This window comes from Kocuria sp. GQ42 (assembly GCF_059758435.1).
Window position 1 is genome coordinate 170,649 of sequence record NZ_JCAXEN010000002.1, and the last position, 110,575, is coordinate 281,223.

The 110,575-nt window shown below is 73.3% G+C and carries 108 protein-coding genes and 2 tRNA genes (1 of these 110 running past the window's edge); 56 read left to right on the forward strand and 54 right to left on the reverse strand.

The genetic code is table 11. From position 1 onward, the window contains the following. Positions 1 to 5 precede the first annotated feature (5 nt). The gene (locus tag AC6CH6_RS06275) at positions 6 to 251 is read right to left on the reverse strand and encodes a hypothetical protein (protein ID WP_498254460.1); all 246 of its coding nucleotides are present in this window, start codon (positions 249 to 251) and stop codon (positions 6 to 8) included. A gap of 288 nt (positions 252 to 539) precedes the next feature. Between AC6CH6_RS06275 and AC6CH6_RS06280 the strand changes: the two genes are divergently transcribed. Beyond that, positions 540 to 616 (forward strand) — tRNA-Leu (locus AC6CH6_RS06280). A 539-nt stretch (positions 617 to 1,155) separates the two neighbouring features. Here the strand turns inward: AC6CH6_RS06280 and AC6CH6_RS06285 are convergent. The 5 genes from AC6CH6_RS06285 to AC6CH6_RS06305 all read right to left on the reverse strand — a co-directional run bounded on the left by AC6CH6_RS06285 (position 1,156) and on the right by AC6CH6_RS06305 (position 3,672). Beyond that, positions 1,156 to 1,608, reverse strand: a complete 453-nt coding sequence (locus AC6CH6_RS06285; RefSeq protein WP_498254461.1) for a helix-turn-helix domain-containing protein — start codon at positions 1,606 to 1,608, stop codon at positions 1,156 to 1,158. Continuing rightward, entirely contained in the window at positions 1,605 to 2,174 is a 570-nt protein-coding gene (locus AC6CH6_RS06290; protein WP_498254462.1) for a hypothetical protein, read from the reverse strand. The genes AC6CH6_RS06285 and AC6CH6_RS06290 overlap by 4 nt, the downstream gene beginning before the upstream one ends. A gap of 165 nt (positions 2,175 to 2,339) precedes the next feature. Next, positions 2,340 to 2,603 carry a hypothetical protein gene (locus AC6CH6_RS06295; RefSeq protein ID WP_498254463.1) on the reverse strand — a complete coding sequence of 88 codons (264 nt, stop codon included), beginning with the start codon at positions 2,601 to 2,603 and terminating at the stop codon, positions 2,340 to 2,342. A gap of 326 nt (positions 2,604 to 2,929) precedes the next feature. Beyond that, positions 2,930 to 3,151, reverse strand: a complete 222-nt coding sequence (locus tag AC6CH6_RS06300) for a hypothetical protein (protein WP_498254464.1) — start codon at positions 3,149 to 3,151, stop codon at positions 2,930 to 2,932. A 35-nt stretch (positions 3,152 to 3,186) separates the two neighbouring features. Continuing rightward, positions 3,187 to 3,672 (reverse strand): hypothetical protein, encoded by a 486-nt coding sequence (locus AC6CH6_RS06305; protein ID WP_498254465.1) that lies wholly within the window; start codon positions 3,670 to 3,672, stop codon positions 3,187 to 3,189. A 162-nt stretch (positions 3,673 to 3,834) separates the two neighbouring features. Between AC6CH6_RS06305 and AC6CH6_RS06310 the strand changes: the two genes are divergently transcribed. The 4 genes from AC6CH6_RS06310 to AC6CH6_RS06325 all read left to right on the forward strand — a co-directional run bounded on the left by AC6CH6_RS06310 (position 3,835) and on the right by AC6CH6_RS06325 (position 5,439). Continuing rightward, on the forward strand, positions 3,835 to 4,335 hold the full coding sequence (locus tag AC6CH6_RS06310; protein WP_498254466.1) for a hypothetical protein: 501 nt from the start codon (positions 3,835 to 3,837) through the stop codon (positions 4,333 to 4,335). Between the two features lie 71 nt (positions 4,336 to 4,406). Beyond that, complete coding sequence (locus AC6CH6_RS06315) at positions 4,407 to 4,598, forward strand: hypothetical protein (RefSeq protein ID WP_498254467.1); 192 nt, start codon at positions 4,407 to 4,409, stop codon at positions 4,596 to 4,598. Next, positions 4,595 to 4,801, forward strand: coding sequence for a hypothetical protein (locus AC6CH6_RS06320; RefSeq protein ID WP_498254468.1), 207 nt, complete (start codon positions 4,595 to 4,597; stop codon positions 4,799 to 4,801). Before AC6CH6_RS06315 ends, AC6CH6_RS06320 begins: the two co-directional genes overlap by 4 nt. 173 nt (positions 4,802 to 4,974) lie before the next feature. Next, positions 4,975 to 5,439 carry an ester cyclase gene (locus AC6CH6_RS06325; RefSeq protein ID WP_419968030.1) on the forward strand — a complete coding sequence of 155 codons (465 nt, stop codon included), beginning with the start codon at positions 4,975 to 4,977 and terminating at the stop codon, positions 5,437 to 5,439. Positions 5,440 to 5,508: 69 nt separating this feature from the next. Here AC6CH6_RS06325 and AC6CH6_RS06330 read toward each other — a convergent pair whose 3' ends face one another. Beyond that, positions 5,509 to 5,694, reverse strand: a complete 186-nt coding sequence (locus tag AC6CH6_RS06330; RefSeq protein WP_498254469.1) for a hypothetical protein — start codon at positions 5,692 to 5,694, stop codon at positions 5,509 to 5,511. A 231-nt stretch (positions 5,695 to 5,925) separates the two neighbouring features. Between AC6CH6_RS06330 and AC6CH6_RS06335 the strand changes: the two genes are divergently transcribed. From AC6CH6_RS06335 to AC6CH6_RS06350, 4 genes are all read left to right on the forward strand, one after another. Further along, a complete protein-coding gene (locus AC6CH6_RS06335; protein WP_419968028.1) occupies positions 5,926 to 6,309 on the forward strand; it encodes a hypothetical protein in 384 nt (127 codons plus the stop codon). Between the two features lie 112 nt (positions 6,310 to 6,421). After that, the gene (locus tag AC6CH6_RS06340) at positions 6,422 to 6,934 is read left to right on the forward strand and encodes a hypothetical protein (RefSeq protein WP_498254470.1); all 513 of its coding nucleotides are present in this window, start codon (positions 6,422 to 6,424) and stop codon (positions 6,932 to 6,934) included. A 39-nt stretch (positions 6,935 to 6,973) separates the two neighbouring features. Continuing rightward, positions 6,974 to 7,543, forward strand: coding sequence for a dihydrofolate reductase family protein (locus AC6CH6_RS06345; RefSeq protein ID WP_498254471.1), 570 nt, complete (start codon positions 6,974 to 6,976; stop codon positions 7,541 to 7,543). Positions 7,544 to 7,602: 59 nt separating this feature from the next. Further along, positions 7,603 to 7,758 (forward strand): hypothetical protein, encoded by a 156-nt coding sequence (locus AC6CH6_RS06350; RefSeq protein WP_498254472.1) that lies wholly within the window; start codon positions 7,603 to 7,605, stop codon positions 7,756 to 7,758. Positions 7,759 to 7,806: 48 nt separating this feature from the next. Here the strand turns inward: AC6CH6_RS06350 and AC6CH6_RS06355 are convergent, their stop codons facing one another. The 3 genes from AC6CH6_RS06355 to AC6CH6_RS06365 are packed head-to-tail and all read right to left on the reverse strand — an operon-like array spanning position 7,807 to position 9,747. Then, positions 7,807 to 8,283: a hypothetical protein gene (locus AC6CH6_RS06355; protein WP_498254473.1), complete on the reverse strand. Its 477-nt coding sequence runs from the start codon at positions 8,281 to 8,283 to the stop codon at positions 7,807 to 7,809. 37 nt (positions 8,284 to 8,320) lie between these two features. Further along, entirely contained in the window at positions 8,321 to 8,857 is a 537-nt protein-coding gene (locus AC6CH6_RS06360) for a hypothetical protein (RefSeq protein ID WP_498254474.1), read from the reverse strand. 56 nt (positions 8,858 to 8,913) lie between these two features. Further along, positions 8,914 to 9,747 carry a hypothetical protein gene (locus AC6CH6_RS06365; protein WP_498254475.1) on the reverse strand — a complete coding sequence of 278 codons (834 nt, stop codon included), beginning with the start codon at positions 9,745 to 9,747 and terminating at the stop codon, positions 8,914 to 8,916. A gap of 274 nt (positions 9,748 to 10,021) precedes the next feature. Here AC6CH6_RS06365 and AC6CH6_RS06370 point away from each other — a divergent pair, with 274 nt between their 5' ends. Together AC6CH6_RS06370 and AC6CH6_RS06375 are read left to right on the forward strand one after the other, a co-directional pair. Then, positions 10,022 to 10,453, forward strand: coding sequence for a DUF3592 domain-containing protein (locus tag AC6CH6_RS06370; protein WP_498254476.1), 432 nt, complete (start codon positions 10,022 to 10,024; stop codon positions 10,451 to 10,453). A gap of 169 nt (positions 10,454 to 10,622) precedes the next feature. Continuing rightward, the gene (locus AC6CH6_RS06375; protein WP_498254477.1) at positions 10,623 to 11,036 is read left to right on the forward strand and encodes a hypothetical protein; all 414 of its coding nucleotides are present in this window, start codon (positions 10,623 to 10,625) and stop codon (positions 11,034 to 11,036) included. Positions 11,037 to 11,125: 89 nt separating this feature from the next. On the opposite strand, the gene AC6CH6_RS06380 is transcribed toward AC6CH6_RS06375, so the two are convergent. The 7 genes from AC6CH6_RS06380 to AC6CH6_RS06410 form a co-directional block, all read right to left on the reverse strand. Beyond that, positions 11,126 to 11,884 carry an MBL fold metallo-hydrolase gene (locus tag AC6CH6_RS06380; protein WP_498254478.1) on the reverse strand — a complete coding sequence of 253 codons (759 nt, stop codon included), beginning with the start codon at positions 11,882 to 11,884 and terminating at the stop codon, positions 11,126 to 11,128. Positions 11,885 to 12,149: 265 nt separating this feature from the next. After that, on the reverse strand, positions 12,150 to 12,335 hold the full coding sequence (locus AC6CH6_RS06385; RefSeq protein WP_336650223.1) for a hypothetical protein: 186 nt from the start codon (positions 12,333 to 12,335) through the stop codon (positions 12,150 to 12,152). A gap of 69 nt (positions 12,336 to 12,404) precedes the next feature. Continuing rightward, a complete protein-coding gene (locus tag AC6CH6_RS06390) occupies positions 12,405 to 12,632 on the reverse strand; it encodes a hypothetical protein (RefSeq protein ID WP_498254479.1) in 228 nt (75 codons plus the stop codon). A gap of 60 nt (positions 12,633 to 12,692) precedes the next feature. After that, positions 12,693 to 13,526: a hypothetical protein gene (locus AC6CH6_RS06395; protein WP_498254480.1), complete on the reverse strand. Its 834-nt coding sequence runs from the start codon at positions 13,524 to 13,526 to the stop codon at positions 12,693 to 12,695. A 159-nt stretch (positions 13,527 to 13,685) separates the two neighbouring features. Continuing rightward, positions 13,686 to 16,109: a S8 family serine peptidase gene (locus AC6CH6_RS06400; RefSeq protein WP_498254481.1), complete on the reverse strand. Its 2,424-nt coding sequence runs from the start codon at positions 16,107 to 16,109 to the stop codon at positions 13,686 to 13,688. Positions 16,110 to 16,244: 135 nt separating this feature from the next. After that, complete coding sequence (locus tag AC6CH6_RS06405; protein WP_498254482.1) at positions 16,245 to 16,505, reverse strand: hypothetical protein; 261 nt, start codon at positions 16,503 to 16,505, stop codon at positions 16,245 to 16,247. Between the two features lie 15 nt (positions 16,506 to 16,520). Beyond that, positions 16,521 to 16,787, reverse strand: coding sequence for a hypothetical protein (locus tag AC6CH6_RS06410; RefSeq protein WP_498254483.1), 267 nt, complete (start codon positions 16,785 to 16,787; stop codon positions 16,521 to 16,523). Between the two features lie 212 nt (positions 16,788 to 16,999). On the opposite strand from AC6CH6_RS06410, the gene AC6CH6_RS06415 reads away from it, so the two are divergent. Next, positions 17,000 to 17,872, forward strand: a complete 873-nt coding sequence (locus AC6CH6_RS06415) for a Bax inhibitor-1/YccA family protein (RefSeq protein ID WP_133411522.1) — start codon at positions 17,000 to 17,002, stop codon at positions 17,870 to 17,872. Positions 17,873 to 17,968: 96 nt separating this feature from the next. Here the strand turns inward: AC6CH6_RS06415 and AC6CH6_RS06420 are convergent, their stop codons facing one another. Then, entirely contained in the window at positions 17,969 to 18,571 is a 603-nt protein-coding gene (locus AC6CH6_RS06420) for a nitroreductase family protein (RefSeq protein ID WP_498254484.1), read from the reverse strand. Positions 18,572 to 18,683: 112 nt separating this feature from the next. On the opposite strand from AC6CH6_RS06420, the gene AC6CH6_RS06425 reads away from it, so the two are divergent. Both AC6CH6_RS06425 and ilvA read left to right on the forward strand, forming a co-directional pair. Continuing rightward, on the forward strand, positions 18,684 to 20,096 hold the full coding sequence (locus tag AC6CH6_RS06425; protein ID WP_498254485.1) for an AI-2E family transporter: 1,413 nt from the start codon (positions 18,684 to 18,686) through the stop codon (positions 20,094 to 20,096). Between the two features lie 102 nt (positions 20,097 to 20,198). After that, positions 20,199 to 21,446, forward strand: a complete 1,248-nt coding sequence (gene ilvA, locus AC6CH6_RS06430) for a threonine ammonia-lyase (protein ID WP_133411519.1) — start codon at positions 20,199 to 20,201, stop codon at positions 21,444 to 21,446. Between the two features lie 84 nt (positions 21,447 to 21,530). On the opposite strand, the gene AC6CH6_RS06435 is transcribed toward ilvA, so the two are convergent. From AC6CH6_RS06435 to AC6CH6_RS06445, 3 genes are all read right to left on the reverse strand, one after another. Beyond that, positions 21,531 to 21,740 carry a hypothetical protein gene (locus AC6CH6_RS06435; protein WP_017832417.1) on the reverse strand — a complete coding sequence of 70 codons (210 nt, stop codon included), beginning with the start codon at positions 21,738 to 21,740 and terminating at the stop codon, positions 21,531 to 21,533. A 7-nt stretch (positions 21,741 to 21,747) separates the two neighbouring features. Beyond that, entirely contained in the window at positions 21,748 to 22,251 is a 504-nt protein-coding gene (gene greA, locus AC6CH6_RS06440) for a transcription elongation factor GreA (RefSeq protein WP_017832416.1), read from the reverse strand. A gap of 269 nt (positions 22,252 to 22,520) precedes the next feature. Continuing rightward, positions 22,521 to 22,946: a DUF4307 domain-containing protein gene (locus tag AC6CH6_RS06445; RefSeq protein ID WP_498254486.1), complete on the reverse strand. Its 426-nt coding sequence runs from the start codon at positions 22,944 to 22,946 to the stop codon at positions 22,521 to 22,523. A 207-nt stretch (positions 22,947 to 23,153) separates the two neighbouring features. Between AC6CH6_RS06445 and mca the strand changes: the two genes are divergently transcribed. Beyond that, positions 23,154 to 24,032, forward strand: a complete 879-nt coding sequence (mca, locus tag AC6CH6_RS06450) for a mycothiol conjugate amidase Mca (RefSeq protein ID WP_498254709.1) — start codon at positions 23,154 to 23,156, stop codon at positions 24,030 to 24,032. A 7-nt stretch (positions 24,033 to 24,039) separates the two neighbouring features. Continuing rightward, positions 24,040 to 24,411 carry a hypothetical protein gene (locus AC6CH6_RS06455; protein ID WP_498254487.1) on the forward strand — a complete coding sequence of 124 codons (372 nt, stop codon included), beginning with the start codon at positions 24,040 to 24,042 and terminating at the stop codon, positions 24,409 to 24,411. 100 nt (positions 24,412 to 24,511) lie between these two features. Here the strand turns inward: AC6CH6_RS06455 and trhA are convergent, their stop codons facing one another. Then, entirely contained in the window at positions 24,512 to 25,219 is a 708-nt protein-coding gene (trhA, locus tag AC6CH6_RS06460; RefSeq protein ID WP_498254488.1) for a PAQR family membrane homeostasis protein TrhA, read from the reverse strand. Between the two features lie 174 nt (positions 25,220 to 25,393). Here trhA and AC6CH6_RS06465 point away from each other — a divergent pair, with 174 nt between their 5' ends. Both AC6CH6_RS06465 and phoH2 read left to right on the forward strand, forming a co-directional pair. Beyond that, complete coding sequence (locus AC6CH6_RS06465) at positions 25,394 to 26,155, forward strand: isoprenyl transferase (RefSeq protein WP_498254489.1); 762 nt, start codon at positions 25,394 to 25,396, stop codon at positions 26,153 to 26,155. 190 nt (positions 26,156 to 26,345) lie between these two features. Then, complete coding sequence (gene phoH2 / locus AC6CH6_RS06470) at positions 26,346 to 27,695, forward strand: RNA 5'-3' helicase PhoH2 (protein WP_017832410.1); 1,350 nt, start codon at positions 26,346 to 26,348, stop codon at positions 27,693 to 27,695. Positions 27,696 to 27,834: 139 nt separating this feature from the next. Here phoH2 and AC6CH6_RS06475 read toward each other — a convergent pair whose 3' ends face one another. Beyond that, the gene (locus AC6CH6_RS06475) at positions 27,835 to 28,590 is read right to left on the reverse strand and encodes a hypothetical protein (RefSeq protein ID WP_498254490.1); all 756 of its coding nucleotides are present in this window, start codon (positions 28,588 to 28,590) and stop codon (positions 27,835 to 27,837) included. A 66-nt stretch (positions 28,591 to 28,656) separates the two neighbouring features. Between AC6CH6_RS06475 and AC6CH6_RS06480 the strand changes: the two genes are divergently transcribed. From AC6CH6_RS06480 to AC6CH6_RS06490, 3 genes are all read left to right on the forward strand, one after another. Next, positions 28,657 to 29,181, forward strand: a complete 525-nt coding sequence (locus AC6CH6_RS06480) for a prepilin peptidase (protein ID WP_498254491.1) — start codon at positions 28,657 to 28,659, stop codon at positions 29,179 to 29,181. A gap of 61 nt (positions 29,182 to 29,242) precedes the next feature. Then, positions 29,243 to 29,713, forward strand: coding sequence for an NUDIX hydrolase (locus AC6CH6_RS06485; protein WP_498254492.1), 471 nt, complete (start codon positions 29,243 to 29,245; stop codon positions 29,711 to 29,713). 115 nt (positions 29,714 to 29,828) lie between these two features. Beyond that, positions 29,829 to 30,074, forward strand: coding sequence for an acyl carrier protein (locus tag AC6CH6_RS06490; RefSeq protein WP_498254493.1), 246 nt, complete (start codon positions 29,829 to 29,831; stop codon positions 30,072 to 30,074). A gap of 105 nt (positions 30,075 to 30,179) precedes the next feature. Here the strand turns inward: AC6CH6_RS06490 and AC6CH6_RS06495 are convergent, their stop codons facing one another. From AC6CH6_RS06495 to AC6CH6_RS06505, 3 genes are all read right to left on the reverse strand, one after another. Beyond that, positions 30,180 to 31,601 carry a class II fumarate hydratase gene (locus AC6CH6_RS06495; RefSeq protein ID WP_035927125.1) on the reverse strand — a complete coding sequence of 474 codons (1,422 nt, stop codon included), beginning with the start codon at positions 31,599 to 31,601 and terminating at the stop codon, positions 30,180 to 30,182. Positions 31,602 to 31,678: 77 nt separating this feature from the next. After that, on the reverse strand, positions 31,679 to 32,329 hold the full coding sequence (locus tag AC6CH6_RS06500; protein WP_133411511.1) for a carbonic anhydrase: 651 nt from the start codon (positions 32,327 to 32,329) through the stop codon (positions 31,679 to 31,681). Continuing rightward, the gene (locus tag AC6CH6_RS06505; protein ID WP_498254494.1) at positions 32,326 to 33,036 is read right to left on the reverse strand and encodes a DUF4245 domain-containing protein; all 711 of its coding nucleotides are present in this window, start codon (positions 33,034 to 33,036) and stop codon (positions 32,326 to 32,328) included. Before AC6CH6_RS06505 ends, AC6CH6_RS06500 begins: the two co-directional genes overlap by 4 nt. A gap of 293 nt (positions 33,037 to 33,329) precedes the next feature. Here AC6CH6_RS06505 and glpX point away from each other — a divergent pair, with 293 nt between their 5' ends. Both glpX and AC6CH6_RS06515 read left to right on the forward strand, forming a co-directional pair. Continuing rightward, positions 33,330 to 34,277, forward strand: coding sequence for a class II fructose-bisphosphatase (gene glpX / locus AC6CH6_RS06510; RefSeq protein ID WP_498254710.1), 948 nt, complete (start codon positions 33,330 to 33,332; stop codon positions 34,275 to 34,277). A gap of 201 nt (positions 34,278 to 34,478) precedes the next feature. Beyond that, positions 34,479 to 35,654 (forward strand): hypothetical protein, encoded by a 1,176-nt coding sequence (locus AC6CH6_RS06515; RefSeq protein WP_498254495.1) that lies wholly within the window; start codon positions 34,479 to 34,481, stop codon positions 35,652 to 35,654. A gap of 10 nt (positions 35,655 to 35,664) precedes the next feature. Here AC6CH6_RS06515 and AC6CH6_RS06520 read toward each other — a convergent pair whose 3' ends face one another. The 4 genes from AC6CH6_RS06520 to AC6CH6_RS06535 form a co-directional block, all read right to left on the reverse strand. Next, positions 35,665 to 36,684, reverse strand: coding sequence for a lipid II:glycine glycyltransferase FemX (locus AC6CH6_RS06520; RefSeq protein WP_498254496.1), 1,020 nt, complete (start codon positions 36,682 to 36,684; stop codon positions 35,665 to 35,667). A gap of 55 nt (positions 36,685 to 36,739) precedes the next feature. After that, positions 36,740 to 38,356 carry an LCP family protein gene (locus AC6CH6_RS06525; RefSeq protein ID WP_498254497.1) on the reverse strand — a complete coding sequence of 539 codons (1,617 nt, stop codon included), beginning with the start codon at positions 38,354 to 38,356 and terminating at the stop codon, positions 36,740 to 36,742. Positions 38,357 to 38,422: 66 nt separating this feature from the next. Further along, positions 38,423 to 38,908, reverse strand: coding sequence for a 5-(carboxyamino)imidazole ribonucleotide mutase (gene purE, locus AC6CH6_RS06530; RefSeq protein ID WP_368810711.1), 486 nt, complete (start codon positions 38,906 to 38,908; stop codon positions 38,423 to 38,425). A 136-nt stretch (positions 38,909 to 39,044) separates the two neighbouring features. After that, positions 39,045 to 40,208 (reverse strand): 5-(carboxyamino)imidazole ribonucleotide synthase, encoded by a 1,164-nt coding sequence (locus AC6CH6_RS06535; RefSeq protein ID WP_498254498.1) that lies wholly within the window; start codon positions 40,206 to 40,208, stop codon positions 39,045 to 39,047. A gap of 295 nt (positions 40,209 to 40,503) precedes the next feature. On the opposite strand from AC6CH6_RS06535, the gene AC6CH6_RS06540 reads away from it, so the two are divergent. After that, positions 40,504 to 41,151, forward strand: a complete 648-nt coding sequence (locus AC6CH6_RS06540) for a GtrA family protein (protein ID WP_498254499.1) — start codon at positions 40,504 to 40,506, stop codon at positions 41,149 to 41,151. Between the two features lie 10 nt (positions 41,152 to 41,161). Here the strand turns inward: AC6CH6_RS06540 and AC6CH6_RS06545 are convergent, their stop codons facing one another. Then, complete coding sequence (locus AC6CH6_RS06545) at positions 41,162 to 41,953, reverse strand: TIGR03089 family protein (protein ID WP_498254500.1); 792 nt, start codon at positions 41,951 to 41,953, stop codon at positions 41,162 to 41,164. 311 nt (positions 41,954 to 42,264) lie between these two features. On the opposite strand from AC6CH6_RS06545, the gene AC6CH6_RS06550 reads away from it, so the two are divergent. The 5 genes from AC6CH6_RS06550 to AC6CH6_RS06570 all read left to right on the forward strand — a co-directional run bounded on the left by AC6CH6_RS06550 (position 42,265) and on the right by AC6CH6_RS06570 (position 46,493). Next, on the forward strand, positions 42,265 to 42,795 hold the full coding sequence (locus AC6CH6_RS06550; protein WP_095650442.1) for a WhiB family transcriptional regulator: 531 nt from the start codon (positions 42,265 to 42,267) through the stop codon (positions 42,793 to 42,795). A 14-nt stretch (positions 42,796 to 42,809) separates the two neighbouring features. Beyond that, entirely contained in the window at positions 42,810 to 43,403 is a 594-nt protein-coding gene (locus AC6CH6_RS06555) for a DUF3499 family protein (RefSeq protein ID WP_498254501.1), read from the forward strand. 116 nt (positions 43,404 to 43,519) lie between these two features. After that, complete coding sequence (locus AC6CH6_RS06560; RefSeq protein WP_498254502.1) at positions 43,520 to 43,867, forward strand: hypothetical protein; 348 nt, start codon at positions 43,520 to 43,522, stop codon at positions 43,865 to 43,867. A gap of 148 nt (positions 43,868 to 44,015) precedes the next feature. Continuing rightward, positions 44,016 to 45,308 (forward strand): L,D-transpeptidase, encoded by a 1,293-nt coding sequence (locus AC6CH6_RS06565; RefSeq protein WP_498254503.1) that lies wholly within the window; start codon positions 44,016 to 44,018, stop codon positions 45,306 to 45,308. Positions 45,309 to 45,470: 162 nt separating this feature from the next. Beyond that, a complete protein-coding gene (locus AC6CH6_RS06570) occupies positions 45,471 to 46,493 on the forward strand; it encodes a TIGR01906 family membrane protein (protein ID WP_498254504.1) in 1,023 nt (340 codons plus the stop codon). Positions 46,494 to 46,502: 9 nt separating this feature from the next. Here the strand turns inward: AC6CH6_RS06570 and AC6CH6_RS06575 are convergent, their stop codons facing one another. Beyond that, complete coding sequence (locus AC6CH6_RS06575; protein ID WP_498254505.1) at positions 46,503 to 48,146, reverse strand: dolichyl-phosphate-mannose--protein mannosyltransferase; 1,644 nt, start codon at positions 48,144 to 48,146, stop codon at positions 46,503 to 46,505. A 78-nt stretch (positions 48,147 to 48,224) separates the two neighbouring features. Here AC6CH6_RS06575 and rsmI point away from each other — a divergent pair, with 78 nt between their 5' ends. From rsmI to cynS, 3 genes are all read left to right on the forward strand, one after another. After that, positions 48,225 to 49,154 carry a 16S rRNA (cytidine(1402)-2'-O)-methyltransferase gene (rsmI, locus tag AC6CH6_RS06580; RefSeq protein ID WP_498254506.1) on the forward strand — a complete coding sequence of 310 codons (930 nt, stop codon included), beginning with the start codon at positions 48,225 to 48,227 and terminating at the stop codon, positions 49,152 to 49,154. A 185-nt stretch (positions 49,155 to 49,339) separates the two neighbouring features. Next, complete coding sequence (locus AC6CH6_RS06585) at positions 49,340 to 50,182, forward strand: formate/nitrite transporter family protein (RefSeq protein ID WP_115162401.1); 843 nt, start codon at positions 49,340 to 49,342, stop codon at positions 50,180 to 50,182. 56 nt (positions 50,183 to 50,238) lie between these two features. Next, entirely contained in the window at positions 50,239 to 50,688 is a 450-nt protein-coding gene (cynS, locus tag AC6CH6_RS06590; protein WP_498254507.1) for a cyanase, read from the forward strand. 125 nt (positions 50,689 to 50,813) lie between these two features. Here cynS and AC6CH6_RS06595 read toward each other — a convergent pair whose 3' ends face one another. The 3 genes from AC6CH6_RS06595 to AC6CH6_RS06605 are packed head-to-tail and all read right to left on the reverse strand — an operon-like array spanning position 50,814 to position 55,545. Continuing rightward, a complete protein-coding gene (locus tag AC6CH6_RS06595) occupies positions 50,814 to 53,231 on the reverse strand; it encodes a transglutaminase TgpA family protein (protein ID WP_498254508.1) in 2,418 nt (805 codons plus the stop codon). Beyond that, positions 53,228 to 54,598, reverse strand: a complete 1,371-nt coding sequence (locus tag AC6CH6_RS06600; protein ID WP_498254509.1) for a DUF58 domain-containing protein — start codon at positions 54,596 to 54,598, stop codon at positions 53,228 to 53,230. Before AC6CH6_RS06600 ends, AC6CH6_RS06595 begins: the two co-directional genes overlap by 4 nt. Continuing rightward, positions 54,595 to 55,545, reverse strand: coding sequence for an AAA family ATPase (locus tag AC6CH6_RS06605; protein WP_133411494.1), 951 nt, complete (start codon positions 55,543 to 55,545; stop codon positions 54,595 to 54,597). The genes AC6CH6_RS06600 and AC6CH6_RS06605 overlap by 4 nt, the downstream gene beginning before the upstream one ends. A gap of 141 nt (positions 55,546 to 55,686) precedes the next feature. Between AC6CH6_RS06605 and AC6CH6_RS06610 the strand changes: the two genes are divergently transcribed. Beyond that, the gene (locus AC6CH6_RS06610; protein ID WP_498254510.1) at positions 55,687 to 56,700 is read left to right on the forward strand and encodes a TatD family hydrolase; all 1,014 of its coding nucleotides are present in this window, start codon (positions 55,687 to 55,689) and stop codon (positions 56,698 to 56,700) included. A gap of 191 nt (positions 56,701 to 56,891) precedes the next feature. Here AC6CH6_RS06610 and AC6CH6_RS06615 read toward each other — a convergent pair whose 3' ends face one another. Beyond that, positions 56,892 to 57,788, reverse strand: a complete 897-nt coding sequence (locus tag AC6CH6_RS06615) for a type IV toxin-antitoxin system AbiEi family antitoxin (RefSeq protein WP_498254511.1) — start codon at positions 57,786 to 57,788, stop codon at positions 56,892 to 56,894. Positions 57,789 to 58,057: 269 nt separating this feature from the next. Here AC6CH6_RS06615 and rsmA point away from each other — a divergent pair, with 269 nt between their 5' ends. Further along, entirely contained in the window at positions 58,058 to 58,945 is an 888-nt protein-coding gene (rsmA, locus tag AC6CH6_RS06620; protein WP_498254512.1) for a 16S rRNA (adenine(1518)-N(6)/adenine(1519)-N(6))-dimethyltransferase RsmA, read from the forward strand. After that, entirely contained in the window at positions 58,942 to 59,889 is a 948-nt protein-coding gene (locus AC6CH6_RS06625) for a 4-(cytidine 5'-diphospho)-2-C-methyl-D-erythritol kinase (RefSeq protein ID WP_498254513.1), read from the forward strand. Before rsmA ends, AC6CH6_RS06625 begins: the two co-directional genes overlap by 4 nt. Positions 59,890 to 59,959: 70 nt before the next feature. Here AC6CH6_RS06625 and AC6CH6_RS06630 read toward each other — a convergent pair whose 3' ends face one another. From AC6CH6_RS06630 to AC6CH6_RS06660, 7 genes are all read right to left on the reverse strand, one after another. Beyond that, a complete protein-coding gene (locus AC6CH6_RS06630) occupies positions 59,960 to 61,321 on the reverse strand; it encodes a hypothetical protein (RefSeq protein ID WP_498254514.1) in 1,362 nt (453 codons plus the stop codon). Positions 61,322 to 61,491: 170 nt separating this feature from the next. After that, on the reverse strand, positions 61,492 to 63,018 hold the full coding sequence (locus AC6CH6_RS06635; protein WP_498254515.1) for a lipopolysaccharide biosynthesis protein: 1,527 nt from the start codon (positions 63,016 to 63,018) through the stop codon (positions 61,492 to 61,494). After that, positions 63,015 to 64,289, reverse strand: coding sequence for an O-antigen ligase family protein (locus tag AC6CH6_RS06640; protein ID WP_498254516.1), 1,275 nt, complete (start codon positions 64,287 to 64,289; stop codon positions 63,015 to 63,017). The genes AC6CH6_RS06635 and AC6CH6_RS06640 overlap by 4 nt, the downstream gene beginning before the upstream one ends. A 7-nt stretch (positions 64,290 to 64,296) precedes the next feature. Further along, positions 64,297 to 65,277: a glycosyltransferase family 2 protein gene (locus tag AC6CH6_RS06645; RefSeq protein WP_498254517.1), complete on the reverse strand. Its 981-nt coding sequence runs from the start codon at positions 65,275 to 65,277 to the stop codon at positions 64,297 to 64,299. After that, positions 65,267 to 66,085: a CDP-alcohol phosphatidyltransferase family protein gene (locus tag AC6CH6_RS06650; RefSeq protein WP_498254518.1), complete on the reverse strand. Its 819-nt coding sequence runs from the start codon at positions 66,083 to 66,085 to the stop codon at positions 65,267 to 65,269. Before AC6CH6_RS06650 ends, AC6CH6_RS06645 begins: the two co-directional genes overlap by 11 nt. After that, a complete protein-coding gene (locus AC6CH6_RS06655; RefSeq protein ID WP_498254519.1) occupies positions 66,085 to 70,206 on the reverse strand; it encodes a fibrinogen-like YCDxxxxGGGW domain-containing protein in 4,122 nt (1,373 codons plus the stop codon). Before AC6CH6_RS06655 ends, AC6CH6_RS06650 begins: the two co-directional genes overlap by 1 nt. 33 nt (positions 70,207 to 70,239) lie before the next feature. Then, positions 70,240 to 70,953: a hypothetical protein gene (locus AC6CH6_RS06660; RefSeq protein WP_133411483.1), complete on the reverse strand. Its 714-nt coding sequence runs from the start codon at positions 70,951 to 70,953 to the stop codon at positions 70,240 to 70,242. A gap of 397 nt (positions 70,954 to 71,350) precedes the next feature. On the opposite strand from AC6CH6_RS06660, the gene AC6CH6_RS06665 reads away from it, so the two are divergent. Together AC6CH6_RS06665 and AC6CH6_RS06670 are read left to right on the forward strand one after the other, a co-directional pair. After that, positions 71,351 to 72,484 carry an acyltransferase family protein gene (locus AC6CH6_RS06665; RefSeq protein ID WP_498254520.1) on the forward strand — a complete coding sequence of 378 codons (1,134 nt, stop codon included), beginning with the start codon at positions 71,351 to 71,353 and terminating at the stop codon, positions 72,482 to 72,484. 167 nt (positions 72,485 to 72,651) lie between these two features. Next, positions 72,652 to 73,098, forward strand: a complete 447-nt coding sequence (locus AC6CH6_RS06670; protein WP_115162414.1) for an FAD synthase family protein — start codon at positions 72,652 to 72,654, stop codon at positions 73,096 to 73,098. Between the two features lie 3 nt (positions 73,099 to 73,101). On the opposite strand, the gene AC6CH6_RS06675 is transcribed toward AC6CH6_RS06670, so the two are convergent. Continuing rightward, positions 73,102 to 74,643, reverse strand: coding sequence for a hypothetical protein (locus tag AC6CH6_RS06675; RefSeq protein ID WP_498254521.1), 1,542 nt, complete (start codon positions 74,641 to 74,643; stop codon positions 73,102 to 73,104). A gap of 192 nt (positions 74,644 to 74,835) precedes the next feature. Between AC6CH6_RS06675 and AC6CH6_RS06680 the strand changes: the two genes are divergently transcribed. Beyond that, the gene (locus tag AC6CH6_RS06680) at positions 74,836 to 76,107 is read left to right on the forward strand and encodes a ScyD/ScyE family protein (RefSeq protein ID WP_498254522.1); all 1,272 of its coding nucleotides are present in this window, start codon (positions 74,836 to 74,838) and stop codon (positions 76,105 to 76,107) included. A 143-nt stretch (positions 76,108 to 76,250) separates the two neighbouring features. Further along, positions 76,251 to 77,024, forward strand: coding sequence for a matrixin family metalloprotease (locus AC6CH6_RS06685; RefSeq protein ID WP_498254523.1), 774 nt, complete (start codon positions 76,251 to 76,253; stop codon positions 77,022 to 77,024). Positions 77,025 to 77,099: 75 nt separating this feature from the next. On the opposite strand, the gene AC6CH6_RS06690 is transcribed toward AC6CH6_RS06685, so the two are convergent. Then, entirely contained in the window at positions 77,100 to 78,320 is a 1,221-nt protein-coding gene (locus AC6CH6_RS06690) for a phosphotransferase (RefSeq protein ID WP_498254524.1), read from the reverse strand. A gap of 4 nt (positions 78,321 to 78,324) precedes the next feature. Further along, positions 78,325 to 80,169, reverse strand: a complete 1,845-nt coding sequence (locus AC6CH6_RS06695) for an ABC-F family ATP-binding cassette domain-containing protein (RefSeq protein ID WP_498254525.1) — start codon at positions 80,167 to 80,169, stop codon at positions 78,325 to 78,327. A gap of 348 nt (positions 80,170 to 80,517) precedes the next feature. Between AC6CH6_RS06695 and AC6CH6_RS06700 the strand changes: the two genes are divergently transcribed. From AC6CH6_RS06700 to AC6CH6_RS06720, 5 genes are all read left to right on the forward strand, one after another. Beyond that, the gene (locus AC6CH6_RS06700) at positions 80,518 to 81,285 is read left to right on the forward strand and encodes a hypothetical protein (RefSeq protein ID WP_498254526.1); all 768 of its coding nucleotides are present in this window, start codon (positions 80,518 to 80,520) and stop codon (positions 81,283 to 81,285) included. A gap of 62 nt (positions 81,286 to 81,347) precedes the next feature. Beyond that, positions 81,348 to 81,420: transfer RNA gene (locus tag AC6CH6_RS06705), tRNA-Gln, on the forward strand. Positions 81,421 to 81,652: 232 nt separating this feature from the next. Next, positions 81,653 to 83,149: a bifunctional UDP-N-acetylglucosamine diphosphorylase/glucosamine-1-phosphate N-acetyltransferase GlmU gene (glmU, locus tag AC6CH6_RS06710; protein ID WP_498254711.1), complete on the forward strand. Its 1,497-nt coding sequence runs from the start codon at positions 81,653 to 81,655 to the stop codon at positions 83,147 to 83,149. 2 nt (positions 83,150 to 83,151) lie between these two features. Continuing rightward, a complete protein-coding gene (locus AC6CH6_RS06715) occupies positions 83,152 to 84,132 on the forward strand; it encodes a ribose-phosphate diphosphokinase (RefSeq protein ID WP_498254527.1) in 981 nt (326 codons plus the stop codon). A 179-nt stretch (positions 84,133 to 84,311) separates the two neighbouring features. After that, on the forward strand, positions 84,312 to 85,340 hold the full coding sequence (locus AC6CH6_RS06720) for a chitinase (protein ID WP_498254528.1): 1,029 nt from the start codon (positions 84,312 to 84,314) through the stop codon (positions 85,338 to 85,340). Here AC6CH6_RS06720 and AC6CH6_RS06725 read toward each other — a convergent pair. From AC6CH6_RS06725 to AC6CH6_RS06745, 5 genes are all read right to left on the reverse strand, one after another. After that, positions 85,306 to 86,604, reverse strand: a complete 1,299-nt coding sequence (locus tag AC6CH6_RS06725) for an acyltransferase family protein (protein WP_498254529.1) — start codon at positions 86,602 to 86,604, stop codon at positions 85,306 to 85,308. The two genes, AC6CH6_RS06720 and AC6CH6_RS06725, sit on opposite strands and share 35 nt — an antisense overlap. After that, complete coding sequence (locus AC6CH6_RS06730; RefSeq protein WP_498254530.1) at positions 86,591 to 88,969, reverse strand: bifunctional polysaccharide deacetylase/glycosyltransferase family 2 protein; 2,379 nt, start codon at positions 88,967 to 88,969, stop codon at positions 86,591 to 86,593. Before AC6CH6_RS06730 ends, AC6CH6_RS06725 begins: the two co-directional genes overlap by 14 nt. Before the next feature lie 507 nt (positions 88,970 to 89,476). Further along, positions 89,477 to 90,640 (reverse strand): CAP domain-containing protein, encoded by a 1,164-nt coding sequence (locus AC6CH6_RS06735; RefSeq protein WP_498254531.1) that lies wholly within the window; start codon positions 90,638 to 90,640, stop codon positions 89,477 to 89,479. Continuing rightward, on the reverse strand, positions 90,637 to 92,541 hold the full coding sequence (locus AC6CH6_RS06740; RefSeq protein ID WP_498254532.1) for a GH25 family lysozyme: 1,905 nt from the start codon (positions 92,539 to 92,541) through the stop codon (positions 90,637 to 90,639). Before AC6CH6_RS06740 ends, AC6CH6_RS06735 begins: the two co-directional genes overlap by 4 nt. A 257-nt stretch (positions 92,542 to 92,798) precedes the next feature. Continuing rightward, entirely contained in the window at positions 92,799 to 93,743 is a 945-nt protein-coding gene (locus AC6CH6_RS06745) for a LysR family transcriptional regulator (protein WP_498254533.1), read from the reverse strand. Positions 93,744 to 93,834: 91 nt separating this feature from the next. Here AC6CH6_RS06745 and AC6CH6_RS06750 point away from each other — a divergent pair, with 91 nt between their 5' ends. The 6 genes from AC6CH6_RS06750 to AC6CH6_RS06775 all read left to right on the forward strand — a co-directional run bounded on the left by AC6CH6_RS06750 (position 93,835) and on the right by AC6CH6_RS06775 (position 101,357). Further along, positions 93,835 to 95,364 carry a CitMHS family transporter gene (locus AC6CH6_RS06750; protein ID WP_498254534.1) on the forward strand — a complete coding sequence of 510 codons (1,530 nt, stop codon included), beginning with the start codon at positions 93,835 to 93,837 and terminating at the stop codon, positions 95,362 to 95,364. Then, positions 95,361 to 96,716 carry an acyclic terpene utilization AtuA family protein gene (locus tag AC6CH6_RS06755; RefSeq protein ID WP_498254535.1) on the forward strand — a complete coding sequence of 452 codons (1,356 nt, stop codon included), beginning with the start codon at positions 95,361 to 95,363 and terminating at the stop codon, positions 96,714 to 96,716. Before AC6CH6_RS06750 ends, AC6CH6_RS06755 begins: the two co-directional genes overlap by 4 nt. Further along, positions 96,717 to 97,046 carry an AtuA-related protein gene (locus AC6CH6_RS06760; protein WP_498254536.1) on the forward strand — a complete coding sequence of 110 codons (330 nt, stop codon included), beginning with the start codon at positions 96,717 to 96,719 and terminating at the stop codon, positions 97,044 to 97,046. Between the two features lie 27 nt (positions 97,047 to 97,073). Further along, positions 97,074 to 97,685, forward strand: coding sequence for an arsenate reductase/protein-tyrosine-phosphatase family protein (locus tag AC6CH6_RS06765; RefSeq protein WP_133411468.1), 612 nt, complete (start codon positions 97,074 to 97,076; stop codon positions 97,683 to 97,685). A gap of 191 nt (positions 97,686 to 97,876) precedes the next feature. Continuing rightward, a complete protein-coding gene (locus AC6CH6_RS06770; RefSeq protein ID WP_498254537.1) occupies positions 97,877 to 100,075 on the forward strand; it encodes a M36 family metallopeptidase in 2,199 nt (732 codons plus the stop codon). Between the two features lie 10 nt (positions 100,076 to 100,085). After that, complete coding sequence (locus AC6CH6_RS06775) at positions 100,086 to 101,357, forward strand: M28 family metallopeptidase (RefSeq protein WP_498254538.1); 1,272 nt, start codon at positions 100,086 to 100,088, stop codon at positions 101,355 to 101,357. A gap of 105 nt (positions 101,358 to 101,462) precedes the next feature. Here the strand turns inward: AC6CH6_RS06775 and AC6CH6_RS06780 are convergent, their stop codons facing one another. Further along, entirely contained in the window at positions 101,463 to 103,865 is a 2,403-nt protein-coding gene (locus AC6CH6_RS06780; protein WP_498254539.1) for an ATP-binding cassette domain-containing protein, read from the reverse strand. Positions 103,866 to 104,061: 196 nt separating this feature from the next. Here AC6CH6_RS06780 and AC6CH6_RS06785 point away from each other — a divergent pair, with 196 nt between their 5' ends. Both AC6CH6_RS06785 and AC6CH6_RS06790 read left to right on the forward strand, forming a co-directional pair. Then, positions 104,062 to 104,682, forward strand: coding sequence for a ClpP family protease (locus AC6CH6_RS06785; protein ID WP_498254540.1), 621 nt, complete (start codon positions 104,062 to 104,064; stop codon positions 104,680 to 104,682). Further along, the gene (locus AC6CH6_RS06790; RefSeq protein ID WP_498254541.1) at positions 104,679 to 105,281 is read left to right on the forward strand and encodes a ClpP family protease; all 603 of its coding nucleotides are present in this window, start codon (positions 104,679 to 104,681) and stop codon (positions 105,279 to 105,281) included. Before AC6CH6_RS06785 ends, AC6CH6_RS06790 begins: the two co-directional genes overlap by 4 nt. A 24-nt stretch (positions 105,282 to 105,305) precedes the next feature. Here AC6CH6_RS06790 and AC6CH6_RS06795 read toward each other — a convergent pair whose 3' ends face one another. After that, a complete protein-coding gene (locus AC6CH6_RS06795) occupies positions 105,306 to 105,698 on the reverse strand; it encodes a helix-turn-helix domain-containing protein (protein ID WP_498254542.1) in 393 nt (130 codons plus the stop codon). Between the two features lie 102 nt (positions 105,699 to 105,800). Here AC6CH6_RS06795 and AC6CH6_RS06800 point away from each other — a divergent pair, with 102 nt between their 5' ends. The 4 genes from AC6CH6_RS06800 to AC6CH6_RS06815 all read left to right on the forward strand — a co-directional run bounded on the left by AC6CH6_RS06800 (position 105,801) and on the right by AC6CH6_RS06815 (position 109,182). After that, complete coding sequence (locus tag AC6CH6_RS06800; protein ID WP_498254543.1) at positions 105,801 to 107,453, forward strand: LuxR C-terminal-related transcriptional regulator; 1,653 nt, start codon at positions 105,801 to 105,803, stop codon at positions 107,451 to 107,453. A gap of 156 nt (positions 107,454 to 107,609) precedes the next feature. Further along, entirely contained in the window at positions 107,610 to 108,446 is an 837-nt protein-coding gene (locus AC6CH6_RS06805) for a class I SAM-dependent methyltransferase (RefSeq protein ID WP_498254544.1), read from the forward strand. Positions 108,447 to 108,484: 38 nt separating this feature from the next. Beyond that, on the forward strand, positions 108,485 to 108,778 hold the full coding sequence (locus AC6CH6_RS06810; protein ID WP_109222818.1) for an ArsR/SmtB family transcription factor: 294 nt from the start codon (positions 108,485 to 108,487) through the stop codon (positions 108,776 to 108,778). Next, positions 108,775 to 109,182, forward strand: a complete 408-nt coding sequence (locus AC6CH6_RS06815) for a VOC family protein (RefSeq protein WP_498254545.1) — start codon at positions 108,775 to 108,777, stop codon at positions 109,180 to 109,182. Before AC6CH6_RS06810 ends, AC6CH6_RS06815 begins: the two co-directional genes overlap by 4 nt. A gap of 199 nt (positions 109,183 to 109,381) precedes the next feature. Here AC6CH6_RS06815 and AC6CH6_RS06820 read toward each other — a convergent pair whose 3' ends face one another. Then, positions 109,382 to 110,575, reverse strand: partial view of an RNA-guided endonuclease InsQ/TnpB family protein gene (locus tag AC6CH6_RS06820; protein ID WP_498254546.1) — the 3' portion only. The gene runs 48 nt beyond the window's last position; the window shows 1,194 of its 1,242 coding nt (coding positions 49-1,242); its start codon lies off the right edge, out of view; the stop codon is at positions 109,382 to 109,384.

Sequence of the window (110,575 nt, forward strand, 5' to 3'; positions counted from 1 at the left end):
GACCGTCAGCCGGTGTTGCGGGGGTGGGCGATCTCGCGGGCGTCCAGCTCCACGCTCAGCTCCTGGTGGCGCTCGAGCGTGACCGGGTGGGCGCCGGTCGCGCTGCCGAGGTACTCGCTGTCGAGCTGCCGGCCGACCCTGCTGTGCAGGACGTGCAGCTCGGCCAGGGACAGCTCGGTCAGGTCGGCCGGGAACGCGTCCTCCGGCGCCAGGTAGGTCCTGCCGGTGGGCCGGGCGACGACGTCGCTCATGCCGCGGTCGTCCGGCACGGCGTCGGGGTGCTCCCGCACAGGGCGGGGGCCGGGGGACGTCCGGATCCCGGCGGGAACCGGTAGGACGGGAGAACGGGGTGGTGCACGGGGGCAGCCTCCTGCGGATGCGACGACATCGCGGCCGGCTGCTCGACCACCGTGCCAGCGTACTGGATCCTGCGACCGGCCGACAGGTGCGGCTCCCGGCCGCGGCCCCGGCCCGTCCCGGTGCTGGGAGCGGGACGAGGCGATAGGGTGGGCGGCGTCCCGGTGACGCGTCCGGGACCGGCCCCCATAGCCCAATCGGCAGAGGCAGCGGACTTAAAATCCGCTCAGTGTCAGTTCGAGTCTGACTGGGGGCACCAAGAATCGTTGGTAATCCGCCCAGACTGGCGCAGTCGTTCACCGTCACTTGGGGCCGATTCGCCACTTGTCCTCCATTTTCGACATGGAATCTGCACTGGAGGCGGCTCGAGGTCCGGTGGGAGCGCGTTCTGCGGTCGCCATCCGACTGGTAGTCCAAAAAGCAGTCCACCAGGCTCAACGCGAGGCTCGACGCCGAGGATTTCCACCACGAGGTCATTCTGGCCAAGCATTGCTACCCGGTGCTGCTCGCCGCCTCGGCGGCGCTGTTCCTGGCCGTCGGCGGCTTCCTGATGTCCGGGGACTGAGCGCCTTCCTCGGCCTGCTCCGTGGCGGCCCCGCCAACACATCGGGGCCGCCACGGGCGACGAGCGCCGACAGGGGCGCTTCGCGCAGCGAGACCACGCCCCCCGACGTGTCTCGCGCTGTGTCGGGCCGCTCGCAGCGGCTCGCCGACAGCTTCAGCTTATAGAGCCCGACCGCGCCCCGGCAGCCCCAGTTCTGTGCACAAGCATGGGTTCAGCGGCGCCGGTTGCCGGGGCTACTTCGGCGCCTCGACGATCCGCAGACTCGGCACGTCCCCGGCCACCCGATAGGCGACCGCCCGCCACCACCGGGCGGTGGGCGCCAGCGGTGCGCCCGGCAGGTCGAGGGCCGGCATGTCGGCGTCACGGTCGTAGACCTCGAAGACCGGGTCGGGCCCGGCGTGCTCGAGCAGGTGGGCGGCCAGCTGATCGGCGACCTCGGCGGTGTACGCCTCGATCCGCTCCACGTCGTCGCGCACCCCGTCGGGGATGGGCCGACGGCCCGACTCCCAGTCGTCGACCGAACGTCCCCCGACGTTCAGAGCCGCGGCGAGCTGCTCGCGCGACAGGCCCAGCGCCTCGCGCACGACCTTCAGCTCGATCGGCGTCATCCGCCCGTCGGCCGGCACCTGGCTCACGGGGAGCGGCTGCGGGCGGGACTGTGCCCAGGCGGCCAGGTCCCCGCTCACGAGCCCTGCACCGTCTGCCCGGTGTCGTCGTCGGGGTGGGCGGCGCCGAAGGCCCAGTTCCACGGAGTCGTCAGGAAGTCGTAGGCGTCCTGCGGAAAGCCGTCGGCGTCGATCAGGTCCCGGGCCGCGAGGGCGATCAGGGCGTGGGCCACGGGCATCTGAAAGCTGGTGGCGGTGGCTGCGGCGGCGCGCTCCAGGACATCCCCGGAAGGGGGAGCGGAGTCGGGGCGGGTGTGCCGGTGCATCTGCAGGAACAGGTCCGTGGCGATCGCCTGTGACAGGCTCCGCCACGAGCCGAGGATGAGGTCCAGCGCGTCCTGGCGGCCGGCCGCGGCCGCGGCGCTGACCGCCAGCTTCACGGCAGCCTGCCCGAGCGCGTCGTAGTCCACCTCGACGGGAGTGTTGTCGGTGACGAACTTCTGGTGCAGCCCGGAAGCCTTGCGCAGCGCCTGCGACTGCTCGAGGCCAATATCCGCGGCCCTCTCGAAGACGACCTGGACCTGCGGGCCCTGGGGGCCGGCCGCGGCGGCGAGGATCACGGGGTTCTGCCAGGTGGGAGTGCTCATCGCGCGGTGCTCCTCGGGGAGTCGGAGGCGGTGAGCGACGTGTTCGCCCAGTGCCTGCTGGTCGCACCGTAGCAGTCGTCCCAACAGTGACATCAGAACCTGCAAGAGCAGGGAAGCGTCTGGCCGCATTCGCCACTCGAGCTTGAGGACCGCCCGATTGAAGTCCTAGAAATGCTCTGGGCAACCAGAGGAGGCGAGGGCCTTCAGCGCGTCCTCGGCGTTGATGTCGTCAGGGCCCACCAGCAAATGGCAAACCTCGCCGTCGAGGTCGGAACCGAGCCGGCTCAGCGGCAGCCGTTCCATTGCGGAGAGCATGTTCGCCTCGGCGGCGAAACGGGTCGGGCCGGGGAAGTTCACCGCGACCCTGCTGGCGGCCCGGATCTTCAGCACCTGGCGGTTCGGACCCTCGAAGCAGTACTCCCCGTCCACCTCGGCATCCGGAGCGGCGCCGAACTGGGGACGGAACTCTGCGGCGGCGCGCTCGGTCGGGGGTGTACTCGTAGGCCGGCCGGGCGTCCATGTCGTGGAAGAGAGGACCCCACTCACCCGTCGCCACAGCCAGGGTGATGGCCGGAGCCCCGAGCTCGAGCTCGGCCTCGGGGTGGTCCTTGGCGGTGAAGCGACCGTCGGTGGCGTGCGGGTGCTGGTGGTCTACAAAGGTCGTCATGCCCGGAATGTGTGCGGCCTACCAGCTGCGCGCTCGCCCGGACATGGCACCGTCCCGCGGCCCGTGTGGGCTGCGAGGCGGTGAGCGCTCAGGCGGCGGTGACCGCCGTGACGGCGTCGTAAGCCCGGTCGGTGCGCTCCAGGTCGCGGGCGCTCTCCTGCGTCGAGACGTAGATCGGCTCGTTGCCCAGCAGGCGCAGGCGGACCGGGACCGTGCGGGACTGTGAAGGCTCGGTCAGCCTCCGCAGCACGTCCGGATCGAGCTTCAGCGCCTTCGCGGCGGACTCGATGTGCTCAGCGGAAACGGTCATCGTCTCGCTCCTCCTCTCAGAGGCTCGTGCGCTCATTATCGCTCTCCCTCCTCGTCGCCGTCCACGGCGGGGCCATCGTCGTCGGTGGCGGCCTCGTCAAGGAGCTTGGACTGGTAGGCGTCCGACAGCACGTCGGCGGCGTCCACGAACTCGGGCACCGGCTCCCCGGCGTCCCGTGCTGTGCGCTTGACGTCCTGAAGGGCGCGGCGGCCGATCTCATTGGCCGCCTGCGGGTCGCCCTCGGTAGCTTTGTCCGCCGCCCAGCGCCCGTACTCCAGCAGCTTCGACCGCTTGTCGGAGAGATAGCCGAGGTAGCTCACGGCCGCGACCGCGGTAGCGACCACCCAGCTCATCACCTGCAGGCGCTCCAGGCTGCCGTCGAACCACCGCCAGAAGCCGTCGATCGCCTCGCGGACGCCCTGCCCACCGAAGACGTAGACGAGGGTGGGGAACACGATCACGGCGGCCGCCAGGCCGAGGAGCACACGGACCCACCGTCGGTGGAGCAGGGGTGTTGGCATGGACTACCTCCGGGGTCGGATCGTGCACTGGCCGAGCGTACCGACCACCCCGGACGGACTTCGCCCTCCGGGCCGGTGCTGGTACGACGTCTATGTGTGCGGAGACACGCCCTGGTCCGGCTGGCTATCCTGGAGCCACGACATCAGAGCTAGGGGTGGCTCATGGGGTTCAGAACCAAGGCCGAGGGGTTGTCCGGCGGGCAGGCCTTCCTGCTGTGGCTCGCAGGCTTCTTCGTCTGGGCCTACACTGCCGACTGGGTCGAAGCGCGACTGGTTGCCTTCGTGAACTGGCTGGTGTCCATCGGCGGATACGGGCTGTCCAACGCAGTGTTCGCCGCCCTAGTGGGTGCCGGGTGCTTCGCCGGACTCGATGTCACCCGTCGGCGACTGCGCCGGATCGAGACCGACGGGGATCCCGAGCCGATCAACCCGCCCTATGACTACGAGACCACCGCCCGTCCCTCGGTGTGGTTGGGCTGGACCGCTGGCGTCGTCTGCTGGGTCGCCGGGTTCGTGATCCTGGCCGCCGGATACCCGCACGTGTTCATCATCGGACCCGTCGTCGGCACCACCGCCGTCCTGGCCGGTCGGATGGAGGCCTCCCACGCCCGGGCGATGGACGCCCGCCGTAGGATGCCGCCGGCGGTCGCCGGCCCCGGATGAGGTGACGCCCGCCGGCGCCTGATCGTGCGACGATGCGAGCAGACAAGGTGCCGAGCGTGAAGGAGTGCAGCATGTCGAGGCGATGGCAGCAGGTGCTCTTCCAAGCGGCGATCATCGTGGCCCTCATCGTGGGGCTGCGCTTGATCTTGGGCGAGTGGAACTGGTGGATGACCGCGATCGGTGTGGCCGCGTTGCTGCTGAACAACCTGTGGTCATCGGGCGCCCGTGGCGAGGGAGCGAGCGACGGGCGGGAGGGGCCATGACACCGGACCGGTCCCTGCGTGGGTACCTGATCGCGATGCTCGTCGGCGCCGCGTTCCTGGTGCTCGGACAGCTGGGCTCGTGGCCACCGGAGACCGGGGTCGAGCGGGCCCTGACCGGGCTCACCGTGGCCGTAGTCCTCATCGCCGTTTCACTGTCGGTCTACGAGTGGCGGCAGGGCCGGAAGGCTGGCCCCGAGGACTGAGCTTTCTGGACGTGCCGAACGCCCCGGTCTCCGTCCTGGTCGAGGTCATCAAGTCGTGGCCGGTCACAGGCCTGCGACGATCCCTGCCGAACCCTTGGGGTGTTCGCCTGGCGGTGCCTAGCGTCGAAGCACGACACTTCACGAGGGAAGTGGCATCAGGAGCGGAGGCCATCATGAGTGAGAACCACACATCCGTCGTCGGGCCCGTGCCAGGCGCCGGAGAAGACCGCCGGGAGAAGGTCGATCGGATCTTCCATGCCCTCAACCGTCATGACGCCACCGCGTACGTCGGGTTCTACGGTGCTGACGCGGTCGTCTACACCTCGACCGCCCAGGAACCGGTGCGCGGTACGGCGGCGATCCAGCGGGAGATCCAGCAGTGGTTCACTGCGATGCCGGACATGATGCTGCAACTGGAGGAGCTGCTCGTGGACGGTGCTACGGCAGTGTCCCGGTTCCAGCTCGTGGGCACCCATACCGGGCCCATGGCGACCCCGTCAGGGGAAGTGCCACCGACAGGCAAAAGGGTGTCGATGCCCATGGCGGTCTTCAGCAGAGAGGGTGAGGACGGTCTGATCGCCGAAGAGCACCGCTATCTGGACATGATGGGCTTCCTCCAGCAGCTCGGCCTCGCCTGATCCGCCCCCTGCAGAACGCCCCGGGCTCCGTCGCGGAGCACCGGGGCGTTCGTCGTTTCAGTGGCCGGGTCAGCCGGCGGCGCCGAACATCTCGTCGAGCTCCTCCGGGTCGTAGCTGAACCCCAGGGCCTCGCGCAGCTCGAACCGGACGATCAGGGGCAGCTTGTTGGCCGGGGACGCACCGATGACCTCGTAGCCCATCTGCACCGGCTCGGGACGCTCCTGAGCCATCGCGCGGGCGATCGGGGAGTGCACACGGCCTCCTCGTTCGCGCGACCCTCCAGCAGGGCGTAGAGGGAGACGTCCACGACCGCGGTCAGGAACCCGTCCTCGTCGGCAGACGCGGCGATCGTCCCAGCGGGACACCTGCCCTGCCGGGCGTGGCCTCAGCCCCTCGGCGCGCCCGCTGTGGGACGGTCGAAGGCATCGGAGGTTCGTGTCGGTGAAGCGAGGGAGCAGCAGATGGCGACCAGGTGCACTCGCACGATGCTGGCGGTGACGATCGCTTTCGTCGTCGCGGGTTGCTCACAGGACTCGGCCGACGTGTACGCCGGCGAACAGACCGACGAGGACACTCTGCCCGCGGAGATCGATGCCACGGAGTACGGCTGGGATGCTGACAGCTCTCGGTTGCTGGTCACCCACGAGGGCACCGAGTTCTACGTCGTGGCCGGCGAGGAGGGCGACTGTCTGATCACCTACGACCCGGCGGCAGTCGGGGACTGGGTCGCCGGTTGCACTCCCGGCGGGCGCGTGAGCACCAGCGGGCAGCTGGGTATCAAGGCAGAGTTCGCTCCGGCCGGTCTGCCGGGGGAAACCCCAGAGGGATGGATGCGCCTGACTCCGCAACTGCAGATCGAGTCCAGCTGATCTCGTCGCGTCGCGGCGATGGACTGCGTGCCGCCGGATGTCGTGCGGGATGTGGGCCATTGTTCCAGGGACCTGGCCTACCCTCGGCAATCTCGGTCGGCGATCATGAGGCATGGCGAAACGCACCGATCCGGAGGAGGCACCGCAGTTCGTCACGTTCCAGCCGTGGCGGATCCGGATCGCGATCGCCGTCGTGTTCTTCGTACTGATCGTGGTCGCGGCCGAGCTCGTGCCGGACGGCCCGTATCTTCTGACGACCGGACCCGTCTTCTTCGTCGGCTACACAGCGCTCTCGTTCGCCATGCACCGATCAGTCGCCATCCGTCTGGAGGACCACGCCGTGGACATCCGGCAGGGCTGGCGCCAGCAGCAGCAGATCCCGTACGAGCAGATCACCGAGGTGGCCGTCGGGCCGCGCACCGAGTGGTGGCGCATCGGCCGGCGCCCATTGGACGACGGGACCACGGGCTACCTGATGGGTGGGCCCAGCGTGCGCATCACCACAGGGGAATCGTCGGTGGTGGTCTCGGCTGAGGAGTCCTACCGGGTGGCCGGGGCGATTCAGCGTCAGCGTGCGCACGTCATCGGGGAACGGGCCGCGGAGACCGAGCAGGCCGGGCGCTGAGACAACCGCGTCGGCGCCACATCAAAGGAGTGCAACGAGATGAGACCACTTCGATACTCGATCAACGTCACGCTCGACGGCTGCTGCCATCACGAGGCCGGACTTCCGCCGGACGGGGAGTCGATGCGCTACTGGACCGCTGAGATGGAGCGAGCCGATGCCCTGCTGTTCGGCCGGGTGACCTACGAGATGATGGAGTCGGCGTGGCGGAAGCAGGCCACGGGAACGTGGCCGGACTGGATGGACGAGTGGGAGATCCCTTTCGCCGAGGCCATCGACCGGGCGAAGAAGTACGTCGTGTCGAGCACGCTGAGCGAGGTCGATTGGAACGCCGAGCTGGTGCGAGGCGATGTGGGCCAAGCGGTTCAGCGGCTCAAGCGGGAGCCGGGCGAGGGCCTGTGGGTGGGTGGCGTGACGCTCCCGACGGCGTTGGCGGATCTGGGACTGATCGACGAGTACGAGTTCGTGGTGCAGCCGGTTCTTGCCGGACACGGGCCGACGCTGCTCGCCGGTCTGCGCGAGCGCATCGAGCTCGAGCTCGTGGACCGCCATGAGTTCCGGTCGGGGGCGGTCGCCCAGCGATACCGGCCCGCGCGAGTGACGGCCTGACGTGATCGTCCTGGCACGTCGGCCGCTCCCTCGCAAAAGAACGACGACTCGGAGTCTCGTTGCCCAGCAGTGAAGTGGCCGTGGAGCTCGACGCCGTTCCCGGCGCCGGCAGGCAGCTGCCGGGGCGCACGCCGGAGCATGAAGTGCTGGCCTACCGGGTGCGGCTGGAGGTCGCCGAGGACGCGGAGCTGCCGGTCTGCGTGCCCGACGAGTAGGCCTGGCTCGTTCCGGTCATCGGGTCGTCGACCGGTGCGGCCGGTGCGCTATCCGGGTGCAGTCGTGGGTGCGGCGGACACACCCCAGAAGGCCTCGTAGCCCTCGGCTTCAGCTGCCACCGTGATCGTCTCCGGCGTCGCATCGTCGGAGGAACCGAAGCGCAGGGTCGTGGTCACCGGTGAGCCCGCGCAGTCCCCTTCGCCGTAGGACCCGTCTTCACCGCTCAGACTGATCCGTCCGGCGGGGCGATCGGCGTCAGCTTCCGGGTCGGCCGGTGCGCACGCCATCGTGACCGCGTACCACCCGGGCTCCACATCGGTCGTCGAACCGGTGGCGCGACTGCCGTCGGTGCCGGTGCTGCCGGCGATGGAGAACCCTCCCTCGGCGACAGCAGGGAGGGTGTCGGCCGCCCACGTCTCGAGGTCGACCGAGGGAGCCGATGAGGACTCCGTTGACGGGCCGCAGGCTGTGACCATCAGCAGCACAGCGGCGGCAGCCAGGGCTGCGGACGTACGGCTTGTCATGTCCGTCACCCTAGTGCCCCGCCGGGGCAGCAGGCCGTCAGACGGTGCGCTCGGCGGTGTGCAAGGCGTCCAGGTAGGCCCAGCCGCGGTGGGCGCGGAGGACCGGGACCACTGCGATCAGCATCATCAGGGCGGCGGTCGCCGCCCACCACGTCTCGGTGCGCAGGATCCCGATGGCGACGACGCCGGCGATCCCTGCCACGATCGTGGCCGCCGACTCCAGTTGGGTGCACGCCAGCACCCCGGCGGCGACGCGGGTGCCCGGATCGTCCGGGAGCCGACCGGAGGAGGCGGTGCTCCCAATCGATCGGCGCAGCGGCCCTTTGTCCCGGTGGACTTCGAGGCGGGCACGGGGCGCCTGGACGAGGCGCTGCACGATGAGCGCCAGGCCCACGAGCAGAGCCGGTCCGAAGGTGACCCAGGCGCTGCGTGCGGTACCGCTGTCGTCCAGACCCCAGTGGACCAGGGCTGGGAACCCGACCGTGAGCACGGCGGACGCCGGCACGGCGCGGGCGAGGACCTGGCCGCCGGTCGGCACGGGCACCTCGGCGGTCTGCCGGGCGGACTCGTTCATGGTGCCGAGGCTACCGGCCCCGGCCGGGCGCCGGCGGTGATCGTGATGCCGGCGGGTCATCGCGGGAGGTTCCGCTGCAGCCACAGGGTGCACCACATCTTCAGTCGCAGCTCGTCCCAGCCGGGGACGTCGACGATCAGGGCGGCGGGTCCGTACCGGTGGACCGATACGACGCCGTCGCGATCGCACAGCTCGGAGATCAGCAGCGGCACGATCTCCGGGCGCTCGGCCGGGATGTCCTCGCGCAGGCCCAGGTCGAAGCAGTCGAGCTCGGCGACGACCGTCACCAGCGGCTCGTCGACGGCAGCGGCCTCCGGTCCTCGCCCGTTCAGAGCGTCGACGGTCCGCTGGACGTGGGTGCGCATCTCGGTGCCGGACATCGGATCGCGGCCGTGGGCGGACTGGTAGACGCTGTAGAGCGGCAGGGCCGGCAGGAAGATCTGGTGGTGGTCCGAGGCGAGCACCGGGTAGTTCAGCAGAGGGTGGTCGCTGATGCGGTGCTCACCGACCTGCCAGGACGCGGCGGGGACCGCGGCGGTCAGGAGCTGGCCGAGGTAGGTGGCGAAGCCGTCGACGAGTGCGATCGTGGCGGCCGGTGGGTGCGGGTCCACTAGTCTTCCGTGGCGTGCCCAGGACGGCCAGGAGGGGCGGGTGGCGTCTTCTTCCAGTGACCGCGGGTCGACGCCGAGCTGCGCGGCCCGAGCGGTGAGCCATGCCCACAGCGGGGAGACGGAGTAGAGGGACCCGTCGAGCGTCTCGCGCGTGTCAATGCCGGCGCCGGTCAGTACTGCGCGAAGCCTCCCCAAGGCTGGTTCGCGTTCGGCGAGATAGCTGTCGAGGGCGTCGGCCGTTTGGCGCGCGTCCATCGATTCGTACGGCTGGTCTCCCATGGGCGTGACCCTACTGCCGGGTTCGCACGTTGCGGAACCTCTGGTGCGCTTCGCGGCCAGCCGACCCCGGCGGATCGTGGGTGGGTCTCCCGGCTGCCACCCTCCGTGTGCGTGACAGCCCGTGGGTACGGGGACAACGGCGGGTCGAAGGATAGATTGAGACCATGGCCGACCCCCGACGAGCCTTCTGCTGCGCTCCCTGCATCCTCGACTCCGGTCCGGCATCGACGATGCCCTCCGCCCCGTTGGTGCGCGGCCGTTCTGGGACGCCCGGGTGAGCGCCGTGCTGTACACGGTCTGGGCGCTGTTAGTCGCCGGGGCCGCCGGCTCCATCGTCCACACGGTCCGGAAGAGCAAGCGGCACGAGCGGCTGACCGCCCACTGGCCGAGGGCGGAGGCCACCGTGACCGGCAGCCGGGCCGGCTGGACCAGCGGCGTCAACAGCACCAGCCGGTCACGCCGCTTCTGGCCCACGTACCGGTTCGCCGACCTGCACGGCACGGCGTTCACCGGGACCTCGGAGATCTCCTGCGGCGCACGGCCCGTGCCCGGGACGGTCGTGGAGGTGGCCTACAACCCGGAGGACCCGACGGAGTCCATCCAGGTCTCGAACCAGTCCAGGGTCACGCTGGGCTGCCTCATCCCGTTCTTCGTCGTCTTCGCCGCCGTCCTGTTCTGGTTCATCACCGTCCTCCCGCTGCCATGACCGCAACCCGTCCCTCTCGGAGGGGACCGCCCTCAAGCCGATGGCGGCCCCGGCCGCCGAACCGATGAGCAGACGCGGGCGTCACGCCGAGGCAGCGGACACCGGGGGAGAAAAAGCCGCTGCGCTGGCGCGCCCCACCGTTCTTCCCATCCATCAGCGAGGACAGGCCATGATGCAGGACCGCCAGCGGCGTGATGACGTCACCCGGGCAGAGCACCAGCAGGCGCTGGCGAGAGGTGAGAAGCGGGTGCTCCGCACGACGGCCACCGGCGCGCTGCACAGCTACGCCGGTGACGAGATCGGGTTCACCCCGGGCCGCGGCCATGTGCAGGTCAGCACCTGGTGGGGCATGGGCATCGTGACGACGGTGCTCTGGATCGGCTTCGTCTTCTCCTGGGTGCTGCTCTTCGCCCCCGTGGCGCAGGGCGAGCCGCCGATGTGGAGCGCCTTGTTCCTCACCGGGATCGGGGGGCTCATCGGCTGGTACACCTTCAGGATGGCCAGGGACGAGTACCGCGCGTCCAGGGTGCGCAAGCAACGCGGCGTCCCCGAGCCCGGCACCAGCGGGAGCCTGCCCTCGTAGCGGATGACCGCAGGCCGCGGTATCTGCCGGCGCCGTCGAAGCTGTCGGGACCGGAGCGGACCACCTCGAGCACACGAGGAGCGGGCGCTCTAGTGGATCGACAGACGCCGGCCGGTCGGCACGCGCAGGTGCGGGCCGTGGCCCGGTGCCAGGACGTCGAAGTTCGTGTCGGAGAGCAGCCGGACCGCGGCGCGCGAAGCGGTCGGCAGATCGTGGTGGAACGGGTCGGCGAGAAGCTGCGGGACGCCGTGCTTCTCGGCGACCATGTGGTCGGTGATCACCGCGTCGCCGGAGGCGAGCACCCCGGTGTCACCGATGAGGTAGGAGGTGTGCCCGGAGGTGTGTCCGGTGGTCGCCACCGGGCGCGGGTTCCCGGGGACGTCCAGGGCGGTCGCGTCGGGGGTGAAAGGAGTGAGGGCCTCGGGGTCCACGGTGACGTCCTTGAGGCCGCCGACCCGGATGGCGTGGATGCTCCAGGTGAGCCACTTCCACGAGCGGGCAGCCCGGGGGAGGGACTCCTTGGGCCCGATCTGCTCGCGGGCGGTGCCGGTCATGTTCGGCACCTCGGCGGCCGAGCAGTGCACCGGGACGCCGGCGGCGACCAAGCGGTCCAGGGTGCCGATGTGGTCGGCGTGGGCGTGGGTGATGACCACGGCGTCGGGCAGGCCGGTCACCCCGGCCGCGCGCAGGGAGGCGTCGACGAGCGTGCGGTCACCGGGGTAGCCGCAGTCGATCAGGGTGCAGCTGCTGCCGTCGCGCAGGATCAGCCAGTTGGCGGCGGGGCCGGTCACCAGGGTGGTGCCGGAGCCCAGGTCGTGCAGGTTCTCCGCGGTGGTCCATCGGGTCATGCGGCTCGAAGCTCCTGGGGAAGGCGGTGGCGGCGCTGTGCAACGAGCCTACCGGGATGGTTGCTCGCGGTCGGTGGGACACCATGGCCGTGCCCGGACGGAGTACCCGGGCCGCCGGCGGATCTGCAGGCCGGCACCGACCGGAACTGAGCGCCTGCTCGTACGAGCACAGGATGATCACGGCGACCGTCAATGGTCCGACCACGGGCAGCCAACGCACCATGCGCCGGAAACACCCCGCCGCGGCGACCTCGCCGGTCCTGCGTCATCGGGACGCCTCCATCCCCGGGTCGCGACGGGGCCGGGCGTCCCAGGCCATCCGGGCCCCCAGGAACACGGCGCCGATGCCCGTGATGAACCAGTCCCACTCGCCGAGAATGAGGCGGATCCCGATGACCCAGGCGATGAGGATGACGACGTCCAGGGTCAGCAGCCTGGCCCGTCTCGACAAGGTGGACCTCCTGGATCGCCGTCGTGGTCCTCGCATCGTGCCACGCAGCAACCAGGACGGTCTGACCCCTCATTCGGGGGCGGCCGGCGCCGGCGGCATCCCGCGGAGGGCGTCCATCGTCCTGGCGTGAGCCGACTCCGTCCGAGCACCCAGGATGAACGCCGTCCCGATGATGGGTCCGATCACCCAGGCCGAGGAGAATCCGGCCCCGACGAACAGCAGCACCAAGAGCCGGGCGACCAGGAACCCGATGAGCAGCATCGGCCGCCACGGGGTGTGCTGCGTCAGCGGGTCCACCCCGCCACGGTAGGGGGAACGGGCGGTCCCGGCGGTCGAGCACCTGCCCGGAGGCGTGTCTCAGCGCGGCAGGTGGCGCTGCAGCCACAGCGTGCACCACAGCTTCAGCCGCAGCTCGTCCCAGCCGGAGACGTCCACGACCAGCGCGGCGGGTCCGTACCGGTGCACCGACTCGACGCCGTCGCGGTCGCACAGCTCGTCGATCAGCTGCTCCACGATCTGCGGGTGCAGGGTCGGGATGTCCTCGCGCAGCCCCACGTCGAAGCAGTCGACCTCGGCGACCACCGTCACCAGCGGCTCTTCGACGGCGGCGGCCTCCGGGCCCTCGCCGTGGAGGGCGTCCACGGTCCGGCGGATGTGGGCGAGCATCTCCGTCCCGGTCATGGGGGAGCGCCCGTGGGCGGACTGGTAGGCGCTGTAGAGCGGGATGCCGGGGAGGAAGACCTGGTGGTGGTCCGAGCCCAGCACCGGGTAGTTGAGCAGCGGGTGGTCGGCGATCAGGTGCTCGCCGACCTGCCAGGTCGCCTCCGGCGCCGCGTCGCCGACGAGCTGCCCGAGGTAGGAGGCGAAGCCGTCCAGCAGCGCGATGGTGGCGGCCGGCGGGTGCGGGTCCACGAGCTTGCCGTGCCGGGCCCAGCTCGGCCACGCGGGACGGGTGGGGTCCTCGGCGAGAGGACGCGGGTCCACACCGAGCTCGGAGGCCCGGGCGCTGATCCAGGCCCACAGCGGGGACACGGAGTAGAGGGAGCCGTCGAGCATCTCGTCGGGCTCCAGGCCGTGCTCGGTCAGTTCCGAGCGCAGGCGCTCCAGTGCCGGACCGCGCTCGGCGAGGTACGCGTCGAGCGCGTCCGCGGCCTGGCGCGCCGTCATCCACTCGTACAGCAGATACCCCATGGGCGTGACTCTACTGCGGGGACGCCGGTGGCGGGACCGGTGGGGCGGCCGGCGCGTGGACCCCAAGACCACGGAGCACCGGTGCCCAGCAGGGCCCCGGACGCGCCGCGGCCCCGCTCCGACGGGACGGAGCGGGGCCGCGGCGGGACCGGTGCCGGGTCAGCGGTAGTCGATCCGGATGGATCCTCCCGGGCGCCAGGTGATGGAACCGCCCTGGTAGTACTGCACCACGGAGCGGTCGGCGCGGGTGATCTCGCCCGTCCGGGGGAAGCCCAGGCGGCTCTTCGTGCCGCCGAGCGCCACGTAGGCGTTGCCGATCGAGCCCTTGGTCTCCTGGGCGTAGGTCCTGGGGCTCCAGTAGATCCGGCCCTTCTGGAACACCTGGTAGGCGCCGCCCGTGCCGGTGGACGCCTCGTCGGTGGTGGGGTAGCCCAGGGCGCCGGCCGTGCCGCCGGAGCGGTTGTGCTGGGCGCCGATCGAGCCCTTGAGGGCGTGCGCCCCGCCGGCGGCGCTCCAGACGATCCGGCCCTTCTGGAAGGACTGGGAGGTGCCGCCCCGTCCGTCGGCGACGGCCCCGGAGGTGGGGTAGCCCAGCGACCCTCGCTCGCTGCCGGCCCGTGAGTAGGCCGCGCTGGTGGCGCCGGTGATCGGGTGGGCGCCGTGGGCCGAGCTCCAGAGGATCCGGCCGTTCTGGAAGGTCTGGTAGAATCCGCCGATGCCGTTGCTCCGCCGGTCCGCGGTGGGATAGCCCAGGGCGCCCTTCTCGCTGCCCGCCGCGGCGAAGACCGTCTCGATGTCCCCGGTCAGGGCGTGGGCCCCGGTGCGGGAGGACCAGAGGATCCGCCCGTTCTGGAACAGCTGGTAGGCCCCGCCGATGCCGTTGGACTTCTCGTCCGAGCGGGGGAAGCGCAGGACGCCGGAGGCGGTGCCGTTGCGCTTGTAGGCGGTCTCGACGCCGCCCCGCACCCAGTAGGCGCCGGTGGCTGAGGACCAGTAGATCGTGCCCTTGGCGAAGCTCTGGCGGACCCCGCCGGCGACGGCCTGCTCGTGGGAGGTCGGGGCCCCCGTCTGGCTCTTGATCCGCTGGTACAGGGACCCGATCGCGCCCTTGGTGGTGTAGGTCGGGGTGGGCGCGGCCGGTGCGGCGGTGACGGCGGGCTTCGTGATCCACAGCGCGTCGTGGGAGTTCAGCGTCTTGCCCCCGGGGAGGCTGTCCCAGGCGTCCCCGGAGTCGAGGATCAGCTGCTTGTACTGGTCGGAGCTCAGCGTCGGGTTCTTCTGCTTGAGCAGGGCCAGGGTCCCGGCCACGTGCGGGGTGGCCATCGACGTGCCGTAGTCGAAGCGGCTGTTGGGTGCGACCGGGGTGGTCCGGCCCGTGTTGCCCGCGGAGAGGATGTGGTGGCCCGGGGCGTAGATGTCCACGGCGCCGCCGTGGTTGGAGTAGCTGGCCCGCACCCGGTCCGAGCCGATGGCCCCGACCGTGATGACGTTGTAGCAGTTGCCCGGGGCGTACTCGATCGCCGGGCGGCCGCTGTTGCCCGCGGCCACGGCCACCGGGATGTTCCGGAACCAGGCGGTGTTGATGGCGTTCTGCAGCGTGGCCGGGCACGACCCGCCCATGGACAGGGACATGTTGATCACGTCGGCGCGCTTGCGCGGGGCGGGGGCCCCGGCCACGGCGTCGCCGGCCAGCCAGCGCACGGCGTCGGCCATGTCGGAGACGTAGCCGAAGCCGCACGCGCCCAGGGCCCGGGCGTTGAGCAGGGTGGCGTCGGGGGCGATGCCCACGGTGCCGTAGCTGTCCCGCTTGGCGGCCACGGTGCCGGCCACGTGCGTGCCGTGCCAGATGGAGTTGGTGGCAGCGGAGCCGGCGTAGCACTGGCCGGCCGTGGAGTAGGTGCCCGGGTCCCGCGGGTCCGCGTCCCGGCCGTTGCCGTCGTTGCCGAGGGCGGCCGTGGAGACGAAGTCGTAGCCGCCGATGGTCTGGGAGTCCAGGTCGGGGTGGTTGGCGAAGCCGGTGTCGACGACCCCGACGGTCACGCCCTTGCCGGTGGCGGTGTCCCACGCCTCGAAGGCGCGCAGGTTGGTCAGGGCCCAGAGGGACGGGACGCCCGGGTCCGCGGCGGTCGCGGCGACGGAGCCCATGTCCTCCGGCTCCGCCTCGTCCGAGCCCGGGATCCGGGCGGTCGAGACGAGCCGGTCGGGCTCGGCGTAGGCCACGGCCGGGTCCTTGGTTAGCTCCTCGGCCAGCTTCTCCGCCTGGTCGGTCGAGACCTCGCCGGCCAGCTCGACGACGGCCGCGCCGTCGCCGGTGGTCCGGACCTCGGTGGTGTCCTCGGCCTCCGGGACGTGGGCCTCGGCGGCGGCGTCCTCGACGACCTGCTCCGACTCGGCGTCGGTCACGGGGGTGCGGTACTTGACGATCATCCGGTCGGTGATCTCGGGCGGGGCCTCGGCGCTGACCTGCTGGGCGGACAGGGTGGTGGCGTTCTCGGCGGGGGCGGCGGTCGCGGGCGTGAGAGGAGCCAGCACGAGGGCCAGGGAGAGGGCGGACAGGGTGGGGGCGAGCATGGATCGTTGCATGGGCGAACTCCTGGGGCTGGGGGGATCCCGGAAAAGGTTCTCACATGCAAATCAATGCGAACAGATCTAAAACAAGATCACGGCTTCATCACGAAGTGTGACGTCCCCGCCGGCCCACGGCCCCGTCGGGGCGGTTCAGGAAGTCCGCGCCAGCACGGCGAGCCACTCGAGATGGCGCAGCAGCGAGGGGACGCCCGCGGTCAGCAGGGCCACGGCGGTCGCGGACGTCGCGCGGCCCAGGTGCCTCCGGGCGGAGGCGCGGGCGCCGCGGGACTGCCGGCGGGCGGCCGGGGCCAGGTCGAGCGCGACCTGGACGAGGCTCCACAGCGCGGTGGCGCCCGCCCCGGCGACGACGAAGCAGCCGTAGAGGAGGACGGCTCCGGGCAGCGGGACCACGGGGCGTGCCGTCGCTCAGCCCGCGAGGACGGCGGCGGTCAGGCCCACGGTGAGCACGGCGGCCACCGCCCAGGTGAGCCTGTAGGCCCGGCGGTAGTGCTCCTCGCTGCGGAGCTCGAGCCAGGCGGCGGTCGCCGGGGCGGCGTCCGGAGTGGTCCGCGCGCGCTCCAGCCGGCCGATCGCCCCGAGGTAGCGGCTCCAGTGCAGGACGGCCAGGGCCCCGACGGCGAGCAGCACCGGGATCGCGGCCAGCGGCACCCAGTGGGCGGGGGACTCGGGCATGAGGGCCTCCGGATCGGGACAGCGGTCGTTCTCCCCAGCATGTGTGCAGCAGCAAAGTCCTGTCTGTCCGCTCTCCTGGGGGCCGGCGCCGGCGCCGGCGGAGCCGCCCCCACGCCCTCGGCTTAAGCACAGCAGTTCTCATGCTTTCGTCAGGCAGGCCTTGCTACGCTGGTCGCACATCTCGCACATCAGTGCCACGGAAGGACCCCTCAATGGCCGGCGGTAACCCGCTTCTCCGCGATCTCTCGAAGCCGGGCGCAGGCAGCGCCCAGTCCCACGGGAACCAGTACGGACAGACCTCCTACGGAACCCCCTACCAGCAGCAGCCCGGCTACGGACGGTCCGGCTACCAGCAGGGCGCCCCGTACTCGGCCGAGCGCCTGGACTCGATGTACAACGCCCCGGCCGCCGGGACGAACCAGACCGGCCGGATGACCTACGACGACGTCATCATGCGCACCGCCACGGTGCTCGGCGCCGTGGTCGTCGGCGCGCTCGCCGGCTGGATCATGCCGATCCTCACCATCCCCGGCGCCCTCGTCGGTCTCGTCCTCGGCCTGGTCAACGCCTTCAAGCGCGAGCCCTCGCCCGCGCTGATCCTCGCCTACGGCCTGTTCCAGGGCATGTTCCTGGGCGGCATCTCGGGGATGTTCGAGGCCATGTACCCGGGCATCGTGGTGCAGGCCGTCATCGGCACCATCGCGGTGTTCGTCTCGGTGCTCGTGCTGTTCCGCTCCGGCAAGGTCCGGGCCTCCCCGCGCGCCACCAAGATCTTCATGGTCGCGCTCATGGCCTACGCCGTCTTCGCGCTGGTCAACCTGGGCGCGGTGCTGCTGTTCGGCTTCAACATCCGCACGGACAGCCCGCTCGGCCCCTGGCTGGGCCTGCTCATCGGCGCCGTGGCCATCCTGCTCGCGGCCTACAGCTTCGTGCTGGACTTCGACAACATCAAGCGCGGTGTCGAGGTCGGCGTCCCCGAGAAGATGGCCTGGTCCGCGGCCTTCGGCCTGACGGTCACGCTGATCTGGACCTACGTCGAGATCCTGCGCATCCTGGCGATCATCCGGGAGATGACCTCGAACTAGGTCCCCGCTCCAGCTGCACCATCCACGACGGCCCGGCACCCGCGCACCGCGGGTCCGGGCCGTCGTCGTGCCCTGACCCGCGGGCGGGTGGGCGGCTCAGTGGTACGAGATCCGGGGCCCGGGCGTGGGGCGGGTGGCCGTGTGCTCGGCGGCCACGGCGCGGGGCGGGCGGCCCACGAACAGCCAGCCGAGCAGCTTCTCCTCCTCCGTCAGCCCGTAGAACGCGCGGACCGCGTCCTCGCCCTCGCCGTCCCGGTGGGACCACACGGTGCCCCAGCCGGCGGCCCAGAACGCGGCCTCGAGCAGGGGGCGGGCCCCGTGCGCCGCGTTCAGCTGCTCCTTCCTCGGGACGCCCAGGGTGTCGTCGGGGCTGAAGACGAGCGCGCACCCCAGGCCTCCCGTGCTCGCCCACTTCAGGGCGCCCCGGAAGGCCGCGAGCCGGCGCAGCTGCTTGCCCTTGAGCCGGGGGAAGGGCGCCGACATGTTGGGCACCCGGGTCAGCCCCGCCAGCGCGGCCGCGAGCTCCGGCGCGGAGCGGCGGGTGGTCACGGCCACCCGCCAGCTCAGGCCGGGATCGGCCGCCGCGGTCCCGGCGGCGGCGCGGAGCACGGCCTCCAGCTCCTCCCGCGGCGGGGCGTCCGGGGTCAGGCCGGGAGCCGGCCGGCGCTGGGCGAGGACGCGGAGGAAAGTGCGTGACATCCCGCCAGTCTTCCACCGCGCGCGCCCCGCGTGCCGGACCGGCCCGCGGAATCGTTGCCCGGCCCCGGCCGGGGGGCGCCCGGCGGTCGGACCGCCGTGCCAAGATGGCTCCATGCCTTCGACATCGCACGACGCCGAGCGGCCGCTGCGGCCGGGACCCGGCACCGAGCTCCCCCCGTTGCACGGCAACGCCGCGGGTGGGGTCGCGGTCTCGGTGCGGGTGGCCGCGGCGTGGTCGTGGCGGCTCATCATCATCCTCGCGGCCGTGGGGCTGCTCGGGTACATGCTGTCGACGATCACGGTGGTCATCATCCCCGTGCTCATCGCCGGTCTGCTCGCCGGGCTCCTGTTCCCGCTGGTGAAGTGGCTGCGCGGACAGCACGTGCCGGCGGGCCTGGCCTCGGGCACGGCGGTGCTCGTGCTCATCGGCCTCGTGACGGGTCTGCTCGTGCTCGCCGGCCGGCAGATCGTGCTGGGCTTCGCGCAGCTGTCCGAGAACGTGGTGGTCGGCACCCAGCAGCTGCTGGGCTGGCTCGAGGACGGGCCGCTGAACCTCAGCGCCGACAGTGTGAACGACTGGATCGACGACCTCGGCACCACGATCCAGGACAACAGCGAGGCCATCCTTTCGGGCGCCATGTCCTTCGGCTCGACGGCGGGCAACGTGCTGACCGGCATCATCATCATGCTCTTCACCCTGCTGTTCTTCCTCATGGACGGCGAGCGGATCTGGCTCTTCCTCGTCCGGCTGTTCCCGGTCAGCGCGCGGCGGGCCGTCAACGGCGCCGGCCGCCGGGGCTGGACCTCGCTCGTGCAGTACGCCCGCATCCAGGGCTTCGTGGCGTTCGTGGACGCCGTGGGCATCGGGCTCGGCGCGGCGCTGCTCGGCGTCCCCCTCGCCCTGCCCATCGGCATCCTCGTGTTCCTGGGCTCCTTCATCCCGATCGTGGGCGCCGTGCTCACCGGCGCGGTCGCCGTGCTCGTCGCCCTCGTGGCCAATGGCTTCGGCACCGCCCTGGCCATGCTCGCCGTGGTGCTGCTGGTGCAGCAGATCGAGTCCAACGTCCTGCAGCCGCTCGTGATGGGCCGGGCCGTCTCCCTGCACCCCCTCGCGGTCTTCCTCGCCGTCGCGTCCGGCACCATCCTCTTCGGCATCGCGGGCGCGCTGTTCGCGGTGCCCGTGATGGCCTTCCTCAACACGGTGGTGCGCTACCTCGTGGGCGGGACGTGGAAGGAGGACGACGAGATCCCGTGGGAGCCGTACTACTTCCCGTGGGAGATCAAGAAGCACGCGCGCAGGAACGATCTCACCCGCGACCAGGTCATGGCCCAGCTCCAGCGCTTCCGCCGGACCCGCGCGAAGGAACGGCTGCAGGCCGCGCTCAAGCGCGGCCGCCGGGACGACCGCGCCCGGGCCGCCGCCGGCACGGGTCAGGGCCGCGGCCGCAGCGCCGAGCAGGGGGTCGCCCAGGGCGCGGGCCCCGGTGCCCCCGCCTCGCCGGAGCGCTCACCGGGCAGCGACTAGGATGAGGACCGCGCCCGCCGCCGGCGGGCGCTCACCGTGGCAGGACCCAGCGGGTCCCGCACGGCCCCGCACCGACGCACCGACCGGGAAAGAAGACGCACCGTGAGCCTGGCCGAACTGCCCGTCCGTCTCGCCGACATCCAGGACGCCGCCGCGCTCCTCGAGGGCGTGATCGACCGGACCCCGGTGACCCACTCCCGGGCGCTCTCGCGGCTCATCGGCTCCGAGGTCGACCTCAAGGCCGAGAACCTGCAGCGCGCGGGCTCCTTCAAGGTCCGCGGCGCCTACGTGCGGATGGCCAAGCTCACCGACGAGGAGAAGGCCCGCGGTGTCGTGGCGGCCTCCGCCGGCAACCACGCGCAGGGGGTGGCCCTCGCCGCCGCCAAGCTGGGCATCACCGCCCGCATCTACATGCCGCTGGGCGCGGCCCTGCCCAAGATCGCCGCGACCCAGGACCACGGCGCCGAGGTGATCCTGCACGGCACCAGCGTGGACGAGGCCCTCGCCGAGGCCCAGCGCCACGCCACCGCGACCGGGGCGGTGTTCGTCCACCCCTTCGACCACCCGGACATCGTGGCCGGGCAGGGCACGCTCGGCCTCGAGGTGCTCGAGCAGGTGCCCGACGTCGACACCGTCATCACCGGGGTGGGCGGCGGGGGACTGCTCGCCGGCATGGCTGTGGCGGTCAAGGCCCGCGCGGAGCAGCTCGGCCGGCCGATCCGGCTCATCGGCGTGCAGGCGGAGAACGCCGCCGCCTACCCGCCGTCCCTCGCGGGGGACGCGCTCGTGACCCTCGACCGGGTCTCGACCATCGCGGACGGCATCGCCGTGGGCAAGCCCGGGCAGCTGCCGTTCAGCATCATCAAGGAGCTCACCGACGACGTCGTGACGGTCTCGGAGGACTCCCTCGCCCAGGCGCTGATCTTCCTGCTCGAGCGCAACAAGCTCGTGGTGGAGCCCGCCGGCGCCGTCGGCGTCGCGGCCCTCCTGGACGGGCGCCTGCAGGCCGCGTACCCGGACCTCGGCAACACCGTGGTGGTGCTCTCGGGCGGCAACGTCGACCCCATGCTCATGCTCAAGGTCATCCAGCGGGGGCTCTCCGCCGCCGGACGGTACATGACCATCAAGATGATGCTCACCGACCGCCCGGGCGAGCTCGCCCGCATCTCCGAGCTCATCGCCGTCCAGGACGCCAACGTCACCGGCGTGGACCACACCCGGATCGGCGGCTCGCTCAGCCTGGGCGACGTGTCCATCACCATCGACATGGAGACCAAGGGGCACGAGCACTGCCGCCAGATCCTCCGGGCGCTCGAGGCGGAGGGCTACCACCCCGTCGTCGTGCACTGACCGCCGCCGGGCACCGATCCCGGCCCCGGACGACACCGGCGCCGGTCCCCGCGGGGACCGGCGCCGGTGTCGTCCGGGGCGGCGTCAGGTGCGGCGCCGGCCGGTGAGGTAGGTGACGAACGCGCTGACGAACGTCGCGAAGACGAAGACGTTGCGCAGGCTGCCGGGGGCGCTCGCGGCGGGGTCGCCCTGACCCGCGAAGTGCAGCACCACGGCCACGACCCCGAGCACCGCCGTCAGGACCATCAGGGCCTTGGTGCCGGGGCCGGGGCTGCGCAGCCAGTGGGTCGTCACGGGAGCCTCAGACCTTGAACGGCTTGGCGTCCAGGATCTTGACCGGGATCTCCTTGCCGTTGGGAGCGGTGTAGGACAGCTCGTCCCCGACCCGGTGGCCGGAGATCGCGGAGCCCATCGGGGACTTCTCGGAGAAGACCTCCAGCTCGCTGCCGGCGGCCAGGTCCTCGGCCACCTCGCGGGAGCCGATGAGGAAGGTCATCGCCTCGCCGGCGATCTCCGCGGTGACGACCATGCCGGCCTCGACGACCCCGTCGTCGGCAGGGGCCTCGCCGACCTGGGCGTTCTCGAGCAGGTTCTTGAGGTGGACGATGCGCCCCTCGTTCTTGCTCTGCTCCTCGCGGGCGGCGTGGTAGCCGCCGTTCTCCTTGAGGTCGCCCTCCGAGCGCGCCTGGTCGATGCGCTCCACGATCTCGTGCCGGTACGGGCCGGAGATGTGGTCGAGCTCCTTCTTCAGGCGGTCGTAGGCCTCCTGGGTCAGCCAGGCGCCGGTCTTGTTCGTGGTGGTCACAATCTCTCCTCGGTGAACGGGCGGTCGGGCCGCGGCTGTCCTCCCGGGGTCCGGGCGGGTCCGCGGCGGACCGGGACGACGGCGTGGGGGCCGCCGGCGGTGCGGGGGTCCGCTACGCAAAGACCCCGCCCCGGTGCGGGTCGTCCGTTTCGGACGGTGTCCGGCTGCCGGGGACGGGGAGTCCTGCCACTCAGTCTAGGCGGGGCGGGCGGACAAGCCCAAAGGCTCGACGGCGACGACGACACACGGGCGGGGCGACCGCCGGGGGCTCAATCCTTGAGCCAGCAGGAGTCCACGACCGCGGTGGTCGCCAGGTTGGTGGTGCGCACGGCCGCGCGGTGGGAGCTCGTCCCGCCGTCGCCCAGCCGGTCCTCGGGCACGGCCCCGATGGTCACCTCGGACCAGCCCACCACGGCGTACTCCTGGTTGAGGGCCTGCACCGCGCACGTGACGACGTCCTCGGGACGCTTGGTGAGCTCGAAGTCCGCCGTGGCCCGCGCCTCCGAGACCACCTCGAAGCCGATGTCCTTGAACGTGGGGGCGCTCTGCCGCGCCGTGACCACCCAGACGACGAAGACGGCGGTGACCAGGGTGGCCGCCAGGGCGAGACCGATCCAGCCGCGCGTCCCGATCCGGCGCTCGCGGCGGGGGGCTCCGTAGCGGTCGCGGAGCAGGTCTGGGGAGTCGGTGGACACGGCGGCCTCGGGTCTCGGGGGCAGGCGGGGGCGGTCGCCGGGCCCGGCGACCGCCCGACCACTGTAGCCGAGGCCCCTGGGAGCACCCCGGGCGCAGGACCGCCCGGCGAACGCGTAAAATGGGCGGCGGCCCGTGCCCGCACCGGCCGCTTCCCCGACTCCCCGACCGTTCCCGAGAGGACCTCCCGAGTGACCTCCCTGTCAGAGATGCGCCTGCTGGCCGTCCACGCCCACCCCGACGACGAGTCGAGCAAGGGCGCCGCGACCATGGCCCACTACGTCCGGCAGGGGGTCGAGGTCATGGTGGCCACGTGCACCGGTGGGGAGCGGGGCTCGATCCTCAACGCCGAGATGGAGGGCCACCCGCACGCCGAGCGGGACCTGACCGGTTTGCGCCGGCACGAGATGGCGCAGGCGGCCGCCGCGCTGGACGTCGACCACCGCTGGCTCGGCTTCATGGACTCGGGGCTGCCCGAGGGGGACCCGCTGCCGCCGCTGCCGTGGGGCTGCTTCGCCCTGCAGCCGCTCGAGCGCGCCGCCGCGCCCCTGGTCCGGCTCGTGCGCCGGTTCCGCCCGCACGTGATCCTGACCTACGACGAAAACGGCGGCTACCCGCACCCGGACCACATCCAGACGCACAACGTCTCCGTCGAGGCGTTCCGCGCCGCCGGCGACTCCGAGCGGTACCCCGACCTCGGCGAGCCGTGGACCCCGCAGAAGCTCTACTACGACCGGGCCTTCAACCTGGAGCGCTTCGTGGCCCTGCACGAGGCCCTCGAGGAGCGCGGCCTGCAGTCCCCGTACGCGGCCCGGATCGCGATGCTGCAGGAGAGCGACCCGGAAGGCCACCGCCCGCCGGCCCCCCGGCACGAGACCACCACCAAGGTGCGCTGCCCGGACACGTTCGCGCTGCGGGACGAGGCGCTGCGCAGCCACCGGACCCAGGTGGCGCCGGACGGGATGTTCTTCGCCGTCTCCGCCGAGCTGCAGTCCCAGGTGTGGCCGTGGGAGGACTACGTCCTGGCGGAGTCCCGGGTGCCGACCGACCTGCCGGAGCACGACCTGTTCGCCGGGATCGTGGGCTGAGCGCCGGATGACCACCGTGCTGAACGTGCTCGCCCTGCTGCCGGCGATGGCGCCCAACCCGATCGACGAGGGCACGCTGCGCCCCGGCCTGGACCCGAGCCAGGTGACCCCCGGGATGCTGGGGTTCCTCATGACGCTGCTGCTCGCCGTGGCCGTCATCTTCCTCGTGCGCGACTTCAACCGCCGCAACCGGCGGCTGCGCTACCGCGCGGAGTACGCCGAGCGCCGCGCCGCGGAGGAGCGGGCCGGCGGCCCCGCCGGGACCGACGGTGCCGGGACGGACGGCGCCGACGCCAGGACCGGCGCCGACGGCGACCGGGCGGGGGGAAGGCCGGTGGCGCGGGCCGAGGAGCCGGAGGGACCCGACCCGCGCGGCTGAGGCAAGAGCCCGACCCCGGGACCCGCGGAGCCCGGGGCCCGCTCCCCGGGCTCCCCGGGACCCGCGGAGCCCGGGGAGCGGGTGGGCGGGGCGGAGCCGCTCAGCGGAACATCGCGAGCATGATCGCCACGTAGTGCAGCACGAAGCCCAGCACCGTGAAGGCGTGGAAGACCTCGTGGAAGCTGAACACCTCGGGGAGCAGGCGCGGCCGCCGGGTGCCGTAGACCACGGCGCCGGTGATGTAGGCGATGCCGCCGGCGGCGGTCAGCGCGGCCGCCGGGGGGCTGGTCTGCCAGAACTGCGGCAGGTAGAACAGGGCCAGGCAGCCCATCACCACGTACAGCGGGGTGTACAGCCAGCGGGGCGCCAGGGTCCACAGCAGCCGGAAGAGCACCAGACCGGCGGCGCAGGACCAGATCACGACCAGCAGCAGCCGGGACTGCGGCGGGTCCAGCAGCGCGACCGCCAGCGGGGTGTAGGTGCCGGCGATCAGCAGCGCGATGTTCGAGTGGTCCATCCGGCGCAGGACCATGTGCAGCCGCCGGGGCCAGTAGGCGCGGTGGTAGATCGCCGACACGCCGAACAGCAGGATGCCCGTCACGCCGTACACGGCGCACGCGATCCGCAGCTCGGTGCTGGGCGCCAGCAGGATCGCCACGAGACCCAGGGCGACGACGACGGGCGTGAAACTCGCGTGGATCCAGCCCCGCCACGCGGGCTTGCGCTCCACGAGGCCCTCGATCCCGTGCTCGACCGCCTCCTCGACGCGGCCGGCGGCCCGGCGGGCGGCGCTGTGCGTGTGCTCCATGATGTTCCTCCCGGCGTGCTGTGCGTGAGTCCGTCCGGTCTCCCACCGGGTAGTTTAGGAGGCGTCGCCGAGAGCCGGCCGGGTCCGTGACCACCACCACGCCCGGCACCGTGGCCCCCACCACGTCCGGCCCGACCCCCGACACCGTGCGCGAGAACCCGGGAGGAAGCACAGATGCCCAAGCCACGGCCGCTCTACCGGTTCTACGAGCGCCGGCTCTCCGCCGAGCTCGACCCGCGGCGGCTGCCCAAGCACGTCGGCGTCCTCGTGGACGGCAACCGGCGGTGGGCCAAGCAGTTCGGCGCCTCGACCGCGGACGGGCACAAGGCGGGCGCGCAGAAGATCGTCGAGTTCCTCGGCTGGTGCCGGGAGCTGGACATCGAGGTGGTCACCCTCTACATCCTCTCGACCGAGAACCTCAAGCGCCCGGCCGCTGAGCTGGAGCCCCTGCTCGAGATCATCTCCGACCTCATGGACACGCTCACCGAGGCGGGCATCTGCCGGGTCCAGCCCGTCGGCGCCCTCGAGATGCTGCCGCCGCGGCTCGCGGCGTGCCTGGCCGACCTCACGGAGCGCACCGCGGGCAACGCCGGCCCGCACCTGAACATCGCGGTCGGCTACGGGGGCCGGCAGGAGATCGTGGACGCCGTGCGGGAGGTCCTCACCGATGCCCTCGACGCCGGCGCGGACGTCCGGAAGCTCGCGCAGAGCCTGTCCGTGGAGGACATCTCCCAGCACCTCTACACGCGCGGGCAGCCGGACCCGGACCTGCTGATCCGCACCTCGGGCGAGCAGCGGCTCTCCGGGTTCCTCATGTGGCAGTCCGCCTACAGCGAGTACTACTTCTGCGAGGCGCTGTGGCCGGACTTCCGGCGCGTCGACTTCCTGCGGGCGCTGCGCGACTACGCCTCGCGGCAGCGGCGCTTCGGCGGCTGAGCCCACCGGACCCCGCCCGTCGTCGTCCCGGACGCCGCCCCCGGGCGCGGTGCCGGGCACGCCCGGGGCGGTCGCTGGCAATTTGCGCGCCGTTCACCGTTTCTGCTCGCGCGGCGGGTCCGGTCCGCATACGTTGTCCTCAGGTGGACGGCGCTGACGCCGCCCGCCGGACCGAGGAGGAAGGGCCACCATGAGCATCTCCAAGAAGCAGGAGCGCATCACCGACATCTCCGCCCCCCTGGGCGCCGGGGTGCGCTCCTACGTGATCGACACCTCGGTGCTGCTGTCCGACCCCCGGGCGATCCTGCGCTTCGCCGAGCACCAGGTGGTGCTGCCCGTCATCGTCATCACCGAGCTGGAGGGCAAGCGGCACGACCCGGAGCTGGGCTACTTCGCCCGGCAGGCCCTGCGGCTGCTCGACGACCTGCGCGTGGAGCACGGCGGGCTCAACCGGCCCGTGCCCCTCGGGGACCAGGGCGGGAGCCTGGTGGTGGAGCTCAACCACGTCTCGGACACCGTCCTGCCGGTGAGCTTCCGGCTCAAGGACAACGACTCCCTGATCCTGGCGGTGGCGCTGAGCCTCGCCAACGAGGGCAAGGACGTGTGCATCGTCTCCAAGGACCTGCCGATGCGGGTCAAGGCCTCCGCCCTGGGCCTGGAGGCCGAGGAGTACCGGGCCGAGTGGGTCGGCTCCGACGTCGAGTGGTCCGGGACCGCGGCCCTCGAGGTCCCCGACGACGTGGTGGACCGGCTCTACGGCGGCGAGGCCGTGGTGGTCCCGGGCGCCGAGGGGCTGCCGGCCAACACGGGCCTGACCCTGCACTCCGTGCGCGGCAGCGCCCTGGCCCGGGTCCGCGCCGACGGCTCCGCCCGGGTGGTGCGCGGGGACCGGGACGTCTTCGGCGTGCACGGGCGCTCCGCCGAGCAGCGGCTCGCGATCGACCTCCTGCTGGACCCCGAGGTGGGCATCGTGTCGCTGGGCGGACGCGCCGGCACCGGCAAGTCCGCCCTGGCCCTGTGCGCGGGCCTGGAGACGGTGATGGAGCGCCGGGAGCACCGCAAGGTCATGGTCTTCCGGCCCCTGTACGCGGTGGGCGGTCAGGAGCTCGGCTACCTGCCCGGCTCCGAGGAGGAGAAGATGAACCCGTGGGGCCAGGCGGTGTTCGACACCCTCGGGGCGCTGGTCTCGCAGGAGGTCGTCGAGGAGGTGCTCGACCGGGGCATGCTCGAGGTGCTGCCCCTGACGCACATCCGCGGCCGGTCCCTGCACGACGCCTTCGTGATCGTGGACGAGGCGCAGTCCCTCGAGAAGAACGTGCTGCTCACCGTGCTGTCCCGGATCGGGCAGAACTCCAAGGTCGTCATGACCCACGACGTCGCCCAACGCGACAACCTCCGGGTCGGCCGCCACGACGGGGTGACCGCCGTGGTCGAGGCGCTCAAGGGCCACCCGCTCTTCGGCCACGTCACGCTGACCCGTTCGGAGCGCTCGCCGATCGCCGCCCTGGTCACGGAGGTGCTGGGCGACCTGGACAGCTGAGCCACGGCTCTCCCCGGCTCGACGCCCGAGGCCCCGCCGCCCTGACCGGGTGGCGGGGCCTCGGACGTGCCGGGTCCTGCGGGCGCCGGACCCCCCAAACACCCCTGACACCCGGAGGGCCTCGAGTCCCTCGGGGGCTTCAGGGGCCGACGGGCCAAGGCAGGTGCCTGCTCACGTCCGTGAGGTCCAGGGGCACCGAGCGGAAGAGGTCGTCGATGAAGTACTCGTCCACCGCCTCGATCCGCAGGTCGTGGCCCGTGCCGGCCAGCGGGCCCTCGAGCACCTCGGAGCGGACGCAGACGGCCGTCCGCTCGTCCAGGAGCACCCGGGTGCGGGCCGGGGCGAGGGGGTGCCCCGGCGTCGTCGGGGTGTAGGCGTGGCCGGGGACCACCACGGCGCCGCGCACGGGCCGCCCGTGGTGGGTGCCGGTGCCGACGTCCTCGACCGTGCAGGGCCGCCGCTCCGGGAGATAGGGCGGCACGGGGGCGTCCCCGGCCAGCTCGACCGGGTCGAGGATGGCCTGCCAGCGGCCGCCGCCGAAGACGGGGTCCCCGTAGGCCGCCTCGGGCCTGCGCTCGACGAGCCCGGAGTCCGTGAACACTGGGGCCACCAGCTGCGGCGCGAGCAGCCACGAGGCCGAGGTCGAGGCGACGTAGAAGTCGTCGCGCGACTGCTCGCGCGTGGTGGCCGTGTAGAGCGGGGTGCCGTTCAGGGCCTCGACGCGCAGGCCGTCCGGGCGGCGGACCCAGGCCCGGACGGGCCGGCGGGGCGCGGCGTCCGCGGGGGCCGGCCAGGACAGCACGAAGCGCACGGTGTCCCAGCGCCACGGAGAGGAGCGGCTGAGCGCGCAGAACTCGTCCTGGTCGGTGGGCGCGGGGACGGGGGAGCGGTGCATGACCCCAGTCTAGGGAGGGCCCCGCGCGTCCACAGGCGCCCCGTCCCGGCGGGGGCCGGGGCTACGATGCCCGGTGTGGGCACCTTCCTGACCGAGCAGTTCACCCGCGGGGACGTCGCCGGGTGGGCCGCCGGGGCGCTCGCGCTGCTCGGCGCCGCCGTGCTCGTGGTCGCGTGCGCGTGGCTGTGGCGCACCGACGTGCGGGAGCACCGGCTGCCGGGCCGCGTGGTGCGCCCGCTGTACCCCGTGTGCGGGGTGCTGCTGGGCGGGGCGGCGGTGGTGGCCGGCGAGTCGGTCCGGCTGCTGTGGATGCTGTGGGGCCTGGTGGTCGTGGGCGGGCTCTACGTCCTGCTCCGCATGCTCCACCCGGCCGGGATGGGCATGGGCGACGTCCGGCTCTCCGGTCTGCTCGGCATGTGCCTGGGCTTCGTCTCCGTCTGGCACGCCGCGCTGGGGGCGGCGGCCGGGTTCGTGCTCGGCGGTCTGGCCGGGGCGGTGCTCGTGGTGCTCGGCCGGGTCGACGCCCGCTCCCGGGTGGCGTTCGGTCCCGCCATGATCACCGGGGCCCTCGGGGTCCTCCTGCTGCTGTGACCCGCGCCGGCCTGCCAGAATGGGCCGGACCCCACCCCGAGACGCCCCACGAGGAGCCCGCATGCCCACCCCCGAGTTCGTCCTGTCCCTGCGGGAGAAGATCGGCCACGACCTCCTGTGGCTGCCCGCCGTCACCGCCGTGGTGCTGCGCGAGGACGGCCGGGTGCTGCTGGCCCGGCGCAGCGACAACGGCAACTGGGGGCTGGTGAGCGGGATCGTGGAGCCCGGCGAGGAGCCGGCGGTCACGGCGGTGCGCGAGTGCCTGGAGGAGACCGGCGTCGTCGCCGTCGTGGAGGAGCTCGTGGCGGTCAAGGCGGGGGAACCCGTGCAGTATCCCAACGGGGACCGCTGCCAGTTCCTGGACCACACCTTCCGCTGCCGCTGGGTCTCCGGCGAGGCCCGCGTCAACGACGACGAGTCGCTCGAGGTCGGCTGGTACTCCCCGGACGAGCTCCCGCCGATGCCGCCCCACCAGCTCGAGCGGCTGCGGGCCGCGCGGGCGCACAGCGGCCCGCCCCGCTTCGTGGTCTGAGCCGGTCCGCGGCACGGCGAGCAGAAACAAAGTGTGCTTACTTGTGACGGACGACACGCGATCCTAGACTCGGAGACGTCCATCCGACGAGCGCGAACGAGCAAGGAGGAACGACATGCCCGCAGGACAGACCGGTTTCGACGACGTGACCTACGACCTGGTCTCCGTGCAGTACCACTCGCTCAAGGCAGGCCACGACTACGGCCAGTACGTGCGGGACGCCCGCAACGCCGGCCGGGACGACATCGCCGAGTTCTTCGAGCAGGTGATGAGCCAGGACGCCGAGCGCGCCAGGAGGTGCCACGAGTTCATCAAGGAGCTCTCCAAGTCCGACGAGTCCGGCCCGGCCGTGACCTCCTGACCGGGGCCGAAATCGGCCGCCGCACGGCGCGAGGGGTCGCGTCCGGAGGGAATGCCGCAGCATTTCCGTCCGGACGCGACCCCTCGGTGCGCCGGGAGCGCAGGGTCAGGCGTTGGGGCCCGTCATGGTGGTGACGTCCAGCGCCCGGTCCAGCTGCTCCTCGGTGAGCTGCCCGTTCTCGACGTAGCCGAGGGCGATGGTCGCCTCGCGCACCGTCATCTTGTTCGCCACGGAGTGCTTGGCGATCTTCGCGGCGGCCTCGTAGCCGATGGCCTTGTTCAGCGGGGTCACGATGGACGGGGACGCCTCGGCGAGGAAGCGGCAGCGCTCCGTGTTCGCCTCGAGCCCGTCGATCATCTTCTCCGCCATCACGCGCGAGGAGTTCGCGAGCAGCCGGATGGACTCCAGCAGGGCCGAGGCCATGACCGGGATGCCCACGTTGAGTTCGAACGCCCCGTTGGTGGAGGACAGCGAGACGGTGGTGTCGTTGCCGATCACCTGCGCGCAGACCTGGATGGTGGACTCGCAGATCACCGGGTTGACCTTGCCGGGCATGATCGAGGAGCCGGGCTGGAGGTCGGGGATGAGGATCTCGCCGAGGCCGGTGTTGGGGCCGGAGCCCATCCAGCGCAGGTCGTTGTTGATCTTCATGTAGCTGTAGGCGACGTTGCGCAGCTGGCCGGAGGCCTCGACCAGGCCGTCCCGGTTGGCCTGGGCCTCGAAGTGGTTGCGGGCCTCGGTGATCGGCAGCCCGGTCTCCTCGGCGAGCAGCTCGATGACGCGGGCGGAGAAGCCGGCGGGGGTGTTGATGCCGGTGCCCACGGCGGTGCCGCCCAGCGGGACCTCGGCCACCCGCGGCAGCGAGGACTCGACCCGCTCGATGCCGTAGCGGACCTGCGCGGCGTAGCCGCCGAACTCCTGGCCCAGGGTCACCGGCGTGGCGTCCATGAGGTGGGTGCGCCCGGACTTCACGACGTCCTGGAACTCCGCGGCCTTCCGCTCGAGCGACTCGGCGAGCTGCGTCATGGCCGGGACCAGGTCGTTGATCAGTGCGCCCGTGACGGCGACGTGCACGGAGGTCGGGAAGACGTCGTTGGAGGACTGGGAGGCGTTGACGTGGTCGTTGGGGTGGACCTCGACGTCCGTGCCCTCGAGCGCCTGGTTGGCGAGCGTCGCCAGCACCTCGTTGGTGTTCATGTTGGAGGACGTCCCGGAGCCGGTCTGGAAGACGTCGATCGGGAAGTGCTCGTCGTACTGCCCCGTGGCGACCTTGTCCGCGGCGTCCGCGATGGCGCGGGCGCGCTCGTCGTCGAGCACCCCCAGCTCCGCGTTCGCCTTGGCGGCGGCCTTCTTGATCTGTGCCAGCGCGACGATGTGCTGGGGCTCGAGGGGCTTGCCCGAGATGGGGAAGTTCTCGACCGCACGCTGGGTCTGAGCGCGGTACAGGGCGTTCGCGGGAACGCGGACCTCGCCCATGGTGTCGTGCTCGATGCGGTACTCGGTGGTCTCTGCGGTGGTATCAGCCATGGCGCCAGTCTAGGACAGCGCCGGGTGACGCCCGGCACGGCGACCCGGGGTGACGGCCGCCGTGCCGGGCGCCCGGTTCAGCGGCCCGGAAGCCAGGTGCCGTGCCCGTGGACGAGCTCCGCCTCGCCGTCCTCGAGGTGGTAGAAGACGCCGACCACGGCGACCTCGCCGTTGGAGACCGCGTCCGCGATCACCCGGGACTGCTCCATGAGGCGGGACGCCGTCTGCTTGGTGTGCTCCACGACCGCCGCGTTGACGTCCTGGTGGCCGTGGCGCTGGGTCTCGAGCACGGAGGGCATGATCCGCTCGATGAGGTCCCGTTGGAAGCCGCGGGGCATCTGCCCGGAGCCGGCGACGTCGTGCGCGGCGGTCACGGCCCCGCACGAGTCGTGGCCGAGGACCATGATCAGCGGCGTGCCGAGGTTCGCGACCGAGTACTCGATCGAGCCGAGCACGGCGTCGTCGATGACCTGCCCGGCGGTGCGCACCACGAACGCGTCGCCCAGGCCGAGGTCGAAGATGATCTCGGCGGCCAGCCGCGAGTCCGAGCAGCCGAAGATCACGGCGAACGGGTTCTGCCCGCCGGCCACGGACTGCCGCCGGGAGGCGTCCTGGTTGGGGTGCATGGACTCGCCCGCCACGAAGCGGGCGTTGCCCTCGCGCAGGCGCTGCCAGGCGGCGGCCGGGGTGCGGGGCGAGGTGTCGTCGGGGCGGGTGTCGGGGGTCATGGCATCTCCGTGGTTCGCGGGGCAGGGGCGTCGGTGAGGTCCTCGGCGACGGCGGCGGCCAGCTGGTCCAGCTCGGCGCCGGGCGCGTCGCCCTTGAGCACCACGGTGGAGCCGTTGACCTCACCGGTGTACACGGTCAGGGCGTCCTGGTTCCGGGACTCCTCCCGGACGTGGACGTCCCACGGCACGCCGCCCACGTCGACCGTCGCGGTGGCGGGGACGGCCTCGGCCTGCTGGGCCAGCCACGTGGGGTTGGCCATGGACGTCTGCACCAGGCCGATGAAGCTGCCCTGCGGGGTGGCCCAGCCGATCTCCCAGAAGGGCACCCCCTCGGCGGCGCCGCCGTTCCACCGGGCGTAGTTGGCGGTCCAGTCCTCGCCCGGCTCCGGCACGACCGGGGTGAAGGGCGCCTCGTCCGCGACGTAGTCCGCCTCCTGGGCGACGTCGACGTCGGGGCGGTACGGCTGGGCGTCGGGGCGGGGCTGGAGCCACACGAACGGCAGGACCAGCAGGAGGAGGACCGCCATGGAGATGATCATCCCCTGCACCGGGGCGTTGAGCCGCCGGGCCTGCTTCTCCGTGATCTGCGGGAGCGGCTGCTCCGGGGCCTCGGCGGCCTCGGGGCCGGACGCGGTGCCGGGGCCGGCGGCCGCGGGGTGCTCTGCCGAGGGGTGCTCTGCGGGACGGTCGGGGGTCGAGGAGCTCACCCGTCCATTGTGCCCTGTCCGCCGGCCCCTGTCCGCCGCGCCCGCCCCCCTGTCCGCCGCCCCCGCTCCCTCCGCCCCGGACCCGCCCGGACGCACCCGGCCGCAATGTGGCCCAGGTCGCGGTCCGCGGGGCCCCGGGCGATATGCTGGGCGGGACGTGGACCGCACCCGCGGCCGAGCCCGGCCCGGGGGTCCCGAAGAACGTGAACTCGAAGGTGAGGAACAACGTGGCCGAAGAATCCACCGGAACGATCCAGGCGCGCTCCAACAACGTGGCCGACCGCAACCTGGCGATGGAGCTGGTGCGGACCACCGAGGCCGCGGCGATCGCCGGGGGCCAGTGGGTGGGCGCCGGCGACAAGCTCGCCGCCGACGGGGCCGCGGTCGACGCCATGCGCGCGCTGCTCTCCACCGTGCACTTCAACGGCACCGTGGTCATCGGCGAGGGGGAGAAGGACGAGGCCCCGATGCTCTTCAACGGCGAGCAGGTGGGCGACGGCTCCGGGCCGGCCTCCGACGTCGCCGTGGACCCGATCGACGGCACCCGCCTCACCGCGCTGGGCATGAACAATGCCCTGGCCGTCATCGCGGTGGCCGACGGCGGGTCGATGTTCGACCCCTCCGCGGTCTTCTACATGGACAAGCTCGTGGTGGGGCCGGAGGCCGCGGACTTCGTGGACCTGCGCCTGCCCGTCAAGCAGAACCTGCACCTCGTGGCCAAGGCCAAGGGCATCAAGATCAACCAGCTCACCGTGTGCGTGCTGGACCGTCCGCGCCACCAGAAGCTCGTCGACGAGATCCGCGCCACCGGCGCCCGCACCCGGATGATCCTCGACGGGGACGTGGCCGGGGCCATCGCGGCGTGCCGCGAGGGCACCGGCGTGGACGTCATGATGGGCATCGGCGGCACCCCGGAGGGCATCGTCACCGCGTGCGCCGTCAAGGCCACCGGCGGCATCATCCAGGGCCGGCTGGCGCCCACGGACGACGACGAGAAGCAGAAGGCCCTCGACGCCGGGCTGGACCTCGACGCCGTGCTGACCACCGACGACCTCGTCACCTCGGACAACTGCTTCTTCTCCGCCACGGGCATCACGGACGGGGACCTGCTGCGCGGCGTGCGCTACCGCGGCAGCCGCATCACCACCCAGTCCATCGTGATGCGCTCCCGCTCCGGGACCGTGCGGATGGTCGAGGCCGAGCACCTGGCCGCCAAGTGGGAGAAGTACGCCCGCCACTGAGCCCGACGCCGAGCCCGGCTCGCACAGCTGTGAACAGGACCCCCGAACCGACCACCGGTGCGGGGGTCCTGCCGTCCCGGTCGCACCGTGTCCGGGGCCGGTCGCGAGCCCTCCCGGCCCTAGACTGGAGGCCGAACTGCGGGCGCCGACCGCGGTCCCCCAGCCGGGGCGGAGCGCCCGGGTGACGAGGAGGATCCCCACGTGAGCACCACGGTCAGCCCCTGTCCCAACCGCAAGACCTGGGACGCCACCGTCCGGGTGACCGGCGGGCACCCGCAGCAGCTGTGGGGCATCGGCGAGGCCCAGGTCTCCGCCGAGGGCCCCGGCCTGCGGGTCGACCGCGTCATGGTCCACGACGCCGAGCAGCGCACCGTGGGCTACGCGCAGCTCTACCTGCGCTCCGAGGCCGAGCGCGTGGTCGCCGGGACCGTGCACTGCCACGTCCACCGGCCCGAGGACCTGCCCGTGGTCGCCGCCGCCCTCGCCGACTGGGCCCGGGAGGAGCACTCGGCCGTCCTGCTGCGCTTCCAGGCCGACACCCTGCGCGCGCCCGGCACCCCGGAGGCGCTGGAGGCCGCCGGGTTCACCCGGCCCGCCGCGGACGCCGGGCCGGAGGAGCCCCGGCGGCTGGAGGTGGTGCTGGGGGAGACCGAGCGGGACCTCTCGCGGCGGCTCTCGGAGGCCACCCTGGACCGCTGCCGCACGGCACTGCGCACCCCGGGCGTGACGGTGCGGGAGGTCACGGCGGGCAGCCGGGTCCTCGCGAACATCGGGCTGCGGACCCGGCTCATCACCCAGCTGCTGGAGGACCTGGGCGAGGACTCGCTGCTGCTCGTGGCCACGGAGGCCGCCGAGGACGGCCGCGAGGCCGCCCTGGGCTACCTGTGGTTCGTGCACACGCGCGGTCTGGCGATGATCTACCGGCTCGGCTTCACCCGCCGGGGCCGGGACCTGGGCGTGGACGACGCGCTGCTGCTGACCGGGATCGTCGAGCTGCAGAAGCGGCGCGTGCAGCGCCTCGACGGCGGCGACCCGGACGAGACGGAGGTGCCGCTCGTGGTCCGCGAGCTGGCGGCGACGGAGCGCCCGGTGCTGGGCCCCTGGGAGAAGGCCCTGGGCGGTGGCCCGGCGGGGGAGTTCTCGGAGGACGTCGCCGAGGCCGCTGCCGAGGCCTCGGGGACCGCGGTGGCCGCGGAGCTGGGCCTGGGCGAGCCGGCCCCGGCGTGGTCTCCCGACCTCGGGGAGCCGGACGACGTGCCCGAGGACGACGACGGCGCGTCCCGTCCCGCCCGGGGGCGTGCCCGGCGGGCCCGGGACCTCACCCGCCGCGTGGTCGGCGAGAGCATCTCCGCCCTCCGGGACGCGGCGGGGCGCTGAGACCGGGCGCTCAGGACTCCCGGCGGCGCAGCCCGGCGACGGACTCCCGGAGCCGGCCGGTCAGGCCCGGAAGGCTCTTGCGGGCCGAGACGGCGGCCTCCCTGGCGGCGCGCACACCGGTGTACGCGGCGTACGTCCCGCGGCTCAGCGGCAGGTCCCAGGTCCCGGGGTAGGACTCCGGGCGGCCGCCGAAGGACTTCTTGAACTTCGTGAAGCCGTGCCACGCGTGGTCCGGGCCGGCGTCCTCGGGCGCCGTGCCGAAGAGGTCGAAACGGCTCAGGCCCTTCTGCTTGGCGTCCAGGACCATCCGCACGACCAGGGGGATCCCCGCCGAGAGCCTGCGGTGCTCGAAGTCCATCGCGGCGTGGGCGTAGGTGCGGGTGTCGTCGGAGTCGTAGACGAGGGAGGCGCCGATGGGCTCGCCGTCCAGCCGGGCCACGTAGAGGGCCGCCGCGCCCACGGGCATGAGGCTGCGGGCGGCCTCGCGCAGATAGGCGTCCTGCTGCCGGGCGAAGTCCTTGCGCTCGGCCGTGGCCTCGAGGAAGCCCAGCAGCACGTCGACGTCCTCGGGGTCGGTCGAGGTCGTGAAGGTCACGCCCTTCTTGGCGATGTTGCGGTGCAGGTTGCGGTTGGTGGACTTCATGTCCTTGAGGATCGCGTCCTCGTCCTGGGTGAGGTCGATGACCTGGGTGTGCCCGGGCTGCACCTGCCGGGGGGCCGGGCGCATTCCGCGCCGGCGCAGCGAGGCCTCGGGCGTCTCGAGCCCGTCCGTCACCGCGGCGTCGACGGGCTCCACCCGCACGAACCAGCAGCGCTCGGCGCGTGCGGTGCGGGCGAGGTCGTCGAGCGCGGCCTCGAAGGCCTGCGGGGTCCGCGCCTCGGGGCCGTACGGGCAGTAGAGGTAGCGGCCCGTCCGGCCGCCCTCGAGGATCGCGAGGTAGCGCCATCCGTCCCCGGAGGCCTGGAACACCTTGTGCCCCAGGTTCCGCTGGAATCCGGCCCATGCGTTCGACTGCAGTATGTTCGCCACGCCCCCACTGTACCGGGGCGTCGGGGCGCCGCCGGTGCCCCGCGGTCCGGGCCGGTCAGGGCACCGAGCAGGTGCCGTTGGGCGTGAGCTCCTGCGTCCCCACGAGGGGCTTCGCCGCCGCGAGGGGGGCGGCCATCGCGAGCCCGGAGCCCACCGGGGTGCCGGCCGGCAGGGCCTCCGCGTCCCGCGCGCCGCGGTCCGTGGCCTCTTCGAGCACCCGGTCGAGGTCCTCGTGCAGCAGGTCGAAGTCCGGGTAGGTGGGGAAGGACGGGTCGTAGTACGGCGGGCCGGCGGCGTACTGCACGAGCTCGTGCTCCTTGGCCTTCAGCGCCACGTCCACGAACGAGCCGATCTGGCTCTGCGGGATGTCGGTCTCGACGACCTGTGTGCCCGAGTTCGCGAGGTCCTCGAAACGGGTCAGCACGTTGACGGGGTTGAGCTGCTTGAGCATCGCGGCCTGCACGCAGCGCTGGCGCGCCTGGCGGTCGTAGTCCGTGGCCCCCTCGCGGGACCGGGCGTACCAGAGGGCGTGGTAGCCGTCCAGGCGCTGCACGCCAGGCTCGATGTATCCGAAGATCTCGTTCGGCAGGCCCGTCACCAGGTCGGTGCCGCCGCCGATCGGGACGCGCCCGCCGACGTCGATGGTGATCCCGCCGAGGGCGTCGACGAGCTGCTCGAAACCGTTCATCTCGACGATCGCGTAGGCCTGGACCTCGATGCCGAGGACGCCCGAGGCGGCGTCCTTCATGGCCTCGGCGCCGGGGTCCGCGGCGTCGGGGTAGAGCTCGGCGTGGTTGTTCGTGACGTCGGTGTAGAGGGCGTTGAGGATGCACTCGTCGCCGCAGTCGAAGCCCTCGGGATAGACGTCGGCCAGCGGCGAGTCGGAGGGGAAGGGCGCGTTCTGCAGGTTGCGCGGGAGGGAGATGGTCACGGTCCGCCCGGAGTCGGCGTCCACGCTGAGCACCGTCATCGAGTCGGGGCGGCGGCCCGAGCGGTCCTCCCCGGAGTCGGTGCCCATGAGCAGGATGTTGTACCGCCCGTCCGCGGGCCGGAAGGGCAGCCCGCCCCCGAAGACGTCCGAGACCGCACCGCGCGTCACGGACAGCAGGTAGGCGGACCAGGCCAGTCCGCCGGAGGTCACGAGCATGAGCGCCACGGTGGCCGCGGCCACCGCGCGGCGGGTCCGCTGCACGAGGAGGCCGGGCCGGATGAGCCGGAGCGTGTCGAAGAAGAGCAGCGCCCAGCCCACCGCCAGGGCCACGAGCCCGGCGATCAGCAGCAGGGACGTGAACGAGTTCGTCAGGAACCAGACCAGGGGAGTGCGCCACAGCACCAGGGACAGGAGTGCCAGCGCCGCCGCGGCCCAGACCACCACGTCGACCTTGAGGGCCGCCCGACCGATGGCCCGCCGGCCCGCGACGAGCTGCGCGCTGCCGGGGACCACGAGCGTGGACAGCAGCAGCGTCCACGCGCGCCGGGCCCGGGTGCCGTCCCCGGCGTGCTGCGGGTGGCGCAGCGGATCCGTGAGCCGGGGCGGGCTCGCCGCGTCGTCGTCGACGCCCCGCACGGCCGTCACGGCGTCGGGCGGGAGGTCCCGGGACCGGGAGCCCTCGGCGGACGGGTCGTGGGGCGGGCGGGGATCGTGCTCAGCGCGGGGGGTGTGGCCGTTCACGGGCAGCTCCGGCGGGGAAGGGCGGGCAGGGGGAAGGACGGGAGGGCGGGAGCGCGGGCGCCCGGGTCAGCCGTCGAGGCGGGTGCGCAGGGCGGCGCCCTTGGCGTGGGCGGTCTCCCGGAGCTCGTCGGCGAAGCGCAGGAGCTGCCCGCGCAGGGCCTCGGCCTGCGGGTCCGCGCCGGCGGCGAGGATCCGGGCGGCCAGCAGCCCGGCGTTGCGCGCCCCGCCGATGGACACGGTGGCCACCGGGACGCCGGCGGGCATCTGCACGATCGACAGCAGCGAGTCCATGCCGTCGAGGGTCTTCAGGGGGACGGGGACGCCGATCACGGGAAGGGGCGTCACCGAGGCGAGCATCCCCGGCAGGTGGGCGGCGCCGCCGGCCCCGGCGATGATCACCCGCAGCCCCCGCTCGTGCGCCCGCTGACCGTACTCGATCATCTCGGTGGGCATCCGGTGGGCGGAGACGACGTCGGCCTCGTACGCGATCCCGAACTCCTCGAGGGCGGTGGCGGCGGCCTCCATCACGGGCCAGTCGGAGTCCGAGCCCATCACGACGCCCACGACGGGCTGCTGCTTCTCGTTCACTGGTGCTCCTGGGCTGCTCGGCGGGTGGGGGCCGCCATCGCGGTCCGGTCTGGGGCTACGCTATCCGTCCCGGCTGGACGGGCCGTGGGAGGCACGCGGGTCAGGCCTGCCCGTCGCGCAGCACGGCCGCCACGCGGGTGGCCCGCCGGCGCAGCTCCGGGATCTCGTCCGCGGCGCCGGTGAGGTTGACGTGGCCGATCTTGCGCCCGGGCCGCACGGCCTTGCCGTAGTTGTGGATCTTGGCGCGGGGCTCCGCGCCCATGGCCGCCCGGTAGGCGCCGAAGAGGTCCTGGTTCGCCCCGCCCAGGTAGTTCTTCATCACCGCGGCCCCGCCGATCAGCCCGGTGTCCCCGAGCGGGAGGTCCAGGACGGCGCGCAGGTGCTGCTCGAACTGGCTGGTCACGGACCCGTCCATGGTCCAGTGCCCGGAGTTGTGCGGGCGCATGGCGAGCTCGTTCACCAGGAACCCGGTGCCGCGGCCGGGGGTCTCGAAGAGCTCCACGGCCATCACACCGGTCACGCCCAGCTCGGTGGCCAGCGTGCGGGCGGCGTCCGCGGCCGCGGCCGCGACCTCGGGACGCAGCTGCGGGGCGGGCGCGAGCACCTCGTCGCAGACGCCGTCCACCTGGATGGACTCCACCACCGGCCACGCCCGCACCTCGCCGGAGGGGGTCCGGGCCACGAGCGCGGAGAGCTCGCGGGAGAACCCGACCTTCTCCTCCGCCAGCAGGGGCCCGTCCGTGCGGGCGAACCACTGCGCCGGCTCGGCGCCGCGGGCGGCCTCGGCGGTGCCGAGGACCATGACGCCCTTGCCGTCGTAGCCGCCGCGCGGGGTCTTGAGCACCACCGGCCAGCCCGTGCGCTCCCCGAAGGCGATCAGCTCCTCGACGTCGGCGACCGCCTCCCACCGCGGGTTCGGCAGCCCGAGGCGCTCCACGGCCGCGCGCATCCACAGCTTGTCCTGGGCGTGCACCAGCGCGTCCGGGCCCGGGCGGACGTCCACGCCCTCGGCGAGCAGGGTCTGCAGGTGCTCGGTGGGCACGTGCTCGTGGTCGAACGTCAGCACGTCCACGCCCGCGGCGAACCGGCGCAGCACGTCGAGGTCGGTGTAGTCGCCCACGGGGGCGGTGGGCACGGCGGCGACCGCCGAGACGTCGGGGCCCTCGGCGAGCACGCGCAGCTCGATCCCCAGGGCGGTGGCGGAGGGCGCCATCATGCGGGCGAGCTGCCCGCCTCCGACGACGCCGACGACAGGGGCGGTCACAGAAGAATTCACCCGACCAGGGTATCCCGGTCCGCCGGGCCCGCTCGGCGGACCGGGATGCCCTGCCTCCGGGGCCGCCCGCCGCCCGGTCTCCGGCGTCGTCCTCCCGCCTCGACCCCGGTACCTGCCCCCACGGGCCCGGCGACGGCCAGGGGACTGTGCTGTAACTCTCCGGTGCCGTGCAGGAGGGGCGGGGTAGGATGTGCCGAGGTCCGCCGCGGGTGCTCTCCCGTGCGCGTCGACCGCCGCGCCGGCCGGCGCCCACCGCCTCACCACCTGGGAGACCTGAAGCCGCGTGAACCGTCTCGTCGACCGTTTCGATGCCCTGTGGCACCTCTTCGTCAAGGAACTCATGAAGTTCGGCGTCGTCGGCGCCCTCGCGTTCGTGATCAACGCGTCGCTCACCTGGATCCTGATGCACACGGTGTTCGAGGACGGCCACCTCAAGGCCAAGTTCGTGGCGACGGCCGTGGCCATCGTCTTCGCGTGGGTCGCCAACCGGCTGTGGACCTTCCGGCACAAGCGCCAGTCGGACAAGCGCCGCGAGCTGGTCCAGTTCCTCGTGGCCAACGGCATCGGCATGGCCATCGAGCTCGGCTGCCTCGGCTTCAGCTACTACGTGCTGGGTCTCACCAGCGCCTACGCGTCCTTCGTGTCCGGCACGATCATCGGGACCATCCTCGGCACCGTCTTCCGGTACTTCGCCTACCGCTTCTGGGTGTTCGCCGAGGAGCTCGACGAGGACCCCAACTTCGCGGACACCGCGGCCCTCGAGATCGCCCTGATCACGGGTCACCAGCCCGCGGAGGGCACCCAGCACCCCCACCGCGCGCACCAGCACCCCCACCGGGAGGGCGCCCGCCACCGCGCGGGGAGCGCGGCAGCCCCCGGCTCGGACACCCACGAGAGCCACGAGAGCACGGAGCCGGCGGAGGGGCGCTGAGCCGTCCCGCTCAGAACACGACGGCGTTCTCGGCCGCCAGCACGGACCGCCAGCCGTCGTCGGCCGCGTCCGCCGGGCGGTCCGTGACGACCGCGGCCCGGCCCCCGGCCAGCACGGCCAGCACGCGCAGTAGGAACTCCGCGTCCATCCGCCGGCCCGGCACGTGCACGGCCGACGCCGTCCCCCAGGCGCTTTCCCGCCCAGCCGCGAGCTCGCCCGCGGCCGGCATCAGCCGGTCGTGCGGCAGGAAGCCGTCGTCGGTCCCCGCGGCCCGGAGCGCGGCACCGTCCGGCGCCGGCTCCTCGAGGCCGTCGTAGACGTCCGCGTGGGAGCGGACCTCGGCGCAGTAGTCGAGGGCGTCCCCGTCCGGCAGCTCACCGCAGTGGCCGAGCGAGAGCGCCGGCCGGTCCAGGACCACGGCCCGCGCCCCGGCGGGCACCCGGTCCAGCAGCGGGGGCGTCGCCCCCTGCGGGTCGACGAGGCCCACCACGGCCCGGTCACCGGGCTCCGCCGCGTCCTCGCGGGGATCGACCACCCGCACCGCGGCCCCCATGGTCCACGAGCCGAGGACGGCCGCGAGACTGCGCCAGTGCACCTCGTCGCCGACGGCCACGACGTCGCCCGCCTCGAGGTCGAGCTCGTCCACCCACAGGTTCGCGGTCTTGGCCACCCAGTTGTCGAGAACCCGCCCCGAGAGCTCCACGCGCTCGCCGTCCCGGCCGTACCAGATCAGGGCCGGGCGGCTGCTGCTGCGCAACTTGTCCACCAAGCGGGGGACAGATCGGGGTGTCGGGGTGTCCATGGTTCCTCCTCGTGGCTGCCGTGCCCGCGGCGGCGGTGCGGCATATGTATAGGGCCGCATTCTTCGCCCTCTGCGGCGTCCCTGTCGAAAATCGGGCCGTGACGTGGAAAAACGTCTACTCCCAAAGACATTCTTCCCGGATATCGTGGCATGGGCGGTCACCCGAGACGGGTTGACTCCGTACTAGTTACACACGTGTAATTGGGAAGTCCGGCAGACGATCAGCAAGGATACGTTCTCCGGGATGCACAGGGTCGGCGACCCCCGTACTGCGCCGCACCCGAGCGATCGTGTCGGATGGAAGGAAAGTCATGGGAGAGGCCGCACGACAGCAGGTCGTGGAATCCAGCCCCCTCGAGGCCCGTCGGCTGAGCATGCGCTCGGTGCCCGAGGACTGGTTCGTGGATCCCGTCGACCCCCGGGCCGCCGAGCGGCACGTCCGCCGAGCGGCCGGGAGCATGGAGGACCAGGCCACGGCCTACCTCCGGGCCCACGAGGCCGTCCAGAACCTCTCCGGCGCCGGAGCGGCACCCGCTCTGGACCTGCTCGAGGCGCCGGCGGCCGACGAGGGCTCCGACTGGAGCGCCGTGGCCGGGCTGTACGCCGTGGACGAGGACGAGGGCGAGCTCGCGTGGCAGACCGACGCGCTGTGCGCCCAGACCGACCCGGAGGCCTTCTTCCCCGAGAAGGGCGGGTCCACGCGTGACGCCAAGCGCGTGTGCGAGGCCTGCCCCGTGCAGGCGGAGTGCCTCGACTACGCGATGAGCAAGGACGAGAAGTTCGGCATCTGGGGCGGGCTCTCCGAGCGCGAGCGCCGCCGCCTGCGCCGTCTCGCCCGCTGAGGTAGTTTCGGGCCATGAGCTCCTCCGGCAGTCCCACCCGCCTCTGCTCCCGCCAGACCTGCAGGCGGGACGCCGTCACGACCCTGACCTACGTGTACTCGGACTCGACCGCCGTGGTCGGCCCGCTCGCCGGACACGCGGAGCCCCACGCCTACGACCTGTGCGCCGTGCACGCCGACCGGCTCACGGTGCCCCGGGGCTGGCGCGTGGTCCGGCTCGAGCCGCCGGAGGCGCGGGCCCGGCGCGAGGACATCGGCGCCGTGGCCGAGGCGGTCCGGGAGAGCGAGCCCCCGGCGCCCGTCCGCGACCGCCCGCGGACTGTGCTGCGCGACGTCTCCCTGCCGCGACCCTCCTCCCCGGCATCGCCGGAACCGCACGCGCCGCGTCCAGAGAGCACCCGCACGAGCCCCCGGACCGGCGGCCGGGCGGGTACCCCGGAGCGTGCCGCGCCGGGCGGCCCGACGACGGCCCCGCAGCGCCCCCGCGTGCCGGCCCCGGAGCCGGCCCCCGAGATGCCGTGGAACGACGTCCCGGTGCCCGCGGCCCTGCACCGGGCGCACCTGCGCCGCCCCGCCGTGCCCGGGGGCTCTGCCCGGCCTGAGGCCTGAACCGCGCGTCCCCGGCCGGTTCCGCACCGTGACCGTGCTCCGCCCCTAGGATGAGCCGCAGACCGCACCTGTCCGGTGCGGAAGGCTCTTCCCCCCGGAGCACCAGGAGTCCCCCCATGACTGTCCCTGCAACGACGCAGCCGGCCCACGAGCTCCACACCGAGTTCCACACCGGTCTCCGCACCGAGACCCGCCACGAGAGCAGGCCGGCGCGGCACCACGACGCACCGACCGACCGCCGCCCCGCCCCCTGGGCGCTGCCGGTGCCCGAACCCGAGCCGGTGCCCCCCGTGGCGGTCGCCCTGGCGCCCGGTTTGCTCGAGCTCCTGCGGTGCCCCCTCACGGGCGGGACGCTGATCCCCGTGGACGCCGACCGGCTGATGAGCGACCGCCCGTTCCGCGACGGCGTGCACCCGGTCTATCCGATCGCCCACGGCATCGCCTGCCTGACCCCCGGCCACTGACGCACCGGACACGTCGCAGGGGGTCACGAAGGCGTTAACATTCGTGACCGATGGGCGGCGGGTGGGGTCCCGCGCGGCCGGCGGACCTATCGTGGGAGCAGTTCCCCAGCGTTCCCCCCACCCCCAGACGCCCGAGGTGCCGCTTCCCATGCCCCTGTCCTCCTGCCCGGTTCCCGCGCCCCCCGCCCCGCGAGCGCTGTCGTCCCCCCGGCGCCTGGTCGCGCTGGGGGCCGTGACGGTCCTGCTCGCCACCGGCTGCGCGCAGGCCTCCGGGGCGCCCGCGGCAGAGCCGGCCACCACCGCCCCGACTGCCACCGTCCGGACCACCACCGTCCCGGCCACGCCGTCCCCGAGCGGGCCGGCCACGGCCGCACCGGCCGAGGTCACCGTCGCCCCCGCGGACGCGGCGGTCGAGCACAACCCCGTGGAGCCGGTCGTGGTGCGCGCCGACGGGGGCGAGCTGACCGACGTCCTGCTGGTGCCGGCCGCCGGCGGGGATCCGGTGCCCGGGGAGCTCTCCGCCGACGGCCGCACCTGGACCAGCACCGCGGTCCTGGCCTTCGACACCCCCTACGTCCTGCACTGGAGCGCCGCCTCCGGGACGGGGCCGACGACGGGCACGAGCACGTTCACGACCGTCCTCGCGGCGAACGAGGTCGACGCGCGCCTCAACGTGGCCGAGGGCGGGGTCTACGGCACCGGTCAGGTGCTGGAGTTCACCTTCTCCGAGCCCGTCGCGCACAAGGAGCAGGTCGAGGAGGCCGTCACCGTGGACGGCGGCGGGGACCGGGCGGGCGCCTTCCGCTGGTACTCGGACACGACGCTGCGCTACCGCCCCGCCGAGAAGTGGGCACCGCGCTCGGAGATCACGGTCTCCCTGGACCTTCTCGGACTCGACGTGGGCCACGGCATGGTGGGCAACCACGACCTGCGCCGGAGCTTCTCGACCGGCGCCGAGCACTACGCCCGGGTGGACAACGAGACCAAGACGCTGACCGCCTGGGTGGACGGCGAGGTCGCGGGGACGTTCCCCGTGACCCTGGGCAATCCGGACTGGCCCTCGACCACCGGGCAGAAGGTCATCATGGAGCAGGCACCGACGTACCTGTTCAAGGCCTCCTCGCTGGACCTGGAGCCGGGGGACCCGCACTGGTACGACACGTTCTGGGCCTCCAACGTGTCCCGGCTGACCGCCAGCGGCGAGTTCGTGCACCAGGCGCTGCCCTCCGCGCTGCCCGTCCTGGGGATCGCCAACGTCTCCCACGGGTGCGTGGGCATGCCGCCCGAGGGCGCGAAGTTCATCCACGACGTGTTCCGTCCCGGGGACGTCGTGGAGGTCGTGGGCACCGGCTACCCGCAGGCCGATCCCGACGACGGGTACGGCGACTGGAACATCCCGCTCGAGCACTACGCGGACGAGGAGTGGAAGGGCGACTGGTGAGCCCCCGCCGGTGAGCCCCCGCAGGTGAGCCCCCGCAGGTGAGCCCCCGCAGGTGAGCCCCCGCAGGTGAGGGAGGGGGCCGGCGGTGGGTAGGATCGGGACCGGCCGGAGCGGACCCGCCCGCCCCGGACCACCGACCCCCTCCGACCGAAGGACCCGCCCGTGGCCACCCCCAGCAACGACAAGGCCCCCTGGCAGCAGGCAGACCCGCCCGCGGACGACCGGCAGCGCGAGGAGCCCGTGTGGACGGGCCTGCTCCCCGCCGTCGTCCCCGCGGAGAGCGCGCCCGACGACGCGCACGACGACGACCGCCCCGGTGGGCGCGGCGGGAGCCGCGGCGCCGGGACGGGCCGCACGGGGAGCGGGGTCCGCGCCGTCGGGGCCGACGAGGCCGCGGGGGACGAGGACCCGGACGCGGAGGCGCGCCGCCGGTCCGCGCTGCGCCGGGACGCGCTGGCGGACGAGCCGCGGCTGCCCCGGCTGCAGCAGGTCCTCCTGGCGCTCGTGCTCCCGCTCGCGCTGCTCGCCGCGGCCGTGCGCGTGGTGGCCACGCCGCTGTTCCTGTGGGCGGAGTACCACCGCCCGGGCTTCCCGGCGGACTCCTACGGCTTCTCCACCGAGGAGCGGATGGTCTTCGGCTCCTACGGACTGGATTACGTCATGAACTGGGCCCCGGCCGGGTTCCTCGGCGGGCTGCAGGACGCGGACGGCGCCCAGCTGTTCCTGGGCTCCGAGGTCGCGCACATGACCGACGTGAAGATCGTGCTGCAGTCCGCGCTCGCGGTGGTCGCGGTCCTCGCGCTGCTCGGCCTCGTCTCGTGCCTCTACCTGCGGGCGAAGGCCCCGGGGGCCGCCTCCGGCGCCCTGTTCTTCGGCTCGTGGCTGACCGTGGCGCTGCTGGTGGCGCTGGCCGTCGCCGCGGTGCTCGGCTGGCAGCAGTTCTTCGCGCTGTTCCACTCCCTGTTCTTCGCGGACGGGTCCTGGACCTTCCGGGCCTCCGACACCCTCATCCGGCTGTACCCCACCCAGTTCTGGATGGACGCCGCGATCGCCGTGGCCGGCCTCGCCCTCCTGGGGGCGCTCGCGGTCATGGCCGCCACCTGGCCCACGGCCTTCCGCCGGCACCGGGCCCTCGACCGGGTGCGCCGGCGGCAGGAGCTCAAGCGGCGGCTGGCCGGTCGCTGAGCCGGCGGGTCAGATCCAGGCGGTGAACCACATCCGCTCCCGCCACTGGTCGTACTCGACGGTCTCCGCGTACCAGACGGGGGCGAAGTGCGCGCTGAGCAGGAGCACCGCGGCCGTGAACACCCCCACCACCGCGAGACCCGCGCGCCGGCGCCGCACGGTGTCCCCGGGCCGGCCCAGGACCAGGCCGAGCATGCCGGCGAGCATGAGCATCAGGGCCGGCTGCACGGGCAGCGCGTAGAAGTAGTACATGGTGCGCTCGGGGTACAGGAACCAGGGCAGGTACCCGGCGGCGAACACACCGGTCAGCGCCCCGAAGCGCCAGTCCCGCCGCACGGCCCACAGCCACGCGGCCACGAGCACGGCGGCGATCGCCGTCCACCACAGGAGCGGGTTGCCGATGTTGAGGATCGCCTGCGAGCAGTGCTCCACCGCGCACCCGGCCCTGCCCCGCTCCGGGTCCTCGTAGAAGTAGGAGGTGGGCCGGCCCAGGGTCAGCCACAGCCACGGCAGCGCCTCGTAGGCGTGCTCGGTGCCCAGGCCGCTGTGGAAGCCGTAGGCGGAGGAGTGGTAGGCCCACAGCGAGCGCAGGGGTGCGGGCAGCCACTGGGGGCCCTCGCCCGGGTGCTGCTGCGCCCAGGTGCGGTCGTAGGCGTCCGTCGAGGCGAACCAGCCCGCCCAGGTGGACACGTAGACCACCAGGCCCGTCCCGACGACCGCGAAGAACGCGGGCACGCCGTCCTTGAGCACCCCGGCGAGCAGCCAGCGCCGCACCCCGGCCACCCGGCGGGCGTTGAGGTCCCACAGCACCGTGAGCACGCCCAGCCCGGCCACCAGGAACAGGGCGCTCCACTTCACGCCCACGGCGAGCCCGCAGGCCGCGCCCGCCGCGATCCGCCACCAGCGCACGCCCAGCCACGGCCCCCACTCCAGGCGGCGCCGCAGCTCCGCCTCCGGGACATCGCGGCCCGGGGCCACCCCCAGCCGGGCGACCAGGCGGCGGCGCCCGTGCTCCCGGTCCAGCAGGAGCAGGACGAACGCGAGCAGCACGAAGAACATCAGGAACACGTCCAGCATCGCGAGCCGGGACTGCACCAGGTGCAGCCCGTCCACCGCGGTGAACAGCCCCGCGAGCGTGGCCACCGTGACCGAGCGGAAGAGCAGCCACCCGGCGGCGCACACCAGTGCGATGGACAGCGTCCCGACCAGGGCCGCGGAGAAGCGCCACCCCAGCGGGTCCTCGGCGCCGAAGAGCCACATGCCGAACGCGATGAGCCACTTCCCGGCCGGCGGGTGCACCACGTAGGAGGGGGTGGCCAGGGCCTCCGGCGGGGTGCCCGCCACGAACAGCTCGTCGGCGCCCTCCGGCCACTGCCGCTCGTAGGCGTGCAGCAGCAGCGAGTAGGAGTCCTTCACGTAGTAGGTCTCGTCGAAGACGATCGCGTCCGGGTGGGAGAGCCGGTGGAAGCGCAGCAGCCCGCCGAGCAGGACCACCAGCAGCGGCCCCAGCCACGCGAACCGGGCCACCGCCGCGGGGCCCGGCAGCAGCCGCTCCCGCAGGGCGGCGGGGGCCAGGGACCGGCGCAGGGTGCCCACCGGTGCCGCCGGCCGAGGCTCCGGCGCCAGGACTGGGGCGCGCACCGAGGAACTCACGGTGTCATCGTAGGGGACGCGTCCCGGCGCCCGCTGAGCCGCGGGGAGGGCCCTCGGGGCGCGCCGTAGAGTGGACCCGTGCACACGCGACCCCACGACGACACTCCTGCCGACGCCCCCACCGACGCCCCCGACGCCCCGACCGGCGCCTCCGCCGGCGCCGCCGCGGGTCCCGGGCAGGTGGTCCTGGCGGGCACCCCGATCGGCAATCTCGGGGACGCGCCGCCCCGGCTGCGGGCGGCCCTCGAGACCGCGGACGTGCTCGCCGTGGAGGACACCCGGCGGCTGCGCCGGCTCACCGCCGGGCTCGGGGTCACCACGCGCGGACGGGTGCTCACCCACCACGAGCACAACGAGGCCGGACGGGTCGCCGAGCTGCTCGACGCCGTCCGCGCCGGCGGCACCGTGCTGGTCCTCTCCGACGCCGGGATGCCCACCGTCTCCGACCCCGGCTACCGGCTCGCGGAGGCCGCGGCCGCCGAGGGCCTGACCGTGACCGCGATCCCCGGCCCCTCGGCGGTGCTCATGGCACTGGCCGTGTCCGGGCTGCCCACGGACCGGTTCACGTTCGAGGGCTTTCTGCCGCGGAAGTCCTCGGAGCGTGCCACCCGGCTGGCGGAGCTCGACGGCGAGCGGCGCACCATGGTCTTCTACGAGGCCCCGCACCGGCTCGAGGTCATGCTCGCCGCGCTGCGGGACGCGTTCGGCCCGGGCCGCCGGGCGGTCGTCGCCCGGGAGCTCACCAAGCTGCACGAGGAGGTCGTGCGGGGCTCGCTCACCGAGCTCGTGGACTGGTGCGGGCAGGGGCAGGTGCGCGGGGAGATCGCCGTCGTCGTCGCCGGCGCCCCCGCCCCCGAGGCCGCGCGACCCGAGGACCTCGTGGCCGAGGTCGAGGCGCTCGTGGCCGCCGGCACCCGGCTCAAGGACGCCGCCGGCCGCGTGGCCGAGCGCACGGGCGTGGGCAAGCGGGAGCTCTACGAGACGGTGCTGGCCGCCCGCAAGGCATAGGGACCATCCGGCCCGGGCGCCGCCTCACAGGCGCGCCGCGCCCCGGTGAGGCCGAGTTGACCCCCGGGAGCGGACGGGGACACGGTGCGGAAACACGCCCCGTCCAGACTGGGACGTGCCGGGAGCGGGGCACGTGCCGCGCGGGACCCGGCATCCTCCTGTCCGTCCAGCAACGGAGCCATGCCATGTCCTATGTGATGCCCGCCGACTTCGTCACGAAGATGATCGACGCCGGAGCGGCGAAGGTCGCCATGTCCACCCGCGACACCCTGATCCGTGCGTTCATGGCCGGTGCGATCCTCGCGCTCGCCGCGGCCTTCGCCGTCACCGTCACCGTGCGGACGGGCGAGCCGCTGCTCGGGGCCGTGCTCTTCCCGGTCGGGTTCTGCCTGCTGTACCTGCTGGGCTTCGACCTCCTGACCGGCGTGTTCACCCTCGTGCCGCTCGCGCTCATCGACAGGCGCCCCGGCGTCACCGTTCGCTCGATGCTGCGCAACTGGGGCCTGGTGTTCGCCGGCAACTTCGCCGGGGCGTTCGTCGTGGCCGTGCTGATGGCGATCATCTTCACCTACGGCTTCTCCCTGCCCCCGGACGAGGTCGGCCGCCAGATCGGCGAGATCGGCGAGGGCCGGACCGTCGGCTACGCCGAGTTCGGCGCCGCCGGGATGCTGACGCTGTTCGTCCGCGCCGTCCTGTGCAACTGGATGGTCTCCACCGGGGTGGTCGCCGCGATGATGTCCACCAGCGTCTCCGGCAAGGTGATCGCGATGTGGATGCCCATCATGCTGTTCTTCTACATGGGCTTCGAGCACTCGATCGTCAACATGTTCCTGTTCCCCTCCGGTCTGCTCCTCGGCGGCGACTTCTCGGTCATGGACTACCTCGTGTGGAACGAGATCCCCACCGTGCTCGGCAACCTGGTGGGCGGACTGACCTTCGTGGGACTCACCCTCTACGCCACCCACGCCCGCACCGGGGCGCCCCGCATCCGGCCGGCGGCGCAGGAGGACCGCGTCCCGGTCGCGTGAGCGCCGGATCCGGCCGACCCGTCCCCACCAGCTCGCCGACTCCCGAGGAGCCCCGCATGACCCCGATCCTGACCAAGTCCGACGCCGCCGACCTCGTGGTCGCCGCCCGGGTGCGCCGCGGCCTGTCCTGGCGCGAGATCGCCGACGAGATCCGCGCCCCGCACGTCTGGACGACCGCCGCGCTGCTGGGCCAGCACCCGATGACCCCGGAACAGGCCCGGCAGGTCTGCGACCTGCTGGGCCTGGACGGGACGGTCGCCGAGAGCCTGCAGCAGCAGCCGTCCCGCGGCAGCGACCCGGGGCGGATGACGGACCCCACGGTCTACCGCTTCGTCGAGGCGCTCTCCGTGTACGGGCCGGCCCTGAAGGAGCTCATCCACGAGGAGTTCGGCGACGGGATCATGAGCGCCATCAACTTCCGGGTCGACGTCTCCCGCCGGGCCGACCCGGACGGCGACCGCGTGGTGGTCACCTTCGACGGGAAGTTCCTCGACTACAAGTGGTGACGCCCCGCCCCTGACCCCGTTGCCTGCCCAGTCCCCCCGGTGCTCGCAGTTCCCCCGGATCGATCGGGGGGAACTGCGAGGACCGGGGGGACTCGGCGGTCGGGGCCGCTCGGCGTTCGGGCCGCTCAGCGGCGGGGCGTCACCGAGCGGAGCGTCACCGAGCGGGGGAGCCACCGGGCGCGCCGTGCACCGGGGCCGCCGCGCCCGGCCAGACCCGACCGCAGCGCGGCGACGTCCTCGGGGCCGGCCCCCGGGGACCACTCCGTGGTGCCCGGCGCGTAGAGGGCCCGCTCCACGTCCCGGCCGAGCCGCCCCAGCGCCGGCGCGGCGGCCGGCACCACGGCGCCGAGCCGGTCCACGTAGGCTCGGGGTGTCTCCGCGGCGGCGCGGCCCAGCCCGTGGTCGACACCCAGGTCCTCGACCTCCGCCCACCCCGCCATGGCCCGATCGGCCGCCGGCGCCTGCGCATCGCCCAGCACCCGCATCCGGCGCCGTCGCCGCCGGGACCGGAGGAGCCGGGGGAGGGCGGCCAGCAGGGCGAGCAGCGCGGCGGCCAGGATCCCGGCCAGCCACGGCAGCCACCCGTCCGGTCCGGCGTCGTGGTCGGGCTCCGGCGCGGCGGGGGCCTCCGGGGTCGGCACGGCGGTCGGCTCGGCGGAGGGGGCGTCCTCGTCGGGGCTGTCCGCCGTGCTCGCCGGGGTGGGGGCGTCGGTCGGCTCGCCGGTGGGCTCCGCGGTGGCCTCGCCCTCCTGCGACTGCCCGTCCCCGTCCTGCGGCCCCTCCGCGGCGTAGCCGGGGAGGTCGCCGGTGCCGGGGGTCGGCTCGAAGCGCACCCACCCGGACCCCTCGAACCACAGCTCCGGCCACGCGTGCGCGTCGCGGGGCAAGACCGTGAAGGCGCCCGCCTCCGCCGCGTCCCCGAACGGCTCGTCGGTATCCGCCGACCCGTCCGGGGCGGCGCCGGTGGCCGGGAGGTAGCCGACCGCCACGCGGGCGGGGATGCCGAGCTCCCGGGCCATGACGGCCATCGCCGGGGCGAAGTGCCCGGCGTAGCCCGTGCGCACGGCCAGGAACTCCTCGAGGGAGGCCATGCCGCCGGCGTCGTAGCCCTGCGCGAGCGGGGCGTCCACGTCGTAGCGGAACTCGTCCGAGCGCAGCCACTCCTGCAGGGCCAGGGCCTGGTCGAAGGCGGTGGGGGCGTCCCCCGCCCGCTCCCGGGCCGCGTCCCGGAGGGCGGCCGGGGTCTCGCCCGGCAGCTCGCGGAACGGGGCGAGCTCCGGGGAGTCCGGCGCGGCGGGGGCCTCGCGCAGCCGCGCGGACGTGGGCTCGGGCACGATCGAGCGGACCTCGTAGGCGGTGCCCTCCGGCGGGACCTGCTCCCCGTGCACGGTGAGGTCGAGCGGGCTCCAGGCCCACTCGCCGTCCCCGAGCCCCGCCACGTCCACGGGCGCCCACGGCAGCGGCAGCCAGCGGTCGGACCAGTCCCGCAGCTCCACGGCGGTGCTGCGCTCGGGGCCCTCGCCCACCGGGTGCAGCGGGGTGGGGCCGAGGTCGTCGAGCTCGGGGTCCAGCCCGGTGGTGTCCGGGAACCACTCCGCCCCGGAGAAGTCGGCGAGGGTGAGCACCCGCAGCAGCTCGGGCTCGTCCGTGCTCGTGGTGTACTCGAGGCGCGGCAGCTGCTGCGCGGAGCGCAGGTCCTGTCCCACGGCCCGCAGCGGCCCCACCCCGGAGGCGCGCTCGCCGGCGAGACCGCTGCCCTGGGGGAACGCGCCGTTGACGAAACCGGGGACCAGGCCCGGGACCAGCAGGGTCACCGCGAGCACACCGGCGCCCACCACGAGGGCCCGCGGCCAGCTGCCCGGCGCCGCGGCGGTGCGGGGCTCGCGGACCGCGCCGAAGCGCCGTCCGCCGCCGAGCAGGACCAGGGCCGCGAGCACCGCGGCCGCCGTCCCGGCCGCGCCCACGCTTCCGGGCAGCACCAGGGCGGGCGCCACCAGCAGCGCCAGCACGCCGAGGGCGCTGAGCCCCGGCAGCCGCAGCGTCACGAGCACCGTGTCCACGAACAGGGTCACGAGACCCGTGGCGAGGGCGGCGACGAACGCGAGCGCCGCGCCCCCCGGATACGGGGCCGGCCGCTCCGCGACGATCCCGGCCGCCTCCCGCCACAGCTCCGCGCCGAGGGACAGGCTCTCGGAGGTGGGCACGAGGCCGAGCAGCGCGGGCTCGCGCAGGAACAGCAGCGTGAGCACGAGCGTCAGGGCGCCGGCGCCGAACAGGGGCGCCAGCAGGCCCGGCAGCCGCAGCACGCGGGACGTCGTGGTCGCCACGACCACGGCGAGGGCCGCGAGCAGCGCGCCGGGGACCCAGCCCGCGCCGTCGAGGACCCCGGTCAGCGCCACGAGGGACAGCCCGACCGCCACGAGCACCGTGCCGGCCAGGCCCAGCACAGCGCCCACCGGGCGGCGGCCCGTCCCGGCGTCCTCCGGCGGCCCGTCGGTCTCCGGCGGGCGGGCGGGCGCAGGGGCGCGGACGGCCGCGCTCACCGGACGGCCCCGGCCGCGCGGGCCCCGGAGCCCAGCTGCGCCCACGCGTCCTCGGGCGCGGCGGAGGCCGGCACGACGACGACGGACCAGCCCGCCGCCTCGAGCACCCCCGCCCCGTCTGGGACGTGGTCGGGGGAGGAGGTCACCAGCACCGCGCTGCCCGCGGCCGCCCGCCGCGTGCCGCCCAGGACCCGCTCGGCGGCCGCCGCGCACAGGTCCCCCGAGACCAGCAGCACGGGGTGGACCAGGCCGTCGCGGTCGAACCGCTCGGCCAGCGCGTCCTCGGCGGTCCCGCCGGTCCCCGTCTCCCGGGGTGCGGGCTCGGGGCGGACCCGCGCGAGCCCGTGCCGGGCGTCCTCGGCGCCGTCGTCGGTGACGGCGGTGGCGCGGGTGCGGGCGGGAGCGTCGTCGTCGTCCTCGCCGCCGCGGGGGAGCGGGCGCCCGAAGGTGTCGAGGGCGTGCAGGGCGGTCTCGCGCTGGGTGAGGTGCTCGAGCACGGCGGCCGTGAAGGAGACGGCCCACTCGAACTCGGCGGTGCTGGGGAGCACACCGGCCCACAGGCGCTCCCCGGGCCAGGAGGTCTCGTCGCGGTCCAGGACCAGGGTGAGGCGGCGGGTGCTGCGGGGGTCCTCCTGGCGGACCATCAACCGGCCGTGCTTCGCGGAGGCGGCCCAGTGCACCCGGCGCATCGGGTCGCCGTGCCGGTACTCGCGGGTGGTGACGTTGTCGGGGCCCGGCTGCGGCTGCGCGGTCCGGGACGGGTCGGTGCCGGACTCCCGCAGCCGGTCGGCGCTGATCTCCGGCAGCTCCACGGGGTCCGGGGCCACGTGCAGGGACGTGCGCTCGGAGGCGTCGAGCAGCTCGGCGGCGAGGCCGAACGGGTCGGCCACCCGCACGGTGGCCGGTCCCAGCGCGTACACGCCCCGGCGGCGGGGGCGCACGGTGTAGGCGGCGGGCTCCCCGCCGGCCTCCACGACCAGCTCGCGGTCCCCGCCCAGCGGCTCCGGGACCGTCTCGTGCACGGCGACCGCCCCGGTGACCGTCCCGCCGCGCCGGGTCCGGTGCCGCACGCGCAGCCGGACCACGGCGGAGTCCCCGGCCGTCACCAGCGCCGGGTCCACGCCGCGCTTGAGCAGCACCCTGGGCTTCACCACGTACAGGGACAGGGCCGCGAACAGGGGGGCGCCGCCGAGGAACAGGGCCAGCGCCAGCACGTCCTTGCGGCCCAGCCAGGTGGCCAGCAGCAGGCACAGGGCGCCCGCCCCCAGGAAGGCCCAGCCGCGCCCCGTAAACCGGGCGCGGGAGTCCACGGGCTGCTCCGCCCGCTCGCCCTCCGCCGTGCGCCCCGGCGCCGGCCGGCGCCTCATCGGGTCCGGGGGGTGTGCTCGGCCGGGACCCGCACCTCGTCCAGCACCGCCCGCACCAGCTCCTCCGCGGAGTCGGTGCCGGCGCGCCGGTCCAGGATCAGGCGGTGGGCGAGCACCGGCACCGCGACCGCCCGCACGTCGTCGGGCAGCACGTACTCGCGCCCGCTCAGGGCGGCCTCCGCGCGAGCGGCGGCCTGCAGCTGGAGCAGCGCCCGGGGGCTGGCGCCCAGCCGGATCTGGGGGTGCGAGCGCGTGGCCTGGCCCAGGGCCACGATGTAGGCGCGCACCGCGTCCGAGACGTGGATGCCGCGCACGTGCGCCACCAGGCGGGCCGCGTCCTCGAGGGAGACCACCGGCTGCAGGCCCTCCAGCGGGGAGCCGCCGCCGTGGTCGACGAGCATCGTCATCTCCGCCGCGGTGTCCGGGTAGCCCATCGAGATCCGGGCCGTGAACCGGTCCCGCTGCGCCTCCGGCAGCGGGAACGTGCCGTCCATCTCCACGGGGTTCTGCGTGGCCACCACCATGAACGGGGTCGACAGCCGGTAGGTCGTGCCGTCCGCCGTGACCTGGCCCTCCGCCATGCACTCGAGCAGTGCGGACTGCGTCTTGGCCGAGGCCCGGTTGATCTCGTCCCCGATCACCACGTTGGCGAACACCGGGCCGGGCTTGAACTCGAACTCGCGCCGGGCCTGGTCGTAGACCGAGACGCCCGTGATGTCCGTGGGCAGTAGGTCCGGGGTGAACTGCACGCGCGAGACCGTTCCGCCGATCGCGGTGGCCAGCGTGCGCGCCAGCATGGTCTTGCCCACGCCCGGCACGTCCTCGACCAGCAGGTGCCCGCCGGCCAGCAGCACGCTCAGGGCCGTGCGCGCCGCCTCCGGCTTGCCGTCGATCACCGCGTTGATCCGGTCCAGGATCGCCTGCGTGTACTGGGGGAAGGACTCCATGGGCTCCTCGGCTTCCTGCTGGGGCGTCTGGTCCCAGTATGTCTGCCCGGCCCCAGCTCGTAGATTGGTCGGAGCCCGCGTGTTCCCCGAATCCCTTCCCCGTTCCCCTTCCCTTCTCCGAGACCTCCTGAGGTGCCGCCCGTGACCGACCCCAACGCCACCCTCCTCGCCGCCTCCCTGTGGCCCGACCCCGCCGACCGGCCCGCGCCCGAACCCGGTGCGGCCCCCGCCGCCTACGAGCCCGAGCACTACGCCGTGCCCGAGGACGTCCCCGCGGGGGAGGGCACCCGGCGCCGTTCCGCCCAGGCCGACGACGGGCGCCGCCGCAACCTCTCCTACCCGCCCGCGCCGGAGCCGCTGCCGCACCCGGTGGCCGACAACCACACCCACCTGGACCTGCAGGACGGCCGGGTCCAGGTCTCGGTCCGGGACGCCGCGGACGCCGCCGCCCTCGCCGGGGTGGTCGGGCTCGTCCAGGTCGGCTGCGACGTCCCGTCCTCCCGCTTCGCCGTGGCCGCCGCCGAGGCCGACCCCCGGGTGCTGGCCGCCGTGGCGCTGCACCCCAACGAGGCGCCGAAGCTCGCGGCCGCCGGGACCCTCGACGAGGCGCTCGCCGCGATCCGCGCGCTGGGGCAGCACGAGCGGGTCCGGGCCTTCGGCGAGACCGGTCTCGACTACTACCGCACCGAGGGAGAGGGACGGGAGCACCAGAAGCGGTCCTTCCGGGAGCACATCCGCTTCGCCAAGGAGACCGGCAAGGCGCTGCAGATCCACGACCGGGACGCCCACACCGACGTCGTCGCCGTCCTGCTGGAGGAGGGCGCCCCCGAGCGCACCGTGTTCCACTGCTTCTCCGGGGACGAGGAGCTCGCGCGCACCTGCAACGAGCACGGCTGGTACATGTCCTTCTCCGGGACCGTCACCTTCAAGAACAGCCACGACCTCAAGGCCGCGCTGCGCACCGCCCGCCCTGAGCTGGTGCTCACCGAGACCGACGCGCCGTTCCTCACCCCCCACCCGTACCGGGGCCGGCCCAACGCCAGCTACGTGGTCAACTACACGGTGCGCGGCATGGCGGGCATCCTCGAGCAGGAGCTCGAGCCGCTGTGCGAGCGCCTCTGGGCGAACACCCTCGAGGTGTACGGCCCCTTCTGACCCGCGGCGCCCCCGTTTCCCGCCCCGCCCCCGCCGAGCCCCCACACCTTGGCCCCTTCACCCGCCGAGTCCCCAAAGTGCTCGCACTTCCCCAGAAACTCTCTGGGGAAGTGCGAGCACTTTGGGGACTCGGCGGGCCAGCGGCGGGCCAGTGGCGGGCACGCGGCGGGCCGGGAGGGATGGAGCCTGGGTCAGCGGGGCGTTGCCGTGCGGCGCAGTGCGGCCGAGATCCGGTCGACGGTCGCGGCCGGGGTACGGACGACGTCGTGCCAACCGACCCGGATGACGGTCCACCCGAGCTCTTGGATCTCGACCTCGCGCCGCCGTTCGTTGCGGATCACCGTGGCCGGGGAGTCGCTGTACTTGCTCTCGCCGTCGAACTCGAGCACCAGCCGCTGCTCGGGCCATGCGAAGTCGGCCCGGTAAGTCCCCGTCCGGCCCACGATCACCCACTGCAGCTCCGGCGCCGGCAGGACGGACTCCGCCAGCATGAGGCGGGTGAGGGTCTCACCCACGGATTCGGAGCGCGTGTCCATGGCGGCGAGCACGCGCCGAGCTCTGCGCACGCCGCGTCGGCCGGCCCACTCCGGCAGTCGTTGCTCCAACCGGGCCCGCGTGAGACCGAAACGGTGCGCCTGGTCCGCCAGGACCACGGCGTCCGTGAAAGGCAGCAGGCGGGCGCAGTCCAGCAGTGTTCGTTCGCCTGTTGTCGCGCGCAGCCCGCCGACCGTGACGATGTCGGACGCCGGCAGGGGCTCCTGGTGCCTCACGATGCCGGCGTATCCGTTGTGGGTTCCCTGTCCCGGCCGGGTGAGCGTGTGCAGACGGGCCGGGACGCGCCGAAGATCCAGGCCGTGCACCAGGGCCGCCGAGGCGAGACAGAAGATCGGCGGCACGGAGGCAGCCCGGCTGAGCGCCCGGTGCCGGAGCAGCGCCTGCTCCTCGGGTCTGAGCCGCAAATAGGTGTCCGACGCCGTGAAGTAGCCAGGGTGGACCTGGTGGAGATCTCCGTCGCGGAGGCGGCGCCGGATCCCCCGGCCGCTGAGGCCGGTGTCGTGCAGCTGGTTGAGGCTCATGGGCTCGGTCATGACTCCGTGATAGGTCCGGCGCTGGCCGAGCGGGCTGGTGCCGCCGCCACGGGGAACAACAATCCGGAGCGACCGCGCAGCAGGTAAATGGGGAGTGCGAATGCGGTGCTCGCCGAGCCCCCACTGCGGTCGCATATCCCCAGCATTCCTCTGGGGACATGCGACCGCAGTGGGGGCTCGGCGGCGAGGGGGGGGCGGAACGTGGGGGCTCGGCGGCGAAGGGGGCCAGGGCACCGGGCCGATACGATGGGGCGGTGACAGAATCCACCGTGCCAGAGCCCGCCGCCCGCGCCCTGCTGGGGCCCGCGGAGATCCGGGCGCTCGCCGAGCAGCTCGGGATCCGGCCGACCAAGACGCTGGGGCAGAACTTCGTGATCGACCCCAACACGATCCGGCGGATCATCGCCGCCGCGCGGCTGGGGGAGCACGAGACGGTGCTCGAGGTGGGGCCGGGCCTCGGCTCGCTGACCCTGGGGCTGCTGGACGCCGCCGAGCAGGTCGTGGCGGTGGAGATCGACCCCCCGCTGGCGGCGCAGCTGCCGCACACGGTGGAGCGGCTGCGTCCCGAGCTGGCCGGGCGGCTGACCGTGCTCGAGCAGGACGCCATGCGCGTGCAGGAGCTGCCCGCCGAGCCGACCGCCCTGGTGGCGAACCTGCCGTACAACGTGGCCGTCCCGGTGCTGCTGCACCTGCTGGCCCGCTTCCCCTCGATCCGCCGCGGGCTGGTCATGGTGCAGGAGGAGGTCGCGGACCGGCTGGCCGCGGCGCCGGGCTCCAAGGTGTACGGGGTGCCGTCGGTCAAGGCGTCCTGGTACGCCGAGGTCACCAAGGCCGGGACGATCGGGAAGAACGTGTTCTGGCCGGCCCCGAAGATCGCCTCGGGGCTGGTGCGCTTCGTCCGCCGCGAGCAGCCGGTGGCGGACGTGGACCGGGAGCTGGTCTTCGCCGCGGTGGACGCGGCCTTCGCCCAGCGGCGCAAGACCCTGCGGGCCGCCCTCGCCGGCTGGGCGGGCTCCGCCGCGGCGGCCGGCGAGATCCTCGAGGCCGCCGGGATCGACCCTGGGGAGCGCGGGGAGAGGCTGGACGTCCACGAGTTCGCCCGGATCGCGCAGGCCGGCGCCGCCGCGGGCCTGACCGCCGGGGTGCGCGGGGCATGACCACGGTGCTGCTCACGGAGCGTGCCGGCGCGCCCGGCAAGGTCAACCTGTTCTTCGCCGCGGGCCCGCCGCGCCCGGACGGCTACCACGACGTCGCGAGCCTGTACTGCGCGGTGAGCACGGGGGAGACCGTGACGGCCACGCTGACCCGGGGCACCGGCACCACCGTGGGCGTGGCGGCGGTCCCGGGCTCGCTCGTGGCCCAGCAGCTCGACCGCGGGACGTTCTCCCTGGACGCGGTGCCCACCGACGGGTCCAACCTGGCTGTCCGGGCCGCCGAGGCCGTGCTCGCCCGCTTCCCGCCCCTGACCGGCGGGCTGCACCTGCAGCTCGACAAGGCCGTGCCCGTGGCCGGCGGCATGGGCGGGGGCTCCGCGGACGCCGCGGCGGCCCTGGTCGCCGTGAACCGGCTCGCCGCCCGCGTCTCGGGGGAGCCCGCGCTCGACGACGACGCGCTGCTGGAGCTCGCGGCCGGTCTCGGCGCCGACGTGCCGTTCGCGCTGACGGGCGGGGCCGCGGTCGGCACCGGGACGGGATCCCGGCTGCGCCCGGTGGCGGTCGGAGCGACGCTGCACCTGGTCCTCGTGGCGGCCGAGGCGGGCCTGTCGACGCCCGCCGTCTACGCGGAGCTGGACCGGCTGCGCGCGGACGAGGACGTCCCGGCGCCGCGGCTTCCGGACGACCTCGAGGCGGTCCTGGGCGCCGGGGCGGCCGGCGAGCTGGCCCCGCTGCTGGCCAACGACCTGCAGGCCGCGGCCCTGTCCCTCGCGCCGCAGCTGGGGCCGGTGCTGGCCGCGGGCGCGGCCGCCGGCGCCCTGGCGAGCTTCGTGTCCGGGTCCGGGCCCACGGTGGCGCACCTGGTGGCGGACGCCGCCGCGGCCGAGGACCTCGCGGACGTGCTCAGGGGCCAGGGAGCGCCCGCTCTCGCGGTGCGTGCTCCCTGACCCCTGGCCTCCGGCCGCCGGCGCCTGGATCTGACCTGACCTCCCGGGTTCAGGCGGCGCCGGCGGACGATCAGCGGTGCTGCGGCGCGGCGTCCCGGGCCGGCGCGGCGTCCGTGCCCGGGCGCACCTGGCGCTGCACCACGAACGCGGGGACCACGGCGGCGCCGCGGCCGCTGAGCCGCTCGAAGCGCTCCTGGAACCGGCGCAGCCGGCCCCGGGGCTCCACGGCCAGCACCACGCCGTCCACCCGGTCGGTCAGGGCGGCGAGCTCGGCGGCACCCGCGCGGGGCGGGACCGTGGCCACGAGCAGCGAGGGCGTGGTGTCGTCCATGCCCAGCCAGTCGGTGTCGCCCAGCGGGCCCACGGCGTCCGTGAGGGTGCGGGTGTCCACGACCTCCACGGTGCCGCCCCACGAGGAGACGACGGCGTCCAGGGCCTGGACGACCACGGTGGCCTGTCCGGGCAGGGCCGAGTGCACGGCGATCCGGGAGCCGGGCCGCGGCACCGCGCGGTCCTCGTCCTGGGAGAGCCGGCGCAGCAGCTCGAGCGCGCCGTCCTCGTCGTCCACGGAGTTCAGCACCACGGCGGGCGAACCGGTCCCGTCGGCGAGCCGGTCGGGCCGGCGCACGCTGCGGTCGGCCCGCTCCCGGAACGCCCCGGCGAGGGCGCCGAGGACCAGGCCGCCGACCACGCCGCCGGCCACGAAGAGCGGGATGCCGGCCGAGGAGGGCTCCTGCGGCGGCGTGGCCTCGCTGATCACGCGGCCCGGCGTCGGGGCGATGAGGGCGAGGGCCGTGCGCTGCTCGCGCAGCTGGCGCAGGCTGGAGGAGTCGTCGTCGCTGCGCTCGAGGCCGGCGATGGACTCGTCGATGCGCTGCAGCGTGTCGTCGGCGGTGGTCTGCACGTCCTCGCCGCGGTCGGCGAGGTAGGCGGTGGCCAGGGCGTTGGCGCGCTCGGCGGCCTGGTTCGGATCGTCGCCGGTCACCGTCACGCGGAGCACCTGGGTGTCGTCCGGGGCGGTGGTCGAGAGCCGCTCGAGCAGGTCCTCGGCCAGCGCGGGGTCGGCCTCCTCGACGGGGACGTCCTGCAGCAGGGCGGCGGCCCGCAGGGTGATGCGCTGGGAGGCCATCGTGGCCATCTCCGTCTGCATCTCGACCTCGTCGTAGCCGGAGTCGCCGGTGAGCGGGTTCACCGCGCTCGGCGTGACGGTCATCGAGGCGGTCGCCTGGTAGGTCGGCGGCCACAGCAGACCCGCCACGAGGGCGGCGGCCAGCACGACGAGCCAGGTGCTGAGGATCGTGGGCCACCGGTGCAGGACGCGGCGCCACGCGGGCGTCGGGTCCGCCGGCTCCGGCCGGTTCGGCCGGGCCCGGACGGTGTCGTCCCGGGTTCGGCGCCGTTCGGCGCCGATGGTGTTCAGAGTCTCGCTCATGTGGATTTCCCCCCTGGTGGATCGCGGGTCGTCTCGGATGGAGCGGCCGTGCCCGGCGTCCGCCCCCCGGCGGATCGCCGACCCCGGCCCCGGGAAGCGCTGCCGGGTCCAGCCCGGCCGGCCACGTCCTGATTCCGATGTCGATCGATTGAAATGTTACAGATGCAAACTCATCGGGACCACAGCAGGACCCGGTGATCCCGTGGTCTCTTCGGACCACACGCCTCGGCGTCCGTCCCCCGGACGGCGGCGCGGCCCCGGAGCACGAGGACCGCCCCCGCGCCGGCCACGAGCAGGCCGGTCAGCGCGAGGTGGACGAGCAGACCCGTGGTGGTGGTGCCGAGCAGGGCGCGGACGGCCAGCCCGCCCCCGCCCGTGAGCACGGCCGCGGCCGCGGCGATGGCGCCCACCACGGACCAGCGCGGGGCGATGCCGAGCAGCCGCACGGACTGGAACAGGGCCAGGCCCGTGTCGGTGAGCACGGACGCCGCCCACGCCGTGGCGGCTCCCACGAGGCCCCACTGCGGGATCAGCCACAGGTTCAGGGCCACGGCCACGGCCAGGGCCGCGGACTTGTTCATCAGCTGCCACCGGCTGCGCCCGGCCATCAGCAGCAGGGACTGCACGCCGCCGGCCGAGACGGCCAGGAGCATGGCGGTGGCGATGACGAGCATCGCGGGGTAGCCGGACTCGAAGCCCTCGCCGAAGATGGACAGGACCACCGGCCCGAACAGCAGCAGGGTGAGGTAGAAGGGCCAGGCGCCGGCCACGAGCACGGCGGTGGTGCGGGTGAACACGGAGCGGGCGGTGGCGAGGTCGTCGACCGCCAGCGCCGCGCTGATGGACGGTCCGGTGACCATGCGCGCGGTGTGGTCGAGCATGGCGCCCACCCGGATGCACCGGTTGACCACGCCGTAGACGCCCGCCGCGGCGGGGCCCAGGAACGCGGCCACGAGCAGCACGTCGAGCCACTCGAGCAGCGCCTCGACCACCGCGGTCACGCCGCGGGCGGAGGAGAAGGACCAGAACGCCCGCCGCTGCTGGTGCGGCTCCGGCGGGGGAGCGGCCCCGGGCCGGTCGCGCAGGTCCCGGAGACAGCGGCGCAGCAGCAGGAGGGCGAGCACGGCGACCACGGCGACCGGTGCCGTCCACGCCGCCGTGAGGGCGAGCAGCCCGCCGCCGGCGACGACGACGGCGAGGACGCCGAGCACCCGCAGCGAGGGCAGCACCACGTTCTGCAGGAAGGAGAAGGTCGGCACCCGGTGCAGCCCGCGCAGGGCGCCGAAGGCGAGGTTGAGCACGGCGCCCAGCACGAGGAAGGGCGCCGCGAGCAGCACGGCGGGGCCCACGCCGTCGGGCAGGGCCCCGGGCACGGCCGTGAGCACGGCCGCGGTGGCGGCGACGCCCGCGGCGAGCACGAGCACCGGCCGGGCCGCGATCCGCAGCACCCCGCGCACCGCGGCGCCCTGGCCCCGGGCGGTGAGGGCGGGGACCGCCCGCACCAGCCCGGTGTCGGCGCCGAAGGTGGACAGGGTGGTGGCGATCGCCAGCACGGCCACCACCTGGAAGAACTGACCGGCCGCCGCCGCGCCCGAGGCGTTGGAGACCACCAGCGTGGCGGCGAAGGCGAGGCCCGCGCCGGTGACCACGAAGGCGAAGGTCAGCGACCCCGAGCGCGCCAGCGGCTGCGCGCTCACAGCCCCTCCCCGTAGCGCCGGGAGCGCAGCAGCACGGCCAGGCTCAGGCTGATCAGGATGAACTGCACCGCGTCGAGGCCGTAGTAGGTGAAGAACAGGCACGCGGCCACGGGCGCGGAGTGCACGAGCAGCCCGGTGGTGGTGCGGACCTTCAGCGTCAGCAGCGTGGTCCCGTGCAGGTAGGCCACGAACAGGCCCAGGCCCACGAGCCCGTAGCAGAACATGAGGGTCCAGACGTAGCCCTGGGTGCCCATCTCGATGCCGACGGTCTCGTCGTACAGCGGCGCCCCGTAGCCGAGCAGCGGGGAGTCCAGGGTGGCCAGGAACGTGTCCCGGTACAGGTCGGAGCGGGTGCCCGTGCTGTCGCTGTACTCCTGGCGGCCCAGGATCCGTTCGACCGCGCCGCTGGCCACGAGCCACCCGCCGACGGCGGCCGTGCCGGCGACCCCGGCCAGGGCCACCCCGATCCGGCCCCGCAGGACCATCCGGACCATCACGTAGCCGAGCGCCACCGCGATGCCGAGGAACATGCCCCGGTTGGTGGTCGCCACGGCCGGAGCGAGCGAGGCCACCAGCCCGGCCACGATCAGCAGGTGCCGGGCGCGGAAGCGGACGGTGGTGAGGTAGGCGAGGACCAGGGGCGTGAGGAGCACGAACCCGGAGCCCCACCCGTTGGTGTACGGGAACGGGGCGGCCGGCCGGTTGTACGGCTCGGGCGCGCCCCAGGGGAGCTGGACCTCCGCCAGGGGCGGGAAGAAGAAGTTCTGCACCAGCGCGTTGGAGGTGATGCCCTCCGGCAGCAGCAGGCCGATCGGGGTGGTCAGCCGCGCCTCGGGGATCACGAACGTCAGCAGGCCCAGTCCCACGAGCGTGGCCCACGCGACCACGGCGGCCCGCAGGAACCGCCGGTGGTCCAGCGTCTCCCGGGCGTTCCAGTAGTAGACGAAGTAGATCAGCGCGGCGAAGATGTTCACCCAGCGCAGCGCGAAGCCCATCCAGGAGCCGAACCCCTCGATCTGCACCGAGCTCGCCGCCATCCACAGCAGGAACACCACCAGCAGCCAGGCCGGCCACGGGACCGCCACCGAGCGGTGGAGCACGAGCAGGAAGAGCATGACCACGGCGAGCAGCGCCGGGGCGAACTGCAGGGCGCCGGAGGCCCAGATCAGCGGCAGCCCCCAGAACAGGACCAGCAGCGGCCAGGCGGGCAGGACGCCGGTGCTGCGGCGGACCGGGGCCGGCCGCACCACCGAGGGGCTCAGGAGCGCCACGGCCGCCTCACACCCCTCTGCCGAAGAAGGACACGGCGTTCTGCAGCCGCTCGGCGCTGACCGCGCCGGTCGCCACGGCCAGGGCGCCCCACGCCCGCAGCTGGCCGCGGTCCCGGCGCAGCGCCGCCCGCGCCCACCGGACCGCCTCCCGGCGGTCGCCGCGGGCGGCGTGGGCGAACGCGACCTGGCCGGCCATCAGGGCCGTGCCCTGGTCCGAGGTCTCGAACTCGGGGAACTTGCGCAGCATGTAGGTCAGGGCGTCGGCCATGTCCCCCCACTGCTGGCGGAAGAAGGAGGGCCGGTCCCAGCGCACGGTCAGCACGGTCTCGGGCACGGAGTGCACCGGGGCGTGCCGGGCCAGGCGCAGCAGCAGGTCGTAGTCCTCGCCGTAGGAGGACGGCAGGTCCTCGTCGACGAGGCCCACGGGCCCGTACAGGTCGGCGCGGCGGCAGATCAGCGCCGAGGGGTGGATCTCCATCATCCGGTCGGCCAGCAGCTCCGGGAAGGTGGCCACGGCCTGCGGGACGCGCCGGATGGTGCGCTCGTGGGAGACGATGTCGATCGCGCCGGCGATCGCGGAGGCCTCCGGGTGCCGGTGCCAGTGCGCCACCTGCCGGGTGAGCTTGCGCGGGGCCCACACGTCGTCGTCGTCGCAGAAGGCGATGATCTCCCCGGTGGCCGCGTGGATGCCCGTGTTGCGGGCGCCCACCAGGCCCGGGGACCGGGTGTTGGGCACGGTGCGCAGCTCCACGCCGGCCGGGACCTCGACGTCCGTGAGCGGGTCGACCTCGATCCGGTCGAAGACCACGACGACCTGCAGCGGGCCGGCGTAGTCCTGCTCGACGATCGCGCGGACCGCCTCGCGGAGCATCTCGGGCCGCCCGGCGGTGGCGATCAGGACGGACACGGACGGGTGGGCGGTGCGGAAGCCTGCGGCGGTGGTAGTGGCGGCGGCGGCCGGGGCCGGGGCGAGGACGTCAGCGGACATGGCGGGTGCTCCTGTCGGTCGGGAGGGCGCCGACGGCGTCGGCGTCCGGGTCGGTGGCGGCGGGCCGTGCGGTCAGCCCCAGGTACTTGCGCCGCATGGAGACCGCGCTGATCGCCGCGAGGGCGGCCAGCAGGATCGCGTAGGCGGGCAGGAAGAGCGCGGGGAGCCCCCAGAGGAGGAAGATCCAGCAGGTGACCCCCGCGTCGGTGGGCAGGTTGAGGAAGGAGCGCAGCGTCCCGCCCGCGGGTGGCCCGGCGATCCCGCCCTTGCGCCGCAGCTGCTCGGCGAGGATCTGGCTCATGAACTGGCCGACCTCCACGAGCACGAACAGCGCGGCGAGCACCGCGAGGGCCGCGGCCGGGAACGCCTCGGGCCGCGGGTGCAGCAGGGCGGCGGCCGCCACGGCCAGGTGCAGCGCCGGGGTCCGGATCGAGTCGACCACGTGGTCGAGCCACTCCCCGGCCGGCGAGCCGGTGCCGGTGAGCCGGGCCACCTGCCCGTCGGCGGAGTCCAGGACGTAGCCGGCCGCGAGGAACAGGGCGACGACGACGCCCGTGGCCGGGGTGGGCGGGGCCGCCACGAGCACGACCAGCCCCGCCGCGGAGAGGACCGCGCTGAGGGCGGTCACCCCGTTGGGAGTCAGTCCCGCCGCGGCGGCCCGCGCAGCGGCGTAGCGGGCCAGCGGGCGGTTCACCCACCGGGTGTACGCAGGGACCCCCTGGCCGGGCTTCTGCGCCGCGCGCAGCCCGGCCAGGGCCTCCTCGTAGCTCGGACGGCGCCGCGGGGCGGCGGTGTCGGTGGTGCTCATCAGGCGTTCGCCTCCGTGCTGGGCACGAGCTCGAGGTCGAAGGTCGTGTCGGTGGTGTTCGTCCAGTTGGAGTGCACCTCGGCGGCGATCACGTTCCTGCCGTTGCGCAGCGCCGACGCGGGGATCTCGACCACGACCGGGGCGGCCATCGCGGTGGCCGTCCGGCGCGGCGCCAGCGCGTAGGTCCCGGGGCCCAGGTCGCCGTCCGGCAGGTTGTCCCGGACGACCTCCTTGCCGTTGACGTAGACCGCGACGGCGTCGTCGGCCCGGGTGGTGAGCGTGAGCTTCCCGTACTTGGAGGCGTCGGCCACGTCCAGGGATCGGCGGTAGTACGTGGTCAGCGGACGCGTGCCGTCGGCCACGAGCGTGGTCTTCACCGACGAGTCACCCCAGCCGAGCACGGCCGAGCCCTGCTTCCACCCGGCGTCGTCGAACGCCGTGCCGGCCCAGTCGTCGGCCGGCGGGTTCGCCCGGTCGTGGTGGTACCGCCAGGTGGCGCCCTCGGCGACCAGCGCGTCCGGCTCCTCGGCCGGGGGCTCCTCCGCGGGCGGCGCCGGCTGCGTGCCGGGGGTGACGACCGCGGAGAGCTCGAAGGTCGCGTCGGTGGTGTTCGTCCAGTTGGAGTGCACCTCGGCGGCGATCACGTTCTTGCCCGTCTTCAGCGCCGATCCGGGCACCTCGACCACGACCGGGTCCGCCACCGCGGTGGCGGTCCGGCGCGGGGCCGTCGCGTAGGTGCCGGGGCCGAGGTCGCCGTCGGGCAGGTTGTCCCGGGCGACCTCCTTGCCGTTGACGTAGACCGCCACGGCGTCGTCGGCGCGGGTGGTGAGGGTCAGCTTCGCCACCTCGGACGCGTCCGCCACGTCCACCTCCTTGCGGTAGTAGGTGGTGAGCGGGCGGGTGCCGTCGGCCACGAGCGTGGTCTTCACCGAGGAGTCGCCCCAGCCGAGCACGGCCGAGCCCTGCTTCCACGCGGCGTCGTCGAAGCCGGTGCCGGCCCAGTCCTCGGCCGGCGGGTTGGCGCGGTCGTGGTGGTACTTCCACGTGGCGCCCTCGGCGACCAGCGTGTTCGGAACGGCCGGCTCGTCGGCCGGGGGCTCCTCCGCGGGAGGTTCCTCCGCGGGCGGCTCCTCGGCCGGCGGCTCCTCGGCCGGCGGCTCCTCCGCCGGGGGCGCCGGCTGCGTGCCGGCGGTGACCACCGCGGAGAGGTCGAAGGTGGCGTCGGTGGTGTTCGTCCAGCTGGAGTGCATCTGGGCGGAGATCACGTTCTTGCCGGTCCTCAGCGCCGATCCGGGCACCTCGACCACGACCGGCTCGGCCACGGCGGTGGCGGTCCGGCGCGCGGACAGCGCCCACGGCGTGTCCTCGAGCGAGCCCTCGGCGACGTTGGAGCGGACCACTTCCTTGCCGTTGACGAACACGACCACACCGTCGTCGGCGCGGGTGGTGAGGGTCAGCTTGGCCACCTTGGTGGCGTCGGCCACGTCCACGGTCCGGCGGAACTGGGTGACGATCGGGCGGGTGCCGTCGGCCACGAGCGTGGTCTTGACCGAGGCGTCGTTCCAGCCGAGCACGGCCGAGCCCTGCTTCCAGGAGGAGTCGTCGTAGTCGGCGGCCGTCCAGTTCGCCCCGGGCGAGACGTCGCGGTTGTGGTGGTACTTCCAGGTGGCGCCCTCGGCGATCAGGGTGCTGGTGCCGGGCTCGGGCTCGGGCTGCGGCTCCGGGGCCGGCTGCGAGCCGGCCACCACCACCGGGGTGGAGGCGGAGACGTTGCCCGCGGCGTCCGCCGCGCGCACCGCGTACCGGGCGGCGTCCACATGCGGGACCTTCAGGCTGGTGCCCGTGGCGGTGCCGATGGGCCGGTCGTTGCGCAGCACCTGGTAGGTCACGCCGGACTCGGGGGCCGCCGTCCAGGAGAGGGCGGCGGAGTCGCCGTCCCGGGCGACCTTGAGGCCCGAGGGCGCAGCGGGGGCCTTGGCGTCCCGCGGGGCGAAGCGGAGGAATCCGCCGGACCACTGCGCGGCGCCGGAGGTGGAGACGCTGCGGTTGATGTCGCCGCCGGTCCACAGGACCCCGTTGCTGTCCACGAGGGTGGCCCACACGCCCCAGCCGCCGAAGCCCTTGATGTCCGGGTTGAAGCCGGGCAGGTACTTGCCGCCGGCGGCGTCCCACGCGCCGATCGCGTTGATCCGGTCGGCGACGGTCACGGGCTGGGTGTTGCCCCCGGCCTTGATCCACTTGGTGGCGCCGGCGTTGAACCAGTGGAAGCAGTGGCAGGCGCCGTAGACGGTGTCGTCGGTGGAGGTGATCGCCTGGATGTCACCGCCCAGGGAGGTGATGCCCCAGGAGGTGCGCTGGAAGGTCGAGCGGTCGTAGCCGAACATCGAGTGCTCGGCGCCGCCGGCCCACACGGTGTTCCCCTGCTCGCGCACGGCGAGCTGGAAGGCCGTCTGGCCGGGGTTGGCGTAGTCCACGGGCACGGACGGCTCCCAGGTCCAGGTGTCCAGCGGGGCGCCGGCGGTGGTGCGCACCGCGGCCAGGCGGAACGCCGAGGCGCCCTGGGACTGGTTGAAGTACCCGGCGGCGTAGAGCCGGTCGCCCTTGGCGGAGGCGTCCACACTCGTCACGGTGCCGTTGAACTCGGGGTTCCAGCCGGCGTCCGGGGTGCGCGTGGAGATCTTCACGCGGGCGCCGGACCGGGCGTAGACCTTGCCGGTGGCCTGCCCGCCGCTGAGGTGGGTGAAGGCCCCGCCCAGGTACAGGTGGTCGCCCTGCACGTCCAGCGTCCGGACCTGCAGCACGCCGCCGGTCAGCAGGTTCTCCACCTTGAGGTTCCAGGCGGTGTCGACCTTGCCGGTCGTGGAGTCGAGCACCACGAAGCCGGGGGCGCTCACGCCGTTGACGGTGCTGAAGCGCCCGCCCACGGCCAGCCGGTTGTTCGGCAGCTCGGCGAGGGCCTTCACCTGGCCGTTGAAGACCGGGCGGAAGTCGGTGCGCAGCTCCCCGGTGTTGACGTCGAAGGCCGCCAGGTAGGACTGGGCCACGCGCCCGGTGCCGGCCGCGTTGCGCTGCATCGCCTTGAAGTTGCCGCCGGCGAAGACCGTGCTCCCGATCTGCTCGAAGGCCTGCACCTCCGTGTTCATCTCCTCGCCCTGACCGTCGGCGCGCTCCACGGCGCCCCACTTCGTGGGCTCGGCGCCGCTGTTGGGCAGGGCCCGCTGGGCGGCCGCGGCGGTGCCGGAGTCCGGGATCGCCTTGCCGGTGAACGCCTGCTGGGTGACCTTGGGCCGCAGGTACATCTGGGTGAAGGGGATGGCGCCCTTCCCGCCGGCGGTGGGCGTCCACAGGTAGGTGGTGCTCGTGTTGCTGCCGGTCACGCCGTCGCCGTAGCGGAAGCCGCGCTGCCAGCTGGTCTCGGCGACGTCCTGGAAGCGGACGCGGGCGGTGCCGGTGTTCGTGCCGAAGTCGTTGGTGGTGCCGGTGGTCCCGGAGGCCACACCGGTGCCGTAGACCAGGGAGAAGGAGGTGACCGGGGTGCGGGAGCCGAACGTCCAGTTCCAGTACGGCTTGGCGGAGATCTTCATCCGCCCCTCCTGCCAGGTGGTGCCCCCGGCGTCACGGGCCCGGCGGATCCGGATGCCGTCCTCGAGGGAGTCGGGCCGCTGCCCGTTCAGGAGCTCGTCGACCGTCTCGGAGGGCAGCTGCTTGGGCGCGAAGGCCGCGGTGCCCGTGACCGTGGAGGAGACGTCCTTGGGCGTGCCCAGGCCCTGGTAGTACTCCTTCCAGTCGTTGCGGCCGCGGCCCACGAGGACCCAGCCGCCGCCGTCGGTCACCTGGTCGCAGTAGAACTGCTCGGGTGCGGTCATGGCCGGGGTGACCAGCCAGTAGACGCCGGAGGCGGACTTCGGGTCCTTCTGCTTGATCTCCCAGCAGGACGCCGCGGCCGAGGCCGCGGTCTTGCCGTCCACCGGCGGCGCCTCGGCGGCGCCCACCGGGACGGAGGTCAGCAGCGTCGCGGCGACGGCCAGCACGGTGCCGATGCCCAGGGACGCCTTGGTGCGGGCCGTGCGCGCACGGCGCCGGCTCCTGTCCGCCCGGGGCGGAGTGTTCGTGTTTCCCATGGTGTGGTTCCTCAACAGGTTCGTGCGGACGGATCAGCAGGTCGGGTCGTCGGGGAAGCCGTGCTGGACGACTTGCCAGGACTGGCCCGGTTGGCGGAAGAGGTCGTAGTTGTGCAGGACCCTGCGGTCCTTCTGCTTGCCGCTGACGACCACGCCGTCGCTGTCCACGACGGTGACCTCGGAGGAGTCCAGGCAGACGGTGACGCGCACGGCCTCGCCGTCGTCCGTGGGCAGCGGGGCGGAGACGGGATCGCCGACGACGACGGGCGCACCGCGCTGCTCCCAGCCCTGGTGCTCGAACTCGGCCAGGGACGCGAGGACCTCCTGGAGGGCGGCGCCGGCGGCGGACTCCTCGGCCGCCGCGACGACGGCCGGGTCCAGCTCGGCGGGCTCGTCCCCGCCGCCGAGCTCGGCGGAGGACTCCGGGTTGGCCGGGTCCGCCGGGGCCGGGCGGTCGGACGGGACGAAGGCCTCCTGGGCCTCGAGCACCGCCTCGATCTGCTCGACCTCGGGCGCGTCGGCGGCCACGGGCGCCGCCGAGGGCAGGTCCTTGGCGCGGACCTCCTGCGGCGTCTCCAGCTCCACCACGGTGGACGCCTCGAGGGCGTCGGCCGCCGGGTCGTCCGTGGCGCCGGCGGCGCCGCAGCCGGTCAGGACGCCGGCGAGCAGGAGCCCGCCCAGCACCGTGCGGGCTGTTCGGGCAGTGGGACCTCGAGTGCTCGATGTGCACGACAGGTCAAGGATCATGTCAGCTCCCCCCAGATCTGAACTTCCGGCGCCGAGTGGCCGGCGCCGCGGTGATCCGCCGTGGGTTGTGGGTCGAGGGACCCCCGCGGCGTTCCGGACGTCCCCACGCCCGGATTCATTGGATCGCATGGAGTCTAACCCCGGCGTTAACGATCGGGAACGGGATCCGATGTCCCCTTTTGTGACCCGGATTATCAGATGCAAACGCGGGTTTCTCCGCAGTAGGGTGAGGCGATCACCGGAATTCCCAGGAGCAAACAGGGGTCCGGACGCAGCACGGGACGGCCGCGGCTCGGGGGAGCGCGGCGTCCGGCGAACGCAGGGAGACGTTGTGGCGGGGGAGACAGCAGGACCGGTTCCGGCAGGGGCGCGCCGGCGTCCGAGGGCGCAGCTGCCCGTGCGGCAGTTCGCGCATCTCGACGCGATGCGGGCCGCCGCGGTGATGCTCGTGGTGCTCGCGCACGCGGGGCTCGAGGTGGTGCCGGGGGGCAGCGGGGTGACGATCTTCTTCGTCATCTCCGGGTTCATCATCACGCACTTGGTGCTCAAGGAGCACCGGCGCACCGGGGGTTTCGACATCGCGGGGTTCTACCGCCGGCGGGCCCTGAAGCTGGCCCCGCCGCTGCTGGTGGCCCTGGTGCTGCCCACCGCCCTGTACGCGTGGCTGGTGCGGCCGGTGAGTCTCGGGGACTTCCTGGGGCAGGTCTTCTTCTTCTTCAACTGGCGCTACACGGACTCCCAGGTGGACGTCCTGCCCGGCTCGATCGTGGTGTGGAGCCTGTCCATCGAGGAGCAGTTCTACGTGGCGTTCGCGCTGATCTGGCTGCTGCTCGTGGGCCGGCGCCGTCCGGCCACCGCGCTGGCGGTGCTGGCGGGGACCGCCGCGCTCGCCTCGGCGGGCGCGCGGGTGGCCCTGCACCTGGGCGGGGCCAGTGCGGACCGGATCTACTTCGGCACGGACACCCGGCTCGAGGCCATCGCGATCGGGGTGCTCGCCGCCGTCTGGTACGCCCGCACCACCGGGGAGCGTACGCCCGGAGGGCGTTCCACCCGAGAGAGTGCTGCCGGCGCCCCCGCGTGGTGGGGCCGGGACCGGGTCCTGGTGCTGGCGGTGCTGCTGTACCTGGCGTCGCTGCTGATCCGGGACGAGCTCTTCCGCGAGACCGTCCGCTACACGGCCCAGGCGGTGGCGGCCTGCCTGGTGGTGCTCTGGGGCCTGCACGGGCCCACCGGCCGGATCGGGACCCGGGTCCTGGCGGGGATGCGGTGGAAGCCGATCCAGCTGCTGGGGCTGGCCAGCTACAGCATCTACCTGCTCCACCTGGGCGCCGGGCACGCGCTGAGCGCGGTGTTCGGGGAGCTGCCGGGTCCGGCCGGGGTGGCCCTGCGCGTGGTGGTGGGCACCGCGGCCGGCATCGCCTGCTGGTGGTGCGTCGAGGAGCCCGTGGCCCGCTGGCACCACCGCCGCCGGGCCGATCGCCGCCCCGCGGCGGCCGCAGCCCCGGTGCCCGCCGGGCGGACGTCGGGCTAGACCGACACCTGCCCGTCCGCTGCGGACGGGCGGGCCCACAGATTTCCGCCGCGCACCCGAGGTGCCCGCGGCGAGCAGACCGAGAGGGACCCCCGGCGCAGGCCGGGCGGTCCACCGGGCCGGGGCTGAGGAGGCCCCGGCAGGATCCCGAGGGGGGAATGACTGACATGAGCACCGACAAGCACGCACCGCGCGTGGGGTACGCGGCCGGGGCGTTCGACCTGTTCCACGTGGGGCACCTGAACATCCTGCGCCAGGCCAAGATGCACTGCGACCGCCTGATCGCCGGGGTCGTCTCGGACGACCTGATCGAGATCACCAAGGGCCACCGGCCCGTGGTCTCCCTGCGCGAGCGGATGGAGATCGTCGAGCACATCCGCTACGTGGACCAGGTCCACGCCGAGGTGCTGCTGGACAAGCTGGACACCTGGCAGGAGCTGCGCTTCGACGTGTTCTTCAAGGGTGACGACTGGCGCGGCACCCCGAAGGGGGAGCGCCTCGAGCGGGAGTTCGCGGCGGTGGGCGTGGAGGTCGTGTACTTCCCGTACACGGTCCACACCTCCTCCACGAAGCTGCGGGCCGCCCTCGAGGTGCTCTCGCTCCCGGTGGGCTGAGACTCAGCGCGGCGGCTCCGGGGGGTGCTGCCGCCCGGGGCGCTCGCCCGCCCACGGCGGCCGGTGCTGCTCCGGCGGTCCCGGCGGTGCGTGCCCGGGACCGGCCTGCCGGGGATCGGCGTGCTGGGGGCCGCCGGGCCAGGACCCGGCGTCGCCGCGCCGGCCCCGGTCGAGTTCCTGGTTCCGGTCCCGGTCCGCGCGCCGGCGCGCCCGGGAGCGGCGGGCGGCGTCCCAGACCCACACCACGAGGGCGCCGAGGCCGAGCAGCGCCACGAGCAGGCCGACGACGGGACCCAGGAAGGGCACGGCCCGCAGCAGCACGTAGACCAGCAGGCCGAGGGCCAGGGCGAGCACCCGTTTGCCGAAGCTCGCCGGTGCCCTGTCCCGCAGCAGGAGCCCGCCCGCGGTGAAGCCGACCACGACCGGGGCCAGCAGGGCCACGGCGAGCACCAGGCTCAGGACCAGCACGAGGTCCAGCACCACGGCCGTGGTCACGACCGCGGCGGCCAGCCCGGCGAGGGTCATCCAGCCCAGGGCGACGGCCAGCAGGATCGACACGACGAGCACGGCGAGCACGGCCACGGCCGTCCCCGCGATCGTCAGCGCGCCCCAGCCGAGGCTGAGCCAGGGCCGGGCCCGGAGCGTGCGCGCGGCCCCGGTGACGGCCCGGGGCAGCAGCCACAGGGCGAGCAGCCCGACCAGGAGCAGGGTCACGAACAGGCGCAGCCCGGCGAGCAGCAGCGCGAGCGGCCCGGCGGGCCCGGCCGGCTCCTCCTCGACCACGGTCTGCTCGTAGGCGACCTCTCCGGCGATCTCGGCGCCCGGGGCGATCGCGGCCTCCGTCCCGGACCGGTAGGACAGGTTCCCGTCGAGGCGGGCCTCGTCGGTCAGGGTCAGCCCGGGCTCCACCCGCGGCACGGCCACCCCGGTGGTGGGCGCCCAGGCGGCCCCCACCTCGTCTGCGGAGCCCACGTCCGCCTGCACGTCCCCGCCGATCGCCCCGGCCAGGGCGAGCGCGGCGGCCCCGGCGGTCACGTCGCCCTCGACCGTGCCGGCCAGCAGGGCCTGGTACGCGCCGAGCAGGACGTCCCCGCCGATCTCGGCGCCGGGGCGGGCCTCCACGCTGTAGCCGGCCGTGACCAGGTCGTCGGTCACCCGGGCCTGCTCGCCGAGGCGGAGCACCTGGCCGGCCACGCGGGCGTCGTCGCCCACGGTGCCCTCGATCACCACGATCTGGGCCGCGGCCATCAGGTCCCCCTCGACCGTGCCGTTGATCGTCACCGTCCCGGCGGCCACCAGCAGGTCGCCGCGCACGGTGCCGTCGATCACCACGTCCCCGCCGGTCACGTAGAGGTCGTCGTCCACGACCTCGTCGGCCGCCACCACCACGTTCTCCTCGCCGCGGATCTCGGCGGCCCCGGCGGCGGGGGCGGTGAGCAGGAGGCCCGCGAGCGCGGTGGTCAGCAGGGTCAGGAAGGTCAGCAGGATCGGCAGGCGGCGGAGGAACGGGACGGGCGAGGTGCGGGGCACCGGCAGGGTCTCCATGGTCCCGAGTCCACGCCCGGGCCGGGACGGAGTCAAGGCGCGGCCCAGTGTGACGGCGGTCCGCCATGTACCCGCGCGTAGGTGAAGAGGTGGTCACGGTTGCGGACCGTTCCCCGTGGGAGCGGGATCGCGGTCCTAGCCTGGGGCTGTCGCGTGGCGGGCGCGCGGAAGGATTCCGACCGGGGGTGGGTCATGACAGGACAGGGACTCGGAGCAGGCGTGGTCACGGCGGTGGTGGTGCTGGCGGGGCCGGTGCCGGCGGCGTTCGCGCACGGGGACGACCGGCCGGACGGGCCGCGCGTGGTCGCGGAGGGCCTGGACAATCCCCGGCAGCTCGATCGGGACCAGGACGGGAACCTGGTGGTGGTCGAGGCCGGCCGCGGCGGTCCGGACTGCGTCGGCGGGCGGTGCGCGGGGCCGACCGGCGCCGTCACCCTGATCGAGAACCCCGACCGGGACGAGCCCGCGGTGTCGACCGTGGTCGAGGGTCTGCTGTCCGTGGCGGCGCCGGACGCGTCCTTCGCGGAGGGGCCCGGCGGCGCGGACGCCACGGACGTGGACGGTCAGTACATCGTCGCGGGCTACGACCCGGAGCGGCTCGACCTCTCGGTGTTCGAGGCGCGCGGCGCGTCGATGCTCGTCGCGGGCACCGAGGAGGACGGGGAGGAGTACCTGCTCGCGTACGCCGATCTGCAGGCGGCCGAGGAGGAGCTCAACCCGGACGGCGCGCAGATCGACTCCAACCCGTACGCGGTCCTGTACGTGGACGAGGACGACGAGGTCTCGCCGGACGGCTACGCGCTCGTGGCGGACGCCGGCGCGAACACCGTGTGGAAGGTGGAGCCGGACTTCTCCACCGCCACGGAGGACGCGCCGCCGGAGTACGAGATCACGGCGTGGGCCACCTGGCCGACCACCGCCCTGCCCGACGGCACGGACGACCCGGAGGGCCCGGCCGAGTTCGTGCCCACGTCCCTCACCGCCGACGAGCACGGCAACGTCTACGTGGGCGGGCTGGGATCGGTCCGTCCGGGGGAGGGCGCGGTCGTGCAGTTCTCCGCGGACGGCACCGAGCTCGGCCGGTGGGACGGCTTCACCGCGGTGACCGGCGTGGCCGTGGACCGCGGCCACCTGTACGTCTCGCAGCTGTTCGGGCCCACGCCGCCCATGCCTCCGGGGGAGACCCCGGCGGCGGAGGCGCCGCCGACCCCCGGGCAGGTCCCCGGCCAGGTGGTGGTCGTGCACCGGCACCACGAGGACGCGGCGCGGTACGCGATCGACGTACCCCTGCCAGCCGGTCTGGCGACCGGGCGGCACGGACAGGTCTACGCCTCGGTCAACAGCGTGGCTCCGGCCGAGGGGATCGTGGAGGGCCCGCAGAACCCGTTCGGCGCCGTCGGCGGCGGAGCGGTCTGGGAGCTGGACTTCTCCGACGCCTACCGCCTCGAGGACACCGGGGAGTAGGCCCACGCGCCGGAGGAACGACGACGACGGCGGTGGCGCGGCGCCGGTCCGCCACCGCCGCCGGACCTCCGCCGGACCGCACCGACCGGCCACCGGAAGCACGCAGGACCACCCGGGAACGACATTCGAGGCGAGGAAGAGCCATGGCACCGACGACCGAAGATCTGGTCCACCTCATCGCGGAGGGGTTCGTCTGCGCCACCGAGGGGAGGGGGCACGCCACGCCGGGAGGGCGGCCCCCGAGCAGGATCGTGGTCGACGCCACCGAGGGGTTCATCCCCCTGTGGCAGCCGGGGTCGATGCTGAAGTGGCGCTTCCAGGAGCGCAGCTTCGCGCTCGCTCCCGACCCGCAGGAGAGCCGGTCGATCGTGGGCGGGCTGATGAGCGAGGCCCTGGTGCGGTGGAGCTCGGCCGCGCCGGTCCGGTTCACCCACGACCCCGACCTGTGGGACTTCGAGGTGGTGCTGCGCAACGCCGCGGACTGCACCCCGGAGGGCTGCGTCCTGGCCAGCGCGTTCTTCCCGGACGGGGGGCGGCACGAGCTGACGGTCTACCCCACGATGTTCGAGCAGTCCCACGAGGAGCAGATCGAGACGATGATCCACGAGTTCGGCCACGTCTTCGGGCTGCGGCACTTCTTCGCGGCGAACCTCGAGAAGCCGTGGCCCTCGGAGGTCTTCGGGACGCACAGCCCGTTCTCGATCATGAACTACGGGCCGATGAGCAAGCTCACGGACGAGGACCTCGGTGACCTGCGGGAGCTCTACCGGCTGGCCTGGGCCGGCCACCTCGCCGACATCAACGGGACCCCGGTCCGGTTCGTGCGGCCCTACAGCGCCTCCGGGTCACCGGTCGCGGAGCCCGCCGGGGCGCTGCCGGTCACGGCGCGGACGGACGCCCGCTTCCCCCGGTACTGACCGGGACCGGCGCCCGCCGCGAGCCCGGTCCGCGGGGCCCGGAACGGTCGCGCGCCGGTGCTTCCTCGCCCCGTGTCAGCCGTCCGCGCCGCGGAACCGATGCTCGCCGAGGAACTCCTCCGCGATCTCCAGCCGGCGCCGGGCCCGGTTCGGCGGGCCGCCCGAGCGGCGGGCGCCGGCCACCAGGGACAGGGCCACCCCGGCGCAGCGCACGCGCAGCGCGGCCGGGTCCACGGCCGCGTCGAAGCCGGCGAGCAGGCGCCGCGCGGCGGCCGGCGCGTGCCCGTAGCTGTCGTGGACCGTGGGCAGGACCGCCAGGTGGGCCACCAGGCAGGCGAGGTCGTCCACCCGGTGGCCGGGGCCCACGGCGTCGACGTCGAGCACCCCGGTCACCGGACCGAACGTCCCGCGGGCGGCCGGACCGACGAGCAGGTTCGCCTCGTAGAGGTCCCCGTGCACGGGCACGGCCGGGCCGGGGTCCGTGGCCCGGCGGGCCTCGTCGATCGCCGCGGCGAGTCGTTCGATCCGGGCGCGCACCTCCGGCAGGGCCACCGCGGCCGCGTGCCCGTAGTCCAGGACCCGGTCCGTCCAGGAGGCGCGGGCGGGGAGCTCCAGCGCGGCGGCAGGCAGGGCGTCGAGCAGCGCCAGCACGTGCTCGGGGTGCAGCGCGGCGGCGCCGTCCTGGCGCACGGACGCGGCCAGCGGGGTGCCGGGCAGCTGCCGGAGCACCACCACGTCCCGCACCGGGTCCTCCACGGGCGCCGGCACGGGCAGCCCGGCCTCGAGCAGCATCCGGTGCCGGGCGTGCAGCGCCGCGGCCCGGTCCTGCCGCAGCACCTTGAGGTAGCGCACCCGGGACCCGTGGGCCGCCCGCAGCACCGCCCGCCGGGTGGGCCGGTAGGAGACCTCGGTGAGCTCCGCGGGCTCGGCGGAGCAGAAGACCTCCCGGCCCACCGCCGCGGGGGAGGACGCCCAGGCCAGCCCGGGCAGCCACGGGTCCTGCGGGTGCCGCCACGCCACGAGGTCCACGCCCTCGTGGCGGGTCAGCACCGCCGCCGGGGACGTGCCGGCGGGCGGGGAGGCGGTGCTCACGCACACCACCTCTGCGGCCCGCCGTGCCCCGGCCAGGGCCACGACGTCGAAGACCCCGGTGACCCCGGCGCCCGGCCGGTGGTGGACGCGCCGTCGGGTCCAGCGCTGCACGGACAGCCCGGCCGGGGCCAGCGCGGCCGCCAGGACCGGGCCCATCCCGGTGCCCGAGAGCAGGGCCACGGCCTCCTGCTCCGGGCCCGCCACGGGGCTAGACCAGGTCCTCGGACAGCTCGAGCCAGCGCAGCTCGAGCTCCTCGATCTCGTCCTGGACCGCGCTCAGCCGGGCGGTGATCTCGCCCAGGCCGGTGTAGTCGGACTGGTCGTGCGCCGCCATCTCGGAGTGCAGGGCGTCGACCCTGGCGGACAGCTTCTCCAGCTTCCGCTCGATCGCGCCCACCTCCTTCTGCGCGGTGCGGGCCTGAGCACCGGAGAGCCTGGGCCCGCCCTGCGCCGTCGTCGTCCCGTTCGAGGACGCCGCCCCCGTGGCCGCCAGCGGGTTCGAGGCGTTCGCGGAGCCGGCGGCCGTGCCGGTGCGGGACTGGGAGGCGAGCTCCAGGTACTGCTCCACGCCGCGGGGCAGGTGCCGGAAGCGGCCGTCGATCACGGCGTACTGCTGGTCGGTGACCCGCTCCAGGAGGTAGCGGTCGTGCGAGACCACCAGGAGGGTGCCCGGCCAGGTGTCGAGCAGGTCCTCCATCGCGGTGAGCATGTCGGTGTCGAGGTCGTTGGACGGCTCGTCGAGGATCAGCACGTTCGGCTCGTCGAGGAGGATCATCAGCAGCTGCAGCCGCCGCTTCTGCCCGCCGGAGAGGTCCTTGACCGGGGTGGCGAGCTGCTCGTTGGTGAAGCCGAGCCGCTCCAGCAGCTGGCCCGGCGTCATCTCCTTGCCGTCGGCCAGGTAGGTGGTGCGCTTCGAGGCCACCACGTCCGAGACCCGGTCCTCGGCCACGTCCTCCAGCTCGGACAGCTGCTGGGTGAGGGTGGCGATCTTCACGGTCTTCCCGCGCTTGACCCGCCCGCTCGTGGGCTGCACCTCGCCGGTGACCAGGCCCAGCAGCGTGGACTTGCCCGCGCCGTTGACGCCCAGGATGCCGGTGCGCTCACCGGGGGCGATCAGCCACGTGACGTCCCGGAGCACCTCCCGCGGTCCGTCGTCCTCGGTGGGGTAGGAGACGGAGACCTTCTCGAGGTCCACCACGTCCTTGCCCAGCCGGGAGACCGCCAGCTGGGACAGGGCCACGGTGTCGCGCGGCGGCGGGGCGTCGTTGATCAGCTGGTTCGCGGCCTCGATCCGGAACTTGGGCTTGGCCGTGCGGGCGGGCGCGCCGCGGCGCAGCCACGCCAGCTCCTTCTTCATGAGGTTCTGCCGCTTCGACTCGATGGTGGAGGCCTGCCGGTCCCGCTCCACGCGCTGCAGGACGTACGCCGCGTAGCCGCCCTCGAAGGGCTCCACCATCCGGTCGTGCACCTCCCAGGTGTCGGTGCACACGGCGTCCAGGAACCACCGGTCGTGGGTGACCACGGCCAGGCCGCCCTGGTTCTTCGGCCAGCGGTTGTCGAGGTGTCGGGCCAGCCAGGTGATGCCGTCCACGTCCAGGTGGTTGGTGGGCTCGTCCAGGAAGATGACGTCCCAGTCGCCGGCCAACAGCGCGGCGAGCGCCACGCGGCGCTTCTGCCCGCCGGAGAGCTCGCCGAGCTTCGCGTCCCAGTCCAGGTCCTTGACCAGCCCCGAGACCACGTCCCGCACCTTCGCGTCCCCGGCCCACTCGTGCTCCTCGCGGTCCCCGACGACGGCGTGCCCCACGGTCAGCTCCGGGTCCAGCACGTCGGCCTGGTCGAGCATGCCCACGCGCACGCCGGAGCGCACGGTCACGCGGCCCCCGTCCGGCTTCAGCCGTCCGGCGAGCAGCTTCATGAGCGTGGACTTGCCGTCGCCGTTGCGGCCCACGATGCCGATCCGGTCGCCCTCGTCGATGCCGAGACTGACGGCGTCGAAGACCGTCTTGGTGGGGAATTCCAGGTGCAGGTTCTCGCCGCCGAGTAGATGTGCCACCCGTCAAGGGTACTCGCGCCCCCGCCCCGCCGAGTCCCCACTCTCTGGGCCCCTGGCCCGCCGAGCCCCCATGGTGGGGCCCCTCGCCGCGTCGACTCCCCAGTGATGGGCCCCTCGCCGCGTCGAGCCCCCAGTGATTGGCCCCTCGTCGTGTCGAGTCCCCCATCGCGTCGCAAATCCCCCCGCTAGACCATGGGGAATTGCGAGGACATGGGGGACTCGACGGAATGGAGGCGCGGATATGGGGGGCTCGGGGGAATGGGGGTGCGGAAATGGGGGCGGGGGAGGCACATGTGCGGACAGGAATTTCTCAGCGGCGGCTCAAGCTCGGGTGAGAGCATGGAGTGCATGGAGCAGAATCCGACGGAGCGATCCTCCGCGTCCCCGAGCACCCGTCCGCTGGGCACCAGGCTGGACGGGATCACGGACCTGGAGACCGCCGTCCGTGCCGTGACGGAGCACCCCGGGCCCGTGGAGATCCCGGCGGGACCCGGTCAGCTGGTCGGGCGCCACCTCGGCTCGGTGCCGCAGCGGCAGGTCGGGGAGGCGCTGCGCGAAGCGGGCGCCGACCCCCTGATGATCCGGGCGGACATCTCGATCGACGAGGACATCCCGGACGAGGGCGTCATCGCGGTCCTGGACGACCACCTCTCGCTGGCCGCCGGCGTGGGCGCCGAGTACCTCGTGGTGCCCCGGGCCGGGATGGGCGGACGGGGCCGCAGCGAGGAGCGGATCTTCTCGATGCTCGCCGCGCTGGACGAGGCGGCCTCGGCCCACCAGGTGCACCTGCTGCTCGAGACGGAGGGCGCCACCGCGGACGAGGTGGCGCTGGTCGAGTACCTGGAGCGCGCCCGGGAGGCGGGGACCCTGGACGTGGACCCGCACTACGTGGCGTCGGTGGCCTGGAACGTGGCCGCGTCCTCCGCGGCGGGGGAGGGCCCGGCCGCCGCGTTCGAGCGGATGCGGCCCCTGCTGGACCGTGCGCCGCTGATCGTCTGCGGGGTGGACGAGGACACCGTGGAGGACCTGTTCGCCGCCGTCCCGGAGCTGCGGGAGGCCGCCGCCACGGCCCGGATCATCGTGATCCTGGGGCGCCCGGGAGCGGCCGGGGCCTGACCCCCGAGTGGTAGGGTGACTGCCTGTGCACTGCGTGCACCACTGCCGTTCCACGGCGGTGCTCCGCCTTGGTGTAATCGGCAGCACCCCGGCCTTTGGAGCCGTGGAGTCTAGGTTCGAGTCCTAGAGGCGGAACGTCCGCATCCCGCCGGAGAGGCCGGAAGCTCGAGATCCCCAGAGCCGAAGAGCCCACAAGCTAGTGAGACGGAACAGAGCCGGAGCCGGTGAGCCCACCGCCTCCTCTCTCAGATCGACGACCGAGGAGCTGCATCCCGCCGTGAGCACCCCCCAGACCCCTGCACATCGTCCGGGGGCGGCCGTCGGGCCCGCCGCCGTCATCGTCCTGGCCGCCGGCAAGGGCACGCGCATGAAGTCCAAGACCCCCAAGATCCTGCACCGGATCGGGGGTCGTTCCATGGTCGGGCACTGCCTGGTGGCCGCCCGGAGCCTGCGCCCGCGGCGACTGGCCACTGTGGTGCGCTTCGAGCGGGACCTGGTGGCCCCGCACGTCCTCGAGCAGGACCCCGAGGCGATCGTCGTGGACCAGGACGAGGTGCCCGGCACGGGCCGCGCCGTCCAGGTGGCCGTGGAGGCGCTCGACGCCCAGGAGCGGCTGACCGGCACCGTGGTGGTCACCTACGGCGACGTCCCGCTGCTGACCCCGGAGGTCCTGCAGCGGCTGGTCGCCCACCACGAGGAGCGCGGCAACGCGGTGACCGTGCTGACCGCGGAGCACGAGCAGCCCGGCGGCTACGGCCGGATCCTGCGGGACGCCGACGGCTCGTTCCGCGAGATCAAGGAGGCCAAGGACGCCACCGAGGCCGAGCTCGCGGTCGCCGAGATCAACTCCGGCATCTTCGCCTTCGACGCCGACGTGCTGCGCGACAGCCTCGCGAAGGTCACCTCGGACAACGCGCAGGGCGAGATGTACCTGACCGACGTCCCGCTGCTGGCCCGCGAGGCCGGTCACGCGGTGGACGCGCTGAAGATCGAGGACCGCTGGGAGGTCGAGGGCGCCAACGACCGCGTGCAGCTCGCCCAGCTCGGCGCCCACCTCAACCGCCGGATCCTCGAGGCGCACATGCGCAACGGCGTGACGGTCGTGGACCCCGCCAGCACCTGGATCGACGTGCAGGTGCGGATCGCCGCGGACGCCACGATCCTGCCGGGCACCCAGCTGCACGGGGGCACGCGGGTGGGCGAGGACGCCGTCGTCGGCCCGGACACCACCCTCACGGACGTGGAGGTCGGCCCGGGCGCCCACGTGGTGCGCACGCACGGCTCCGGCTCCGTGATCGGCCCCCGGGCGAGCGTGGGTCCGTTCGCCTACCTGCGCCCCGGCACGGTGCTCGCGGACGAGGGCAAGATCGGCACGTTCGTGGAGACCAAGAACTCCCGGATCGGCACCGGCTCGAAGGTCCCGCACCTGTCCTACGTGGGGGACGCCACGATCGGCGAGCACTCCAACATCGGGGCGGCCTCCGTGTTCGTCAACTACGACGGCGTGCGCAAGCACCGCACCGTGATCGGCGACCACGTCCGGATGGGCTCCGACAACATGTACGTGGCGCCCGTGCAGGTCGGCGACGGCGCCTACTCCGGGGCGGGCACCACGATCCGCAAGGACGTGCCGCCGGGGGCCCTGGCCCTCACCGAGGGCGCGCAGCGGGTCGTCGAGAACTGGGTCGTGGAGCACCGTCCCGGTACCGCCGCGGCCGAGGCCGCGTCCCGGGCCCTGGGCAACGGCGCCGCGACCGCGGCCGGGACCGTTCCGTCCGGGACCACCGAGCACTCCAGCGCAGGGACCGGCGCCGACACCACGGCGCACGGCGCGGCCGGGGACACCACCGAGGAAAGCGAGTAACAATGACCGCAATCACCAACGCAGGTGCCAAGCAGCTGGTGCTGGTCTCGGGACGGGCCCACCCGGAGCTCGCCGAGCGCATCGCCTCGGAGCTGGGCACGGAGCTGATCCCGACCGACGCCTACGACTTCGCCAACGGCGAGACCTACGTGCGGTTCGGGGAGTCGGTGCGCGGCACGGACGCCTTCCTCATCCAGTCTCACCCGGCCCCGATCAACCAGTGGATCATGGAGCAGCTGCTCATGATCGACTCGCTGAAGCGGGCGTCCGCCAAGTCCATCACCGTGGTGTCCCCGTTCTACCCCTACGCGCGGCAGGACAAGAAGCACCGCGGCCGCGAGCCCATCTCGGCCCGCCTCATCGCGGACCTGTACAAGACCGCCGGCGCGGACCGGCTGATGTCCGTGGACCTGCACACCGCGCAGATCCAGGGCTTCTTCGACGGCCCGGTCGACCACCTGATGGCCATCCCGCTGCTGGCGGGGCACGTGCGCTCCGTCGTCGACGTCGAGAACGTCACCGTGGTCTCCCCGGACACCGGGCGCGTGCGCGTGGCGGAGCAGTGGACCGAGCTGCTGGGCGGCTGCCCGCTCGCCTTCGTGCACAAGACCCGCGACATCACCCGGCCGAACCAGGCCACCTCGAAGGAGGTCGTGGGGCAGATCGAGGGCCGCACCTGCGTGCTGATCGACGACATGATCGACACGGGCGGGACGATCTCCGGCGCCGTGCAGGTGCTGCGCGAGCGCGGCGCCAAGGACGTCATTATCGCCGCGACCCACGCCGTGTTCTCCGATCCCGCCGTGGAGCGGCTGTCCACGTGCGGCGCCCTCGAGGTGGTCGTCACGGACACCCTGCCCGTGCCCCCGGAGCACCAGTTCGAGAACCTCACGGTCCTCTCGATCGCCCCGCTCATCGCGCGCGCCATCCAGGAGGTCTTCGAGGACGGCTCCGTGACCAGCCTGTTCGACGGCAGGTCCTGACCCGCTCCCGGGAACGGTCGACGACGACGACGCAGCCCCTCGCCACCCGGCGGGGGGCTGCTCCGCCGCCGGGCCCCCACAGCCGGGGCCTCCGCTGCGGAGCCCGTCACCGCAGGAACCACCGTCCCGGGCGGCACCGTCCGGGGAACTTTCGCGCCGAGAAGGACAGCCCGCACCCCATGAGCCGACGACGACACCGCCTCCTCCGCCCGCTGCTGCTGTGCGGCGCCGCCGGGCTGGTCCTCACCGGCTGCGGCCCCGACCTGCGCGAGCCCTGGTCCGGCGGCTACGTCAACACCACGTCCTACCCGTACTTCGACTTCGGTTCGGAGGCCGCGGGACAGTCCCACACGGTGCTGGGGTTCGTGGTGGCCGATCCCGAGGACCCCTGCACGCCCTCGTGGGGCGGCTACTACGGGCTGGAGGAGGCAGAGACCGTGCTGCGGATGGAGGAGCAGATCGCGTCCCTGCGGGAGCAGGGCGGGGAGGTGGCGGTCTCCTTCGGCGGCGCCGCCGGGGACGAGCTGGCCACCGTGTGCACCGACCCGGACCGGCTGCTCGCGGCGTACCGGACGGTGCTCGAGCGCTACGACGTGGGCATCGCGGACTTCGACATCGAGCTGGACGACCTCGAGGACCGGGAGGCCAACCGGCGGCGGGCCGAGGTGCTGGTGCGCCTGCAGGAGGAGCGGGACGAGCCGCTCGAGCTGTGGGCCACGCTGCCGGTGGCCCCGCACGGTCTGGACCAGGACCCGGTGGAGGTCGTGGCGCAGCTGCTCGCGGCCGAGGTGGACCTCGCCGGGATCAACCTCATGACCATGAACTACAGCGAGAGCAAGCCCGCGGGGCAGCCGATGGCGGCGGCCTCGGAGGAGGCGGCCCGCTCGGCGCACGGCCAGCTCACCGCGCTGTGGGAGGCGGCCGGCCAGGACCTCTCCGCCGAGGAGGTGTGGAACCGGATCGGGCTCACCCCGATGATCGGGGTCAACGACGTCCCCGGGGAGGTCCTGGACCTGGACGCGGCGGCGGAGCTCGCCGGGTTCGCCCGGGAGCAGGGCGTGGGGCGGCTCTCCTACTGGTCGGTCAACCGGGACCGGCCGTGCACCGCGCAGGACGGGGACCCGGCCGAGGCCAACGACTTCTGCAGCGGCCTCGACGAGGAGGCCGGGGAGTTCACCCGGGTCCTCCGCGAGGGCTTCGCGGGCTGAGCTCCGCCGGCGGGGCCGGCTCCCGCACGGAGCGGGGGTAGAGCCAGGACCGGCCGGCGAAGCCGGTGCCCGCGGTCTCCTGTCCCGCGGCTCCCTGTCCCGCGGCGGTGGCAGCAGCGGGACCAGGAACGGGGGCAGGGGCGGGGCCGGGAGCGGTGGCAGGGGCGGGACGGGGCCGGACCGGCCACAGCCGCGGCCGACGTCCCGCGGCGAGGTCCTCCGCCCAGCCCACCGCGAGCACGACCACGGCGAGCAGCGGCCAGACCAGCACGAAGGACAGCCACGGGCTCGCCAGCAGCCCGGGCACGGCCGTGGCCAGGACGTCGCTCTCCCACAGCACGTCGACGAGCAGGACGGTGCCGACCAGCAGGAGGTTGTGCCACAGGTAGACGGTCATCGCCCGGGAGTTGAGCAGGGTCACGGCCCCGTCCAGGAACCGCAGCGGCGGGGGCAGATCCCGCCAGGCCGGGGAGACGCGCAGCAGCACGGCGCAGAAGCCGAACGACCACAGGGCCTGGGCGAGCGGGATCTCGTTGAGGTCCCACCCCGCCTCGCCGCGGTGCCCGGCGGCCCACCACAGGCCCATGCCCATCACCGCGGGTCCCGCCGCGAGGACGGCGGCGCGGGGGATGCGGCGCAGCAGCCCGCTCTGGTGGGCGAAGCCCAGGATCCAGCAGGAGCCGTAGGTCGCGAAGTCCGTCACCGGGGCGTCCGCCCAGGAGGGCAGGGGAACGAGCCCGAGGGCGAGCAGTCCGCTCAGGGCGAGCGGGGCGAGCAGCACCGGCCAGGGCCGGGCCCGGAACGCCCGCAGCAGCACGGGGGAGAGGAGCAGGAACCAGACGTAGGCCCGGACGTACCAGAGGATCTCCCCGGCCTGCACCGGCCAGGTGGGATCCACTGCCCCGGACCCGGCGCTCTCGGGGAGGACCGGGTCCCCGACCGGGAGGAACCACAGGAGCACCTGTTCCCAGGACGCGTCGGTCCCGGGGGACCAGCCCTGCGCCACGAGCAGCACCAGGACCGTGGCGGCGTAGACCCACAGCGGCACCAGCACCCTCCGGGCCCGGGAGGCGAGGACCGTGCCCGCGGGCCGGCGCAGGGACCGGGCCATCAGGAACCCGGCCAGGGCGAACATCACGCCCATCGCGGGGAACACGAGGCTGAAGGCGGCGCCCGCGAACGTGTGATAGGCGACGACGCGGACCAGCGCGATCGACCGCAGCAGGTCGAGGTACCGGTCCCGGCCGGGCTCAGACCCGCTCACCGCGCCGGTCCTCCTGCCACGGGGCTGCGCGGCCGGCGGGCTCCGTCGCGGGGGCCAGGTCGATCACGCTGTTCGTGCGCTCGGGCTTGTACCAGCCGATCATCCGGCCCCGCAGCGCCTGGAGCAGGGAGGCGTACAGGAGGTAGGCGCGCAAGGGCTCGTAGATGATCCGGTAGACGGGCACCACCAGCAGGTGGGTCCAGGACTCGCCGACCATGCGGATGGCGATCACGCAGATCACGGCGTGGATGGCCAGGACGAAGGCGGCGAAGGCGGCGATGGGCTGCCAGTTGCCGGCGGCCAGGTTGATCCCGGCCATGAGCACGGTCAGCGGCAGGAAGACCAGCGGGACGAGGGTGGCGAGCAGGGTGTAGGGCAGGGCCACCATCCCGAGGAACCCGTAGCGGGGGCGGAAGAGCATCCCGGCGTGCTTCCACAGGGCCTGGAGGTTGCCGTAGGTCCAGCGCAGGCGCTGCTTGGCCAGGCCGCGCACGGTCATGGGGGCCTCGGTCCACGCCACGGCCCGGTTCTCCTGCACCACGGCCCAGCCGAGCTTCTGCAGAGTCATGGTGAGGTCGGCGTCCTCGGCGAGCGTGTCGTGGGAGTAGCCCCCGGCGGCCTGGAGGGCCTCCTTGCGCCAGGCGGCGCACGCCCCGGGGACGATGGAGATCGCCCCGGCCACGCCCTCGCCCATGCGGGTGACGCAGATCCCGGAGATGTACTCCAGGGACTGCCACATGGTCAGCAGCCCGGTGCGGTTGCCGACCTTCACGTGCCCGGCCACGGCGCCGACCGGGCGCTTCGTGTCCTGGGCGTAGAAGTGGCGGGCGAACATCCGGACGGTCCGGGGCTCGAAGAGGGTGTCCCCGTCGAGGGTCACCACGATCTCGCCCCGGGCGGCCATGATCCCGTGGTTGGAGGCGATGGACTTCCCGCCGTTGGGCTGGGTGATGACCGTCAGCGCCGGCCAGGACGCGGCGTGCTCGCGCATGATCGCCAGGGTGCGGTCGGTGGAGCCGTCGTCGACGGCGATGACCTCGAGGTTCGGGTAGTCGCTGGCGCGCAGGGCGGCCAGGGTGCGGGCGATGACGGGCTCCTCGTTGAACACCGGCAGGATGACCGAGACCAGGGGCAGGTCATCCTCGGGGATCTGCGGCCAGGCCCGGCGGGTCTGGCGGCGGTGGCCGATCAGCGCCAGCACCACGTAGAGGGCGGACATGAGGGTCAGGGACCCGATGCCGAACCAGAACAGCCAGGTCATGACCACGTCCGGGGCCACGGTCAGTCCGGCCACGGCCAGGGCGGTGGCGTCGTCGGCGAGCACGGGCTCGGTGTCCGCCGCCGGCAGGTAGCCCTCGGGGATCACGGGGGCCAGCGTCGAGAAGGTGTAGCCCTGCGCCTTGGCCTCGGTGATCAGATCCTTGAGGGCGGCCACGGTGGCGGTGCGGTCCCCGCCGCCGTCGTGCATCAGCACGATGTGGCCCTCGCCGTCGAGCGCGGGCAGGTCCACGGTCTCCCCGGGCGCGGCCTCCCAGTCGTGGGTGTCGTAGTCGAAGTCCACGTGCAGGTAGCCCAGCTGCTGGGCCTCGAGGATGGGCAGGGCCTTGTTGTCGGGGTCGCCGGTGGGCAGGCGGAACAGGTGGGTCGCGTAGCTGCCGACCGAGCGCATGGCGCGGTCGGTGCCGATCAGCTCCTCGCGGTTGCGCAGGTCGTCGTCCCAGGCGGTGGTGTGGGTCATGGTGTGGTTGCCCACCATGTGCCCCTCCCGGAGGATCCGGCGGAAGAGCTCGGGCTGCCCGACGACGTTGGTGCCGACGCTGAAGAACGTGGCGGGCACGCCCTCGGCCGAGAGCACGTCGAGGATCTCCCCGGTGTAGGTGGCGTCGGGGCCGTCGTCGAAGGTGAGCATGAGCTGCTTCTCCGGCAGCTCCCCGAAGCGCTCCATGACGTAGGGGCTGTCCCCGACGAGCTCCCGCTCCTCGTCGGTGAGCACCCGGAGGACGTCCTCGCTGAACGGGCTGCGCAGCACCGTCCCGGCCTCCGTCTCCTCGACGAGACCGATCCGGCTGAACGGGTTGGACGCGTCCCCGAGCAGCGGGATGTTCTCCTGGTCCCCGGTGGCGATCAGCTCCCGCGGATAGCCGCTCTCCTGGTGCAGCGGCCGCTCCCAGGGCTGGGCGAGCGCCTGCGGGACGATCCAGGACACGGCGCCGGCCGCGAGGGCCAGGAGCACCACGAGGGTGGCGAGAATGCGGTACCAGCGCTTGCCGCTGGGATCGAAGAACACCGGCGGCGCGGCGGTGCTGCCGGTCCGCTCCGCGCGTCGGCGGTGCGGTGGTCGTCGGTCGTTGTCGGATGCTGCCACGGCGCGCTCGTTCCCCCGGTCGGCGGTCCGTCCCCTCGACAGACCGGCCGGCGCATCCCCCCGGACGGGCCGACCGGGCCAGCCTGCCAAGCCGCGACCCGTCTGTCACAAGTGCAAATACCGCCGCACAGGGACAGACCCGATCCACCTGCATAAAAGTGCAATAGTGAACGCCCGAGATGGTGGGAACCAAAGTTACGGAGCGGTACTTAATGATGGGGAATCCCAGCGGTTCGGGGGGCAGGGGTCGAACGTTCCGTCCCCCGATGTAGTGACACAAAAATCCACACATTCACAGATTTGCTAGAGAGAACACAGCTGGAGGAGATCGTCGAAGTGAACTGGACCACACTCTGACGTGCTGATCCGTTCCCTCCACCCCCGTACGGGGGACACGGTATGCGGGCCGGTGCCCGGTGCCCCCACTCGGGGGACACGGCGGCAGGGCCGGGGACGGCAGAACGCCCGGCCGGGGATCCGGCCGGGCGTTCCGCGGGTGGGGAGGGGTCAGCGGGTGACCCAGGTCCGCTTCGTGATCGAGGACCAGTGCACGGTGTAGCCGTTCGAGAACCGCTGGCGCACCTCGGAGCCGTACCGGTACTCGTCGGTGCTGGGGTAGCCGTAGCCGCGCTCGTAGCCGGCCGACTTCCACCGCTGGCCGATCGCGCTGTTCTCCTTCACGGCCTTCGCCCCGGTGCGGGGACTCCAGAGCACCTTGTGCACGGTGGCCCCGCTGCGGAACACCTGGTAGGCGCCGCCGCCGGTGAGTCCGCCGCGCTCCGGGCTGCTGGGGTAGCCGTAGCCGCGCTCGTGCCCGGCGGCGGCGAACTTCTGGCCGATGGCGCTGTTGAAGCGCACCGGCCAGGCGCCGGTGGGGGCGCTCCAGTAGAACGTGGTGCTCTTGGCGAAACTCTGCAGGGCGCCGCCGCCCACCAGGCCGCCGCGCTCGTTCATGGTGGGGGCGCCGAACACGGCGGCCCCGCCGAGGGCGCGGTACTGGTTGCCGATCCCGCCGCGCACCGTGTACCCGGCGGAGGTGATCGGGGCGGTGGGGGGCTTGGGCGCCGCGACCGTGCCCACCGTGCTGCGGGTGTCCGCGGGGGCCTGGCCGGCGGCGTAGCCGTAGGAGTTCACGGTGCCGACCAGCTTCCAGCCCTGCTTGTTCCCGGCCAGCTGCCCGTCCACGTAGGTCAGGCCGATGCCGATGACCGTCATCTTCGGGTCGGTCAGCACCTTGTTGTGCGCCTTGGAGCCCTTCCACCAGTTCATGAGCTCGGTAACGGTGCCCTGCCAGGACACGGAGTGGATCTCGCCGACGGCGTTCCAGTTGCCGGCGCGCTCGTCCTTCCAGAAGTCGTCGGTGTGGTCGATGACCTCCTCGCGGACCAGGCGGGTGGACTGCTCCTGGCCGATCTGGGAGAGCGTGGCCGAGTACTTCACCGGGGCGAGGCCCTTGGCCTTGCGGTGGGCGTTGATCAGGTCCAGCAGCCGCTGGGTGTCGGCCGAGCGGGTGCCCGTGGAGACGTTGACGATGTCCGAGGTCGCCGCGGCGGCCGGGGCCGCCGCGAGGATCCCGGTGGCGGGGATCGCCAGGGCGAGGGCCGCCGCGGTGAGCGCCAGGCGGCCGGGGGTGCGGGTGCGCGCGGGGGCGCGGTGCTTGGCGGAGTTCATCGGGTGGCCCAGGTCCTCTTCGTGGTGGTCGAGTAGTGCACGGTGAAGTTCTTGGAGAACTTTTGGCGGATCTCGGTGCCGTAGCGGTACTCGCCGGTGGTCGGGTAGCCGTAGCCGCGCTCGGATCCGGCGGCCTTCCACTCCCGGCCGATCGCGCTGTTCTCCTTCACGGCGTGGGCGCCGGAGGCGGAGCTCCAGAGGATCTTGTGGACGTCGTTGCCACGCCGGAACAGCTGGTAGGAGCCGCCGTTGACCAGGCCGCCGATCTCGGGGGTGGAGGGGTAGCCGTAGCCGCGCTCGTAGCCGGCCCGCTTCCAGGCCGCCCCGATCCCGCTGGTCTCCCGGACGGGCTGGGCGCCGGTCGTCGGGCTCCACAGGACCTTGTTCACGGCGCCGCCGCTGCGGAACACCTGGTAGGCGCCGCCGCCGGTGAGGCCCGTGATCTCTCGGGTGGACGGGTAGCCGAAGCCGTTCTCGTAGCGGTTCGCCGTGAACTTCCGGCCGATGGCGCCGTTGAAGTTCACGGGCCACGCCCCGGTGGGGGAGCTCCAGTAGAAGGTGGAGTTCTTGGAGAACCGCTGGTACACGCCGCGGTTGACCAGGCCGCCGCGCTCGTTCATGGTCGGGGTGCCGAAGACCGAGGACCCGCCGAGGGCCCGGTACTGATTGCCGATGCCACCCTTGACCACGTAGCCGGCGGGGGACACCTGGGTGGGCGTCCCGGCGGTCGGGGTGCCGGACGGGGCCCGGCCGCCCATCGGCTTGTAGTAGCGGTTGCGCACCAGGTCCTGGAGCTGCGCGGTGCTGCCGCGGAAGACGTTGGCGTCGATCCGCTCGGTGAACCCGGCGTCCGTGTACTGCCAGAAGTCGTAGGTGGACCAGGCACTGGGCACCCGGGGGGCCGTGGTCTCGTAGGCGGCGATGTGCATGGGGTGGTCGTTGAACGCGGTGGAGTTTCCGGTGCAGTCCTGCCACCAGTAGTAGTTCGTGTAGATGGCCGGCACGCGCCCGGTGCGGGCCTTGTACCGGTTGGAGAAGTCGCGGATCCAGCCGACCATCTCGGACTGGCTGAAGCCGTAGCACTGGTTGCCGTACAGGGAGGGGTACGGGTTGTTCTCGACGTCCAGCAGACCCGGCAGGGTCCGGCCGTCCGCGGACCAGCCGCCGCCGTTGTTGATGAAGTAGTCCGCCTGCTTCGCACCCGAGGAGTCCCGGGTGGGGATCGCGAAGTGGTACCCGCCGCGGACCATGCCCACAGCACCCGCCCCGGCGTACTGCTGCTGGAAGAGGCTGTTGCGGATGCTGTCGCCCTCGGAGGTCTTGACGTAGGCGAAGCGCGAGCCCTGGTTCCACAGGCTCGACCAGTTCAGGGACGGCTGCCAGTTGGAGACGTCCGTGCCCTTGATGCCGCTGGGGGCCCAGGACGCGGCGGCGCCGAGGGACTCGGCCGACGCGACCCCCGCGACGGCCTCCTCCGCGGTGTCGCCGTCCGCCGCGCCGGCAGCAGCGCCGGCGTCGTCGTCGGTGTCGTTGTCCGTGTCGCCGGCGAGCTCCTCCGCGGTGCGGGCGGAGGAGGCGGCCATCTGCTCGAAGTGGTTCTCGGACTTGGCCCACTGGCCCATCACGGCGCCGCCGTGGGGGTCGCCCGCGGCCGGCTGCGTGCCGGCGCGTGCCGGGTCGGGGAGGACGGCCTCGCCGGTGGTCGCGTCCACCAGGGTGGAGACGATCTCGCCGTCGGACTCCACGACCTTGGAGACCAGGTTGCCCTGCCGCTCCTCGGAGAGGGTGGTCGATCGGGTGGTGGCGGCCTCTTCCAGGGCTGCTACCGGGGTCAGTGTGGTGATGGCCAGCACCGCCGCCGTGAGGGCGGCAGGCAGCGTCAGTCGGGGGGTTGCTTTCACGCTGGAACGCCTAACTCGCATGGATCGTTGGGGGGAACGACTCGTGCAAGGCCATCGGGATGGGGGGAAGATCCTCAGAGCCACGTCGAGTATAAAGGCGCGTTTGCATAAACAATCAATAACGATGGGCCGTGTTACGCACCCGTACCTCTCTGGGCGTAGTGATTCGGGGAACGACGACGGACCCGGCGCGCCCCGCGGCCGTCGGTGGCGCAGATCCCGGTGGGCGGGAGGGAACCCGGCTCAGGTCTCGGGCGTCAGCGGACGGGGCGGTCCCCGGGGCGGATCCACCGCACCCCGGGCAGCCGCTCCGGATGCGCTCCGAGGTGCTGGTCCACGACGTCCACCCACGCCCTGACGGCGGGGGAGAGCGGCCGGTCCCGGTGGTGGACCAGGGTGATGGTGCGGGAGCGCTCCGGGACCAGGGGCACAAAGGACAGGCCGGCGAAGCGCATGAGCGGCAGGACGAAGCCCGGGACCGGTGCCACGCCCAGGCCGGAGGCCGCCAGCCCGGCGATGGCGGCGACGTTCTGGGCCCGCACGATGGTCGCGGGGGAGACTCCGGCGTCCCGCAGGGCACGGCCGACGGCCTGCTGGATGCTGGAGGCCGGTCCGAAGGAGATGAGCGGCTCTGTCTGCAGGTCGCTCCAGTCCACGGTCCGCGCCTCGGCCCACCGGTGGTCGGGGTGCACGGCGAGGAAGAAGCTGTCCTCGGCGATGGGACGGACCACGTAGTCCTCGCCGTCCTCCGGGTCGGTGGTGAGCGCCAGGTCGGCCCGGCCGCTCTGCAGGTCCTCGGCGACCTGGTCGCTGAGGTTGTCCTCGACGTGGAGCACCACGTCCGGGTGCAGCTCCTGGTAGCGGCGGATCACCGGGGGCAGCAGGGTGGCCGCGAGGGAGGGCAGCGTGGCGATGGTGATGCTGCCCCGAGTGCCGGCCAGGTAGCCCTCGATGTGCTCGAGACCGGTGTCCACGTGCTCGATCACTCCGCGGGCCACGGCGACGACCGCCTCGCCGTCGGTGGTCAGCGCCACCCGCCGCGTGCTGCGCTGGAACAGCGGGGTGCGCAGCCGTCGCTCCGCCTCGAGGACGGTGCGGCTGAGCGAGGACTGGGCCACTCCGAGCTGCGCGGCGGCCACCGTGAAGCTGCGATGGTCGGCGACGGCCACGACGGCCCGCAGGTGGTGGACCCCCAGATTCATGCTCACAGCTCATGAGTCTATCGGCGGATGATGTTGGACTGCATAAAGTGACTCGCTTCACACTGGCAGGAGGTCAAGGAAAGGACTTCTCGTGCTCGCATGGACAGGTTTTCTCACCATCGGGGTGATCCTGGCGCTGCTGCTCTCCAACCGGGTGGCGGCCGTCGTGGCGCTGGCCGGGGTGCCGATCGTGTTCGCCCTGATCGCCGGGTTCGGCCCGGGCGAGATCGGCGAGTTCGTCGCCGAGGGTCTCGGCGGGGTGGTCGGGGTGACGGTGATGTTCGTCTTCGCCATCACCTACTTCGGGGTGATGCGGGACGCCGGGCTCTTCGACCCCGTCATCCGCCGCATCGTCCGCTGGGCGGGCAACGCCCCGGTCACCATCTGCCTCGCCACCACCGCGCTGGCCATGGCCGCCCACCTGGACGGCGCCGGGGCCACCACGTTCCTCATCACCATCCCGGCCATGATCCCGCTCTTCGACCGGCTGGGCATGAGCCGGCTGACCCTGAGCGTGTGCGTGGGACTCGGCGCGGGCACCATGAACCTGCTCCCGTGGGGCGGGCCCACGGCCCGGGCCGCCGCGACCGCCGGCGTGCCCGCCAACGAGCTGTGGGTCCCGCTGATCCCCGCCCAGCTCGCCGGCATGGTGGCCGCCCTGGCCGTCGCCTGGTTCCTGGGCACCCGCGAGGCCCGGCGGATCGGCCGCGCGGGGACCCCGGCGCCCGCCGGGAGCGCCCGCGCCGACGACGACGCCACCCCGGGCCCGGACGGCACCGTCGCCGCGTCCGCGGCCGACGGCCGCCCGGGGACGGCCACCGGCGCGCCGCTGTCGGCCACGACCACGGCCGCGGACGCCTCCGCCACGACCGCCGCCGGCCCCGCCGGCTCGGCCGCCGCACCGGCGTCCGGGCGGACGGCGACGGCGACCGAGGCAGCCGGGCACCCCGCCGTGGACGAGCTGACCGAGGAGGAGCGGGCCCTGCGCCGGCCCCGCCTGCTGTGGTTCAACACGGCACTGACGGTCGCCGTGCTGGCGGCCCTGATCGCCGGGCTGGCGCCCCCGGAGCTGGTCTTCCTCGCCGGGGTGGTGGTGGCCCTGGTGGTCAACTACCCGGGCCTGAAGCGCCAGACCGCCCGCATCGAGGCCCACGCCACGGGCGCGATGCTCATGGCCACCACACTGCTGGCCGCCGGTGCGTTCCTCGGCATCCTCGAGGGCTCCGGCATGATCACGGCGATGGCCGATGCCGCGACCTCGGTGATCCCCGCCGCGGCCGCCCCCGGCCTGCCGCTGATCGTGGGCGTGCTCGGGGTGCCCCTGAGCCTGCTGTTCGGCCCGGACGCCTACTACTTCGGGGTCCTGCCGGTGCTCAACGCCCTGGGCGAGCAGTACGGTGTCTCCGCGGTGGAAATCACCCAGGCCTCCCTGCTCGGCCAGGAGACCGTGGGCTTCCCGATCAGCCCGCTCACCGGGTCCTTCTACCTGCTGGTCGGTCTGGCCGGGGTGGACATCGGCCGGCACATCCGCGCCCTGTTCGGCTGGGCCTGGCTGGTCAGCATCGTCATGCTCGTCGTGGCGCTGCTGACCGGGGCGATCGCCCTGGGCGCCGCCGGATGAGCCGCCGGACGCAGGGCACGGTCCGGCTCGGGGCCGGCGCGGGGTTCGCCGGGGACCGCATCGACCCGGCCGCGGAGCTCGCCCGCTCCGCCGAGCTCGACTACCTGGTCTTCGAGGTCCTCGGCGAGCGCACGATCGCCGCCGCCAACGCCCGGCGGCTCGCCGGCTCGGACCACGGCTACGACCCGCTGCTGCGCCGCCGGCTGGAGGCCACCCTGCCGGCCTGCCGGGGGCACGGCACCACGATCGTCACCAACGGCGGCGCGGCGGACCCGGTGGCCGCCGGCGTGCTCGCCGTCGACGTCGCCCGGGAGCACGGTCTCACCGGGACGCGGGTGGGCGTGGTGACCGGCGACGACGTGCTCGACGCCGTGCGGCACGCGGACCCGCTGCTGTGGGAGACCGGCCGCCCCCTCTCGGCGGAGTCCGACGAGCTGGTCTCGGCCAACGCCTACCTGGGGGCGGCGCCGGTCGTCGAGGCCCTCGGCGAGGGGGCGGACGTGGTGATTGCCGGCCGGCTCGCCGACCCGGCCCTCTATCTGGGGCCCATCGCCCACGAGCACGGCTGGGACCTCACCGGGGACCCGGCCCTGCTGGGTCAGGGGACGGTGGTGGGCCACCTGCTCGAGTGCGCCGGGCAGCTGACCGGCGGCTACTTCGCCGATCCGCTCACCAAGCCCGTGGACGGTCTCGCGCGGCTGGGCTTCCCGTTCGCGGACGTGGCCGAGGACGGCGCGGCGGTGCTCGCCAAGCTGCCCGGCTCCGGGGGGCTGCTCGACACCCGCACGGTCACCGAGCAGCTGCTGTACGAAGTGGGCGATCCGTCCGCCTACGTCACCCCGGACGTCGTCGCCGACTTCACCGGCGTCACCCTGCGCCAGGACGGCGCCGACCGCGTGCACGTCGAGGGCGGCAGCGGCACGGTGCGCCCGGACGAGCTCAAGGTGACCCTCGGCTTCCGCGGGGGCTGGCTGGGCGAGGGACAGATCAGCTACGCGGGCCCCCGCGCCCTCGCTCGCGCCGAGCTGGCCGCCGACGTCGTCCGCACCCGTCTGGCCCACGTCCACGGTCTCGACCCGGACGCCGTGCTGGTCGAGCTGATCGGCGCCGGCGCCGCCCTCCGCGGGCTGGCCGGGGCCCGGGACCCGGTGGAGGTCCGGCTGCGGGTCGCGGCGAGGGTCCCGGACCGGACCGCGGCCGAGGCCGTGGGGTGGGAGGTCGAGTCCCTGTACACCAACGGCCCCGCCGCCGGCGGCGGGGCCCGCAAGCACGTGCAGGAGGTGCTGGCCATCCGGTCCTGCACCCTGCCCCGCGGACTCGTCCGTCCGCGCGTGAGTCTCGAGGAGGCCTGAATGAGCACCGTCGACGACTGCGCCGACGTCCGGACCGGGGACAAGGGGGACACCCTCATCCTCGCCGTCCGGGCCCGGGACGAGGACGCGTACCACCTGCTCGAGGACGTGCTGACGGCCGAGGCCGTGGCCGGCCACTACGCCCTGGATCTGACCGGGCCCGTCACCCGCCGGCTGCTGCCCGGTCTGCACGCCCTGGTGTTCACCCTGCCCGGCGCCCTGGGCGGGGGCGTCACTGGGTCGCCGGTGCTCGACGGCCACGGCAAGGCGCTCAGCTACCACCTGCTCAGCATGCCGCTCAGGCGGGAGGCGCCTGCCCGGATACGATGAACCGGACTCGACCCCCAGAGGAGAACCATGGCCCCCACGCGCATCCTGACGGTCTGCACGGGCAACGTGTGCCGCTCGCCCATGGCGGCGGTCGAGCTCGACCACGGCCTCAACGAGATCTCGCCCGGCGGCTTCGAGGTGACGAGCGCCGGGATGCACGCGCTGGTGGACGAGGGCTTCGAGCACCGGGTGGGCCGGCTGGCCCAGGACCGCGGCCTGGAGGCCGCCGCCGCGCACCGTGCCCGGCAAGTCACCCCGGACGTGCTGAAGGACACCGACCTGGTGCTCGTGATGGCCCGGGAGCACACCCAGCCGGTGCTCCAGCAGTCGCCGCGGCTGCTGAAGAAGGTCTTCACCCTGCGGGAGTTCGCGCGGATCCTGCAGTACCTCTCCACCGACCCGGAGCTCGACCGCGCGGTGCCGGCGGACCGCGCCGAGCGCTGGGCCTGGCTGGTCCAGCAGGCGCCGCGGCTGCGGCAGCGGGTGCCGGTGCGCCACCCCGAGCGCAACGACGTGATCGACCCCTACCGCCAGGAGGACGCGGTGCTCCAGCAGATGGCGGACGAGCTGTTCGAGGCCACGGACGCGATCCTCGCCTTCGAGCGCCGCTACGCGGAGCGCGCGCCGGCGGCTCAGTAGCGCCCCTTCGCCGCCGCGGGCTGGTGGCGAGGAGGACGAACGGGCACGTCACACGCCTGTTCGTTGCTTGACCGATGAACGGGACCGGTTCCTTAATGGAGCCCAGGTCGGCCACGCCTGCGAGGAGAACCCGTTCCCGGTCACGTGGGCGATGACCAGGTGCTGCACCGATCGTTCGCGAGGAGTTCCTGATGGCCGCTGACCGAGCACTCCCGGAGGACTTCCACGCGCTGTACGACGCCGGCGTCCGGAACGCCCGCGGCACGGCACCACCGGCTGTTCCGGCTGCCGTGTCGCCGGGCCACCTCCGGATGGACGCGCAGCTCGGCGACCTGGAGGTGGACTACGACCAGGCGACCGCGCTGCCGAACCGCATTGCACGGCGGGCCCCGGCCGCCGGGCTGTCGGGTGAGGCGGGTGTGACGCCGGAGGAGACCGTCCGGCGCTTCGTCACCGAGCACGGCGACCTGTGGCGGCTGTCCGAGGCGGACGCGCAGGGCGTCACCATCGTGTCGGTGAGCGGACGGGGGCTGCGCACGGTGCAGCTCGTGCAGCGGGCCGACGGCCTGGAGGTCTTCAACTCCGAGGCGACGGCGGCGATCGGCCCGGACGGCGACGTGATCTCCGTGGCCGGCCAGTTCTTCCCCGGCGCCGCGCAGGCGGCCGGCGCCCGCGCGGCCAGCACCACCGCCGGCGCCACCACGGCGGAGGAGGCGATCGCAGTGGCGGCGTTCGACCTGACCGGGGTCGAGTACCCCGCTGCGGCCTTCACCGAGACGAGCACTGCGAGCGCGGCGAACGCCGAGAGCGCCGATGGCACCGAGGGCGCCGAGGCCGGCGACACCGCCGCTGGGAGTTACCGGTTCTACCGCTTCACCGAGCCGGCCGGCACCGTACGGCCTGGCACCGAACCGGCCGGCTCCAAGTCGATCGACACCGGGCGCTCGGCGTTCGAGCGGGAGGTCCGGGTGAAGGACGTGCTGTTCCCGCTGGGGGAGGAACAGTTCACCCCCGGCTACTACCTGGAGCTCTGGATCGAGGGCTACCCGGCGTTCAGCTACGTGATCGACGCGCTCGGGGAGCCGGAGGTGCTGTTCCGGAAGAACCTGCGGGCGGACGCCGCCTTCACCTACCGGGTGTTCAACACGGGTGACGACCTCTTCCGCCCCGAGGACGGGCCGGCGCCCGGGTCGCCGCACCCGACCGGGCGCCCGGACGGGTTCCAGGCCCCCACCATCCCGGACCGGCTGGTCACGCTCGAGAGCCTCCTCCCGGGCGCCCCGTGGCTGCCGGATGGCGCCACGACCACCCGCGGCAACAACTGCATCGCCTACGCGGACGTCCAGGCGCCGGACGGGAGCAGCTCCGGCGACGTGGACGGCCGGGCCACCGGGGCCCGCATCTTCGACCACGCCTACGACCACGCCCGGCCCGCGAGCGACCCCACCAACCTGCAGGCCAGCGTCGTCGGGATGTTCTTCCACGTGAACTGGCTGCACGACCGCTGGTACGAGGCAGGCTTCGACGAGGCGGCCGGCAACGCCCAGCAGGTGAACCTCACGGGGGCAGGCCTCGGCGGGGACCCGATCCTGGCCGAGGGCAACGACTTCAGCGGCACCGACAACGCCAACATGCAGACCCCGGCCGACGGCGCCAGCCCGCGGATGCAGATGTACGAGTTCCGCGGCGTCGCCCCGCTCCCGTCCCGCACCAGCAACTTCGACGCGCTGATCACCTACCACGAGCTGGGGCACTACATCACCAACCGTCTCGTCGGCAACGCCACCGGGCTGGCCAACCAGCAGGGCCGGGCGATGGGCGAGGGCTGGGGCGACTTCTTCGCGATCACCATGACCTCCCAGGACACCGACGAGTTCGGCACCGGCGCCTTCCCCGCCGGAGGGTGGACCGACCTCACCCCCACCTTCACGGACAACTACTACTTCTCGATCCGCCGCTACCCCTACTCCGCGGACCTGGGCAAGAACCCGCTGACGTTCAAGCACATCAGCAACGGAGTGGTGCTCCCGGCCGGCCCGCCGCGCCGTCCGCACGGCGGCGGGCCGAACAGCGAGGTGCACAACGCCGGCGAGGTCTGGTGCGCCGCCCTGTGGGAGGTGTTCGTCAACCTCGTCGCCGTCCACGGCCACGCCGAGGCCGAGCGCCGCGTGCTCGAGTACGTGGTCGGCGGGCTCAAGCTCACGCCCGGCATGCCGACCTTCACGCTGGCGCGCGACGGCATCGTCACCGCGGTGGCCGCCCTCAACCCCGGGGACCTCGGCGCGGTGTGGCGCGGTTTCGCCAAGCGCGGCCTGGGCGTCGGCGCCGTGTCCCCGCCCAGCACCTCCACGTCGCTCGCGGGCGTGGTCGAGAGCTTCAGCACGCCGTAGGAGGCGCACCATGACGGCCCTCCGCTTCGACCTGGGGAAGACGCCGGGGAACGACGACGTGCCCCGCGCCGCTGCACCGGACGCACTGCGGGCACTGACCGCCGCGGCCGCGGACGCCCGTGCCGTCTGGACGCGGCTCGGCGACACGCTCCTGGTGACCGGGGCGCCGGCCCAGCTGGAGCGGACGGCCGCCGGCCGCGCCCCCGCGGAGCGGATCGAGGTCCCCGCCGCCCGCCTGCACCTGGTGATCCAGAACGGCCGGCAGTTCCAGCAGGCCCACCCCGGGGTCCCGGTCCTGGTGGACCGGGGCCGCTATCTCGTCGCCGACCTCGATCCCGCCGAGGCCGGGAGGATCGTCGAGCCCTCCGAGCGGCACCTGCCGTGCTTCGGCGTCCGCCCCCTGCCGGCGAACACCGTGGTGTTCGAGCAGCGGCCACCGGCACCGGCACGGGCGCGGGCCGTGGCGGAGCCGCGCGCAGCCGCCGTGTCCCGGGACGCGTTCGAGGCGGACCTGCGCACGCTCGTCGAGTTCCGGACGCGGCACTCGACGAGCCCGGAGTTCCGCACCGCGCTCGACTGGGCCGCCGGCGTGCTGAGCGGCCTGGGCTTCGCGACTCGGACCCAGACGGTGGCTCTCCACGGCGGGAGCACGCAGAACCTCATCGCCGAGCGGCCAGGCGCCGGCGGCGACCGCCGCGCGGTGCTCGTCACGGCGCACCTCGACTCGGTCAACGTCCGGGACGGTGCCGCAGCCCCCGCCCCGGGCGCGGACGACAACGGCTCCGGCGCCGCGGGGGTGCTCGCCGTCGCCGGGGCCCTGCGGGACCACCCCGGCGCCCGCGACCTGCGGCTCATCCTCTTCGGGGGCGAGGAGCAGGGACTGTTCGGCAGCCGCCACTACGTGGCGGAGCTGGACCAGGCGGCCCGCGACCGCATCCACTCGGTGGTGAACATGGACATGATCGCGTCCCGGAACACGCCCGCGCCCACGGTGCTGCTCGAGGGCGCCGTCGCGTCCCAGGCCGTGCTGGAGGAGCTGGCCGCCGCGGCGCAGGCGCACACCGGCCTGACCGTGCAGACCAGTCTGCTGCCCTTCAACAGCGACCACGTGCCGTTCCTCGACGCCGGCATTCCCGCGGTGCTTACGATCGAGGGGGCCGACGGCGCCAACGACCGCATCCACACCGCCGGCGACACCCTGGAGCACATCGACCACGACCTCGCCCTGGAGATCCTGCGGATGAACGTCGCCTACCTCGTCCAGGCCCTCGGTCCGGCCTGAGCCAGGACCCGAGGGACCGGAGCGAGCGGGACGCCGCGGACGCCGCGAGGTGAGCACCCGCGATAAACTAACGGGCAGCAGACGGGCTCGGCGGGCGCGTCCTGCTCAGGCGCCCACATAGGCCGCGAGGTGCTCGCCCGTGAGGGTGGAACGGGCGGCGACGAGCTCGGCGGGGGTGCCCTCGAAGACGATCCGGCCGCCGTCGTGGCCGGCGCCGGGGCCGAGGTCGATGATCCGGTCCGCGTGGGCCATGACCGCCTGGTGGTGCTCGATCACGATCACCGACTTGCCGGAGTCGACCAGCCGGTCGAGCAGGCCGAGCAGCTGTTGCACGTCGGCGAGGTGCAGGCCCGTGGTCGGCTCGTCGAGGACGTAGACGCCGCCCTTCTTGCCCAGGTGGGTGGCCAGCTTGAGCCGCTGGCGCTCGCCGCCGGAGAGCGTGGTGAGCGGCTGGCCGAGGCTGAGATAGCCCAGTCCCACGTCCGCGAGCCGGTGCAGGATGGCGTGGGCGGCCGGGGTGCGGGCGTCGCCGTCACCGAAGAGCGCCTCGGCCTCCTCGACCGGCATCGCGAGCACGTCGGCGATGTTCCGCCCGCCCAGGGTGTACTCGAGGACCGCGGCCTGGAACCGCCTGCCCTCGCACTCCTCGCACGTGGTGGCGACCCCGGCCATCATCACCAGGTCGGTGTAGATGACGCCGGCGCCGTTGCAGGCCGGGCAGGCGCCCTCCGAGTTGGCGCTGAACAGCGCCGGCTTCACCCCGTTGGCCTTGGCGAACGCCTTGCGGATCGGGTCCAGCAGTCCCGTGTACGTCGCCGGGTTGCTGCGGCGGGAGCCGCGGATGGCGCTCTGGTCGATGGACACCACGTCCTCCCGGCCGAGCACCGAGCCGGTGATCAGCGAGCTCTTGCCGGAGCCGGCCACCCCGGTCAGCACCGTGAGCACGCCGAGCGGGATGTCGACGTCGACGGACCGCAGGTTGTGGGTGTCGGCGCCGCGCACCTCCAGCACCCCGGAGGGGGTGCGCACGGAGGTCTTCAGGGCGGCGCGGTCGTCCAGGTGCCGGCCGGTGAGGGTGTCGCCGGCCCGCAGTCCCGCCACGGTGCCCTCGTAGCAGACGGTGCCGCCGGCCGTGCCGGCGCCGGGGCCGAGGTCGACCACGTGGTCGGCGATCGCGATGGTCTCCGGCTTGTGCTCCACGACCAGCACCGTGTTGCCCTTGTCCCGCAGCCGCAGCAGCAGCTGGTTCATCCGCTGGATGTCGTGGGGGTGCAGTCCGATGGTCGGCTCGTCGAAGACGTAGGTGACGTCGGTGAGCGAGGAGCCGAGGTGGCGGATCATCTTGGTGCGCTGGGCCTCGCCGCCGGAGAGCGTGCCCGAAGAGCGGCTCAGCGAGAGGTAGCCGAGCCCGATCTCCACGAACGAGTCGAGGGTCTCGCCGAGTGCGGTGAGCAGCGGCGCCACGGACGGCTCGTCCAGGGCGCGCACCCACGCGGCGAGGTCGCTGATCTGCATCGCGCAGGCGTCGGCGATGCTGATCCCGCGGATCTTGGAGGAGCGGGCGGCCGCGCTGAGCCGGGTGCCGCCACACTCGGGGCACGCGGTGAACGTCACGGCCCGTTCCACGAAGGCGCGGATGTGCGGCTGCAGCGCGGCCACGTCCTTGGACAGGAAGGACTTCTGCATCCGGGGGATCAGGCCCTCGTAGGTGAGGTTGATGTTGTCGACCTTGATCTTGGTCGGCTCCCGGTGCAGCAGGTCGTGCAGCTCGGTCTCGGTGTAGTCGCGGATCGGCTTGTCCGGGTCGAGGAACCCGGAGCCGCCGTAGATCCGGCCGTACCAGCCGTCCGCGCTGTAGCCGGGGATCGTGAGAGCCCCCTCGCTGAGGGACTTGGAGGCGTCGTAGAGCTGGGTCAGGTCGAAGTCGTTGACCTGGCCCATGCCCTCGCAGCGCGGGCACATGCCGCCGGTGATGGAGAAGCTGCGCCGCTCCTTGACGGTCTTCCCGCCGCGCTCCATGGTCACCGCACCGGCGCCGCTGATCGAGGCGACGTTGAAGGAGAACGCCTTCGCCGTGCCGATGTGCGGCTGCCCGAGCCGGCTGAAGAGGATCCGCAGCATCGCGTCCGCGTCGGTGGCGGTGCCCACGGTGGAGCGGGCGTTGGCGCCCATCCGCTCCTGGTCCACGATGATCGCGGTGGTGAGCCCGTCGAGGACGTCGACGTCGGGCCGGGCCTGTGTGGGCATGAAGCCCTGCACGAAGGTGCTGTAGGTCTCGTTGATCAGCCGCTGCGACTCCGCGGCGATCGTGCCGAACACCAGGGAGCTCTTGCCGGAGCCGGAGATCCCGGTGAACACCGTGAGCCGGCGCTTGGGCAGCTCCACGCTGATGTCCCGGAGATTGTTCTCGCGGGCTCCCTGGACGCGGATCAGGTCGTGGCTGTCGGCCACGTGCGGCGCAACAGACGAGGCGGGGGAGTGCGGGTCCTGGCTCGGGGGTGTGCTCATCGTGTCTCCATCCCTGGGGCGCCTGCGTCAGGACTCCCGACGACGCGGCCCGGTTCGATCCGACCGCCTCCGAGCATACGTCCGGCCCGCCCGCCGCTCGAGGATTCAGCGCAGCCGACAGCAGAGCCGCTCAGGGCAGAGCCGCGCACAGCAGAAACGGGTTCCGCTCGAGGGAGCCCGGGTCCACGCTGGGCCCATGACCACCACCACCGCACCACCCCGGACCCCGATCGACGACGAGCTCGCCTCCCGGCTGCTGGAGCAGCGCATCATCGTGCTGGGCGCCGAGCTGGACCAGGCCACCGGCAACCGGCTGTGCACACAGCTGCTGCTGCTCTCCGCCCAGGACCCGCGGCGGGACATCTCCCTCTGGATCAACTCCCCGGGCGGCTCCGTCCCGGCCATGCTCGCGATCATGGACGTCATGCGGATCATCCCCAACGACGTGTCCACCCTCGCCATGGGGCTGGCATGCAGCGCGGGGCAGTTCCTGCTCTCGGCCGGCACCCCGGGCAAGCGCAGCGCCCTGCCGCACGCCCGGATCCTGCTGCACCAGGGCTCGGCCGGGATCGGCGGCACCGCCGTGGACATCGCCATCCAGGCCGAGGACCTGCGCCACACCCGGGACACCGTGCTCGGGCTCATCGCCGAGCACACCGGTCAGCCGCTCGAGCGGATCGTGGCCGACTCCCAGCGGGACCGCTGGTTCACCGCCGAGGAGGCCCTCGCCTACGGCTTCGTGGACCGGGTCATCGCCGGGCTCGACGACGTGCGGCCCCGCTCCGCCACCACGGCCGCCGCGGGGGTGGGGTCGTGAGCAGCTACGCCGTGCCCTACGTCGTCGAACGCACGCCCCACGGCGAGCGCAGCATGGACGTCTTCAGCCGGCTGCTGATGGAGCGGATCGTCTACCTCGGCACCGAGATCGACGACGGGGTCGCCAACGTCCTGATCGCCCAGCTGCTCTACCTGGACTCCTACGGCTCCGACCAGCCGATCGGCTTCTACATCAACTCCCCGGGCGGCTCCACCACGGCGATGCTCGCGGTTTACGACGCCATGCAGCACGTGGGCGCGCCCGTGGAGACCACCTGTGTGGGCCAGGCGGCCTCGGCCGCGGCGGTGCTGCTGGCGGCCGGGGCCCCGGGGCGCCGCTCGGTGCTGCCCCACGCCCGGGTAGTGCTGCACCAGCCGGCCGCGCAGGGCCAGGGCACCATCCCGGACCTCATCCTCGAGGCCGAGGAGATCGCCCGCACCCGGGAGCAGCTGGAGCAGGTGCTCGCCCGGCACACTGGACGCACCCCGGAGCAGATCCGCGAGGACACGGACCGGGACCTCGTGCTCACCGCCGAGGAGGCGGTGGCCTACGGGGTGGCCGACCGGGTCGTGACCCCGCGGGAGGTCCGGGCCCGGTGAGACGGGCGGGACCGGGCAGAGCGCTCAGACGGCCAAGGCCACCGGCCCGGCCAGGCAGACCGGCCCGCCCGGGACGGCACGGGCGGCCGGGGCGCTGTCGAGCAGCACCCCGGTGGTCCCCTCGGTGAGATCGACGAGGTTCAGTCCCAGGGCACCGACCACCGCGGCGATGATCTCCGAGGAGGGGTCCTTCACTCCGCGCTCGATCTCGGAGAGGTACTGCGTGGAGACCCCGGAGACGCGGGCCACCTGCGCCAGCGTCAGCCCCTGCGCCAGGCGATGGCGGCGCAGGAACATCCCCAGCACGGACCGCCACAGCGGGTCCACGGGCGCTCGCGGCGCGGCACGCTCCCGCGGCGCGGGTGCCGGGAGGTAGGCCGGCGACGAGGCGGATGTGGGGCGGATCACGTCCTTCATGAACCCATGCTAGGTCCGTACGGGCGCCGGCGGGCGGGTCGTCTGCTGTGAGCGGAGCACGGTGTCCTGTCCACGCCGCGGGCACGGTGGGATACTGGCCGCATGGATCCGCCGCAGGTGGGCGACCAGCTCCACGAGGGCACGGAGGCGCTCGAGCGGGCCGACTGGGCCGGCGCGCGCCTGGCCTTCGAGCACGTCCTGGACGGCGGCAGTGCCGCCGGTGAGGCGGTGGCCGCGGAGGGCCTGGGTCTCGCCCTGTGGTTCGAGGGCCGGATCGCCGAGGGGATCGCGTGGCGCGAACGTGCCGTCGCCGGGCTCGTGGCGCAGCGCCGCTTCGACGACGCCGCCCGGGTGGCGGTCTGGGTGTCCGACCAGCATCTGATCGCCGGCCGCCCGTCCGCGGCACGGGGCTGGCTGGCCCGGGCTGAGCGGGCGGTCGAGGGCATTCCCACGGGCACCGGGCACGGCTGGGTGGCGGTCGGACGGGCCCAGCAGGCCGCGTCCGTCGAGGAACAGGCCGCGCAGGCGGAACGGGCGATGCGCATCGGCCGTGAGACCGGCGCGGAGGACCTCGAGGTCTTCGCCCTGAGCCTGCTCGGCCAGGCGGAGCTGGCCGCGGGCCACCGGGAGCCGGGTCTGCGTCTGCTCGAGGAGGCCATGGTCGCCGCTACGGCCGGGCGGGTCCGCAACGTCCACACCCTGGGCGACACGTACTGCGCCCTGGTCACGGCCTGCGCCGAGGCGGAGGAGTGGGAGCGGGCCGTGGAGTGGTGCGAGCGCGTGGAGGACTTCGCCCGGTCCCACCGGGCGGCGCCGCTGCTGGGGGTCTGCCGGACCGTGCACGCCGATGTACTGATCGCCACGGGCCACTGGTCCGAGGCCGAGGAGGCGCTGGAGTCCGCCCTGGCCACCCACGCCCGGGCCATCCCGGAGCTCAGCGTCCCGGCCCTCGTCTCCCTGGCGGAGCTGCGGATCCACCAGGGCCGGCTGCGCGAGGCGGAGCAGCTGCTGTCCGGGCGGCAGGAGCACCCGTCGTCGTTGCGCGCGCTGGCCCTGCTGCACGTCGCCGAGGGGCGACCGCACGTGGCGGTCTCCCTGCTCGAGCGCGGTCTGTCCGGGACGGAGGGGCACGCGGTGCGCACCACGCAGCTGCTGGCCGCCCTCGTCGACGCCACCCTGGCGGCCGGGGACCTCGCGGCCGCCGAGGCAGCGACGGGAAGTCTGCACCGGATCGCCGGGGAGTCCGAGATGCGGCTCGGCTCGGCCCGCGCCGATCTCGCCGCGGCCCGGCTCGCCCTGGCCACGGGTGACCGGGGCGCGGCCGCCGAGCTCGCCCGGCGGGCGCTGCGCGCCTTCGGCGCCATGGCCATGCCCCTGGACGCGGCACTGGCCCGGCTCGACCTGGCCCGGTCGGTCATGGGCGGATCGCCCGATTTGGCGCTGGAGGAGGCGCTGGCCGCCCAGGGCGTCTTCCGCGACCTGGGGGCGTCCCGGGAGCTGGACGCCGCGGCCCGGCTCCTGCGCGAGCTCGGGGGCGGCACGGGCCCGCGGCCGCGGAACGGGGGAGAGCTGACCTCGCGTGAGCACGAGGTGCTGGACCTGATCGCCCTCGGGATGTCCAACGCGCGGATCGCGAGAGCCCTGAGCATCAGCGAGAAGACCGCCGGGCACCACGTGAGCCGGATCCTCATGAAGCTCGGCGTGCACAACCGCGCGGAGGCGGCCGCGCACGCGGTGGGCAGGGGAAAGGGGTAGCGGAGGAGTAGGGAGAGGGTAGGGAGCGAATAGGGAGCTCTCCCGATGTTCCGCCCTGTCGATCGGCGGATCCTGGGACGCACGGCACCGCTGGAGCCCACTCCGGCAGCAGACCTCGACCCGAGGCGCCCGTTCCCTCGACCAGGAGACCCCGTCATGAGCCAGACCATCAGCCCCCGGACCGCGGACCACGAGCTCAAGGCCAAGCACCGCGCCATCTGGGCCTCGGGCGACTACCCGACCATGGTGGAGACGTTCCTGCTCCCGCTGGGCCCGCGCCTGGTGGGAGCAGCCGGCGTCACCGCCGGCCAGCGCGTCCTCGACGTCGGCGCCGGCAACGGCAACGCCTCCCTCCCCGCGGCCGCCACGGGCGCCCGCGTCACCGCCGGCGACCTCACCCCCGAGCTGCTCGACGACGGCAGGCGGCGCGCCGCGCTCGCCGGACTCGACCTCGAGTGGGTCGAGGTCGACGCCGAGCACCTCCCGTTCGAGGACGCCTCCTACGACGTGGTGATGTCCTCGATCGGCGCTATGTTCGCCCCCCACCACCAGCAGACGGCCGACGAGCTGGTGCGCGTGACCCGCCCCGGCGGGACCCTCGCCCTGCTGAGCTGGACGCCCGCAGGACTGGTGGGCGAGCTGTTCCGCACGATGAAGCCCTTCGCCCCGCCCCCGCCCCCGGGCGTGCAGCCCCCGCCGTTGTGGGGGAGCGAGGAGCACCTGCGGGGGCTCTTCGGCGGACGGGTGCAGTTCCATCGCGTCCTCCGGGACGTCCTCGAGGTCACCGCGTTCGAGCGGGCGCGCGACTTCGGCGAGCACTTCAAGGCCAACTACGGCCCCACCATCGCCGTGCGGAAGAACGCCGAGCGCGAGGGCCGGGCCGCGGAGTTCGACGAGGCGCTCGACCAGCTCTGCGACGAGTGGAACCGGGGTGCGCCCGAGCGGGCACGGTTCGAGATGGAGTACCTGGTGGCGGTCGGCACCCGGCCGTGACCTTGACCGGCAACCAATAGGTTGCCTAATCTGGTGGCGTGGACATCGTGTTCCAGGCCCTGGCCCATCCCGCGCGGCGGATCCTCCTCGAGGAGCTCGCCGCGCGGGATGACCAGAGCCTCTTCGAGCTCACCGTGCGGCTCATCAACGACCACGGTCTGGCCATGACCCGCCAGGCCGTGACCAAGCACCTGGCCGTGCTGCGCGAGGCCGGCCTGGTGACCTCGACCGTCCAGGGGCGCACCACGGTGCACCACCTGGACACCTCCCCGCTCACCGACGCGCGGCAGTGGATGGACTCCCTGCCGCCCCCGCCGAAGGACACGCCGTGATCATCACCTACACCTCCGTCTTCGTGGACGAACAGCAGAAGGCCCTGGAGTTCTACACCGACACGCTCGGCTTCCAGCTCAAGGTCGACGTGCCGACCGGGCCCTATCGGTGGCTGACCGTCGTCTCGCCGCAGGCCCCGGACGGCGTTCAGCTGCTGCTCGAGCCCTCCGAGCACCCGGCCGTCCACCCGTTCAAGGACGCCCTGGTGGCCGACGGCATCCCGTTCAACAGCTTCGGGGTCGAGGACGTGCAGGCCGAGTACGAGCGGCTCACCGCCCTGGGCGTGCGCTTCGTGCAGGAGCCGACCGCGATGGGCCCGGTCACCACCGCGGTACTCGACGACACCTGCGGCAACCTGATCCAGATCGCGCACCTGAACGACCCGGAGGCGCATGCCGTGTAGTGAGTGGACCGTTGGCTGATATTCGCAAGGCACATGGGTGGCCGACCCTTGGTTGCCAATAGTTAAATCACTTCGCCCGAGATGCGGCGACGGCTGGTGGCCTGTCGGGTGTCGGTATCGGCGGTTCGTCTGCAATCGAGTAGCAGAAGTACCGTAATAGCCGTATTGACTTCCTCCCCACCCTGGCGGGTGCGGATTCCTACGCGGCCGCTAGTGTGCGGTCCGTTCGGTGGGTTCCTGCTTCGCTGGGGTTTGCGCACGCGAGCGTACGTCTGACATCCCCTCCACAGGCGTTTAGGGTCTCCGCCAGCCCGGCGGCGACCATGATATTCACGGCAGCGTTGTAGTCTCGGTCCAGCCGCGCGCCGCACGCTTCACACGTCCAAATGCGAATGTGTAAAGGTTTGATGCCGTCATTCACTCCACACACGGAACATACCTGGCTGGTGGGCTCCCATCGATCGATTCGTACCACGGTGCGCCCGTGCGCGATGGCTTTCTCTTCAACAAGCCGCTGGAGCGTGCCCCATCCGGCGTCGTGAATAGACTTGCCCATCCGTGTCCGAACCAGAGCGACAATGCTCAATGTCTCCAGGGCGACCGTTTGGTTCTCACGGACGAGTCGGAGAGCGAGCTTGTGGTGGTGATCCAGTCTTGTCTCGCGCACCTTCCGGTGCAGCACGGCAACTCGATGGCGGGCTTTCTCTCGATTGTGGGATCCTTTCTGTTTGCGGCATAGAGCGCGTTGGGCTTGAGCGAGTCGCCGTTCCTTTAACCGGAGCCACTTCGGGTTCCCGACCTTTTCCCGCGAGCCGTCCGAGCAGGTGATGGCGGCGAGGTCAGTGAGACCGACGTCGACTCCTGCAACTCTTTCGATTGGGGGCAGAGGTGCGGAACGTGGCGTTTGCACCACGAATGAAAGGAAGTACCGGCCATCGGCCTCCAGGATGACCGTCACCGATGATGGGGCTGAGGGCAAAGGGCGAGAAGAAGCGAACCGAACTCGCCCGACCTTCTGCAAGTTGATGTGACCGACTCCGTCGGACGATTGCTGCAGTTTCAAGAGAGCGTTCCCAGTGAAGCGGGCAGATTGTTTGCCACGCCTGGTCTTGAACCTTGGAGCCCCGACCTTTTTGTTTTTCTGCTTCTTGGCGAGCGCGGCGAAGTAATTCCGATAGGCCTTGTCTGCATCCCGGAGAGACTGCTGGAGCGCAACGCTGGACACCTCCGCCAGCCACGCTCGTTGCGGAGTGCGTTTCGCCTCCGTAAGCAGCCGCCTTGAAAGCTCTCCAGCGGTGGGAAATGGTTCACCGTTGCGCCAGGCGGTCTTACGGGCCGCAATCACGTCGTTGTAGACGACTCGGGTGCAACCGAATACCCGGGCAAGGCGTTT

Coding starts and splice junctions, on each gene's coding strand:
- AC6CH6_RS06275 (WP_498254460.1), bottom strand. CDS start 251: ATGAGCGACGTCGTCGCCCGGCCCACCGGCAGGACCTACCTGGCGCCG.
- AC6CH6_RS06290 (WP_498254462.1), bottom strand. CDS start 2,174: ATGAGCACTCCCACCTGGCAGAACCCCGTGATCCTCGCCGCCGCGGCC.
- AC6CH6_RS06300 (WP_498254464.1), bottom strand. CDS start 3,151: ATGACCGTTTCCGCTGAGCACATCGAGTCCGCCGCGAAGGCGCTGAAG.
- AC6CH6_RS06305 (WP_498254465.1), bottom strand. CDS start 3,672: ATGCCAACACCCCTGCTCCACCGACGGTGGGTCCGTGTGCTCCTCGGC.
- AC6CH6_RS06310 (WP_498254466.1), top strand. CDS start 3,835: ATGGGGTTCAGAACCAAGGCCGAGGGGTTGTCCGGCGGGCAGGCCTTC.
- AC6CH6_RS06315 (WP_498254467.1), top strand. CDS start 4,407: ATGTCGAGGCGATGGCAGCAGGTGCTCTTCCAAGCGGCGATCATCGTG.
- AC6CH6_RS06320 (WP_498254468.1), top strand. CDS start 4,595: ATGACACCGGACCGGTCCCTGCGTGGGTACCTGATCGCGATGCTCGTC.
- AC6CH6_RS06325 (WP_419968030.1), top strand. CDS start 4,975: ATGAGTGAGAACCACACATCCGTCGTCGGGCCCGTGCCAGGCGCCGGA.
- AC6CH6_RS06335 (WP_419968028.1), top strand. CDS start 5,926: ATGCTGGCGGTGACGATCGCTTTCGTCGTCGCGGGTTGCTCACAGGAC.
- AC6CH6_RS06340 (WP_498254470.1), top strand. CDS start 6,422: ATGGCGAAACGCACCGATCCGGAGGAGGCACCGCAGTTCGTCACGTTC.
- AC6CH6_RS06345 (WP_498254471.1), top strand. CDS start 6,974: ATGAGACCACTTCGATACTCGATCAACGTCACGCTCGACGGCTGCTGC.
- AC6CH6_RS06355 (WP_498254473.1), bottom strand. CDS start 8,283: ATGACAAGCCGTACGTCCGCAGCCCTGGCTGCCGCCGCTGTGCTGCTG.
- AC6CH6_RS06360 (WP_498254474.1), bottom strand. CDS start 8,857: ATGAACGAGTCCGCCCGGCAGACCGCCGAGGTGCCCGTGCCGACCGGC.
- AC6CH6_RS06365 (WP_498254475.1), bottom strand. CDS start 9,747: ATGGGAGACCAGCCGTACGAATCGATGGACGCGCGCCAAACGGCCGAC.
- AC6CH6_RS06375 (WP_498254477.1), top strand. CDS start 10,623: ATGATGCAGGACCGCCAGCGGCGTGATGACGTCACCCGGGCAGAGCAC.
- AC6CH6_RS06380 (WP_498254478.1), bottom strand. CDS start 11,884: ATGACCCGATGGACCACCGCGGAGAACCTGCACGACCTGGGCTCCGGC.
- AC6CH6_RS06395 (WP_498254480.1), bottom strand. CDS start 13,526: ATGGGGTATCTGCTGTACGAGTGGATGACGGCGCGCCAGGCCGCGGAC.
- AC6CH6_RS06400 (WP_498254481.1), bottom strand. CDS start 16,109: ATGCAACGATCCATGCTCGCCCCCACCCTGTCCGCCCTCTCCCTGGCC.
- AC6CH6_RS06410 (WP_498254483.1), bottom strand. CDS start 16,787: ATGCCCGAGTCCCCCGCCCACTGGGTGCCGCTGGCCGCGATCCCGGTG.
- AC6CH6_RS06415 (WP_133411522.1), top strand. CDS start 17,000: ATGGCCGGCGGTAACCCGCTTCTCCGCGATCTCTCGAAGCCGGGCGCA.
- AC6CH6_RS06420 (WP_498254484.1), bottom strand. CDS start 18,571: ATGTCACGCACTTTCCTCCGCGTCCTCGCCCAGCGCCGGCCGGCTCCC.
- AC6CH6_RS06425 (WP_498254485.1), top strand. CDS start 18,684: ATGCCTTCGACATCGCACGACGCCGAGCGGCCGCTGCGGCCGGGACCC.
- mca (WP_498254709.1), top strand. CDS start 23,154: ATGCGCCTGCTGGCCGTCCACGCCCACCCCGACGACGAGTCGAGCAAG.
- AC6CH6_RS06455 (WP_498254487.1), top strand. CDS start 24,040: ATGACCACCGTGCTGAACGTGCTCGCCCTGCTGCCGGCGATGGCGCCC.
- trhA (WP_498254488.1), bottom strand. CDS start 25,219: ATGGAGCACACGCACAGCGCCGCCCGCCGGGCCGCCGGCCGCGTCGAG.
- AC6CH6_RS06465 (WP_498254489.1), top strand. CDS start 25,394: ATGCCCAAGCCACGGCCGCTCTACCGGTTCTACGAGCGCCGGCTCTCC.
- phoH2 (WP_017832410.1), top strand. CDS start 26,346: ATGAGCATCTCCAAGAAGCAGGAGCGCATCACCGACATCTCCGCCCCC.
- AC6CH6_RS06475 (WP_498254490.1), bottom strand. CDS start 28,590: ATGCACCGCTCCCCCGTCCCCGCGCCCACCGACCAGGACGAGTTCTGC.
- AC6CH6_RS06480 (WP_498254491.1), top strand. CDS start 28,657: ATGCCCGGTGTGGGCACCTTCCTGACCGAGCAGTTCACCCGCGGGGAC.
- AC6CH6_RS06485 (WP_498254492.1), top strand. CDS start 29,243: ATGCCCACCCCCGAGTTCGTCCTGTCCCTGCGGGAGAAGATCGGCCAC.
- AC6CH6_RS06490 (WP_498254493.1), top strand. CDS start 29,829: ATGCCCGCAGGACAGACCGGTTTCGACGACGTGACCTACGACCTGGTC.
- AC6CH6_RS06495 (WP_035927125.1), bottom strand. CDS start 31,601: ATGGCTGATACCACCGCAGAGACCACCGAGTACCGCATCGAGCACGAC.
- AC6CH6_RS06500 (WP_133411511.1), bottom strand. CDS start 32,329: ATGACCCCCGACACCCGCCCCGACGACACCTCGCCCCGCACCCCGGCC.
- glpX (WP_498254710.1), top strand. CDS start 33,330: ATGGAGCTGGTGCGGACCACCGAGGCCGCGGCGATCGCCGGGGGCCAG.
- purE (WP_368810711.1), bottom strand. CDS start 38,908: ATGGGCTCGGACTCCGACTGGCCCGTGATGGAGGCCGCCGCCACCGCC.
- AC6CH6_RS06545 (WP_498254500.1), bottom strand. CDS start 41,953: ATGGACACCCCGACACCCCGATCTGTCCCCCGCTTGGTGGACAAGTTG.
- AC6CH6_RS06550 (WP_095650442.1), top strand. CDS start 42,265: ATGGGAGAGGCCGCACGACAGCAGGTCGTGGAATCCAGCCCCCTCGAG.
- AC6CH6_RS06555 (WP_498254501.1), top strand. CDS start 42,810: ATGAGCTCCTCCGGCAGTCCCACCCGCCTCTGCTCCCGCCAGACCTGC.
- AC6CH6_RS06560 (WP_498254502.1), top strand. CDS start 43,520: ATGACTGTCCCTGCAACGACGCAGCCGGCCCACGAGCTCCACACCGAG.
- AC6CH6_RS06565 (WP_498254503.1), top strand. CDS start 44,016: ATGCCCCTGTCCTCCTGCCCGGTTCCCGCGCCCCCCGCCCCGCGAGCG.
- AC6CH6_RS06585 (WP_115162401.1), top strand. CDS start 49,340: ATGTCCTATGTGATGCCCGCCGACTTCGTCACGAAGATGATCGACGCC.
- cynS (WP_498254507.1), top strand. CDS start 50,239: ATGACCCCGATCCTGACCAAGTCCGACGCCGCCGACCTCGTGGTCGCC.
- AC6CH6_RS06600 (WP_498254509.1), bottom strand. CDS start 54,598: ATGAGGCGCCGGCCGGCGCCGGGGCGCACGGCGGAGGGCGAGCGGGCG.
- AC6CH6_RS06605 (WP_133411494.1), bottom strand. CDS start 55,545: ATGGAGTCCTTCCCCCAGTACACGCAGGCGATCCTGGACCGGATCAAC.
- AC6CH6_RS06615 (WP_498254511.1), bottom strand. CDS start 57,788: ATGACCGAGCCCATGAGCCTCAACCAGCTGCACGACACCGGCCTCAGC.
- AC6CH6_RS06625 (WP_498254513.1), top strand. CDS start 58,942: ATGACCACGGTGCTGCTCACGGAGCGTGCCGGCGCGCCCGGCAAGGTC.
- AC6CH6_RS06630 (WP_498254514.1), bottom strand. CDS start 61,321: ATGAGCGAGACTCTGAACACCATCGGCGCCGAACGGCGCCGAACCCGG.
- AC6CH6_RS06645 (WP_498254517.1), bottom strand. CDS start 65,277: ATGTCCGCTGACGTCCTCGCCCCGGCCCCGGCCGCCGCCGCCACTACC.
- AC6CH6_RS06650 (WP_498254518.1), bottom strand. CDS start 66,085: ATGAGCACCACCGACACCGCCGCCCCGCGGCGCCGTCCGAGCTACGAG.
- AC6CH6_RS06655 (WP_498254519.1), bottom strand. CDS start 70,206: ATGGGAAACACGAACACTCCGCCCCGGGCGGACAGGAGCCGGCGCCGT.
- AC6CH6_RS06660 (WP_133411483.1), bottom strand. CDS start 70,953: ATGATCCTTGACCTGTCGTGCACATCGAGCACTCGAGGTCCCACTGCC.
- AC6CH6_RS06670 (WP_115162414.1), top strand. CDS start 72,652: ATGAGCACCGACAAGCACGCACCGCGCGTGGGGTACGCGGCCGGGGCG.
- AC6CH6_RS06675 (WP_498254521.1), bottom strand. CDS start 74,643: ATGGAGACCCTGCCGGTGCCCCGCACCTCGCCCGTCCCGTTCCTCCGC.
- AC6CH6_RS06680 (WP_498254522.1), top strand. CDS start 74,836: ATGACAGGACAGGGACTCGGAGCAGGCGTGGTCACGGCGGTGGTGGTG.
- AC6CH6_RS06685 (WP_498254523.1), top strand. CDS start 76,251: ATGGCACCGACGACCGAAGATCTGGTCCACCTCATCGCGGAGGGGTTC.
- AC6CH6_RS06700 (WP_498254526.1), top strand. CDS start 80,518: ATGGAGCAGAATCCGACGGAGCGATCCTCCGCGTCCCCGAGCACCCGT.
- glmU (WP_498254711.1), top strand. CDS start 81,653: ATGAAGTCCAAGACCCCCAAGATCCTGCACCGGATCGGGGGTCGTTCC.
- AC6CH6_RS06715 (WP_498254527.1), top strand. CDS start 83,152: ATGACCGCAATCACCAACGCAGGTGCCAAGCAGCTGGTGCTGGTCTCG.
- AC6CH6_RS06720 (WP_498254528.1), top strand. CDS start 84,312: ATGAGCCGACGACGACACCGCCTCCTCCGCCCGCTGCTGCTGTGCGGC.
- AC6CH6_RS06735 (WP_498254531.1), bottom strand. CDS start 90,640: ATGAACTCCGCCAAGCACCGCGCCCCCGCGCGCACCCGCACCCCCGGC.
- AC6CH6_RS06745 (WP_498254533.1), bottom strand. CDS start 93,743: ATGAATCTGGGGGTCCACCACCTGCGGGCCGTCGTGGCCGTCGCCGAC.
- AC6CH6_RS06755 (WP_498254535.1), top strand. CDS start 95,361: ATGAGCCGCCGGACGCAGGGCACGGTCCGGCTCGGGGCCGGCGCGGGG.
- AC6CH6_RS06760 (WP_498254536.1), top strand. CDS start 96,717: ATGAGCACCGTCGACGACTGCGCCGACGTCCGGACCGGGGACAAGGGG.
- AC6CH6_RS06765 (WP_133411468.1), top strand. CDS start 97,074: ATGGCCCCCACGCGCATCCTGACGGTCTGCACGGGCAACGTGTGCCGC.
- AC6CH6_RS06770 (WP_498254537.1), top strand. CDS start 97,877: ATGGCCGCTGACCGAGCACTCCCGGAGGACTTCCACGCGCTGTACGAC.
- AC6CH6_RS06775 (WP_498254538.1), top strand. CDS start 100,086: ATGACGGCCCTCCGCTTCGACCTGGGGAAGACGCCGGGGAACGACGAC.
- AC6CH6_RS06780 (WP_498254539.1), bottom strand. CDS start 103,865: ATGAGCACACCCCCGAGCCAGGACCCGCACTCCCCCGCCTCGTCTGTT.
- AC6CH6_RS06785 (WP_498254540.1), top strand. CDS start 104,062: ATGACCACCACCACCGCACCACCCCGGACCCCGATCGACGACGAGCTC.
- AC6CH6_RS06795 (WP_498254542.1), bottom strand. CDS start 105,698: ATGAAGGACGTGATCCGCCCCACATCCGCCTCGTCGCCGGCCTACCTC.
- AC6CH6_RS06800 (WP_498254543.1), top strand. CDS start 105,801: ATGGATCCGCCGCAGGTGGGCGACCAGCTCCACGAGGGCACGGAGGCG.
- AC6CH6_RS06805 (WP_498254544.1), top strand. CDS start 107,610: ATGAGCCAGACCATCAGCCCCCGGACCGCGGACCACGAGCTCAAGGCC.